Here is a 112,352-nt window from a genome sequence, read left to right on the forward strand (position 1 = left end):
GCTGGCGGTGGCTGCGTGGGCGCCGAAAGCGGCGGCAACGGCGGACAGGGCGATGAGGGTCTTGATAGCTTTCATGGGGTTCTCCGATTCGTAACAGGTAAGGGTTTGGGGTTTGACGCCACACCGTGTGGCAGACGGCTTTCTTTCTGCGAAGGCCGTGCCAACCCGATACGGATAGAGAAAAGACAATGAAATCAAATACTTACCGAAACCCTGCGTAATCACCCACGGGCCCAGCAGTGCAAATTGCAAGACATGGACCGTGGCCGGTGTGGCGAAATGCGTCGATGGGGCCGTCTGCACCGGTGAGACGGGCACGGCGGGGGTGGCGGTGCGAAGACGGTGGCGCTGCGAAAGCGACCGGGGCGGTCAGAAACGCTTGTTGGGTCCGAAAGCCGCGGTCGATCCGCACTCCGGGCGCCCAACGACACGGGTTGTCAGAGGCTTATAACACTGTTATGATTCACTACATAACGCCGTTATGACAACTCTGCTTCCCCCGCCCGAGTTTCCCATTCAAGATCGCGCCGAGCGCAAGGAAGCCGACCGCGAGCGGGTGCGCCAGTCCATCCTGGACGCCGCCGGCCAGATGCTGCTCGAAGAAGGCCCGCACGCCCTGTCCATGCGTCGGCTGGCCGAGCGCATCCAGGCCTCCACCATCGTGCTCTACACCCATTTCCGCGACAAGCCGGCGATTGTGGACGCGCTGTTCCGCGACGGCTTCGAACGCCTGCGCGCCGATCTGGAGGCGGTGCCACTGGCGGCCGAGCCCATGGAGCGGGTGCTGGCCTTGGGCCGGGCCTACCGCCAGAGTGCGCTGGCCAACGCGGCGCGCTACCAGGTGATGTTCACACGCTGCGTACCGGGTTTCGAACCCAGCGCAGAGAGCCTGGCCGTGAGCCAGCGCTGTTTCGAGATCCTGCGCGACGCGGTGCAGGCCGTGTTCGATGCCGGGCATCCGCTCGCAGACAGCGTGGCGCACACCACGCAGGTGCTGTGGGGCACCTTGCACGGGCTCATCAGCCTGGAGTTGTTCGGTTACCTGGGCAGCACCGGCTCGGGCGAGCAAAGGCTCGAACAGGCCATGCAACTGCTTCGCGCCGGCATCCCTTCCGTTTCCCCATCCAGAAAGAAGCCATGAACGTCGGCACCCCTTACGCCTCGCACCGCGTCGACACGCGCTACGACGCCATCGTCATCGGCTCTGGCCTGGGCGGTCTCTCTTGCGCCGCCTTGCTGGCCAAGGCCGGGCACAAGGTGCTGGTGCTGGAGCAGCACAGCACCGCCGGGGGCTTCACCCATTCCTTCCGCCGCCGCGGCTATGAATGGGACGTGGGCGTGCACTACATCGGCGAAGTGCACAAGCCCGGCTCCTTGATGCGGCGGCTCTTCGACACCGTGACCGAGAGCCGCCTGCAGTGGGCGGCGATGGACCCGGTGTACGACAAGATCATCTTCAACGACGATTGTTATGACTACGTGGCCGGCGCCCGCGCGTTCAAGGAAGGGCTGCTGCAACATTTCCCGCACGCCGAAGACCAGCTCGACGCCTATCTGCACCACATCCGCGCCGCCACGCGCAGCCTGGGCGGGCTCATCGGCAGCCGCTACCTGCCAACCCATGCCGCCCGCTTGCTGTTGAAGAACGATCGCTCGGGCGGCTATTTCACGCGCTCCACCAAGGATGTGCTGGCCGGCTTCATCACCGAGCCCAAGCTGGCCGCCGTGCTGACCGGCCAGTGGGGCGATTACGGCCTGCCGCCTGCCCAATCGGCCTTTGGCATGCATGCCGTGGTGGCGCAGCACTACCTCGGCGGTGCGGCCTTCCCGGTGGGCGGCGCCTCGCAGATCGCGGCGGGCATCCTGCCCGTCATCGAGGCCGCGGGTGGCGCGGTGCTGGTACAGGCTTCGGTGGAAGAGATCCTGCTGCGCGGTGGCGAGGCGGTGGGTGTGCGCATGGCAAACGGCGACGAGATCGGCGCCGCCCGCGTGGTGAGCAGCGCAGGCATCCACAACACCTTCGGCAAGCTGCTGCCCGAGAGTGCCGGTCGGCGCGAGGCGTACCGGCAGTCCTTGCAAGCGCTGCCGCCCTCGGTCGCGCACCTGGGGCTCTACATCGGCCTCAAGGGCAGCACCGACGAGCTGCAACTGCAGCAGGCCAACCGCTGGTGCTACCGCGACTACGACCACGATGCTTCGTATGCCCGCTTTCTGCGCAGCAAGCCCGGCACCGTGTCCACGCTCAACTACATCAGCTTCCCCTCCAGCAAGGACCCGGCCTGGGCCACCAACTACCCGGGCCGCTCCACCATCGACGTGATCTCGCTGGCGCCCTGGGCCTGGTTCGAGCGCTGGCAGAACACCCCATGGCAGCGCCGGGGCGCGGACTACGAGGACTTCAAGGCGCGCCTGTCCGAGCAGTTGCTGCAGGACGTGTACCGCCAGGCGCCGCAGGTTCGCGGCAAGGTGGATCACGTCGAGCTCTCGACCCCCCTCAGCACCGCGCACTTCAGCGGCTACGCATCCGGCGAGGTGTATGGCCTGGCGCACACGCCCGAACGCTTCAAGCAAGGCTGGGTGAAGCCGCACACCGAGATCAGGAACCTCTTCCTCACTGGCCAGGACATCCTGTTCTGCGGGGTGGGCTCGGCCCTCATGAGCGGGGCGATGACGGCCTGCCGGATCCTCGGCCCGGCCGCGGTGAAGGTCATGCCCGAGGTGCTGGCGCCCGGGCAAGGCTGGATCTCGCGCACCGTCGCCGTGTTGCCGCTGGCAAAGAGCACCAGCCGCGATGCGGCGTCCAACGCCAGGTTGGCCATGCCACCCGCTGAGCCGCGCGGCTTCACGGCGCGCTGCGTGGAAATCATCGACACCACCGCCGACAGCCGCGCGCTGCGGTTCGTGGTGGACGGCGGCGGCGCGCCGCTGCGCTACCTGCCGGGCCAGTTCCTGACGCTGGCGCTGCCGCTTCAGGGCGGCACCGCGTACCGCTCGTACACCATGAGCTCCAGCCCCACGGCCGGCGAGGCGTTCGAGCTGACCGTGAAGCGGGTGGAAGGCGGCGTGGCCTCCCACTGGCTGTGTGACGAAGTCCGGGTCGGAACGCGGCTTGAGATGAACGGCCCGCACGGCCGCTTTACCTGCGCGCCCAAGCCGCCGGCCAAGCTGCTGCTGCTGTCAGCCGGCAGCGGTGTGACGCCGATGCTGGCGATGGTGCGCTGGGTACGCGACCACGGGCTGGACACTGACATCGCCTTCTTCCATACCGCGCGCACCGCAGGCGACCTGATCTTCGGCGACGAGTTGGCGCAGTTCGCCCGAGACAACCCGCGCTTCGTGCAGCACCTGGCGCTGACGCGCCAGCGCAAGAAAGGCTTCCTGAGTGGCCGCTTCAGCCTGCGGCAGTTGCAGGCGTCGGTACCGGACTTCCTGTCGCGCAACGTGTTCGTGTGCGGCCCGCAGGGCTTTATGGACGCCGCGCGTGAAGGCCTGCAAGCGAGCGGCTTCAACATGCGCCGCTACCACGCGGAAAGCTTCGGAGCGGCGGTGCAGGCGGGCGGCGGCACGATCCACTTCCTGAAGAGCAAAAAGCGGATGGATTGTGGTGGTCAGACCAGCCTGCTCGACCTGGCGGGCCAGCTTGGCGTCAAGGTGGCCAGCAGTTGCCGTACGGGCGACTGCGGCGACTGCAAGCTCAAGGTGACGCGCGGCAAGGTGCCATGCGCCAGCACCGCCGGGCTGGCACCGCATGAGATCGACGAAGGCTACGTGCTGAGCTGCGTGGGTTATATCGACGGCGACGTGGCCGTCGAGGCCTGAAGACATCCCGCGGCCGGCGCGGCTGACCCGGGCGCCCGGAAACGCTTGTTTGCGCGGGTTTTGGGACGTTTTTGGCCGATACCCCGCGTAAAAAGGTCGGTTGATGCTATGAAAATGGGACTCATATCCCGTCCCTGAACGCGGTTGCGGGCAATCGGCTATGGTTGCGCCATGACGCAAAACGGATGGACACGGGTGGTGCTGCAGGCTTGGCGCGCGTTGGGGCGCGACCTGCGCTCGGGGGAGTTGCGGCTGTTGATGGTGGCGGTGGCGCTGGCCGTCGCGGCACTGACGGCGGTGGGGTTTTTTGCCGACCGCTTGTATAGCGGCCTGCAGCGTGATGCGCGGCAGTTGCTTGGGGGGGATGTGGTGGTCGCGGCCGACCAGGCGCCACCGCCGTTTGTCGCGGAGAAAGCGGCGGCGATGGGTCTGCGGACCAACGCCAGCCTGAGCTTCCCGACCATGGCCCGCGCCAGTGACGCGCAAGGCGGCGCAAGCCGGCTGGTGGCATTGAAGTCGGTGGCGCCCGGCTACCCGCTGCGCGGCCAGTTGACCGTGGCATCACAGCCGGGTGCCCCGGCCGCGCCGACCCGGGACATACCGGCGCCGGGCGAAGCCTGGGTGGATGCCGCGCTGCTGGACCAGCTGGGCCTGGCCGTGGGCGATCCGCTGCTGCTGGGCGATGCCACGCTGCGGCTGGCCCGGGTGATTGTGCTGGAGCCCGACCGCGGCGCCGGCTTCATGAACTTCGCTCCGCGGGTGATGCTGCACGAAGACAGCCTGCGGGCCACCGGCCTGGTCCAGCCGGCCAGCCGCCTGACCTGGCGTCTGGCGGCGGTGGCCGACGGGGCGGGTGCCGAGGCACGGGTCAAGGCGTTCCGCGAATGGGCCGACCAGGCGCTGCCGCAGGCGGGTGTGCGCGGGGTGCGGGTCGAGACCCTGGAATCGGGCCGCCCCGAGATGCGCCAGACGCTGGATCGCGCGGGCAAGTTCCTCAGCCTGGTGTCCCTGCTGGCCGCGCTGCTGTCGGCGGTGGCGGTGGCGCTGGCGGCGCGGGGTTTTGCCGCCCGCCATCTGGACGATTGCGCCATGCTGCGGGTGCTGGGCCAGAGCCAGCGGACCATTGCCGCCAGTTACACGGTGGAGTTCGTGCTGGCCGGTCTGGTGGCCAGCCTGGTCGGGGTGGCCTTGGGGTATGCGGTGCATTTTGCGTTCGTCGAGCTGCTCGCCTCGCTGATTACGTCGGCGCTGCCGCCGCCGGGCCTCACCCCGGTGGTCTTCGGGCTCGCCATGGGCCTGACGCTGCTGGTGGCCTTTGGTCTGCCGCCGGTGCTGCAACTGGCGCAGGTGCCGCCCCTGCGTGTCATGCGGCGGGATGTCGGACAGCTCAAACCGGTGTCGCTGGCCGTGCTCGGGCTTGGGGTGGGCGGTTTTGCCGCGCTGCTGCTGGCCGTCAGCAGCGACCGCGTGCTGGGCCTGCTGGCGGTGGGGGGCTTTGGCCTGGCCACGCTGCTGTTTGCCGCCCTGAGCTGGCTGGCGGTGGCGGTGCTGAGGCGCCTGGTCAACGAAACCCGCGCGCCGCGCTGGCTGCTGCTGGCCACACGGCAGATGGCCGCCCGGCCTGCCTATGCGGTGGTACAGGTCAGCAGCCTGGCCGTGGGCCTGCTGGCGCTGGTGCTGCTGGTGTTGCTGCGCACCGACCTGATCGCCAGCTGGCGCCAGGCTTCGCCGGCCAATGCGCCCAACCGTTTTGTCATCAACATCATGCCCGAGCAGGGCCCGGCGTTCGAGCGCACGTTGCAGCAGGCCGGCGTGCGCGATTACGACTGGTACCCCATGATCCGGGGCCGGCTGGTGGCCATCAACGGCCGCGCCGTGACGCCCGAGCAGTTCACCAACGACCGCGCCCAGCGCCTGGTGGACCGGGAATTCAACCTTTCGCACAGCGCCCCGGCACCGCGCCACAACACGGTGGTGGCCGGCCGCTGGACCGAGGAAGAAGCCGACGCGATCAGCGTCGAAGACGGCATTGCCGAGACGCTGGGCCTGCGCCTGGGCGACCGCCTGACCTTCGACATTGCCGGGGTGCCCCGCGAAGCCCGCATCACCAGCCTGCGCAAGGTCGACTGGGCGTCGATGCGGGCGAACTTCTTTGTCATCTATCCGGTCAGCCGCCTCGACGGTGTGCCCTCGACCTACATGGCGGCCTACCGCGCACCCTCCACCCCGGGATTCGACAACGGGCTGGTGCGCAGCTTTCCGAACATCACCAATGTGGACATGAGCCTGACCATCAATCAGGTGCAGCGGGTGCTGGACCAGGTGGTGCGGGCCGTGGAGTTTCTGTTCGGCTTCACGCTGGCGGCCGGCCTGATCGTGCTGTTTGCGGCGGTGTCGGCCACGCGCGAGGAGCGGGCCCGCGAGTTCGCCGTGATGCGTGCCGTGGGCGCCCAGGCGCGGCTGCTGCGCCAGGTGCAGCGGGCGGAGCTGGCCGGTGTGGGCCTGCTGGCCGGTGTGCTGGCCAGCGCGGTGGCCATGGTGGTGGGCTGGGCCATGGCGCGTTTTGCTTTCGAATTCCACTGGACCGCGTCCCCCTGGGTGCCGGTGATCGGCGCGCTGGTCGGCGCCGGCCTGGCGCTGCTGGCCGGCTGGTGGGGCCTGCGCGAGGTCTTGCGCCGCCCGGTGGTGGATACACTGCGGCGTGCCGCCGAATAGGGCACTACCAAAACGATAGCTGAAAGCGACCTTTTTACGCTGGGTATCGGCCATTTTTACCTGAAAACCATGTCGAACACCCCTACCGAGCCGGGCCAGAGCCCGTTTGAGCGCCTGGGCGGCGAATCGGCCGTGCGAACCCTGGTGGACCGCTTCTACGACCTCATGGACCTCGAGAGCGCCTACCGCGAGCTGCGCGCCGCCCACGGCACCACCCTGGATGACGCGCGCGACAAGCTGTTCTGGTTTCTGTGTGGCTGGCTGGGCGGGCCGTCGCACTACACCGACCGGTTCGGCCATCCGCGTCTGCGGGCGCGGCACATGCCCTTTGCCATCGGCATCCGCGAGCGCGACCAGTGGCTGGCCTGCATGGATCAGGCCATGGCCGAGACCGGTGTCGAACCGGCCTTGCATGCCCGCCTGAACGAAAGCTTCTTCCAGACCGCCGACTGGATGCGCAACCGCAACGGTTGAGGCAGGCGGTCCGGGCGCCGGCTCAGGCTCCGCCGCGCCGGGCCTGCAGCAACACCACCACGGCGCCGGCGCCGCCCTCGTCGGCGCGGGCCTGCACAAACGCGATGACCGGGTTTTTCTGCACCAGCCAGCTGTGGACCTTGCCCTTGAGCACCGGCGTGCGCCCGGGCGAGCCCAGGCCTTTGCCGTGCACCACACGCACGCAGCGCAGGCCCTCGCGGTGGGCGCTGCGGATGAAGTCGGCCAGCGCGTGGCGGGCCTCGTCGCGGCGCAGGCCGTGCAGATCCAGTTCGCGCTGTATGGACCAGTCGCCGCGCCGCAAGCGGCGGGTGACGTCGGTGCCGATGCCGGGCCGGCGGAAACTCAGCGCATCGTCGGTTTCCAGCAGGCTGGCGACATCGAAGTCATCGCTCAGCGCCTCGCGCAGCACGGCCGCCTCGTCGCGCGCGCGCTGGCGTGCCTCCGGCAGCGCGGGGGCGCGGCCCAGGCGGGCGCGCGCCGGCTGAACCAGCGGTTGCACCGGGCCCACCCAGCGGGTGAACAGGTTCGCCTCGGCCTGGGCGCGGCGGGCGGCCTCGGCGGCGCGCTGGCGCTGCGCTTCGTCCCGGGCGCGCTGCTCGGCCAGCTGCTGGCGCACCGCCGCCATGTCCTGCAGCGAGCGGATCGGCGCATTGCGGGGGGCGCTGGTGTCGGCCATGGCAAGCGGGGGTGGGGGCGGCCGGTTCGGCGGCGGTCGGGGTCAGATCAGGCCGCGTTCGGCCATCGACAGGGCCTGCCCGGGCGCGACGATGACATGGTCCAGCACCCGCACGTCCACCAGGGCCAGCGCGGCCTTGAGCGTCTGGGTCAGTGCTTCATCGGCCCGGCTGGGCTGGACGGTGCCGCTGGGGTGGTTGTGGGCCAGCACCACCGCGGCGGCATGGTGGTGCAGCGCGCGCAGGACCACCTCGCGCGGATAGACGCTGGTCTGCGTGAGGGTGCCGCGAAACAGTTCTTCCATGGCCAGCAGCCGGTTCTGCGCATCCAGAAACAGCACGGCAAAAACCTCATGCCCTTTGGCGGCCAGGTGCAGCCCCAGATAATGCTTGACGGCGTCCGGGGTGCCGAATACCTCGCGCTCGCGCAGTTGCTCGGCCAGCGCGCGGCGCGCCAGCTCCAGCACCGCGACCAGCTCCGCGCGTTTGGCGGGCCCCAGGCCCTTGATGCGTTTGAGGTCATCGGCGCCGGCATGCAGCAGGCCACTGATGCCGCCGAAACCCGCCGGTGGCTGCGCCAGCAGCTCGGCGGCCAGCTGCAGCACCCCTTTGCCGGCCATGCCGGTGCGCAGCAGCAGGGCCAGCAGTTCGGCGTCCGAGAGCGCGCCGGCTCCGCGCGCGAGCAGCTTTTCGCGCGGCTGGGCTTCGGCGGGAAGGTCTTTGAGCGGCATGGGGGGACGAGCGGGTGCGGGTTTCTACAATGGCGGGCTCAGTTTATCGGGACTTCCATGACGACTGTTCAACAGGGCTCTTTCCTCACGCTGCACTACCGGCTGGCCGGTCCGGCCGGCGACGTCATCAACACTTTTGACGGGCCTCCGGCCACGCTGTCCATCGGCGCGGGCGAGCTGTCGCCCGCCGTGGAGCAGCGGCTGCTGGGCCTGGAAGAGGGCTGCCGGGTGCAGTTCGATCTGCCCGCCGGCGAGGCCTTCGGCCCGCGCAATCCCGACATGGTGCAGTGGCTGGCCCGCCGCGAGCTGGACACGATGGGGGACCCCGACGAGCAGTACACGGTCGGCGACGTGGTGCAGTTCCCCACCCCCGACGGCCGGGGCCGTTTCGCCGGCACGGTGCTGGCGGTGCGTGACGACGGCGCGCTGCGGCTGGATTTCAACCATCCGCTCGCAGGTCAGCCGGTGACCTTCGAAGTCCACCTGGTGGGGGTGTTGTGATAACCGGCAGCGACCCCGGGGCACCGGGCGTCATCCTTCTTGCGGAGCCGCGCGGCTTTTGCGCCGGGGTGGACCGGGCGATCGAAATCGTCGAACGGGCGCTGGCCAAATTCGGCCGGCCCATCTACGTGCGCCACGAAATCGTGCACAACACCTATGTGGTGGACGACCTCAAGGCCAAAGGGGCGATCTTCATCGAAGACCTGGCCGAGGTGCCCCCGGGCGCCACGCTGGTGTTTTCCGCGCACGGGGTGCCCAAGGCGGTCGAGCGCGAGGCGCAGGCGCGGGGGTTTCGGGTGTTCGATGCGACCTGCCCCCTGGTGACCAAGGTGCATGTCGAGGTGGCCAAACTGCACCGCGAAGGCTACGAATTCATCATGATCGGCCACAAGGGCCACCCCGAGGTGGAAGGCACCATGGGGCAGCTGGACAGCGGCATCCACCTGGTCGAGGACGAGGCCGACGTGGCCCGGGTGCGCCCGGCGCAGGAGCGGCTGCTGGCGGTGGTGACCCAGACCACCCTCAGTGTCGACGATGCCGCCGGCATTCTGGCGGCGGTCAAGGCCCGGTTTCCGGCGGTACGCGAGCCCAAGCAGCAGGATATCTGCTACGCCACACAGAACCGGCAGGACGCGGTCAAACTGCTCAGCCCGCAGGTTGAACTGGTCATTGTGGTGGGCAGCCCCACCAGTTCCAACAGCAACCGCCTGCGTGAGCTGGCGGCGCGCCTGGGCACCGAAAGCTACATGGTCGACAACGCGGACGAGCTGCAGCCCGCCTGGTTTGAGGGCAAGACCCGCATCGGCCTGACCGCCGGTGCCTCGGCGCCCGACGTGCTGGTGCGGCAGGTGATCGAGCGCATCCGCAGTCTGGGCGCTGTGGCGGTGCGCCACCTTCCCGGCATCGAAGAGACGATGAAGTTCCCGCTGCCCAAGGGCCTGCGGCTGGACGAGGGCGAACCGCTGGAGCATCTGCGGTGAATCGCTCTGATATCGAGAGCGCCCAGGCACGCATTTCCGCTGGGTATGCGGGTTTTTTGCGCGAAACGCCGCTGTGGAAGCTGCCGGGCAGCCAGTTCGGTTGCCCCGGCGCGGAAATCTGGCTGAAGCTGGAACAGCTGCAGGTGGGAGGCAGCTTCAAGGCCCGCGGTGCCCTCCACCGGCTGCTGGCGCATCCGGTGCCACCGGCCGGCGTGATCGTCGCCTCGGGCGGCAACGCCGGCATTGCGACCGCGGCCGCGGCGCAGGCGCTGGGGGTGCCTTGCGAGGTGTTTGTGCCCGAGGTGTCGTCACCCGCCAAACGCGCGCTGCTGGCCGAGCGCGGCGCGCGCGTGGTGGTGACCGGCGCCAGCTACGCCGAGGCGCTGGCGGCCTGCCAGGCGCGCCAGCGCGAAACGGGCGCGTTGACCACCCATGCCTACGACCTGCCCGAAGTGGTGGCTGGCGCCGGCACGCTCGCGCGCGAGCTGGAGCATCAGGGCGGCCTGCCCGATACCGTGCTGGTCAGTGTCGGCGGCGGCGGGCTCATCGCCGGTGTGGCCGCCTGGTTCGACGGCCGCGCGCGGGTGCTTGCGCTGGAGCCCGAAGGGGCGCCGACCCTGTTTGCCGCCCGGGCCGCCGGCGCGCCGGTGGATGTGGCGGTCTCCGGCATCGCCGCCGATTCGCTGGGCGCCCGGCGCATCGGTTCGATTGCCTGGGAGGTCAGTCAGCGCCTGGTCACCGACGCCCTGCTGCTGGACGATGGCGCCATCCGCACGGCCCAGCGCTGGCTGTGGCAGACGCTGCGTGTCATGGTGGAACCCGCTGCCGCACTGGGTGTGGCAGCCCTTTTGACCGGTGTGGTGCGACCGGTTGCGGGCGAACGCGTCGCCCTGATCCTGTGTGGCGCCAATCTGGACCCGGCCACGCTGGCCTGAAAACTACAATCCCGAGACCATGCTAGACATCGTTACCCTGAGAAAAGACCTCGACGCCGTCGTGGCGCGGCTCGAAACCCGCAAAAATCCCCAGCCGTATCTGGACGTTGCGACCTTCCGTGCCCTGGAGTCCGAACGCAAGACCATCCAGACCCGTACCGAGCAGCTGCAAAGCCAGCGCAACACCCTGAGCAAGCAGATCGGCATGCTCAAAGGCAAGGGTCAGCACGCCGAAGCCGACGCGGCCATGACCCAGGTGGCCGACATGAAGGCCGAACTGGAGGCATCCGCGGCGCGGCTGGAGGTGATCCAGGCCGAACTGCAAAGCCTGCTGCTGGCGGTGCCCAACCTGCCCCACGAGTCGGTGCCGGTGGGCAGCGACGAGCATGGCAATGTCGAGTTGCGCCGCTGGAGCCCCGACGGTCACGGGCCGCGCAACTTCGATTTCGCGATCCAGGACCATGTCGACATCGGCCAGAAACTGGGCCTGGACTTTGACACCGGCGTCAAGCTTGCCGGCGCGCGCTTCACCTTCATGCGCGGGCCGATCGCCCGGCTGCACCGGGCGCTGGCGCAGTTCATGCTGGACACGCAGACCCAGCAGCATGGCTACACCGAGTGTTACACCCCGTACATCGTCAACGCGCAGACGCTGCTGGGAACCGGGCAACTGCCCAAGTTCGAGGCCGACCTGTTTGCCGCCAACAAGGGCGGCCAGGACGGCGGCGAAGACAACCCCACGCTGTACCTGATACCCACATCGGAAGTGACACTGACCAATGTGGTGCGCGACGAGATCGTCGCCGAGTCCGATCTGCCGATTCGCCTGACGGCGCACACGCCCTGTTTCCGCTCCGAGGCCGGCAGTGCAGGCCGCGACACCCGCGGCATGATCCGTCAGCACCAGTTCGACAAGGTCGAGATGGTGCAGATCGTTCATCCGGAAAAGAGCTACCAGGCGCTGGACGAAATGACCGGCCATGCCGAAGCCGTCCTGCAAAAACTGGGGCTGCCCTACCGTGTGATGCTGCTGTGCACCGGCGACATGGGTTTTGGCGCGACCCGCACCCACGACCTGGAAGTATGGGTCCCGGCCCAGGGCACCTACCGTGAAATCAGTTCGGTGTCGAACTGCGAGGCTTTCCAGGCCCGCCGTCTGCAGGCCCGTTTCAAGAACGCCCAGGGCAAGAACGAGCTGGTGCACACCCTCAACGGCTCCGGCCTGGCCGTCGGGCGCACGCTGGTGGCGGTGCTGGAGAACTACCAGAACGCCGACGGTTCGGTGACCGTACCCGAGGTGCTGCGCCCCTACATGGGCGGTCTGGAGCGCCTGGCGCCCTGATGCACTGGCGGGCCTGCTAGAATCACGGGCTTATCACGCTGCGGAGAGGTGGCAGAGTGGTCGAATGCACCGGATTCGAAATCCGGCGTACAGTTTCTACTGTACCGAGGGTTCGAATCCCTCCTTCTCCGCCAAAACAAAGGCCTTCTTGCCTGCTCAGCAGGGCCTGAAAGCGCAAAAAGCCCCGCATTGCGGGGCTTTTTTTGTGGGCGCTGGCGGCCCGGATCGCAGGAGATGGGCCGCGTCAGCCCAGCAGACCGTTTTCCCGGGCGAAATGCAGGGCCTGGGTGCGGCTGTTGACACCCAGCCGGCGGAACAGCCGCCACAGGTGGACCTTGACCGTGTGTTCGCTGATGTCGAGCTGGCTGGCGATGTCGCGGTTGCTAAGGCCCTGGTCCAGCATGATGATCAGCTGTTTCTGCCGCTTGGACATTTTGATGCCCTGCCCGCCGCCGGTTCCGGTGGTGTCTTCGAAATCGGGCTCGCCGTCGGCAGCGAGCAGTGAGCGCAGCGCCGCCAGGATGTCGCTGGCCGGGCTGGATTTGGAAATGAACACGTCCGCGCCCGCATCCAGACAGGCGGTCTCGAAATCCTCGGCGGGCGAGGCCGAGACCACCGCCAGCGGGACATCGGGATAGCGGGCGTGTACCTCCAGCACGCCCGAGGTGCCGACGGCGTCGGGCAGCTTGAGGTCCAGACAGATCAGCGCGGGTGTGCCATGGCGCTCGACCGCTTCGCGCAACGCACCGATATGCGACAGCTCCACAATCTGCGCGCCGGCTTTCAGGCGCCGCAACATCATCACCAGGGCCTCCCGCATCAGCGGGTGATCGTCAATGACAAAAAAGCGGGTGCTGTCGATGTTGGTCATGATGCGCGTGCGGCCTCGGCGAGTTGGTCAAGGGCACTCGCTGCGGCCTGGCGTAGTGCGGGGGTGTCATCTTGCAGGTAGGCGGCCTGTTGCGCAAGGGCTGCGGCGCCACCTTGGGTCAGTGCGGCAATGACCGGGCCTGCGGCCCTGGGCTGTTCGAAGCCACGGCTTTGCAGCAGCACCTGCCCCTGGGCGTCGGTGAGTTTGAAGTAGAACAGCCCGTCGCGCTCGCGATACTGTTTGAAGGTCGGCAGGCCCGATGCCTTTTCGCGCGCGGGTCGGGCGGCGGTGGCGGGTTTGGCCACGGAGCGCAAACCCACGGCCTGGCGCAGTTCGGTCATGAAGGGTGCCGAGAGCTGGCGCGCGCGGGCGGCGCCGGCCAGCAAAATCGCTTCGATCTGCGCGGGGTTGGCGATCAGGGAGTCATAGCGCTCACGCATCGGCGCCATCTCACGGTCGATTCGCTCGAAAAGCGCCTGTTTGGCATCGCCCCAGGCAATGCCGTCGCGGAACGCCTGGCGAAAGGCCTCGGTCTCTTGCGCGCTGGCGAAGGCCTGGTAGATCTGGAACAGCGCGCTGCCTTCGGTCTCTTTGGCCTCGCCGGGTGCGCGGGAGTCGGTGACGATGCCCATGATCTGTTTGCGCAACTGCGCAGCCGGCGCGAACAGGGCAATGGTGTTGTCGTAGCTCTTGCTCATCTTGCGCCCGTCCAGACCGGGCAGTGTGGCCACGGATTCCTCGATGGCCGCCTCGGGCAGCACGAAATGCTCGCCGTAAAGATGGTTGAAGCTCGACGCCATGTCGCGCGCCATTTCGATGTGCTGGATCTGGTCACGCCCGACCGGAATCTTGTGCGACTTGAACATCAGGATGTCGGCCGCCATCAGCACCGGGTACATGAACAGACCGGCGGTGACCTCGCTGTCGGGGTCGGTGCCGGCGGCGGTGTTCTTGTCGACGGCCGCCTTGTAGGCATGGGCACGGTTGAGCAGGCCCTTGCCGGTCACGCAGGTCAGCAGCCAGGTCAGTTCGGGGATTTCGGGGATGTCGGACTGGCGGTAGAAAAAGACCTTGTCCGGGTTCAGTCCGGCAGCGAGCCAGCTGGCGGCGATCTCCAGGGTCGATCGCTGGATGCGTGTCGGATCCTCGCACTTGATCAGCGCATGGTAGTCGGCGAGGAAATAGAAGCTTTCGGTGCCGGCATTCAGGCTGGCGGCCACGGCAGGGCGAATGGCGCCGACGTAGTTGCCCAGGTGGGGGGTGCCGGTGGTGGTGATGCCAGTGAGAACGCGCAGGGACGACATGGAAAAATTCAGGGGAAAGTCAGCGAAGAATCAGGGTCAGCGGGGTAAGGACCAGTTCCAGCAGGCCGTAGGTGAGTGCCATCAGGGGTTGCATCCACAGGGTGCTGACCACACCGGCGAGTACCAGCGCCATGACAATGAAAAAGCCCCAGGGTTCGACACGGGAGAGCAGCTCGGCCTGGCGCCAGGGCAACAGGCCCACCAGGATGCGCCCGCCGTCCAGGGGTGGCAGCGGAAACAGGTTGAAGACGAACATGACGACGTTGACCAGGATGCCGGCCTGCGCCATCTTGACGAAAAACGGCTCGTCCACACCCGCCGCGCGCAGTCCGTGCAGCGCAATGGCCCACAACAGGGCTTGCGCGAGATTGGAACCCGGGCCGGCCAGTGCCACCCAGATCATGTCGCGTTTCGGATGGCGCAGATTGCCGAATCGCACCGGCACCGGTTTGGCGTAACCGAACAGGAAGGCGCCGCCGGTGGCCACATACAACAGCAGGGGCATCGCGATGGTGCCCAGCGGGTCGATATGGGGCAGCGGATTGAGGGTGACACGCCCCATCGCCCAGGCGGTGTTGTCACCGAAATGGCGGGCCGCATAGCCATGGGCTGCTTCGTGCACCGTGATGGCGAACAACACGGGCAGTGCAAAAATCGAAACGGTCTGAATAAGTGAGGCGAGGTCCACCGGGCGATTGTCTCAGAGCGGCGCCGCGGGCCCGGTCACAGTCCCAGCACGGCCGGGTCGCCCCGACCATGGCGCATCAGCACGGGCTCGTCGCCGCTGAGGTCGACGACGGTGGTTGGCGCCAGCGGACAGGCACCGGCATCGACCACGGCGGCCAGGCCGCGATCAAAGCGCTCCAGAATGTCGGTGGCATCGTTCAGCGGTTCCTGCGCGTCCGGGGGAATGAGTGTTGTGGCCAGCAGTGGCGCGCCATGCAGTTCGAGCAGGGCCTGCAACGTACGGTGGTCGGGCACACGCAGGCCGATGGTCTTGCGCTGCGGGTGGCTCAGCCGCCGCGGGACCTCTTTGGTGGCCTCCAGGATGAAGGTGAAAGGCCCCGGCGTGCCGAGCTTGACCTGCCGGAACTGGCGGTTGTCCACCCGTGCATAGGTCGACAGGTCGCGCAGGTCCCGACATAACAAGGTCAGATGGTGCTTTTCGTCAATGCCGCGGATGCGACGCAGCTGGTCTGCGGCGTTGCGATCGTCCAGGTGGCAGGCCAGGGCATAGCTGGAGTCGGTCGGCAGCGCGATGACACCGCCTTTTTCCAGCAACTGCACGGCCTGCTTGAGCAGCCGCACTTGCGGGTTGTCGGGGTGAATGATGAAATGCTGAGCCATGTCGCGAGTGTAGGCGCGCCGGCGGGGGCCTGACCAGCCGGGCCGTCGCGCTCAGTGAACGCGGTGGGCCAGCAAGGTCCACACCGGGGTCAGATCGGCGGGCAACGGGGGCAGACTGCCCAGATCGGTATGGCTTTCGTCGGGGCTGTGGAAATCACTGCCGCGCGAAGCCGCAAGGCTGAACTCCCGGGCCATCGCGGCGTACTTCAGGGCCTCCTGAGCCGAATGGCTGCCGGTGACCACTTCGACGCCCTGGCCGCCATGGGCCTTGAATTCGGTGAACAGCGCGTATTCTTCATTGGCGCTAAAGCCGTAACGGGCCGGGTGGGCAATCACGGCCATGCCGCCGGCACGAACGATCCAGCCCACCGCGTCACCCAGGCGGGCCCAGCGATGGGGCACGAAACCGGGCTTGCCCTCGGTGAGGAATCGGCGGAAGACTTCGTAGGTGTCGCGGCAGACACCGCTTTCAACCAGGTATCGTGCGAAATGGGTGCGCGATATCAGCTCGGGGTTTCCGGCGTACCGCAGGGCGCCTTCATACGCGCCGCAAATGCCCACCCGTTCCAGGCTGGCGGCCATGTCGCGGGCGCGTTCGCCACGACCCCCGCGGGTGCGTACCAGTCCGTCGCGCAGATCGGCATCGTCAGCGTCAAAGCCCAGGCCGACGATGTGCACGGTCTGGTCGGCAAATGTGACGGAGATTTCGGTGCCGGTCAGGTAACCGATGCCCTCGGCCCGCGCTGCGGCCATGGCGCGGTGCTGGCCACCGATTTCGTCATGGTCGGTCAGTGCCCACAGGTCGACGCCGCGCGCGGCGGCACGGGCCGCCAGGGCTTCCGGGGTCAAGGTGCCGTCCGACACCACGGAATGGCAATGCAGGTCGGCGTTGAGGGTCGAGTTCACGACTGCATTCTAGGCGGGGCGGACCTACCATGGTGTCTGCCGGGTCTTGCGGGAGGGTCGGACCGATCCGGGTGCGGAAATTCAGAAAAAAAGGCCAATACCCAGCGTAAAAAGGTCTTTGTTCGCTATATTTTATATAGCTTAATCGACGGGCTGCCCGTCAGGCGGACAGCGCGGGCACGGGCAGCGGGCCCCGAAGCGCTTCGATCAGGGCGCTCAGTCGCAGCACGCCGGCATCATCGAAGCGGGCGCCGGCGATCTGGACGCCGATGGGCAGCCCGTCTTCGGTGACACCGACCGGAATGGACGCCGCCGGCTGCTCGGACATGTTGAACGGCACCGTAAAGGCGATGTGTTCCAGCGGCCGCAACGGGTCGTTGGTGGGCGAGGCCCAATCGGCCGGCGGTGGCGAGACCGGGGCGGTCGGTGAAAGCACAAAGTCGAACGGTGCGCAGGCCCGGTGGGTGCTGACCCGCGTGAGGTGAAACTGGCTGACCGCGTCGTAGACCTGCACGCCTGTCATGTTGCTGGCGCTTTCCGCCCAGGCGCGGATGTACGGCAACACGCGTTGGCGCCGCCCCTCGGGAAGGGCCGAAAGCTCACGCAAGCAGCGCATCCGCCAGAAACGGTCCATGCCGTCGAGCATTTCCCGGGTGAAAAATGGCGCCATGGGAATGATCTGGGCGCCCGCGCGGGCGAGGGAATCGGCCGTCTTCTGCACGGCTGCCACGATTGCGGGCTCGACGGCCAGACCACAGCCGGCGTCGAGCAGCAGACCGATGCGCAGGCCGCGCAGCGCCGTGGAATCCAGGGCGGGAAGACTCCAGTCGATGTCCTGGGGTGGCAGGTTCATGCAATCGCGGCGATCGGGCCGGCTCAGGCTGGCCATGAGGAGCGCCGCATCCGCCACGGTTCGGGTCATGGGGCCGGCGACTCGGCCGGTGTAAGGCGGGTCGATGGGGATGCGACCCAGGCTGGGTTTGAGCCCGAAAACCCCACACCAGGCGGCGGGCAGCCGGATCGAGCCACCGATGTCGGTTCCCAGATGCAAGGGCCCGTAGGCGGCGGCGGCAGCAGCCCCGGCGCCGGCGCTGCTGCCGCCCGGGGTGCGCATGGTGTCCCACGGGTTGCGTGACAGCGCATGGAAACTTGACAGGCCTGACGTCAGCATGCCGTAGTCGGGCATGGTGGTCTTGGCCAGCACGATGGCGCCGGCCTCACGCAGTCGCGCCGCCGGCGGGCTGTCGGCCACGGCCGGCTCCAGGGTGGTGGCTGCCGTTCCCATGGGGACCGGGTCGCCGGCCGTTGCGATGTTCTCCTTCAGGGTGACCGGCACGCCGTCCAGCGGACCCTGGGGGGAGCCCATGCGCCAGCGCTGTTCGGACGCACGGGCTGCGGCGAGGGCCGCGTCCGGAAAGAGGAGCCAGCAGGCGCGCAGTTGCGGTTCGCAGCGGTCGATGTGGTTGAGGGTGTCGCGTACCACCTCGACGGGCGACACATCCCCCGCGCGGTAACGGGCCAGCAGCGTGCGCGCGTCCAGCCGGTGCAGTGCGCTCATGCGCTCAGGCCCAGGCCAGTGCGGACAGATCGTTGACGAAGATGGGCATGTCTTTCCACAGGCCCTTGATGCGCGCGTTCGCCACCGTGATCCACTGTGGCTGGTACAGGAATGCGTGGGCCGCGTCTTGCGCGATCAGGCGCTGGGCTTCGCCAAGATGGCGTGCCCGGTCGGCATCGCGCGGGGAGTTGTTGATTTTGTTGAAGATTTCGTTGAAGCGCGCCGACTCGTAACCCCAGTAATAGCCCGGTTTGGCAAAGTTGCCCAGATCAAACGGCTCGACATGGGCAATCAGGGTCATGTCATAGGCCTTGTTGCCGTAAACGGTACTCAGCCATTGCGCCCATTCGACGTTTTGCAGTTTCGCCACGATGCCCACTTTGGCCAGCTGCGCGGCGATGACTTCGCCACCCTGGCGGGCGTAGGGCGGTGGGGGCAGGATCAGGCTGAGCTCCAGCGGCGTCTTGATGCCCGCTTCGGACAGCAGGGCGCGGGCCTTGTCCGGCTGGAACGGGTTGATGCCGGTGGTATCGACATAGCCGAAGGCGCCAGGCACGTAATGGCTGCCGATCGGCACCCCGAAACCGTCGGCAGCGCCGGTGATGACGGCCTTGCGGTCGATCGCCGCCGAAATGGCGCGTCGGACCCGCACATCGTCAAGCGGCTTCTTTTTGTTGTTCAGCGCCAGGATGGTCTTGGCACGCGAGCCGCTGACGACGATCTGGAATCGTTTGTCGCGACGGAACTGCTCAAGACTGCGCGCGGCGGCGACGCGGGCGAATATGTCCACATCGCCCGCGAGCAGCGCGGCCACTTGCGCCGCGGGATCGGAGATGAAGCGGAATGTGGCCCGACGCATGGTGATCGAGCCGGCCTGGCGGAAGCCTTCCCAGGCCGCCAGTGAGATCGACGCGCCTTTGGTCCAGCTGTCAAGGCGATAGGGCCCCGTGCCGACGGGGCGGGTTGCATTGGTGTCCACGCTTTTGGGCTCCACCATGATCGCGGTGGCCTGCCCCAAAAGGAAAAGGAAGTCGGGGTTGACCTCTTTGTTGATCAGCACAACGGTGTGTTCGTCGATCACACCGATGCTGTCGATGGCAGCGAAGGTGCGTTTGTCCTTGTTGGTGCTTTTTTCGCCGGCTGCGCGTTCAAAGGCGAACTTGACGGTGGCGGCATTGAACGGCTCACCGTTGTGGAAACGTACCCCCTTGCGAAGGCGGAAGGTGTAGGTGCGCAGGTCGGGCGATACTTCCCAGCGTTCTGCCAGCAGGGGCGAGACGCTGCCGTCGGAGTTGATTTTCGTGAGGGTCTCGAAAACGTTGTACAGAACCACCTCGGCGATGGCCGATGCCGCACCTGCGGTCGGATCCAGCCCCGGGGGCTCCAGAGTCATGGCAAGGACGACAGCGTTTTTGCGCCCCTGAGCAGTGGCACCGAGCGGCAACGTGCCCAGCGTGGTAGCGGCCAGGGTTCCGATGGCGAATTCCCGACGAAGCATGGTGATCTCCTGTGAAGGGGCCCCATGGTAGCCAAAGTGGCGAGGTGTTGCGGGGGCGCTGACTAAAAACGGATGTCCGGAACGGCCTTGACCAGCGCTTCGGTATAGGGATGGGCCGGGCGGGCGAACAGGTCGTGCGGTGGGCCGTATTCGACGATCCGGCCATGCTGGAGGACCGCGACTTCGTCGCACACATGCTGAACCACTGCCAGATCGTGGCTGATGAAGAGATAGGAGATACCGAAGCGGTCTTGCAGGTCCATGAGCAGGTTCAGTACCTGGGCTTGCACCGAGACATCCAGTGCGCTGACCGGTTCGTCGGCAACGATCAGGCGGGGTCGGTTGATGATGGCGCGTGCGATGGCGATGCGCTGACGCTGGCCGCCGGAAAACTCGTGGGGGAAACGTTGCGCATCCGCCGCAGTCAGGCCGACGGCCAGCAAGGCTTCGCGGACGTGGTCGTCCATGTCCCGGCGGCTCGGACGGTCCGTGGCCGGCAAGGCAGCCAAGGGCTCGCCGATGGTGCGTCCAATACGCATTCGCGGGTCCAGCGAGCCATACGGATCCTGAAAGATCATCTGGAAGTGGCGCCTGGCCCTGCGCAGTTCCCCGGGTGGCAGCTGGTGCAGGTCGACCCCCATCATCCGAACCGCACCGGAACTGGGTGTCTCCAGGGCCATGACGCAGCGCGCCAGCGTCGATTTGCCCGAGCCGGACTCACCGACGATGCCCACGCTGTGGCCCTCACGCACCTGGAGCGAAACGCCGGCCAGGGCCTCCAGCGTCTCCGCTGGGCGCCATGGCAACGCCCGTGTCAGGGCATAGCGTTTGCCCAGGGAATCGACGTGCAGCAGGGCAGTCATGGAGTGGCGCTGCTGCGGTGGATGCAGGCGACGCGGTGGTGATCCTCCCGGCTCCAGACCGGTGGCGGTGCCGCGGCACATTGGTCCGTCGCACGGGGGCAACGTGGGGCGAACGCACAGCCTTCGGGCAGGTCGTGCAGGCGTGGAACGAAGCCGGCAATCGCAGGAAGGCGTTTACGTGTGCCGGGTGCGGTGGCGCCATTGCGGTTCAGTTGGGGTCGCGAGCCCATCAGGCCTTGCGTGTACGGATGAGATGGCGCCCGAAAAACAGCCGCTGTCGGTCCTGATTCGACAATGGTTCCGGCATACATCACCATCGTTCGCTCAACGTGGTTGGCGATGACACCGAGATCGTGCGAGATCATCAGCAGTGCCATATGCCGTTCGCGAACCAGTTCACCGATGAGTTCGAGAATCTGGCCGGCAACGGTGACGTCCAGCGCGGTGGTCGGTTCGTCCGCAATCAGCAGGCAAGGCTCGCAGGCCAGGGCCATGGCGATGGTGATGCGCTGGCGCTGCCCGCCGGAGAACTGATGGGGCCAGGCGTCGACGCGGCGGCTTGCGTGTGCTATGCCGACACGATCCAGCAATTCGATGGCCCGCTTGCGGGCGGCATGGCGGTCCAGCCCCATGTGCAGGCGCAATGGTTCGGCGATCTGGTGGCCGACGGTATGAACCGGATTGAGCGCACTCATGGGTTCCTGGAAAATCATGCCGATTTTTTTGCCCCGGATGGCGCACCACTGGCGCTCCGTCAGCGTGGTCATTTCGGTACCCAGAAAACGCACAGTACCGCGTATGCGGGCGCGCTCGGGCCCAAGGCCCATCAGGGACATCGCGGTCAGCGATTTGCCGCAGCCGGATTCACCAACCAGACCGGCGGTTTCGCCGGCCTGTAACGTGAAGCTGATGCCGCGAACTGCGTCGACCGGTCCGTGCGCCGTCGTGAGGCGCACGCGAAGGTCTTCGATTTCGAGCAGCGCGTCTCCGGCCATGGTTCAGCGGTGGCGGGCCAGGCGTGGATCCAACAGGTCACGCAGACCGTCGCCCAGCAGGTTGAGGCCGAGAACAGCGCAGGCAATCGCCAGCCCTGGCCATATGGCAAGCAAGGGCGCCTGGAACAGCAGGGTTTGGGCATCGCTGAGCATGCGGCCCCAGGAGGGCTGCGGGGGCTGCGTTCCCAGACCGAGATAGGACAGTGCGGCTTCAGCGAGGATCGCAATGGCGAACTGGATGGTGGCCTGAACGATGAGGATCGGGATGATGTTGGGCAGGATGTGTTCTACGGTGATGCTGGTTGGCCCTTTGCCGCAAGCGCGTGCAGCCAGTACGAACTCTCTCGCCCATAGCGCGTTGGCGGAGCCGCGGGTGATGCGGGCAAAGGTCGGTATGTTGAAAATTCCGATCGCGATGATCGAATTGACAATGCCGGGGCCGAACACCGCCGTCATCATGATGGCCGAGAGAATTGCCGGGAACGCAAATGTGAAGTCGGACAGACGCATGATCACTTCCTCGGTCCAGCCACGCCGGGCCGACGCGACAAGGCCCAGGGCCGTCCCGACGATCAGGCCGATGCCGACGGCAATGACGCCGACGAGGATCGAGTTGCGTGCGCCTACCAGCAGGAGCGACAACACGTCCCGGCCAAACGGGTCGGTGCCCAGCCAATAGGGTGCGCCGGGGGGGAGCAGTCGGTGCTCCAAGTTCATTTCGAAGGGTGAGTGGGGCGTCCATATCCAGGAAAGCAGGGCTGCGGCCACCAGCACGAGGCTGAACGCGGCGCCGATGATCAGGCTGGGGTGGCGGAACGGCGCAATCAAAGGTCACCGGCTTTCACGCGCGGATCAATCAGCGCATACAGGACGTCAACGAAGAAATTGACCACGATCACCATTGCAGCAAGCAGCATGACGCAGTTGCGCACCACAATAAGGTCGCGATTCGCAATGGACTGAAAAATAAGGCGTCCGAGTCCGGGCAGGTAGAACACGTTCTCGACCACGATGGTTCCGGCGAGCAAGTTGGCAAACTGCAGACCCATGACCGTCACCACCGGGATGAGCGCGTTGCGCAGGACATGGCCCCACAGGACACGCTGGCGCGAGCAGCCCTTGGCCCGTGCCGTACGTACGTAGTCCTCTCTCAAGACTTCGAGAACCGCGGAACGGGTGATCCGCGCCAGGATGGCGCCCTGCACCACGGCCAGAGACAATGCCGGCAAGAACAGTGCTTTCAGCGCGGCTGAAAAGCCGCCGCCTTCATCGGGATGCCAGCCCGGGAACCCGCCCGAAGAAAACCACTGCAAGTGCACCGCGAAAAGCAGGATCAGCAGGATGGCAAACCAGAAGTTCGGTATGGCGATGCCGACCTGCGTGAAGGTCATCAGGCCGTAGTCGCCGACGCGGTTGTGATGGGCGGCAGCTGTGATGCCGACGGTCAGCGCAATCAGCGAGGCCATGAGCATGGCCATCAGGGCCAACGGAATGGTCAGGCCAAGACGTTGGGCAATGAGTTCGGAGACGGGGCTGCTATAGGCATGGCTTTCCCCGAGGTCGGCGGTCAGCAGGCCCGTGATCCACTGGAAGTAGCGCTGCGGTGCCGGGCGGTCCAGACCCAGTTTGCGGGCGAGCGATTCGACGGCTTCCGGGCTTGCGTCGGGCCCCATGAGCAACTGGGCGGCATTGCCGGGCAAGATTTCAAGTACCGCGAAGACGACCAACGAAGCCGCCAGCAGCGTGGCGACCAGGGTCAGAAACCGCTTGATCAGGAATAGGCTCATGCGCGGGTCAATTTGCCGCGATTATGGACAAAGACCCACGCGCGGGAGGGTTCGCCACCGTGGATCTTCGGCGCAGGCCGTGAGCGCCGGATAATCGGACGGTCGTTCAGGTCGCCTCCCGGGCGATCGGACCATTGGAAAAGTGAGAGCAGCCATGGCGCTGATGATTACCGACGAATGCATCAACTGTGACGTCTGCGAGCCGGAATGTCCCAACGACGCGATATTCATGGGCGCGGAAATCTACGAGATCCATCCGGAAAAATGCACAGAATGTGTCGGACATTTCGATGAGCCGCAATGTGTGCAAGTTTGTCCGGTAGCGTGTATTCCGGTGAATCCTGAGCGCGTCGAAAGCCGTGAAACCCTGTGGAGGAAATTCCATCGGCTGCAGATGGCCGCAGGCCGTGGTAGCACGGGAGCATGAGTGTCGGGCCGTCGGGTTGCTGCCTCCGACACAGGACTACGCGGCTGGGGCCGGAGGGGCGTGGATGAGGCGGGTTGCTTTTTCGAACTCGCCGCCGAGCAGGCTGGGCAGGGCTGCCAGCGATCGGGCGATTGCGTCTTCGATGGCGGCGCGCTGTTCGGTGGGTGGTTTTCGAAGGACCCAGTTCGCAACCTCGGTCTTCACACCTGGGTGTCCGATTCCGATCCGAAGTCGCCAGTAGTCGGCCGATCCCAGCTGGGCGTGGATGTCGCGCAGTCCGTTGTGTCCGGCGTGGCCCCCGCCGCGTTTGAGCTTGACCTGCCCGGGTGAAAGATCCAACTCGTCGTGGATGACCAGTATTTCCTGAGGCTCCAGCTTGTAGTAACGTGCAAGCGCGGCAACGGCTCGACCTGAGGCGTTCATGTAGGTCTGGGGCATCAGCAACCATACTGGCGACGCAATATTGGTGCCTGCGCGGGCAACAAGGCCTGCGAAGTTGCGGTCAGGGTCGAGGTGTGTGCGCAGGTCGCGGGCCGCCGCTTCGACCCACCAGAATCCGGCGTTGTGGCGTGTGGCCTCATATTCCGGGCCGGGATTTCCCAGGCCGACGAGCAGTCTGATCATGGCGGCTAGCCTGTTCCAAGCACAACGGCCCGCGCAGGCGGGCCGTGTAGTTCGATGCAATCGAATAATCTGCCGACTAAAGCTTACTTCTTGCCTTTGGCTTTGCCCTTGGCCGGAGCGGCCGCAGCGGCGGTCGGTGCAACGATTTCCTCGACAACTGGAGCGGTGACCGACACCAGAACCGGATTGGGTTTGCCGTGGGTGACTGCCTTGACACCCTTGGGCAGGGCGATGTCGTTGAGGTGCAGCGAGGTGCCCTTTTGCAGATTGCTGAGATCGACGGCAATGAATTCGGGCAGATCACCGGGCAGACAGCTGACTTCGATCTCCGTGACAACGTGGTTCACGAGGCAGTGCTCCAGTTTGACAGCCGGCGACTCTTCTTCGCCGCTGTAATGCACTGGCACCTTCATGGACAGTCGTGTGTTGGCATCGACGCGTTGAAAGTCGATATGGAGGACATACGGGCGGAAGGGGTGCATCTGCAGGTCTCGCAAGAGCACTTTGCTGACGTTGCCGCCCAACTCCATTTCCAGAATGGACGAATGGAAGGCTTCTTTCTTGATCGCATGCCACAAGGCGTTATGGTCCAGTTCGATCAATTGCGGTTCCGCAGATCCACCGTAGACGATACCGGGCGTACGGCCCGAATTGCGCAGACGGCGGCTCGCACCCGTACCCTGCTTGGCTCGCTCGAAGGCGACAAATTTCATAGCTGACTCCTGATGAAGCCGACCGCGACCAGTGCGGCTCCGATTGAAAATGGCCGTGTCGCGCTATGCACGACCGGCCGACGAAAACGGATCAGAAAAGGTTTTCCTGATCCGAGAAAAGACTCATGACCGACTCACCGCGAGCAATACGCTGGATGGTTTCCGCAATCAGCGGGGCAACGGTAAGTTGGCGGATTTTCTGGCACTGACGCGCGCTGTCGGAAAGAGGGATCGTGTTTGTCACTACTACTTCATCCAGCGCAGTCCCCTTGCTGACCCGCTCAATCGCAGGGCCGGAGAAGATCGGGTGGGTACAGTAGGCGTAAACCTTGCGCGCCCCGCGCTCTTTTAGTACTTCAGCAGCTTTGACGAGGGTCCCGGCCGTGTCGATCATGTCGTCCATGATGACGCAATTGCGACCCTCGATTTCGCCGATGACGTGCATGACTTCGCTGACGTTGGCCTTGGGGCGGCGTTTGTCGATGATTGCCAGGTCGCAGCCCAGTTGCTTGGCCAGAGCGCGCGCACGGACCACGCCACCGACGTCCGGCGACACCACAATCAAATCTTCGTATCTTTTCAGGCGGAGATCGCCGAGCAAAACCGGCGATGCATAAATGTTGTCTACCGGAATGTCGAAGAACCCCTGGATCTGATCAGCATGCAGGTCCATGGTCAGAACCCTGGCAACACCGACGGCCTGCAGCATATTGGCGACAACTTTGGCCGTGATCGGAACCCGGGTTGACCGGGGCCGACGATCCTGCCGGGCATAGCCGAAATAGGGGATGACGGCACTGATCCGCTCCGCCGATGCCCGCTTGAGCGCATCGACCATGATCAGCAGTTCCATCAGGTTTTCATTGGTCGGGGCACAGGTCGACTGGACCACAAACACATCCCGTGCGCGCACGTTTTGCTTGATCTCTACCGTGACTTCACCATCGGAAAACCGACCGACATCGGCGGCCCCGAGCGTCGTTCCCAGGTGTTCCGCAACCTCCGCGGCTAGCCGGGGATTTGCGTTGCCGGTGAACAACATGAAGTCGGGGGTAGGGGGAGCGTTGTTAGGCTGCATCGGAGTGCCGGCGAACGTGAAGTGTGCCTGACCGTTCAAAGGTTTGGCAGGGGAGGAAGGACTCGAACCCTCGCATGCCGGAATCAAAATCCGGTGCCTTTACCAACTTGGCGACTCCCCTACACGGGTCGTGCGAAAAAATTATCGTACGACCGATCAATCGTCGCTGGAGGCCCACCCGGTAAGCGGATGAGAATCCAGACTGCTGCAGACTCGCATTGACCAGCCTTGCGGGGGGTCACCCACGCAATCAGCTAGCGCAACGGGAGCAAATACCGCGCTTCCCGATCCGGTCATTCTACCAGTTAGCCCATACTTTCTGAGCCACAAAGTGACTTCACGAACGGACGGACAAAGCCGCTCTGCGATCGGTTGCAAATCGTTGCAGCCAAAGCCAAACGGGTCTACAGCAAAGTCTTTGATTATAGCATGCCCGGTATCCCTTTTCAATTCGGGATGAAGGAATACATCTTTCGTCGGTATCCCCTGGGTGGGTTTGACCACGACGAAGCGCTGACGCGGGACGTGTATCGGTTGGATTTTCTCGCCGACCCCTTCCACCCAGGCGTTTGTCCCGCGCAAAAAGAACGGTATATCGGCCCCGAGCGGAAGCCCGAGCGCAATCAACTGCTTCAAGCTGAGGTTCAGGTCCCACAGACGATTAAGCGCCAAAAGGCAAGTGGCCGCATCGGAGGATCCGCCACCCATGCCAGCCTGTGCGGGAATTCGCTTGTTTACGGTAATCGTCGCACCTAAAGTGCAACCGGTGGCCGATTGCAGTACGCGTGCGGCTCTGACTGTCAAATCATCGACGGGTAACGCCCAGCCAAGGTCCTTGCGCTGGATTCGGCCGTCAGTCGTCCGTTCGATATGCAAGGTATCACACCAGTCGATGAGGACGAAAACTGACTGGAGAAGGTGGTATCCATCGGACCTGCGGCCCAGGATATGAAGAAAAAGATTGAGTTTGGCGGGTGCAGGGAGGTCGAAAAAGGCGTTCATCGTTTCTTCGGGCGTTGGGCCTGAGCTACGGTTGATCGACAAGGATTCTGATCTCGACGCCAGGGTGATGGGTGCTTCGAGCGATCAGCCGCCTGACAGGCGGTTCTTCGATTTCGATCAACCAACCCTCCAGGGCGGGAGTCTGCCCATTCAACCAAGCGAATACCTGATCAATCGGAAATGCCATCCCGAAGTGCGCGGCGAGCAGACCGTGCAACGACGGATATCCCGAGACAGAGCCTGGCGTTTCAACGCGGGCGGCGTCAGGGCTCCAGACCACGCGGGCAAGACTTGTACCGAGGCTGGTCGAAAGATGCAGGCTACCGGCCAGTTTTGATCCAGATAGCTCGAAGGAGGCGGAGAACCGGACCGGTTGGGCTTGCGGGTTGACGATGGAAATCCTGCCAAACCAGGATGCAGGTCCAGCGGAAATCGCATGATCTGTTTTTTCTGGTGCGACCGTGCACCCGAGAAGGATCCATGGCAGGGCAAGTACCCACGCCCACAGCAGGCGGTTTGCCGCGTGGCTGAAATGCATTTCAGTGCGGTTGTCGGGCTATCGGGTTGCCAAAACGCCGCAAGGTGCTCAGCAGTGTGTCATTGTCCGCATTCAATGCAAGACCCTTGCGCCAGGTTACCTTGGCCCGCTCACGGTCTCCCAGCGTCCAAAGGACTTCACCGAGGTGGGCCGCAATTTCCGCGTCTGGTTTGGCCTGGAATGCTCGCTCAAGGATTTGCCTTGCGACCTCGTGATTTCCCAGGCGAAATTCAACCCATCCAAGGCTGTCTTGAATGTAGGCGTCTTCTGGCGCGAGTTCTACCGCCTTGGCGATCAGCCCCCGGGCCTCTTCCAGGCGCACGTTTCGGTCGGCCAGCGAATAACCGAGCGCGTTGTACGCATGGGGACTGCTCGGTTGGATTTCCACAATACGACGCAGAAGTGATTCCATCCGGGTGAAGTCGCCCAGCTTTTCCGCGACCAGCGATTGCTCATAGAGGAGGTCAGTGTCCGCCGGAGCAGCGGCAGCAGCCAATTCGAGCACCGACATCGCCGCTGGGTACCGCTTCAACTCTCGCAGCAATTGCGCTTCCGCGATGAATCGGGACTTTTCATCGCCCGGATTCGAAGCCGGTACCGCGCGAATCACCGAGCGGGCCGCATCGATTTGTCCACTGCGGGCGAGCACGCCGGCTCGTCGAGCCTGGATTGTCAGCGAAACATTGTCAGGATCGATTCTCCGCAACCACTGTTCGGCTTCAATCAGGTTGCCCTGCCGTTCTGCAATCTGCGACAGGGCCGTCAGCGCGTGTTCCCGCTGCTGGCGGAGCCTGTTGTCCGTTACTGGTTCGGAAAGTGAGTTCAGGAAAGACTCCAAGGCTTGGCGGGCCTCGGCGAATCGGTGGAGCTGAATCAGAATTCCGCCCTGGGCCAGCAGAATGTCCTTTCGATCGGGACTGGATTCGAGCGCAGTCTGCAACTGTTCCAGGGCTTCGTCCGGACGATCCTGGGCGATCAGAGCTTGTGAGTAGGCCAGGCGAACATTGAAGTCGGAAGCGTGTTGCCGCTGGAGGTATCGCTTGACCAGCTTCTCCGCCAGAGGACGTTCAGGTCCTAGCATGTCCAAGGCCATGCGGACTGCCGGTTCGTACTGCGGATTGGCCGCTTGGGAGAGCTGAAGCGCTGCCAAGGCGCCGGCTTCGTCGGTGGCAAGCCAGCGTGCCCGGGAAATGACAGCCCATGCCCCAGCAACCAGCGTTGGGTCCGAGCGGCTGCGGCGTAAACCTGCTTCTACGGCGACCGCTACGGCCTTGCGGTCGGTGGCACGAGCATAGAGACCAGGGATGCGTTCAAGCGTTTGTAGCTTCTCTTTCGGAGCACTCAGGTCCAGGACTCGCTCCAGCACTTGAGCGGATTCGGGTACGCGATTCAATGCGATGAGGATCTCCAACTCATGCTGAGCGGCTTCGATTGACGTGGGATGCGCGCGCTGCCAGGCACGTGTGGCCTGAAGTGCGGCATCTCCGGCCCGGGCGCGAATCGCAATTTCGACCGCTCGCCTATAGAGCTCAGGCGCGTTGCTGCGTCGGGCTGCGTCCAGCAACAAGGAATATCCGGTTCCTGGGTCACTCTGGTGGACTGAGATCTCCGCCAGGACCAACTGATAGAAAGTACGGCCATCCAGAGCGGAATTGCCTGCGGTGGACGGAGGCGGTCCCCCAACATCCGTTGCGCTGCTATCCGCAGCGATCCCGACCTGGCCGGACAGGCATGCCAGAATCACCATCAGCCGGAGGGAAGACTTCATCGGCTGATAATAATTCAACTGGAAAGAAAAGACGCACCCATGCCGGAACTGCCCGAGGTCGAAGTGACCCGTATCGGAATCTCCGATCGGCTCTGCGGTCAATCGATCACGGACGTGGTTGTGCGAAAAAGCCTGCGCTGGCCACTCGGCGTCGAGGGGCGCGAACTACGCGGGCGCACCATCGCACGGGTCTTGCGCAGAGGGAAATACATCATTCTCGAACTGGACCAGGGCATCCTCCTGCTGCATCTTGGCATGTCGGGTCGACTCTTTCTTGCTGCATCGGATCAACCGTTTGGCCCGCACGATCACTTCGATCTGGTAACGTCGGCGGGTGTTTTGCGGCTTTGCGATCCTCGGCGCTTCGGCGCGGTGGTCTGGTCGGCGTCCCAGGGGGTTGACCCTGCGCGGAAATTGCTGAGCCACCTTGGTCCCGAGCCCCTGGACGAGAGTTTCGATCTGAAAGGCTTTCAGCGTGCGTTGAAGGCGCGTCGGTGCTCGGTGAAGACGGCCCTTCTGGGAGGCGAAATGGTGGTTGGTGTCGGCAATATTTACGCGTCAGAAGCGCTATTTCGGGCGCAAATCGGACCGACCACGCCATGCGCGGCCATTGGGCTTGTGCGATCACGGCGCCTGCACAGTGCCATTCGGGACGTGTTGCAGGCCGCCATTGATCGTGGGGGAAGCACCCTTCGCGACTACCAAGACGTCCACGGTCGTGCGGGCAACTACCAATCGGTGGCCATGGTGTACGGCCGTGCCGGGCAGACGTGCCATCGATGCGGCGGCACGGTGGCCAAGATTGTGCAAAACAACCGATCCACCTTTTTCTGCCCAGGATGTCAACATGTCTGAGCCTTCGAAAGGTGCCCAATCCGTTCCCGGGGAGTCTTTACGTGCCGAGCTCCCGTCCGGCCCGTCACTGAATACCGAAATCGAGGCTTTCGGGCATTGGCGGGCCGACCTTCTTGATCTGGTCTCCGCACTGCGTCGTTGGATAGAGGAGCAGGGTTTCTTGACTCCCTCTGTCTCCGATCGACTCGACCGGATCGACACGCAGGTTCGCGCCAACAAAGTCATGGTGGCATTCGTAGCGGAGTTTTCGCGAGGCAAATCGGAGCTTATCAACGCCATTTTCTTCGCCTCGTATGGTCGTCGCATCATGCCTGCAAGCGCAGGCCGAACGACGATGTGTCCGACAGAGCTGGGATACGACGACCAGCTTCCGCCATGCCTGCTATTGCTGCCAATCGAGACCAGGCTGGAGCCGCAGGCCTTGATGGAATGGCGGATGACGCCGGAAAAATGGATACGGATCGAGCTGGATGCCAATGACGGGGAGGGCTTGGCCACGGCAATGGCTAAGGTCTCCGAGGTCAGGAAAGTATCGCTTCAGGATGCCGCCGCGTTGGGCCTTTGGTCGACCGCCGAAGGCGGTGCCACCGCGCCCGTCGATGCGGACGGACTTGTTGAGGTGCCACGGTGGCGCCACGCGGTCATCAACATGGCGCACCCTCTTCTCAAGCAGGGCTTGGTGATCCTGGATACGCCGGGGTTGAACGCCATCGGCGCGGAACCGGAGCTGACCGTCAATCTGATCCCGCAGGCCCAGGCTGCCTTGTTCATCCTTTCGGCAGACGCCGGGGTGACCAAATCTGACCTGGATATCTGGCGCAATCACCTTGTGGTCCATGAGGGTGACCACAACAATCGTTTGGCGGTTCTGAACAAGATCGACGTACTGTGGGATGGCCTGAGCACGGTTCAGTCGGTGAGTGCACAGATTGAGCAACAGCGGGTGTCAACGGCCGCCACATTGGGCGTTTCGGTCGATCAGGTCATCCCGGTTTCCGCGCAGAAAGGGCTGTTGGCGAAGGTTCGTGGCGACAGCAAGCTGCTGGCAGCGAGTCGCCTCGGCGATCTGGAACAGGCTTTGGTGGAGCGTCTGGTACACCATCGCAAGGAGGTGATCACCAACGCGCTGGCGGCAAGTGCCCAAGATTTCGAAAAGGAAATTGCCCATCTGGTTATGACACGCAAGCGGGACCTCTCGGAACAAGCCCTCGAATTGAAAGGGCTCAAGGGCAAGAACAGCCTGGTTATCAAGCAATTGCGTGGGCGGATAGAACAGGAAGAGAAGGAGTTTGACGGTGCTCGGCAGCGGATGCTGGCGCTTCGATCAATTCACAACAAGAGCCAATCAAAGTTGGCCACCATTCTGGGAAGTGAAAGCCTCAAGAAGGACTTTGCGGCCATTCGGAGTGTTCTTACCGCCAGCCGCTTCAAGATTGGGCTCAGGACTGCATACGAGGATCTGTTTGACCGCCTTGAGGCGATCCAAGGTGAAGTTGCCGATCTTCAGGATGAAATGACGAAGATGCTGCACGGGACGTTCCGGCAGCTTAATTCCGAGTTTGGTTTCTCTCTGCAGATCGCTGAGGCGGTCGATCTCGGCAAATATCGCAATGAAGTACAGCTGGTCAGAACGGGATACCTCAAGTTCATAAGTCTCGGGAATTCTTTCGGCCTGATGCAGGAGAACGCTGCCGAAAAACTGCTTCGGGCCTTGTATTCGCGAATACGGTCCATTCATGACTCTGAACTGTCCGAACTGGAGGCCTGGAACCGCTTTGCGGCCAATGGGTTGGATACCCAATTGCGTGAAAAGCGGCGGAACTACGCGCGGCGCATTGAAGCGGTCGAGCGGATCGGTGATGCAGCGGACGGCCTGGGTTATCGTCTGGACGAAATTGGTGTTCAGGAAAGACTGCTGGACGAACTGGGTGCCAAGGCGGCGACACTTGCACGAACGGTTCATGCCACCGCTGCGGAAATGACAGCGCGCCACTAGCGCGATGACCTTTACCAGCTTCACTGAAAAGGTTGCCTCCTGGCAACGGAACCACGGTCGGCATGACCTTCCGTGGCAGGTGGACAGGACGCCTTACCGCGTCTGGGTCTCCGAGATCATGCTGCAGCAAACCCAGGTTGTGACGGTGCTGGCGTATTACGGACGCTTCCTTCAGCACTTTCCTGACGTTTTTACCCTTGCAAACGCGCCTGTTGAGGCGGTACTGAGCCTTTGGGCCGGCCTGGGCTATTACTCCCGGGCAAGAAACCTGCATCGATGCGCACGCGAATTGGTGTTGCGCCATGGAGGTCGGTTTCCGGCGACTGCGACCGAGCTCGCTGCCTTGCCGGGAATCGGAAAATCGACGGCGGCTGCCATTTCCGCGTTCTGCAATGGCGAGCGGGTTGCCATTTTGGATGCCAACGTGAAGAGGGTCCTGGTTCGTTACCACGCGGTGCACGGCGACATCCGGTCGGCGGCGACCGAGCGACAACTGTGGTCTCTAGCTGATCGATCCGTGTCATCGCTTGCTGATGTGCAGAGCCTGTCGCCGTACACCCAAGGTTTGATGGACCTGGGCGCGATGGTTTGTACGCCGCGCCGACCGCTGTGCCAGCAATGTCCACTTGCGGCCGAGTGCTGCGCCTTGGCGCAGGGGATTGTCGATCGCCTACCGGTGCGTGCGGCCGCGCGGGCCACTCGGACAGCCCGGGCGATGTGGTTGCTGCAGGGAGTCGACGCGGACGGGCGGGTGTTTCTGATCCGACGTGGAGACCAGCAGATCTGGGGTGGCCTCTATTGCCTTCCGGACTATTGCGACCGCGAGACGGCCGTGGCCGCCGGACAAGCGCTGGGCTGGGAGTTGCAAGCCGAGCTCGCCCCGGTTTCCCACACATTGACCCATCTGGACTTATCGATTCACCGCCTGGTCTATCGAAGCGATTCGAAGCGGGGTCGAAAAGGCGGCTTGCACGGCTACTGGGTCACACGCGAACAACTGCACACCTACGGCTTGCCCGCGCCGGTCAAGCGCATGTTGCAACTGCCGGTTGCAGCGAGTAGGGGTGGTGCCCAGATCGTGAAAAACGATAGCAATAAATGACCATATTGCGATGGGTACGGCCAAATTTCATGTCAAGAACAGCATCCTGGGCGGTGCGCCCCCTGGGGCAAGCCCTGCGATGGTTGCGCAGTGCTCAGTCCAGCTCCCGGTGGCGGCGAATGGCCGCCCAGCGATGCGATATCTGGCTGTGAACTTTTTCAACGACGTAGACGGAACGGTGTTGCCCGCCGGTGCATCCCACCGCGACGGTGACATAGCTGCGCTTGTTCTTCTGGAAGCGGGGAATCCACCGGTTCAACAGGGCGATGATCTCCTCGCTGAACAGGTCGGGTTCCACCATTTCGGCGAGAAACGACTGAACCGGGCCATCCCTTCCGGTGAGAGCCCGCAATGGCTCTTCATAAAACGGGTTGGGGAGTGCGCGTGCATCAAATACGAAGTCCGCATCCACCGGTATGCCCCGTTTGAAAGCGAACGATTCCAGAACGATGGTGATGGGCGATGACTGAGTTGTGGCCAGCCGGTTGACGAAATCGACGAGTTGAGTTGATCGGATGATGCTGGTGTCGATGACATGCGCCTCGTCGCGCAACGCCAGGAGCAGCTTGCGCTCCAGCTCGATTGCTTCGATCAATGCATGGCGCTCGGCGCCACCGTGAGTGGCCGAAAGCGGGTGCCTGCGCTTGCTTTCGGAGTAGCGGCGAACCAGCGTGTCGGTGGTTGCGTCCAGGAAAATCGAGCGGACGTTGATTCCTTTGGCGCGGAGAACTCGAATGCGATGGGAGACTTCTGGAAGGCTCTCTGCGCTGCGCGCGTCAATTGCAATGGCAAGCTGATGGCAGTTTCGGTAGTTCTTGACATCGACAAGGTCCGATAGCAACTCCGGCGGCAGATTGTCAACGCAGAAGAAGCCAATGTCTTCCAGTCCGCGCAGGGCGACCGATTTGCCGGAGCCGGACATTCCGGTGATGAGCACCAGTTCGTTGGCCGATCGATTGTCTGTTGAAATTTGGGACATGATTCTCAGGTCGACAACAGCTCCGAAGCGTGATTCAGCGATGCATTGGTTATCTGCTCGCCGGCGATCATGCGGGCAATTTCCCGCACCCTTTGCTCGCCGTCGACGTAGTCGATCTGGCTGACTACCGCGTTGTCGGTGGACACCTTACGGACGACGATGTGTCGGGCGCCTTTTGATGCGACTTGTGGCAGATGAGTGATGGCAAAAACCTGCCGGTCTGCGGCGAGTTGCTGTAGCAATCTGCCCACTCGCTCTGCAACTGCGCCACCGATCCCGGTATCAACTTCATCAAAAATCAATGTCCCGGCGACTCCCAGCTGACTGGTGCAGGCCGCGATTGCGAGAGCGATACGTGACAACTCACCGCCAGACGCAATTTTGCCCAGGGTCTGCATGTCCCCCTCTGGGTAAGGGGAAAGCAGGAACCGCACCTCCTCAAGACCGTTTTCACCCGGGGCATCCAGTGTCTTCAGTTCAATCTGAAAGCGCCCGCCCATCATGCCAAGACTGCGAATGCTGGTGGATACCGAACTCTCCAGACGCAGCGCAGCGGCCTTACGTACGGCAGAGACACGTTGCGCCTGCATATGCCAATCGGCAAAGGCGGCACGTTCGGCTCGGCCAAGGGCATCAAGATCCAATGCGGTGTCCAATGCCAGGCGTTGCTCTTTCAATTTCGCGTGAAATTCCGGCAACTGTTCCTGCGGCACCCGATGACGGCGGCTCAGGCTGATCCAGGCGGAAATGCGCTGGTCGAGCTGCTGGAGCGTCTCGGGCTCAAGGTCGCCCCGCTGTCCATAGGCTTGCAAGGTGCGGTTGACCTCGCCGATCACGGCAAGGCAGCCGTCCAACTCGCGGCTCAGCATCGCAAATTCCGGCTCGACGTCGGCTCGGGTTTGCAAGAGCTGTCGAGCGCGGGCGATCTGGGTCAGGGCACCGCTCGGCTCGCCGGTGAGCAGCGCGAGGGAGCGATGAGCTGTTTCCAGGAGGTCTTGGGCGCTGCTTTGTCGCTTGTGCTGTTGCTGCAGTTGATCCCACTCACCCACGGCGGGAGCCAAACGATCCAGTTCGGCAAGGTGCCATTCCAGTTGCGCGCTGTCGTCCCTCCTTTTGTCCTGTGAGGTTTGCGCCTCCACCAGGGCGCCGGCACGATCCCTCCAGCGTCGCCATGTGGCGGATAGCTCGCCAGTGTCCAGTTGGGCATACGAATCCAGGAGGCCACGGCAGGTTTCGGCGCGCTCCAGGCTTTGCCAGGAATGCTGCCCATAAATGTCGACCAGGACGTCCCCGATGCGCCGCAACTGGGATGCGGTTGCGGGAACGCCATTGATCCATGCCCTGCTGCGACCATTCCTGTCCATCGTTCGTCGCAACAACAGCTCCGTTTCATCCGCCGCAAACTCCAGCAGGCGTTCCTGGTGCAATGGCGAAAGTTCGAACAAAGCGCAGACGTCACAGCGTTCGGCCTCAGTGCGGATGGTGCTCGCATCGGCTCGCGTACCCATCACAAACTGCAGGGCGTCGATGAGCAGTGACTTCCCGGCCCCGGTCTCACCGGTCAGGACCGTGAAACCCGCAGAGAAGTCGATTTCGAGCTCCCTGACCAGCACGAAATCGCGAAGGGTGACAGACAGCAACGCCACGGTCAGGAGCCTCCTTCATTCCAATGCAGTTTGTTTCGCAAGGTGTCGAAGTAACTCCAGCCGCGCGGGTGCAGGAAGCGTGCCCGATGTACAGAGCGTCTTACGGTGACGCGGTCGCCATGTAGCAACGACGCGATGGTTTGGGTGTCGAAGCTCGCACTGGCATCACGGCCGGCCACAATTTCAATGGTGATCTCGGTGTCGTCAGACAGCACAATCGGTCGATTCGACAGCGTATGCGGCGCGATTGGCACCAGAACCCATCCCGGAATCGAGGGATGCAGTATCGGACCGCCAGCAGACAGAGAGTAGGCGGTTGATCCGGTGGGTGTCGATACGATCAGGCCGTCTGCCCGCTGATTCGCGACAAATCTTCCATCAACCTCAACGCGCAACTCCACCATGCCGGACGCTGCGCCGCGGTTGACGACAACCTCATTCATCGCCAGTGTGTCGAATACACAGCGCCCGTCGCGAATCACGCTGCCATGAATCAGCGATCGCGACTCCTCTTCGTAGAAGCCCCTGAGCATCGGTCGCAGAATTTCCTGGTAACGGTCGAACGGGATGTCGGTCATGAATCCGAGTCGACCCAGGTTGATGCCAATGAGTGGTACCCCGTGCGGCGCCAGTTGCCGGCCGATCCCGAGCATGGTCCCGTCGCCGCCGACAACCAGGCACAGATCACATTGCCGCCCTATCTGCTTCACGTCGATCGTGGTGAACTGGGCCAGACCCGTGCTGGAGGCGGTATCACGCTCAATGAAGACTTCACAACCTTCGCGCGAAAGAAACTGCGCAAGTTCTTCAACGACCTGCCGGACGATCAGCGCGTGGGCCGAAGAACCGGAGGATTGATACTTTCCGACCAGTCCGACAAGGTGAAACCTGCAATCCATTTGGAGATTAGATCATTAAAATCCGGCCATGCTGGACGAACGGGCCAAGTCCTTACTCAAGTCTCTCGTAGAGCGGTACATCGCTGACGGGCAGCCTGTCGGCTCCAGAACGCTGTCAAGAGCGTCCGGGCTGGAGCTTTCGCCAGCGACCATCCGCAATGTGATGGCCGATCTGGAGGATCTGGGTTTGATCGCCAGTCCTCACACCTCGGCCGGACGTATTCCGACAGCCAAAGGGTATCGGCTCTTTGTCGATACCATGCTGACTGTCCATAAGGAACTACTCGAAACGCCTGAGTTGGAACCAGATCAACCCCAACGGGTGATCGCCAACGCAGCGCATATGCTGTCAAATCTTTCCCACTTCGTCGGTGTGGTGCTTACGCCGCGGCGCTCATCGAAATTCCGGCATGTCGAATTTCTGAGGCTGTCAGAACGGAGAGTTTTGCTGATCATCGTTTCGCCGGAAGGTGATGTTCAGAACCGGGTGATCTTCACTGATGTCGACTATCTGCCGTCGCACCTGGTGGAAGCAAGCAACTATCTGAATCAGCACTTCGCCGGACTGGCGATCGAGCAGGTTCGCGAACGACTTGCCAAAGAGGCGGAAACTCTCCGTAGCGAGATCGGGCAATTGATGCGTGCCGCAGTACGGGTTGGCTCCGAAGTCATGCAACAAGGCCAGGATGAGATCATCATCTCGGGCGAACGAAACCTGTTGGCCGTCAGTGATTTCACGAGTGACATGAGCCATCTGAAGCGGGCTTTCGATCTGTTCGAACAAAAAGCCCAGTTGATACGCCTTCTGGATGGTTCGACCGAGGCACCGGGGGTTCGAATCTACATAGGGGGCGAAAGTCAGGTGGTGCCTGTCGAGGAGTTGTCCGTTGTGAGCGCCCCTTATGAGATAGATGGGCAGATCGTCGGCACCTTAGGAGTCATCGGGCCAACGCGGATGCCCTATGACCGGATGATCCAGATCGTAGACATTACCTCGAAGATGGTCAGCAACGCGCTCAGCCGTTCCAAATAGGGGTGCGTACAATCGCGGCCGAAAGGTCGAGGTTTTTTCAGGGGGCGTTAGCTCAGTTGGTCAGAGCAGAGGACTCATAATCCTTTGGTCGTTGGTTCAAGTCCAACACGCCCTACCAGTATTGGTCGACTTCAAGATGCTATAATTCCTTTCTGTTGCGGCTGTAGCTCAGTTGGATAGAGTACTTGGCTACGAACCAAGGGGTCGTGGGTTCGAATCCTGCCAGCCGCGCCAAATTTCGCTTTTGCCTCATGGCCCACTGCTTATTGCGGTGGGCCATTTTGCTTTTCAGGGGCGTGTAGTGTGAACAAGGCTTTCGTTCGAAACGATACCGAAGAGGATGACGATGCATTTGCCGCCGTTGGGCCCTTGAGCGTAGGGCGAAATTACATCTCTGTTCGAGGTTATCGCCGCCTTCATGCCGAGCTCAAGCTTCTTCTGGACGATGAGCGGCCGAAATTGGTCGAAACCATTCATTGGGCGGCCGGGAACGGAGACCGATCCGAAAACGGCGACTACCTGTACGGAAAAAAGCGGCTTCGAGAGATTGACCGTCGAATACGCTTTTTGACCAAGCGATTGCAAGCCGCCGAAGTCGTGGATCCGAGTGTCCATTTCGGTCGGGATCAGGTTTTTTTCGGCGCCCGGGTTTTGTATGAGGATGAAAGTGGTCACCGACGCAGCGTCACCCTTTTGGGGGTTGACGAATTTGATAGTCTCAGCGGCGAAATCAGCTGGATATCGCCCGTTGCGTCGGCATTGCTCAAGGCGCAAGTCGGCGATACCGTGCGAGTGTCGACTCCCGGCGGCCAGCAGACGCTAGAGATCATTGAAGTGCTTTATCCGACCCCGGAGCCCTAAGCTGCCGGCGGCATGATTCGAATGGCGCGTACGACCGATGGTGTCCTGCGGACACTACGCAGGACCGCCTCCAGTTGTGCCAGATCGTGGACGGCGACAATGAAGCGGAGATCGGTTGTCGCCTGCGCCGATTCGTCCCCCATGTCGAGGTGGGTGATGTCGGCTTCCGCCGAGGCTATTGCGGCTGCGACCCTTGCGAGCACCCCTTTCCCGTTGCTCAGTGTGATGCGGATACCGGCCTCAAAGGTCCGTTTGGGTTCGTCTGCCCATTCCACGGACAGAAACCGCTCGCTGTCTCTTTGCTTTTGGCGGAGGGCCACCGGGCATTCTGCCCTGTGAACGGAAAGTCCCTCGCCTCGACCCATGTAGCCGACAATCGCATCTCCAGGAACAGGGCGGCAACACACCTCGTATTTGACCGACGCGTTTTCGGTTCCGTCCAGGATCACTGCGCCTTGGGATACCTTTTCATGTGCGGTGAAGCGTTCGGTCGAAAGCAGCACCGTATTGGGTCGAATACCGCTCTCCGACATCAGAGAAAGAAACTTTCTCGCCACCATGATCGCGACACGTTTGCCCAGGCCAATATCTGTCAGCAATTCGGCTTGGTCGCGATTCCCGGTGAATCGTAGCAGTCGTTCCCACAGATCGTGGGTGTCCGATGATGGTGCTGGCAAACCATCGATGCCTTCCGCCCGGAGCGCCTGGGTCAGCAAAATTTCGCCGAGTTGCTCAGATTCAACTTGGGCAAGACTCTTGAGGTGGTGGCGGATCTTCGAGCGAGCCCGCCCCGTTTTGACAAAGCTCAGCCATGCGGGGTTTGGAGTCGACACCGCGGTCGTAATGATTTCGACGACGTCACCGTTCTTGAGTTCTGTTCGCAGGGGAACGGGCTCGCCATTGATCTTGGCTGACGAAGTCCGGTCGCCCACGTTACTGTGAATGGCGTAGGCAAAGTCAACCACGGTCGCGCCGCGTGGCAACGCCATGATCTGACTCTTGGGCGTGAAAACGTAAACCGCATCGGGAAACAGGTCAACTTTGACGTGGTCCCAGAACTCCGCAGCATCCCGTGTCTCATTTTGTATGTCCAGCAGGGATTGAAGCCATTGTGAGCCCAGGCGATCATTGTTTGGACCGGAATGGCCAGGATGGGACTTGTAGAGCCAATGGGCGGCTACCCCCGACTCGGCGACCAGGTGCATGGGCTCGGTTCGAATCTGGAATTCAATATTGATCCCGGACGGCCCAGCCACCGTTGTGTGAAGCGACTGATAGCCATTGACTTTCGGAATGGCGATGTAGTCTTTGAATTTCCCCGGAACGGGTTTGTACATCTGGTGCAGTATTCCCAGCGCCGTGTAGCAATCGATAACTTCCGGAACAACAAGTCGGATGCCGTAAATGTCGGTTACCTGGGCAAAAGTCAGGTGCTTGTCTGCCATCTTCCGGTAGATGGAATACAGGGTTTTTTCCCGTCCGGATACACGCACGCCCATTTTGGAACGTCCAAATGAGGCATCCACATCACTCTTTACCCTTTGAATCAGGTCGCGTCTGCGATTGCGGGAGCGCACGACAGCCTTGAACAAAACGCGGTAGCGCCAAGGCCAAAGGTGCTTGAAGGCAAGGTCCTGGAGTTCGCGATAGGTCTGGTTCAGGCCAAGGCGGTGCGCAATCGGGGCGAAGATCTCGATCGTTTCTTTGGATATGCGGGCCCACTTCGGGCGCGGCATGCTGTCCATGGTCCGCATGTTGTGAGTGCGATCGGCCAGTTTGATAAGAATCACCCGAACGTCTCGCGCCATGGCCAGGAGCATCTTTCGAAAGGACTCGGCCTGGTTCTCCTCACGGGTGTCAAACTGCAACTTGTCAAGTTTGGTGAGGCCATCCACCAGATCGGCAATTGCGGCGCCGAATCGGTCGATCAGGTCGGTCTTGGTGACGCCGCAGTCCTCCATCGCATCGTGCAGCAATGCGGCAGCCAAGGCCTGGGCATCCAGTCGCCAGTCGGTACATTGGACCGCTACCGCGATAGGGTGGGTGATGTAGGGCTCGCCGCTGCTTCGCATCTGGCCCAGATGGGCCTCATCTGCGAACCGGTAGGCTCTCCGGACGAGCTCTACATCATCGGGGCCCAGGTAGTCGAGTCGAGCGACAAGGCCTGCAAAACTGGCCGCTGCAGCCATGGCCGCGTCGGCCTTTGTTTCGGGCAGAGCGACCTGTAATGTCCCCATGGCACCGGTGGCCGGAGATGAGCGGTTCGGGAGTTCGCCAACAGTCATGGCCCAACTGTAGCGCCTGTCGGGCAAAAAAGTCATAGGCCCAAAAGAAAGAAGCACCGTTTCGGTGCTTCTTCGACCGCGTATGTCAACGCGAGGGCTTCAAGGCACTTTCTTGAGCATTTCCAGACCAACTTTGCCGGCAGCGATTTCGCGGAGCGCCGTGACGCCCGGCTTGTTGCGGCTCTCAATCCGGGGGGCATGTCCCTGGCTCAGCATGCGGGCCCGGTAGGTGGCGGCGAGGACCAGCTGGAAGCGATTGGGAATTTGTTGCAGGCAGTCTTCAACGGTAATGCGGGCCATAGTTATCGCTTCAGGTTGTCACGGAGGGCAGAAGACTTCAGAGGATTCCAAGAGCCTTGAAAGTTTCAGGGCGCGCGTTCACCTGTGTTTGATAGCGCAAACGCTGCGCATGGACGATAGCCTTGAGGTCGAAGAGCGCCCGTTCAAAAAGTTCGTTGATTATAACGAAGTCGAAGTGGTGAGCCTGCGCCAGCTCCTCCGCCGCATTGCGCAGGCGCATTTCGATGATCTCTGGAGCGTCCTCTCCCCGTCGCTCAAGCCGTGATCTCAACTCGTCCCAGCTCGGGGGAAGAATGAAGATGAGTACCGCATTGCTGAAGAGTCGCTTGATTTGTAAGCCGCCCTGGTAGTCGATCTCCAAGATCACATCGGCGCCGGAAGCGATGCGGTCTTCCACCGCTTTCCGTGACGTTCCATATTGCTTGCCATGCACATGAGCCCATTCGAGGAACCCGTCCGCCCCAATCATGGCGTCGAATTCGCCTTTGGACACAAAAAAGTACTCTCGTCCATGCTTCTCCTGGCCCCGGGGAGCCCTGGTCGTGTGGGAGACCGAGGGCATGACACGCGAATCGAGCTCAAGCAATGCCTTGACGAGGCTGGACTTTCCGGCGCCGCTGGGGGCGGCTACGACAAACAGGTTGCCAGGATAGGCGGTTTGCGGGTGAAGAGGCGGTCGGTCGGTGGAGTTCATTCGATGTTCTGTACTTGTTCACGCATCTGTTCGATCAGAACCTTCATTTCGACCGAAATTCGCGTCAGTTCCAGCGATCCGGACTTGGAGCCCAGTGTGTTGGCTTCCCGATGGAGCTCTTGAATCACAAAATCCAGCCGCTTGCCGATCGCACCCCCCTCTTTCACCAGCTTTTCGATGTCTTGAAGATGGGCTGTGAGGCGGTCGATTTCTTCCGCAATATCGATACGAATCGCATAGGCCGTGGCTTCGAGCAGGGCACGTTCCATGGAGGCATTGGAGCTACCAGATGCCGCGTTGTCGCCGGTTGCCGCCGACATGGCATCGTTCCAGCGCTGAAGAAAGCGCGTGCGCTGCAAGTCGACCAACTGGGGCACCAGCGGCTTGGCCTTTTCGACGAGTTGGTGCAGGTCGGCGACGCGTTCGATGACCATGCGGGCCAGCTTTTCGCCCTCGGCAGCGCGGGTTCCCTGGAAACGGTCGATCAGTTGCCGCGCCACAGGAAGCAGCCAGGAGGCAGCGTCGCTCGCGGGCTGCTTCGTGGCCGCAGAAAATCTCAGGATGTCGGCCATGCCGACTGGCTGGGCATCGGGAATCCAGGCCCGAACCGTGTCCTGCAGGGCGGCCAAGCGCTGGAGCACCCGGGGACTGGGTTCGGCGGGCAACTCCGCCCCGAGTGCTTCCGCCGCAATACGCAATTCCACTTTGCCCCGACGGAGTTTTTCGGCCAATAAACCGCGCAACTCCGGCTCCAGTTGGCGCAACTCGTCGGGGAGCCGGAAGTTCAAGTCCAGGAAGCGGCTGTTGACCGAGCGGATTTCGAGCCCGAACCGCGTCGCTGGACGACCAGCGCGAGAGTCCTCGCCCGGCCCCGTCTCCGCGTCTTGGCCTTGCACAGAGGCATAACCGGTCATGCTGTAAACTGGCATGGAGTCCTTTGGAGGTGGGGGAGGGGAGAGCTATCCACCGTTCCCGATGGCGCCCACTGTCTGCGGGATGCATTCAATCCAGCCCAAATTATGTCAAAGGTCAAACCAGCTCCCCTGCCGCCGGATACGGTCATCGGTGGATACCGCATCGTCAGGAAGCTGGCGGCGGGCGGCTTTGGGGTTGTTTACCTGGCCGTAGATAACGACGGACAGCAGGTCGCGATCAAGGAATACCTGCCCTCTTCCCTGGCGACGCGGGGGGCGGGTGAACTGATGCCGGTCATTCAACCGGAAAAGCTCTCGCTGTACCGGCTTGGCCTCAAGAGCTTCTTTGAAGAGGGTCGATCGCTTGCGCAGATATCCCACCCTTCGGTGGTCAGTGTTCTCAATTTCTTTCGGGAGAACGAGACGGTCTACATGGTGATGAACTACCTGGAAGGCGCCTCCCTTCAGGACTACATCATCACGGCACGAGATCTCAAGAAGGAGAAGGTATTCCGTGAGTCCACGATCCGGTCTCTTTATGACGAAATCCTGCGCGGACTGCGGATCGTGCATCAGCACAAGATGCTGCACCTGGACATCAAGCCAGCGAACATTTTCATCACGGACGACAACCGGGCGGTCATGATCGACTTTGGCGCAGCGCGAGAGGTGCTGAGCAAGGAAGGCAATTTCATCCGTCCGATGTACACCCCGGGATTTGCTGCGCCGGAGATGTACCGGCGCGATGCGTCCATGGGCCCCTGGACCGATATCTACGCGATCGGCGCTTGCATGTACGCGTGCATGCAGGGCTTTCCGCCCAACGACGCACCGCAGCGCCTGGAAAAGGACCGGTTGTCCCTCTCTTTGGCACGCCTGCGGGCCGTCTATTCGGACAACCTGATCGAGGTGGTGGAGTGGTGCATGTCGCTGGATCCGTTGTCACGTCCCCAGTCGGTATTTGCCCTGCAGAAAGAACTCAGCCGAGAAAGCGAGCGGCGGTACACGAAGCTTTCGGTCGGTGAGAAGGTCCGGCTGCAGTTTGACAATATTCTCTCGGATACCCGCGGCACAGCCCGCAAGGCCCCGGGTCCGGGAGTGAAAGCCAAATGAAATTCTCCGTTTTCCAGGTCAGCCGAAAGGGTGGACGAGAGAAGAACGAAGACCGCATGGGCTATTGCTACACGCGGGAGGCGGGCCTTTTCGTCCTTGCCGATGGCATGGGCGGTCACCCGGATGGTGAGGTGGCGGCACAGCTGGCGCTGCAGATTCTCTCGGCGCGATTTCAGCGCGAAGCCCAGCCCGTTGTCGGCGATGCCGAGAACTTTCTGCGCAACAGTCTGATGGCCGCGCATCACCAGATCATTCGGTATGCCGGTGAGCGCGCCATGCTGGATACGCCACGGACCACCCTCGTTGCGGTCTTGCTGCAAAACGGCGTGGCGCATTGGATTCATTGCGGAGACTCCCGGCTGTACCTTGTGCGCGACGGTTTGCTCTACAAGCGCACTCGCGATCACTCTTACGCCGAACACCAGCAGCCGGGGCTGAACGCCGTCAATCGCAATGTCCTTTTCACCTGCCTGGGATCGCCAACCCGACCCGTGGTGGATTTCAGCGGCCCCGTGACCTTGCAAAACGGCGACAAACTGCTGTTGTGTTCCGACGGTCTGTGGGGCGTGGTCGACGATTCGGAGATCGTCAAGCAGCTGAGTGCCTATCCGGTCTCATCGGCCGTGCCCGAGCTGGTCGAAAGTGCACTTCGTACTGCCGGTCCGCGCAGCGACAACGTGACCGTTCTGGCGATGGAATGGGAAACCCCGGATGTTTTCGAATCCACCCGCGGCATCTCGACCGACAGCATCAGTGACGGTGTTTTTGCCTCGACCATTCAGTCGGGTGTGCCGGACCCGTTGCATGACGACCTGGACGAAGAGTCCATTGAGCGCTCCATTGCCGAAATCAACGAGGCCATCCGTCGCTCCGCCGCCCGGCGGGGATGATCGTCTGCCGACTCTTAACTGGGATATCCGATGACCGACTTTGTCCGCTCCGGCGGTCGTGCGCCCGATCAACTGCGACCTGTGCGATTGACTCGGGGCTTTACCATTCATGCCGAGGGCTCGGTTCTGGTCGAGTTCGGCGATACCCGGGTGCTCTGCACCGCATCGGTCGAAGACAAGGTGCCACCGCACAAACGCGGCAGTGGCGAGGGCTGGGTCACGGCGGAATACGGCATGCTCCCCCGCGCCACCCACACCCGGGGGGACCGCGAGGCTGCCCGTGGCAAACAAAGCGGTCGGACCCAGGAGATCCAGCGGCTGATCGGTCGATCGATGCGTGCGGTGTTTGACCTCAAAGCGCTGGGCGAACGGACCATTCATCTGGACTGCGACGTCCTTCAGGCCGACGGGGGCACTCGTACCGCCAGCATCACCGGTGCGTTTGTCGCCGCACAGGACGCCGTCAATTGGCTGCTGGTACAGGGCAAACTGACCCGGTCACCGATCACCGATCATGTGGCTGCCATTTCGGTCGGCATTCTTGAAGGGGTCCCGCTGCTGGACTTGCAATACACCGAAGATGTTGCCTGTGACACCGATATGAACGTCGTCATGACGGGCGCGGGCAGCTATGTCGAAGTGCAAGGGACGGCCGAAGGGGTGCCTTTCTCGCGCCTGGAAATGGACCGATTGTTGGCACTGGCTGAAAAAGGTATTGCGGAACTCGTTATTTTGCAAAAGGAATCACTACTGAAATAGTAGCAATAGAATACCTTTTTACGCTGGGTATCGGCATATTTTCATGAAAATTGTTCTTGCATCGAACAATCGGGGCAAATTGGCGGAACTGCAGGCCATGCTGGCGCCGCTCGGTGTCGATCTGCTGCCGCAGGCGGATCTGGGCATCCCGGAAGCGGATGAGCCGTTTCACACCTTCATAGAAAACGCTCTGGCCAAAGCGCGCCACGCGGCGCGGCTGTCCGGACTGCCTGCACTCGCCGACGACGCCGGCCTGTGTGTCGATGCCTTCGGCGGGTTGCCGGGTGTGAACACGGCGTACTACGCCACACAATTCGGATATGAGAAAGGTGATGTCAACAATGTCCGCGCCCTGCTGGAACAGATGAGCGGCAACTCAGACCGCCGGGCTGCAATGGTCAGTACGCTGGTCGCGGTGCGTCACCCGGACGATCCCGAGCCGCTGGTCGCTGTCGGCCGGGTGCGGGGCCTGATTGCCCGGGAGCCTGCAGGCAGCAACGGCTTTGGCTTTGATCCGGTCATGTTCATCCCCGAATTCGGCCAGACGTTCGCCCAATTGCCCACCGAGGTGAAAAACGCGCACAGCCATCGCGGCCGTGCCGCCCGGGCGATGGTCGGGCTGATGCGTGAGCATTGGCTCTGAACCGGCCTTGCGGACCTGATGTGCCGGACATCACCGATTACATGCGCCCGGGCCTGCTGCAGCTGCCTTCGCTGCCGCCCTTGTCGCTCTACGTGCACCTGCCCTGGTGTCTGAAGAAGTGTCCGTATTGTGATTTCAACTCCCATGAATTTCGGGGCCTGGACACGAACGACGCGCTGCCGCAGCAGCGGTATGTCGACGCCCTCATCGCAGACCTTGAAACCAGCCTGCCGTGGGTCTGGGGGCGTCCGGTCTACAGCGTGTTCCTGGGCGGGGGCACGCCCAGCCTGTTTTCGCCCGCCGCCATTGACCGGCTGATTGGCGCGATTCGGGCCCGTCTGCCGCTGGAGCCGGACTGTGAAATTACGCTGGAGGCGAATCCCGGTACCTTTGAGAAGGACCGTTTCCGGGCATTTCGCCAGGCTGGCGTTACCCGCCTTTCAGTCGGAGTGCAAAGCTTCAGCGACCGACACCTGCAGGCCCTGGGGCGGGTTCATGACCGCAAGCAGGCGATGGAGGCGCTGGCCGAAGCCGCAGCCCACTTTCCGACTTTCAACCTTGACCTGATGTACGCGCTGCCCGGCCAAACCCCGGCCGACCTGGACGCCGATCTCGACATGGCGCTGTCTTTTGCGCCCCCCCATCTGTCGATCTACCACCTGACGATCGAACCCAATACGGTGTTCGCGTCGCAGCCGCCCGAGTTGCCGGAGGACGACGCCGCGTGGTCGATGCTGGACCACATCACCGCGCGGACGGCCGATGCCGGTCTCGCACGCTACGAGGTTTCGGCGTATGCGCGGGCGGGTCAGCAGTGCCGCCACAACCTCAACTACTGGCAGTTCGGAGACTACCTCGGCATTGGTGCGGGCGCCCATGGAAAACTGAGCTTTCCGCATCGGGTCATGCGTCAGGTTCGCTGGCGTGAGCCGCGCCGCTACATGGATCAGGCCTTGGCTGGCGAGCCGCTGGCGCAGGAAAACGAGGTGTCCCGCCGCGACTTGTCCTTCGAATATGCGTTGAACGCGCTGCGGCTGAAGGACGGCTTTTCCCTGCGGGACTTCGCCGAGCGCACCGGGCAGCCTCTCTCGGTTATCCGGTCCCCGCTTCAAAAGGCCGAGCAGCAAGGGCTGATCGAGCGTGATCTTGATCGGGTATGGGCAACTCCGCGGGGATTCGACTTCCTCAGCGACCTGCAGAGCCTGTTTCTGCCTGATTGAAGCGGCCTCGTCCGGGCGTGCCCAGGCGCAGCGGCCCTGACGGATGGTCTGCTGCGAAAGATTGAGACGGTATCAATGCAGGGTACCTCCAGGGCGTCGGATGTCGTCACCCTGGGTCAGGCACGCGGTAATGGCCAACTTCAGCCCGGCAACCGTGCGCTCCAGTGCAAGGGCAGGCTGCCCCTGTTCCGGCAGCGATGGTACGTGAAGGAAGCCGCCGCGTGCGCCGCGCTGCGGTGGGTTGGTGGCCAGCCGGTGCATCAAGGCAAAAAAGACATGGTTGCAGACAAAGGTGCCGGCCGACATGGAAACATCGACTGGTATGGCATCCGCACACAGCGCCGCCACGATGGCCTTCACAGGGACGGTACAGAAATAGGCAGTGGGTGCTCCGGCGATCACGGCGCAGTCGGCGGGCTGGTCGCCAGCATTGTCGGCAATGCGTGCATCAACCCAGTTCACCGCAACCCGCTCGACGCCGATGGCGGCGCGCCCGGCCGCTTGGCCGACACAGAGTACCAGTGCGGGTCGGAAGCGATCCAGCGCCTCCATCAGGGCGGGTGCTGCCCCAGAAAAGGTGGTCGGCAACTGCCGTGCGATGACGCGATGGCCGTTGATTACCCGACCGTGCAAGATGCTGGCGGCCGCCCAGCTGGCGTTGCGGCGATCGCCGGCAAACGGGTCGAACCCGGTAAGGAGCACCACCGGCTGGCTGAGGGGCTCAGAAAGCAATACCATCGTAGTCAATTCAACAGGTGCGCGAGCACGGGAGTGTGCCCATGAAATGGGAAGGAAACCGCCAGTCCGACAACGTCGAGGATCGCCGTGGGTCCGTCGGGAGGACGGTTGGCGGTCGCGGGATTGGCGTGGGTACCATTGTGATCGCGCTCATCGGTGGCTGGGTGTTTGGCATCAATCCGATGACCATTCTCGGCGTTCTGGGCGGCGATCCTGCGGCACAGGTACAGAAGGCGCCCGCGCAGCGTCCGCCGGCGGATGACCGGATGGCGGCTTTTGTTTCGACGGTGCTGGGCGACACGGAAGACGTCTGGAACGGACTGTTTACCCAGGCGGGGACCCGCTACAAGGAGCCCAAACTGGTGCTGTTCCGTGGGGCGACGCCGACTGCGTGCGGAACCGGACAGTCCGCCATGGGGCCTTTTTATTGTCCGGGGGACCAGAGGGTCTACATCGATCTGAGTTTTTATGAGACGCTGCGCAACCGTCTGGGGGCCCCGGGCGATTTCGCCCAAGCTTACGTTATCGCCCACGAGGTCGGTCACCATGTCCAGAACCTGATGGGCATCACCGGCAAGCTCGATCAGCTGCGCGGCCGCGTCAGCCAGGCGGAATACAACAAACTGTCGGTTCGGCTGGAACTGCAGGCGGACTGCTTTGCGGGCATCTGGGCCCACCACGCACATCAGGCCCGGCAAGTCTTGGAAACGGGCGACGTCGAAGAAGCGATGAATGCGGCAGCGCGCATCGGCGATGACGCCTTGCAGCGGGCGCAAGGCGGGGCCGTGGTGCCTGAGAGTTTCACGCACGGCACCAGCGCCCAACGGCAGCGCTGGTTCAATAACGGGCTCACACAGGGCAACGTCAAGGCTTGCGACACTTTCAGCGCGAGGACTTTGTAGTGTTTTTTGGCAATACCCAGCGCGAAAAGGTCGTTATCAGCTATCAAAATGGGACCGGTCACCGGGCGTCGGGCGTCCTTTTGGCAGACAACGTGCCACCGGGTGAGACAATACAGACTTGATGAACGCCTCTTTCTCCCAACTTTCGCTGGCTGAGCCGCTGGCACGAGCCGTAGCCGAAATGGGCTACGAATCCATGACGCCGATCCAGGCACAGGCCATTCCGGTGGTGCTGACGGGCAAGGATGTGATGGGCGCAGCCCAGACCGGTACCGGAAAAACGGCCGCGTTTTCGTTGCCCCTCCTGCAGCGCTTGCTCAAACATGAGAGCAGTTCGACGTCGCCGGCGCGGCACCCGGTTCGCGCACTGGTTTTGCTGCCGACGCGGGAACTGGCCGACCAGGTTGCCCAACAGGTCAAGCTTTACGCGCGATACACGCAGTTGCGCAGCGCGGTGGTTTTCGGCGGTATCGACATGAAGCCGCAAACCGCTGAACTGAAAAGAGGCGTCGAAGTGCTTGTGGCGACCCCGGGCCGGTTGCTGGACCACATTGAGGCCAAGAACGCGGTCCTCAACCAGGTGGAATATGTGGTGCTCGACGAGGCCGATCGGATGCTTGACATCGGTTTCCTGCCCGATTTGCAGCGCATCCTGTCCTTTTTGCCCAAGCAGCGGACCACTTTGTTGTTTTCGGCAACTTTTTCACCGGAAATAAAACGCCTGGCCGCAAGCTACCTGCAGGACCCGATCACGATCGAAGTGGCGCGTCCCAACGAAACGGCGGCAACCGTCGAACAGCGTTTCTACAGTGTTGGCGATGACGACAAACGGCGTCTGGTCCGCCAGATCCTGCGTGCCCGTGAACTCAAACAGGCTTTCGTTTTCGTCAACAGCAAGCTCGGTTGCGCGCGACTGGCCCGTAGCCTTGAGCGTGAGGGCTTGAACACTACGGCGCTCCATGGCGACAAGAGCCAGGACGAACGTCTCAAGGCGCTCGATGCGTTCAAACGGGGTGAGGTCGACCTTCTGGTCTGCACGGATGTGGCTGCCCGAGGCCTGGATATCAAGGACGTTCCGGCGGTATTCAACTTTGATGTTCCCTTCAACGCGGAAGACTATGTCCACCGCATTGGCCGTACCGGACGGGCTGGCGCGTCCGGCCTGGCGGTCACACTGGTCTCCCCGAGCGACAGCCGGCTGATTGCCGACATTGAAAAGCTCATTCGCAAGAAGGTGGAGCTGGAGGCCTTCGAGTTCGAGGAAGACCGTCCGCGTGGACGTATCAATACCGGCCGTCGTGCCTGGGGTGGTGACGACCCACGCGATGCCATCGAGGAAACGCCGCTCCCGCGCACCGTGCGGCCTACGCGCCGGAGTTCTGCTCCGGTCGACCCTTTTTTCTCCCAACCTTACGAGGCCAGCGAAGTCGAGGCGACCCCAACATGGGAGTCGGCGTCCAGGACGAATGCGCCTCGACCCGGCGTCTCCAGCAACATCAAGACCAAACGCAAGGTTGCCGCGCTGTTCAAGCCGGGCGACTGATCACTCGGCGCCTGGTCGCTGGGCCTGGGGGCATCGGACCCGTATCAGTTCGTGGTCACCGCGGGGGTCGAGCCTGAGCGCACTCAACCAACCACCCCAGACGCATCCAGAGTCCAGCGAGTAAACGTCGCTGCGCGCCAGCCATCCCAGGGTGGACCAATGGCCGAAGGCGACGGTCACGTCCTGAGTCCGCCGTCCGGGAACGTCAAACCAGGGCATGTAACCCGCGGGATGGTGGCCGGCGCCCTCCTTGCTGGCAAATTCCATGGTTCCGTCGGGTGTGCAAAACCGCAGCCGCGTCAACGCATTGACGATAACCCGCAAGCGGTCGATCCCGTCCAGATCGACGTCCCAGCGGCTCGGTTCGTTACCGTACATTTGCGCCAGAAACCGGCTGATGTCGGAGCTCAGCAGCGTGTTTTCCACCTCGGTGGCCAGTGCCAGCGTGTCGGTCACAGTCCAACCCGGCAAAACACCCGCATGTACCATCAGCACCCCTGCGTCGTACAAGGCCAGGTTCTGGTGGCGCAGCCAATCGATCAATGCCAGCCGGTCCGGCGCCGCGAGCAGATCGGCCAGCGTGTCGCGCGGGTGTGCTCTGCGGGTGCCATAGGCGATCGCCAGCAGGTGGAGGTCGTGATTGCCCAAGAGGCACCTGGCGGCGCTGCCCAGATTGCGCAACCGGCGCAGAACTTGAGCCGACGCGGGACCGCGGTTGACCAGGTCGCCCAGCACGTACAGCGTATCGGAGCTTGGCGAAAAGCCGATTTCTTGCAGCAATTTCTCCAGCGACGCGTCGCAGCCTTGAATATCGCCGATGCAGTACAGTGCCATGGTGTCGATTGTTACGCGGTTCAGCCGCGGTGACGGATGGAAGTCTTACTGATTGTTTTCTTGACCCTGCTCAACGGCGTGTTTGCGATGTCGGAGCTGGCGCTCGCATCGAGCCGCAAGGCACGGCTTACGGCGATGGCCGAAGCAGGCGACAAGGGCGCGGCCGCATCACTCAAGTTGCTGGAAGATCCCACTCAGTTTCTATCCACGGTACAGGTGGGCATTACGTCCATCGGCGTACTGAACGGCATCGTCGGGGAGGCCGCCTTCAGCGACGGCCTCGGCGCGTGGCTGCAGGGGTTAGGAATGACCGAAGCGGTCTCGGCCGTCGCCGCGACGGCCATGGTGGTCACTGTCATCACTTTCGTCACGATCATTTTCGGTGAACTGGTGCCCAAGCGAATTGGTCAGTTGCACCCGGAACTGGTCGCGCGGTGGGTCGCTCGGCCCATGGTCTGGCTCGCCTCTGTCGCCCGACCGTTTGTACGCCTGCTGGCGCTCAGCACCCACGGCGTACTTCGCCTGATGGCGATCGACACCCGCGGTAGTCGGCAGGTCACGCACGAAGAAATTGCTGCCAGTCTGGAAGAAGGTGTTGATGCCGGTCTGATCGAGGAACACGAGCACCGGATGGTACGCAACGTTTTCCACCTTGACGATAGGCCACTGACGTCACTGATGATTCCCCGCAGTGAAATTGACTGGCTGGACGCTGGCAAATCCGTTGCCCAATGCCTGCAGCAAATTGTCCAGAAGGATGCCCAGGCCGCCCACTCCTGGTATCCGGTCTGTCGAGGGGGGCTGGACGATGTGGTGGGGATCATCGCCATGTCCAGGCTTCTGGGTTTGGGGCCCGGCCATGTTGGCGCGATCGAGTCGGAGGCCACGCCCGCGACGTTTGTTCCGGAAACCCTCAGCGGAATGGAATTGCTCGAACAACTGCGGGAACGAACCGGGCGCATGGTTTTTGTCGTCGATGAGTACGGTGTCGTGCAAGGGTTGCTCACCCCCTGGGATCTGCTGGAAGCCATTACCGGGGAACTGCAGCCGGATGCTCCCGTCGACGCGTGGGCCACCCCGCAAAACGACGGAACCTGGATCGTTGACGGTCTGATGCCGGTGTCGGAGCTGAAAGCGCGCCTTCAGGTTGAGGCCGAGTTACCCGATGAAGACAAGGGACGCTACAACACGGTTGCGGGATTGCTGATGGCTGTCACGGGGCGCCTTCCCGAAGCGGATGAAAAGGTGATTTGCGCCGGATTGGAATTTTCGATATTGGCTCTGGAAGGCCGGCGAATTGATCGAATCCATGTTCGTCGTTTGAATCCGGAATAATTTCCGTTCTTTGTACCGCGCTGGCGACAGCCGGCGAGTTATTTCCTGATGCTCAAGCAAGGAAATCGGGTATATTCAATCCCTATGTTGATTATCAGAGGTTTTTAACCATGACCAGTTACAAGGATTTGCTGAAGCAACGTGAAGCCCTTGAGGCACAGATTGCCCAGGCCCGTGAACGCGAGATCAGCCAGGCCGTTTCACAAGTACGTGCATTGGTCGCGGAATTCGGTTTGAGCGCTCAGGATGTTTTCCCCACCGCCGTCCGTGTAAAGAGCAGTGGTGGCGCCAAAGGCCAGAAAGTGGCGCCAAAGTATCGTAATCCAGCCACGGGTGAAACCTGGACGGGTCGCGGCAAGCCGCCGAAATGGATTGCCGGCAAAGACCGGACGGAGTTCACCATCGCGTGATGAATTTCTCGCCTGATCGTAGCGCCGCCCTTCATTGACCGGCAAAGCACCAAAAAAAGAACCCCCACAGAGCGCAAGCACTGTGGGGGTTTTTTCTGGTGCCGGAGGCCGGAATCGAACCGGCACGCCTTGCGGCGGGGGATTTTGAGTCCCCTGCGTCTACCAATTTCACCACTCCGGCGGTGTCGGTGACAGCATGAATTATGGCACAGTGTGGTCCATGAACTATCCGACGATCGAAGAAGCCATTGGCAACACCCCGGTGGTGGCATTGCAGCGAATGGGCCGCAATGACTGCAAGGAACGAGGCAATGTTCTGCTGGGGAAGCTGGAGGGAAACAACCCGGCCGGATCGGTCAAGGACCGTCCCGCGTTGTCCATGATTCGCAGGGCGCAGGAGCGTGGTGAGATCCGCCCGGGCGACACCTTGATCGAGGCCACTTCGGGCAATACCGGAATTGCGTTGGCAATGGCCGCCGCAATCAAAGGGTATCGGATGATTCTGATCATGCCAGAGGATCTTTCGATCGAACGGGCGCAGACGATGAAAGCGTTCGGCGCCGAACTGATCCTCACTCCGAAAAGTGGGGGCATGGAATATGCGCGCGACCTCGCGGAAAAAATGGCTCGCGACGGGAAAGGACATGTACTGGATCAGTTCGCCAACGCCGACAATCCCCGCATTCATTATGAAACCACCGGTCCGGAGATCTGGGCTCAAACCAAGGGTCAGGTAACCCATTTTGTCAGTGCCATGGGCACCACCGGTACCATTACTGGCGTTGCGAAATATCTCAAGGAACGCAATCCGGACATTCGCATAATCGGAGCTCAGCCTCAGGACGGTTCGCGGATTCCGGGTATCCGAAAGTGGCCACCGGAGTATCTTCCTGGCATTTACGATCCGTCCGCCGTCGACGAACTGGTCTACGTATCGCAATCGGATGCTGAGGAAACCTGCCGACAACTGGCGCGTGAGGAGGGGCTTTTTGCCGGAATATCGGCGGCGGGCGCCTGCTGGGTGGCCCTTCATCTGGCCCGTCGGGTCGAAAATGCGACGATTGTTTTTGTGGTCTGCGATCGAGGGGATCGCTATCTTTCGACTGGAGTTTTCCCGGCGTGAGAGCGCCGAAGCAACCCTTTTCCGCACACAGGATTCGGTTCGCCGCAGATAGCTCGGCAGAGCGCCTGCGCTGGTGCCACCAGGCGCTTTCTCCGAGGGGGTTCGGCGTGGCGCAGGACGATGCCGTGATATGTCAGCGCGATGATGGGTCCATGATTAGAATCGGGCGCAAACGAATGGAAACGCCGGATGAACATCGACAAAGAGATTGACTGCCGTGGCTTGAACTGCCCGCTCCCTATTCTCAAAGCCAAGAAAGCGCTGGCTGAGATGAACAGCGGTCAGTTGCTCAGGGTCGTTGCCACCGATGGTGGCTCGGTTCGTGACTTTCAGGCTTTCGCCAAACAAACTGGAAATGACCTTGTCGATCAGCAGACCGGCGACAGTGAGTTCATTCACGTGCTACGCCGCCGCTGACGGGGGGCGATCTCGGACACTGGCGCATTCCCGAGCAGCCAATCAGAGCCGCAACGTCGAAAGATAGGTTTTGAAGTGGGTGCCCACCTGGGGGTGCCTCAGGGCCATTTCGACGGTGGCTTCGAGAAACCCCTCTTTGCTTCCACAGTCGTAGCGTTTTCCGCTGTATTGGAACGCGTAGACCGGCTCGTGGTGAATCAGCCGGGCAATGGCGTCAGTGAGCTGGATCTCTCCACCGACACCACGGGGCTGGATGCGGATTTCGTCAAATATTCGCGGGGTCAGGATGTATCGTCCGGCGACCGCGAGGCGGGACGGCGCCTCGTTGGGGGTGGGTTTTTCGACGACACGTTCCAGCCGGAGCATCTGTTCGGTGTGGGGCGCGCCCTGAACAATGCCGTAGCGCCGAACCTGATCAGCCGGGACCTCTTGAACCGCCAGCAAGGAACGGCCTGTCCGACCGTAGGCCTTGACCATCTGCGACAGTACCCCGGGCTCTCCCCTTGGACCGGTCATCAAATCGTCCGCCAGAACAACCGCGAATGGCACGCGCCCGACCAAGGGTTCGGCACACAGGACGGCGTGACCCAGCCCAAGGGAGCGGTGCTGGCGCACGTAACTGACGGCCATGTCATCCGGTTGAACCGAGCGGACGACGGCCAGCAAATCAGTTTTCCCCGCATTTTCCAGTTCGTGCTCCAGCTCGTAGGCGGTGTCAAAGTGGTCCTCGATGGCGCGTTTGCTGCGGCCCGTGATGAACACCATATGCCGAATACCGGCCTCGTAGGCTTCTTCTACCGCGTACTGAATCAATGGCTTGTCGACAACCGGCAGCATTTCCTTGGGCGACGCTTTGGTTGCCGGCAGAAATCGGGTTCCCAGTCCAGCAACAGGGAATACCGCAGTGTGGATCGTGTCGGTCGAAGTCATAGGTTGAGCATAGCGCAGGGGGCCGCGTTTCGGCCGGCTTTTCGTGCTCAGCCGGTATTGCGCAGTCCGGCCGCGATTCCGTTGATCGAGATATGGATTCCCCTTTGGATCCGTTCGTCGGCCTGACCGGCGCGATGGCGGCGGACCAGTTCAACCTGCAGATGATGCAGCGGGTCGATGTACGGGAACCGATGCCGGATCGATCGGGCCAGTGAGGTGTTCGCCGACAGGCGTTGGCGGTTTCCCGTAATCTGATTGAGCGCGTCGACGGTCCGATGCCATTCCGACTCGATCGCTGCGAAAACCCGTTTGCGCAGTCGCGCGTCCGGGACGAGTTCGCTGTAGCGCGAAGCGAGCGCCAGATCGCTCTTGGCAAGGACCATGTCCATGTTGGAAAGCAGCGTGCGGAAAAATGGCCACTGCCGGTTCATGCTTTGCAGCAAAGTCAGAGCGTCGCGCCGAGTGGCCGCACTCGGCTGATCAAGAAACGCCGCAACAGCGGAGCCGAATCCGTACCATCCGGGTAGCGTCAGACGGCATTGGCCCCAGCTGAAGCCCCACGGGATCGCCCGCAGATCTTCGATTCTTTGGCTGGCCTTGCGGGACGCCGGGCGCGAGCCGATGTTCAGGCCAGCGATTTCGCGTATGGGCGTGGCGCTGAAAAAGTAGTCGGTAAAGCCGGGTGTTTCATAGACCAGAGCGCGGTAGGCTTTCAGACTGGCGGCCGACAAGGCTTCGGCAGCGTCGAGATAGGTGCGGGGAGCCGGGCGGGTCGGCTGCAGCAAGGTGGCTTCAAGTGTGGCGGCCACCAGGGTTTCGAGGTTGCGGCGACCGATTTCCGGGTTGGAATACTTCGACCCTATGACCTCCCCTTGTTCGGTCAGGCGAATCTGGCCCCGCACTGTGCCGGGTGGCTGCGCAAGAATGGCTTCGTAACTTGGGCCGCCACCCCGACCGACCGTGCCGCCCCTGCCATGAAACATGCGCAGTGAAATCGGCTGGTGGCGAGAAATTTCGTCAAACAACTCGACCAGGGCGATTTCGGCACGGTACAGCTCCCAGTTGCTGGTAAAGATGCCGCCGTCCTTGTTGCTGTCGGAGTAGCCCAGCATGATGTCCTGCTCGGCGCCGGAACGGTGAATCATGGCGCGGATTCCGGGAAGCCCGTAAAACTCACCCATGATGGTGGCGGCCTGGCGCAGGTCGGCGATGGTTTCAAAAAGGGGCACCACAATGAGGTCGCAGCGCGCATCAAGGTCAAGCGTTCCTCGCAAAAGCCCCGCTTCTTTTTGCAGCAGCAGGACCTCCAGCAGATCGCTGACCGATTCGGTGTGGCTGATGATGTAGTGCCGGATGGCCTGCTCGCCGAAGCTAGATCGCAGGTCTCTGGCCGTGTCGAACACCTTGAGTTCCGCAACCGTGTGATCGCCGTAGGTGCCGCCAACCACGCGTAGCGAGCGGGCGTCGCAGAGCAGACCCAGAAGGAGGCTGCGGCGGGCAGTCTCGTCGAGCGCCATGTAATCGGGTTCGATGCGCGCTCTTGCAAGGAGTTCTGCAATCACGGCTTCATGCTGGTCAGAACTCTGGCGCAGGTCGACTGTAGCCAGATGGAATCCGAAAACCTCTACCGCCCGGATCAAGGGTTTGAGGCGGTGGCGTGACAGGGCTTGTCCGCTGTGGTGGGTCAGGGACTCGTCAATGATCCGCAGATCAGCCAGGAACTCGGCTGCTGATTCATAGGGGTTCTGAGGCGCCACGGCATGCCGGGCCGCCTCGGTGCCGGTCAGCTCGCGCAAGGTGGCGGCCAGCCGCGCATAGACCCCGGTCAGCGCACGCCGGTAGGGCTCGTCTTCGCGGTGCAGGTTCCGGTCAGGCGAGCGTGCCGCCAATGCCCGCATTTCAGAGGTTACATCAATCAGCATCGCTGACAGAGAGAGCTCGCCACCGAGTCGGTGCACCTCGGTCAGGTAGTGCCGCAGCGCCACTTCTCCCTGGCGCCGCATGGCCAGCGCCAAGGTATGGGCGCCGACGTTGGGGTTCCCGTCGCGGTCGCCGCCGATCCAGTTGCCCATTCTCAGAAAGCTCGCAACGGGCCGACCGTCCAGGGCTTGTTCGAGTTCGGCGTACAGGCGCGGAATCTCGCGCAGAAACGTCGCTTCGTAGTAACTGAGGGCGTTTTCGATTTCGTCGGCAACCGTCAGCTTCGTGAATCGCAGCAACCGTGTTTGCCACAACTGCAGAATCCTGGTACGCAAATGCGCATCGTTCGTCGCCAACTCGCGCGGTGCCAGGGCATCTCGGGTGACGGAGGCAGCGGCTGAACGGGCCAGGATTTCGTCGCGCTGCGTCAGAAGTGCTGCGATGTCGCGCTCGGCATCCAGAATGCTTTTCCGCTGAACCTCGGTCGGGTGCGCGGTGAGAACCGGCGACACGTAACTGACGGCCAAGGTACGTGCGATGGCGTCCGGCGTCAATCCGGCCCAGCGAAGTCGTTGCAGGGCGACATCGATGCTGCCTTCCTGGGTATCGCCGGCACGTTCATGGAAAGCGCGCCGCCGGATATGGTGGCGGTCTTCCGCCAAATTGGCGAGGTGACTGAAATAGGTGAATGCGCGGATGACGCTCACAGCCTGATCGCCCGACAGCCCCTTGAGCAATTTCTTGAGCGCGCGGTCTGCCTCTTCGTCGCTGTGCCGCCGGAACGCGACGGAGAGCTTTCGAATCTGTTCGACCAATTCGAACGCGCCCGGACCCTCCTGCTCGCGGATCACCTCACCGAGCAGGCGTCCCAGCAACCGGATGTCGTCGATCAGCGGCCTTTCACTGTCCCGGCTTCGCTTTTTGGGTGGTGACGGAGAATGAGTGTCTGTGGACATCGTCTTGGTGAGATGCAGGCAGTTTGGGACCGCACGGAGCAGGTTCGGGCGCAGGCCCATGCTAGCATCCTGCGTTGTGAAAAACCATCAAAAGCAGACCAATTTGATCACGATCGCCACCCGGGAGAGTCGGCTTGCCCTGTGGCAGGCCGAGCACGTGAAAGCCGTCCTCGAGGGCCGTGGTCACACGGTCGCTCTTTTGGGCATGACAACCCGCGGTGACCAGATTCTTGACCGCAGCCTGAGCAAAGTCGGTGGCAAGGGCCTTTTTGTCAAGGAACTGGAAGCTGCTCTGGACGATGGACGCGCCGACATCGCGGTCCACTCCCTCAAGGACGTACCGATGGAGTTGCCGTCGGGTTTTCTGCTCGCCTGTGTCATGGAGCGCGAGGACCCGCGTGACGCGTGGGTTTCGCCTCGGTACGCGCGCTTGCAGGACTTGCCCCCCGGAGCAGTGGTGGGGACATCGAGCCTGCGCCGAACCGTGCTGCTGCGGTCTTTGCGACCTGACCTTCGAATCGAACCACTGCGCGGCAACCTCGACACCCGCTTGCGCAAACTCGATGATGGCCAGTACGCCGGCATCGTTCTGGCGGCAGCGGGGCTGAAGCGGTTGGGGTTGGTCGACCGCATTGGCGAAATCTTCGATACCCGCGCGATGCTGCCGGCAGCCGGCCAGGGAGCCTTGGGTATCGAAATCCGGCAGGATCGGGCTGATCTGGTGGAAGCACTGCGACCGTTGTCGGACGCCACAACCTGGCTCGCCGTGGCCGCCGAACGGGCCGTCAGCCGAGCAATGGGCGGCAGTTGTTCGATGCCTCTGGCGGCCCATGCCACTGTTTCTGGGGGCTCGCTGCAAATTGATGCTGCATGGGGCGACCCCGATGGCGCGCCAGTCTTGCTGCGGGCCAGTTTGCACGGCCCCGCTCGCTCACTTGGCGAAGCGGAGCAACTCGGTGAACGGGTTGCCGGGCAACTGCGGGCTGCCGGCGCCCGCTAGCGCCGCCCCGAAACCAAAGTGGCCGGTGTGTCGGAATTCTCCGGTCGCAGCGTCATTGTGACTCGCCCGATGCCGGGCGCACGCCGTTGGGCGGACGCCCTGACGGAGGCCGGTTACCCGGTTTGGGTCTTGCCCTTGATCCGAATCGAGTCGCAGCCCGATCAGACAGCCACAGCGCAAGCCCGCGCCGAGTTGGGTGACTTTGGCGCCGTCATGTTCGTCAGTTCGGCGGCTGTCGAGCACTTTTTTGCACGAAATGAGTCAATACCCACCGGAAAATCGTGCTTTGAAGCTATAAAAACAAGAGCTTGGGCGCCAGGTCCTGGAACCGCGCGTTCGCTTCTGGGCTGCGGCTGGCCGGCGGATCGTATTGACACACCGGCGGCGGATGCAGCGCATTTCGATTCGGAATCATTGTGGGCGTGTGTCGAAGCCCAGGTTCAGCCGGGATTTCGCCTGCTGCTTGTGCGGGGGGCGGATGAGCAAGGCCGGTCGGCTGGCCGCGACTGGTTGTCGGATCAAGTGCAGAGCCGGGGAGGCGTCGTCCGGACCGTGGCCGTCTATCGGCGCTGCGCACCGGTATTCACCCCGGCGGAAAGTGCCCGGGCGCTTGCTGGCGCGATTGACGGCTCAATATGGCTGTTCAGCAGCAGTGAAGGTGTCAGCAACCTGATGCAGGCCCTGCCACAGGCTGGATGGATCCACGCTCGTGCGCTGGCAACCCATCCCCGGATCGCGCAGGCCGCGCGGCAGGCCGGTTTTGGCGAGGTTCGGCAGGCGAATCCGACCGTGGACGGCGTCCTTCGATCGCTAGAATCGGACGAATGAGTGAACAGCCAGGCAAGATGGCGCAACCAGGAACCGAGCCGCCACACAACGCGGGGGAAGAAGCCGTGGCGGCGGGCGCGCAAAACACGTTGCATGGATCGGTCGCTTCGGCCGAGCGTTTGATCTGGCAGGGACCGTGGCTTGTGGTGGCCTTGTTGGGGCTTTCTGGCTTGGGTGTTGCCAGCAGCGCGCTGCTGTGGCAAAAACTATCGCATATTCAGACGCAGCTGGCCCGCCAGAGCGCCGACAGCGGCCTACAGGCGACTGAGGCGCGGGCTTTGGCGCGGCAGGCGATGGACATGGCCCGCGAATCAGCGGCCCGGCAATCGCTGCTTGAAGCCCGAGTGAGCGAAGTCTCACTGCAGCGCACCCAGCTGGACGAGTTGATACAGAGCCTTTCGCGCTCGCGAGACGAAAATCTGGTCGTCGATCTGGATTCTTCGCTGCGCCTTGCGGCGCAACAAGCGCAGCTGACGGGGAGCCTGGAACCGCTGATCGCTGCGCTTCGGACCGCAGATCAGCGGCTGGCACGTTCAGCGCAGCCGCGCCTGGCACCACTGCGGCGCGCCGTCGAGCGAGATCTGGAGCGGGTGCGCACGGCCGTTGTCCCCGATATGCCCAATCTGCTATCGCGCCTTGACGAGTTGGTCCGTTCGTTGGACGAACTGCCACTTGCCAATGGCGCCCCGATGGTGGCCCCTCGGTCTGCGCGGCCGGCATCTTCGGCGCCCGCCGGCTGGTGGGAGCGTTCGGTCAGTCTGCTCGGCGAAGAGGCTCGGCGCCTGGTCCGTGTGGGGCGGATTGAACAACCCGAGGCCGCGCTGATTTCGCCAGAGCAGAGCTTCTTCCTCCGCGAGAATCTCAAACTGAAGGTTCTTAACGCCCGCCTGGGTTTGATGGCGCGCCAGTATGACTCCGTGCGTTCAGACCTGACCACGGTCCAGGCACTTGTCGTGCGGTATGCCGACCCTGCTGCGCGAAAGGTGCAGCAGACCGTCACGACCGTGCAGCAATTGCAGGCGCAGTTGCGATCGGCGGAATTGCCTCGTCTTGACGAAACGTTTGCGGCGCTGGCCACAGCCGCCGCCGGCCGGTAGGACACCCCGATGGGAATGCGCGCAGCATTGTGGTTGCTGGCCCTGTTTGCCGTGGCGGCCGGTCTCGCGTTGCTGGCGGGGGGCAACCCCGGGACCGTGGCGCTGTTCTGGGCCCCGTGGCGCGTCGATCTTTCGCTCAATCTGGCCCTGCTGGCGCTCGCGGGCCTGTTTGTGGTCCTGCACCTGGCTTTGCGGGCATTGGCACTGTTTGTGCGGATACCTCAGCAAGCCCGCCGGTGGCGTGCTCGCCAGCGTGAACGTGTGGTGCAGGGGGCCCTGGTAGATGCGCAGGTTCAGCTGATGGCCGGTCGTTATGTCCGAGCGCGCAAAGCCGCCGAAAAGGCGATCGAACATGAACAGGCCGAACGCGAGGACGAGGACGACTTTGCACCATCGCCCTCGGTGCTGGCGCTTGCCCACCTCCTGGCCGCTGACAGCGCTCATGCGCTGCAGGACCGGACCCTGCGGGACACCCATCTGGCTCAGGCACTGGCGTTCTTGCCAACTCGGTTAGCGGGTGCCCTGGAGGGGGAGTTGAAAACCGGAGCCCGATTGCGGGCGGCGCGCTGGGCGATCGATGACAGGGATCCGCGCGGGGCGCTGGCCCGTCTGGACGAGTTGCCGCAGGGTGGCGGGCGGCGGACGGTGGCGCTGCGTCTGCGGCTGAAAGCCGCGCGACAGGCGGGTCAATGGTCCGACGCTTTGGAAACGGCGCGGCTGCTCGCCAAACACCGCGCCTTTTCCGGGGTCGCGGCGGACGGTATTGTTCGCGGCCTGACCCTCGCCTGGTTGACGACGGCGCATGATGGCGACCAGGTGCGAAGGGTCTGGGCCGCACTCGAGCGCCGGGAACGGGAAATGCCGGAAATCGTGCTGGCGGCTGTACAGCGATGGCTGGACCTGGGGGGTGACGGTGCCGTTGCCCGTGATTGGCTGCAGCCGGTTTGGGAGCGCGTCGCAGGCCAACTCCCGCTTCGCGGAGACGACCCGACCCGAATTGACCTGGCCCGAAGTCTGGAAAGGGCGCTCGCAGTGGGTCTTTCCCCCGAGGACGCGACCCAATGGCTCATGCGGATCGAATCCGCCTTGCGACAGTCCCCCCGCGATCCAGTTCTGCTGTACCTCGCGGGTGCTGTGTGCGCGCAGCAGCAGTTGTGGGGCAAGGCTCAGCAGTCGCTGAGTCAACTCGTCCAATTGCCCCACAGCCCTTTGCACGCGACAGCGTGGCGATTTCTGGCGCAGTTTGCCGAGCACCGCGGTGATACTGCGGCGGCTTCCACGGCCTGGAAATCGTCTGCCCTGGCCAGCCAGTCCTCGGCCGGGTCCCGGCTGGTGCGCTAGAACCCGGCCACCGGGCGGTCAGAACGGCAGATTCAGGTTGCGCAGGTCCTTGCGGGTTTCGACAAGGATCAACGGACCTTCATCAAGGACCACCGCCGGCGGGCGTTCGCGTGGCACATGCACAGGTTTGGGTTCCGCCGCGATGGCTGCCTGAACGGCGGCGATTTTCTCGGCATCCGAGTTCACCCACACCAACCCGCGGTCCAGCGCGATCCTTTCGAGTGCGTCTACCGGCAGGGTGTAGGCCTGCACGAGGGGCAGGGCCGCCTTGGCTGGCGTCGCGGGTGTCGGAGCGGCCGGTACCACTGACTTCGGCAAAGCGGGCGCGCCTTCCGCTGCGGTCGGGGCCAATTCGCTTGTGTCCGTCGTACTGGGGGCTCCCCGGTTGAAATACGAGCGCAGCTGTGGCGCCTGCGTATCGCCGGCCGTTACGGGAGAATCCGCGGCTTCCCCATTTGCCTCGGCCACGGCACGGTCATCGCTGCGGTTGGCGGCATTGCGTTCCCGCCGGTCGCGACCGTAGCGATCACGCGAGCGTCGCTCGCGGCGCGGTTCCTCGCCCGGCAGGTCCTCGCGCCGGTTTTCCGGAGGCGCGACGCTTTCACCATCAAGCACCTGCGTATCTGGTGCAGCCGCCATCAGACCAGCGGCTGCCGCGACGGGTTCGATCGGAGCACTGGCAGAACCGTCTCCCTCGCGGGAGGAGACGCCTGGCCGGCGGTCGCCCCGCTCCCGGCGTCCATCGCCTCGCTCGCGTCGACCCTCCGGGCGATCGCTGCGGCTGGCGCGGGCCGACTCGGTCTCGCGGGCACTGTCGGCCGCGGAAACGTCGGCCGGATCGACTGCCTGGGTGGATACGGCAGGCTTTTCTCGGCCTGCGCCCCTTTCGCCACGTCGATCACTGCGGCCATTGCGCCCTTCACCTTCGGCGCGTGGGTCAGACCGGCGGCCCTCGCGGCTGCGGTTTCCTTCGCCATTGCCTTCCGTTCTCTCACCGCGGCGGTTGCCGGAGCGATCCCCGCGTCGTCCGTTGCGCTCGCCTTCGGTACGCGTCTTCGGCTCCTGTGTCGCGGCCGGGATGCTGGTCGATGCCGGCACCGGCGCAGGCGCCGCCTCCGGCTCGCCGCCAAACAGGCGCTTCAGCCAACCCATGAAGCCGCCCGTGGCGCTCCCTTCGGGCAGTGTCGCGCGGACCGGTGGGGCTGCAACCGGCAACTGCGGGGCCACGGCTGGAGCGGGCGCCTGCGGCTCGGCTTTCGGCGCGACTACCGGTGCCGGTGCATCCGGCAATACACCCTTGATCACCGGTGTTTGCCGGTTGGTGGGCTCCTGGGAGCGCCGGGTGACGGTTGTCGGATCTTCGATTTCTTCAGCCAGACGATAGCTGGCGTCAATGTGGTCAAGGCGCGGATCGTCGTGCTTGAGCCGTTCCAGACGGTAATGCGGTGTCTCCAGCGTCTTGTTAGGGATCAACATCACGCTGATGCGCTGCTTGACTTCTATCTTGGCAATCTCGGGGCGTTTTTCATTCAGCAGGAACGATGCAACTTCCACCGGAACCTGAACATGGACCGCCGCCGTGTTCTCCTTCATGGAGTCTTCCTGAATGATGCGCAGGATCTGCAGGGCCGAACTCTCGGTATCGCGGATGTGGCCAGCGCCGCCGCACCTCGGACAGGGAATGGACGCGCTTTCCGAAAGAGCCGGACGCAGGCGCTGACGGCTCATTTCCATCAGGCCGAATTTGCTGATCGAGCCGAACTGCACGCGGGCGCGGTCCTGGCGCAAAGCGTCTCGCAACCGGTTCTCCACATCGCGGCGGTTACGACTTTCCTCCATGTCGATGAAGTCGATCACGATCAGGCCACCGAGGTCACGCAGACGCATCTGGCGGGCCACTTCGTCAGCGGCTTCGAGGTTGGTGCGTGTCGCCGTCTCTTCGATGTCGCCGCCTTTGATGGCACGCGCCGAGTTGACGTCGACTGAAACGAGAGCTTCGGTATGGTCGATCACAATCGCGCCGCCCGAAGGCAAGGTCACGGTCCGGGCGTAGGCCGATTCGATCTGATGCTCGATCTGGAAGCGTGAGAACAGCGGTGCTGCGTCACGATACCGTTTGACCCGGGCCGAATGCTCGGGCATGACATGGCTCATGAACTGCTGGGCTTGTTCATAGATGTCGTCGGTATCGATCAGGATGTCACCGATGTCGCTGTTGAAGTAATCGCGGATGGCGCGAATGACGAGGCTGGATTCCTGGTAGATCAGGTAGGCACCCTTGCCAGCTTTGCCCGCTCCTTCGATGGCAGTCCACAGTTTGAGCAGGTAGTTCAGGTCCCATTGGAGTTCGGGTGCGGTCCGCCCGATACCAGCGGTGCGAGCGATGATGGACATCCCCTTCGGGTACTCGAGCTGGTCCATCGCTTCTTTGAGTTCGGCCCGGTCGTCGCCCTCGATACGGCGAGAGACCCCGCCGCCGCGCGGATTGTTGGGCATAAGCACAACATAACGTCCGGCCAGGCTGATGAATGTGGTCAGGGCCGCGCCCTTGTTGCCCCGCTCTTCCTTCTCGACCTGAACCAGCAGTTCCTGGCCTTCGCGAATCACGTCGCTGATTCGGGCCTGGTTGACAGGCACACCTTCAGCGAAGTACTGACGGGAGATTTCCTTGAATGGCAGAAAGCCGTGCCGCTCTTCGCCGTAGTCCACGAAGCAAGCCTCCAGGCTGGGCTCGACGCGGGTTACGACTGCCTTGTAGATGTTGCCTTTGCGCTGTTCGCGCCCTTCGATTTCAGTCTCGTAGTCGAGCAGTTTCTGCCCGTCGACAATGGCCAGCCGGCGTTCCTCTGCCTGCGTAGCGTTGATCAGCATCCGCTTCATGATGCGCTCCTATCGTTTTCTGTTCATCACACGCCCGTGATGGGCGAACAATGCCAGTACTGACGCAACGAAACGACGGGAATTGCCGGCTATGCCGCATCGGTCCGGGTGCGAACCCGGTACCTTAGCGGTGGCGCATGGATGATGGCGAGGCCTGGTGTCGGCACTATTGCTGCAAAAATAAAAGCAATAAACGACGGGAATGCGCTGGGTATGGCCAGAAATCGACCGCATGGAATGGCAAAAAGCCACCGCCAGCAGAAGTTCAGGAAATTCCAGATCAGCACAGTGGCAACTTTCTCGCTTTGTATCCGTCCGCCAGCGCGCAGGCTGACGGATGTGGGTATTCCGTTCGGGGTTTCGATGTGTCGGTTTCTCCCCGAACACCTGTTCGCCACTGTGGGCTTTGGCCTGCAGTTTGCGGACAACGTGCCGGGAATGGCATTGACCTTCCGGTCGGCATCCAGTGGTCTGGTGGACTAAACTCCCCGGTCGGGAGAACGCCTCCATTGAAATCAACCACTTACCGCTCAGATCCGGATCGGACCATTATAGAGGGCAAGCCCAAGGCCGTGCCGCCCGAAGTGCGCTTCCTGCAGGTCGATGGCGAATCCGGTGGGCAGCGGCTGGACAATTTTCTCGCCCGACATCTCAAAGGCGTGCCCAAAACCCATGTGTACCGGATCATTCGCTCCGGGGAAGTGCGGGTCAACAAAGCCCGCGCGAGTGCGGATCAGCGTGTGGTGCCCGGGGACCTGATTCGCCTCCCGCCCGTGCGGGTCGCCGCGCCGCGAACCGAAGAACAGGTGGCCGCCGTACCGGGGCGGGAATTTCCGGTGCTGTTTGAAGACGAACAGATGCTGGCCATCGACAAGCCGGCCGGCACTGCGGTACACGGTGGTTCGGGCGTCAGCTTTGGCGTGATCGAGCAGATGCGCCGTGCCCGTCCGGCCCAGGCTTTTCTGGAACTGGTTCACCGGCTTGACCGTGAGACCAGTGGAATCCTGTTGCTCGCGAAACGCCGCAGTGCCTTGCGTCATCTGCAGGATCAGTTCCGGGAACGCGAAACCGGAAAGACCTACCTGGCGCTGGTACTGGGTGCCTGGCCAGAACGGGTGAAGGTCGTTGATGCGCCTCTGCTCAAATACCTGTTGCCCGATGGCGAGCGGCGCGTTCGGGTGGTCGGACGTGACGATCCCGACGGAATGCGTTCGATCACCCTGGTGCGAGTTCGCCAGCGTCTGGAGGGGTTTACGCTGCTCGAAGTGACGATCCGCACCGGGCGGACGCACCAGATTCGCGTTCACCTGGCCTCTCAGGGACACCCGATCGCCGGTGATGACAAATACGGCCGCTTTGACCGCAATCGCGAATTGGCTCAGGCTGGGCTCAGACGCATGTTTTTGCACGCGTGGATGCTGGCATTTGACCATCCGGTTGGTGCGCGACGCATCGAACTGACAGCGGCGCTACCCGACGAACTTTCTCGTTTCTTAAACCATGTCCAGTCGTCCTCGCCAGTTTGACCTGATTGCCTTCGACTGGGACGGCACCCTGTTCGATTCGACCGCCATCATCGTTCGCTGCATTCAGCAGGCGGTGGTCGATGTCGGCGGTGCGCGCCCCACCGATGATGCTGCCGCGTACGTCATAGGCATGGCCTTGATGCCGGCCTTGGCGCACGCGGCGCCTGACGTGCCTCCCGAACGGTATCCCCAGCTCGGTGAGAGGTATCGGCATTACTATTGGCAACACCAGAACGACATCAACCTCTTTCCCGGCGTTCTGGACTTGCTTGACGGCCTGAAGGCCCGTCATCATTGGCTGGCCGTTGCCACCGGGAAAAGCCGCCGCGGTCTGGACGAGGCCCTGGCGACCGCGCAGTTGCGCGGCGTTTTTGACGGATCCCGTACTGCCGATGAGACGGCAGGAAAACCCCATCCCCGAATGCTGCAGGAGTTGATGGCTGAATTTGGCGTCGAGCCGGAGCGGACGCTGATGATCGGTGATACCACGCACGATCTTCAGATGGCGGCGAACGCCGGTTGCGCCAGCGTCGCGGTCAGTTACGGAGCGCACCCGACGGCGCATTTCGACGGCTTCAGCCCCCGATTGGTCGCCCACTCGGTCGCTGAGCTACACCGATGGCTGACCGAGCATGCATGAGGGGTCCCCGGTGTTGACGGATCATTTACCTGGCGATGAAACGGCTGTTGATCTTTGTCCTTCTGGGGCCTTGCTCGACGGTGCGCGGGCAGTAGGGTTCGATGTGAGCTTTGGCGGACAAACCTGCCGGGCTTTCGTTGTGCGTTGGCAGGGGCGGCCGTATGCGTTTCTGAATCGGTGCACGCATGTCGCCATGGAAATGGACTACCAGCCCGACCGCTTCTTCGACGATACCGGCCAATGGCTGCTCTGCGCAACCCACGGAGCGGCCTATCGACCTGATACCGGGGCATGCGCTGGCGGCCCCTGCAGGGGCGGACTGACCGCCATTGCGGTCAGCGAAAAGGCGGGCCGGGTGCGCTGGCATACTTCCTGGAACCTCAAACCGGTGAACTACCCGATATGACTGACCCCCAAGCGGGCGAAAAGCCCGAATCAGAGCAAAAAGTGGCAATACCCAGCGAAAAAACGTCTTCTGATGCTATGAAATCAGAAGTCTTTGGTGACCCGAAAGCAGCGCCCGGGTGGGAGCGCGCCACCCTGGAAAAGCTGGCATTTGCCCATCTGGAGGAACAACGCAACGCGCGCCGTTGGCGCATTGGCCTGCGTTTGGCGTGGCTGGGGGTTTTTTCGCTGATTGCCTGGGTTTTGCTGAGTCGCGCCACGCCCCATGCCGATCCGAGCGCCCCGCATACGGCCTTGGTGGAAATCCGGGGCGAGATTTCCGCCGATGCCGAGGCCCGGGCGGAATTCATCAATGCGGCGATGCGTGTCGCGCTTGAAGATAAAGGTTCGCGCGGCCTCATCTTGCTGATTGACTCGCCCGGGGGCAGCCCGGTGCAGGCCGGCATCATCAATGATGAGATTGCGCGCCTCAAGGGTCTGCACCAGAAACCGATCCATGTTGTCGTCGAGGACACCTGTGCGTCGGCGGCGTACTATGTGGCCGTCGCCGCGGATCGCATCCATGTCGACAAGGCCAGCGTCGTCGGCTCCATCGGTGTGCTGATGGACGGGTTCGGCTTTACGGGCGTGATGGAAAAACTTGGCATCGAGCGACGGCTCATGACCGCTGGAGAGAACAAGGGATTCCTTGATCCGTTCAGCCCGCAAACGCCGGCTCAAAAGGCCTACACCCAGACTTTGCTGAACCAGATACACCAGCAGTTCATTGCGGTGGTCAAGAAAGGGCGCGGTCAACGCCTGAAAGAAACGCCCGAGATGTTCAGTGGCCTGTTCTGGAGTGGCCAGCAAGCCATCGAAATGGGCCTGGCAGATGCTTACGGAACGGTCGATTCAGTGGCTCGCGATGTCATCGGAGCTGCTGAAGTTGTGGATTACACCCGACACGAGAACGTCGCAGAACGCCTGTTCAAGCGCTTCGGGGCAGCTATCGGTGAAGGGGCGGTTCGGGCGATCCGCCAGCCCGCTGGCATCCGATAAGATGGCGAAAATCCTGACCGAGGAGAGGCGTGATGACACAAGTGGTTCGTCGGTTGACCCTGTTGGGTCCCCTGCTGGCTGTCCTGGCTGGGTTGCCGGCGCATGGGGGCGTCTGTTATACCGTGCATTCGCCCGATAACCGGGTTTTGTACCGCTCCGAAGTCTCGCCGGTCGACCTGTCACGACGTCTGTCGGAAACCTTGCCCCGGGCGTTCCCGGCCGGCTCGTCCATGGTTTTCGTCACGAGCGATTCGGCGTGCCCGCCGGTCACCGAGGTCGTGCCGGTGCCGCGTCGGTCAGGTGACGCTGCGGCAATGCCATCGTCGCAGACTGCAGCGCCTGGCAGTGACTGGTATGCGCCGCCATCCGGTATTCCTACGGCACAGGAACGTGCGGAGCCACCGGCGCAAGGGCCGGGTGTTTACCGGTCGTTGCAGGCGGGCGGCTCGGGTGTAGAAGGCCAGATGACACCGCAGGAGCGCGCGCGCTATTCGCACGAGCGTTGGCTTCAGCTGCAGGAGGCGCGCGATGCACGCATCAAGGCGGCGATCGCCTCACGGGAACGAACCGTCCTGACGCCAGCGGTGGCTACCCCGGTTGAACCGGAGCCCGCACCGGCGGTCAGTCAGACGACGAGTTATCGTTCTACCTATTCCTACAACCGGCGTGGCCGGCGGCGCTGACGCTTGATCCGATCAGGGGCCGAAAGCGAAAACGGCCGGTGTCCCATTGACGGGCCCACCGCCATTTTTCCGCCAGTTTGCAACGGTTGAACATCGGCAATCTGCGTCATCGAGGGTGAGCGACCGGGCGTATGCGAGACGGGTAGATGGTTGCAGAGTGCGAACCATGGCACCCCACAGCAGCTGGTTGCGGAACGGCGTTTCGATGAACAACTGGGTTTGACCCGAGCGGTGGCTGTGCTGTTCCAGGGTTCGAATCCGACCTTCCAGTGCATTGGCTTCCTGCGGCAGGTAGCCCTGAAAAGCAAAATTCTGACCGTTCAGGCCACTGGCCGCGAGTGCGAGCAGGGGCGAAACGGGTCCAACGAGTGGAATCACGCGAAGGCCAAGAGCGTGGGCCGCTGCCACAACAGACGAGCCCGGATCGGCGACCGCGGGCATCCCGGCTTCGCTGATCAGGCCGACATCCTGCCCGTTCAGCGCAGGCCCCAGGAGCGGACGGGCGTCAAATTGACCCGGCAGATGGTCCCCCTTCTTATGGACCGCACGGGGCAGCTCCGCCATGGATTGCTCTCGCAAGGGCTTTGCCAGCGGATGTTCGTTGCTGACCCGGTTGAGAAACGCGCGGGCGCTCTTGGCGTTCTCGCAGATCCAGAAGCTCAAGCGAGCCGCTATCGCCATCGTTCGCTCCGGCAGAACGGCAGACAGCGCCACCGGCGACGGGCAGGCAAAGTCCAGTGGTGTGGGAACGAGGTAGAGCACACCTTGCCGTGCGTCGGCAATGTTGGGTATCGCAGATCCGGTCATAGGATTGAGCAGCCCGCCGCCCGAATCATTCGGGCGGTGCGAATCAACGGCAGACCGACCAGTGCCGTCGGGTCATCGCTGTCGATACGTTCCAGTAAAGCGATGCCGAGTCCTTCGCTGCGGGCGCTCCCGGCGCAGTCGTAGGGAGTCTCGGCCTGCAGATACCGTTCGATTTCTTCGGGACTGAGTGCCCGAAAGCGGACGAAGACCGGGGCCACTTCCAGGGATTCGAAGCCATTTTCGAGGCACACCACGGCGACAGCGGTGTGGAACGTTACAAGCTGTCCGCTCATCCGATTGAGCTGGATGGCGGCGTTGGCATGGTTGCCCGGTTTTCCCAGTGGCTCCCCGGCGAGATCAGCGACCTGATCGGAACCGATAACCACCGCCTGTCGATGGCGCTGCGCGACTTCGCGCGCCTTTCCCAAGGCCAGTCGCTTTGCAAGATCGAGTGGACTCTCGCGATCCCTGGGTGTCTCGTCAACTGCGGGCCGGTCGACGGTGAACGGAACCCGCAAGCGCTGCAACAACTCTCGGCGGTAGGGCGAGGTTGACCCCAGTACAAGCGAGCGGGTGGGGACATTGGTCAAATCGTTCATTCGGTGATTCTCTTACACTGGCCCCATGACAAAAGACTTCCAGGTTGAACGTTTGGACGTTCCCGCTTTTGCGGCAGCAGGCGCCACCCTGACGGGGCAGGTGCCAATGGCACGATTGGACCGTTTGGCAGCCGAGTGCGAAACGGGGGCATCGAGTGCCGTGGATTGGGAAGCCGCCGGGGAATTGCGCGACATGAACTCGCCGAGCCCCCAACAATGGGTGCGTTTGCGTGCCCGTGCCGAGCTTGCGAGAACTTGCCAGCGTTGTCTGCGACCCATGATGGTCGAGTTGATGGTCGATCGGTGGTTCCGTTTCGTCGCCGATGAGGCCACCGCCAGCGCCCTTGACGATGAAATGGAGGAGGACGTACTGGTAAGCAGCCGAAGCCTTGACCTGATCGAATTGCTGGAAGATGAATTGCTGCTTGCGATGCCACTGGTGCCTCGCCATGATGTGTGCCCTGAGCCGGCGGCGGGCCTCTCAGCGGGATCTGCCCAGGGTGCAGCAGATGAGCGACCCCACCCGTTCGCCGCGTTGGCGAAAATGCGGCTGAATCAGTAGTGAGGTCCTCGTAGCTTAATCGACTATAATGTCAGGCTTCGCCCGCAGTACCTTTGGCTGTGGGGTCAAATTCCCATCCGATCAGGCGGTCGCTCCGGTGAAAACCGAGCGGTTGCAGTTACAGAGTGAAGGAGCCGCCATGGCCGTCCAGCAAAACAAAAAATCTCCGTCGAAGCGCGGTATGCACCGTTCGCACAACGCGCTCAACGTTCCTGGAATCGCCGTCGAGCCGACGACGGGTGAGACCCATCTGCGCCACCACATCAGCCCGAATGGTTTCTACCGCGGGCGTCAGGTTCTGAAGAACAAATCCGAAGCCTGAACTTTCTGGTTCCATGAGCCCGGTGCGACGGTTGAATCCGTTCGCAGCGGGCTTTTCGTTTTCTGGCCGAGCTGATTGGCCGGCAATCCTCGGATCGAACTGATGTGGTCCAAATGACATGACTACTGTTGCCGTCGACTGTATGGGGGGCGACTACGGGCCCTCAATTACCCTGCCAGCCTGCCGCGAGTTTCTGCATCGTCACCCGGATGTCCGATTGATTTTGGTTGGATTGCCGGACGCGTTCAAAGAGTTCTCCCACGATCGCGCCGTCTTTGTGACAGCGACCGAGGTGGTGGGTATGGACGATCCGGTTGAAGTCGCGTTGCGTCGAAAAAAAGATTCGTCGATGCGGGTCGCGATCAATCTGGTCAAGGAGGGGCGTGCTGACGCAGCGGTTTCTGCGGGTAATACCGGTGCCCTGATGGCAATCGCGCGGTATGTGCTCAAGACCGTCGAGGGCATTGATCGCCCGGCAATAGCATCCTTTCTCCCCAACGCGCGCGGGGGCGCAACCACGGTTCTTGATCTGGGAGCTAACGTCGACTGCAGTGCCGCGCACCTGCTGCAGTTTGCGGTCATGGGCTCGGCTTTGGTTTCGGTGACTCAGTCGGAGCAGGCCCCTTCGGTCGGGCTGCTCAACATCGGTGAGGAGACCATCAAAGGGAGTGAGGTCATAAAGCAGGCAGGTGAATTGCTTCGAATGGCAGGAAATGCAGGTGATCTCAACTTCTTCGGGAATGTCGAAGGCAACGACATATTCAAAGGGACAACCGACATTGTTGTTTGCGACGGTTTTGTCGGGAATGTGGCCCTGAAAGCCAGCGAGGGTTTGGCGACCATGGTCGGCGCCATGCTCAAAGAGGAGTTTTCTCGCAGTATCTGGACAAAAATTGCCGCTATCGTCTCTTATCCGGTTCTAAAGGGGTTCAAGAATAGGGTGGACCATCGTCGCTACAACGGGGCGGCCTTGCTCGGGCTGAAGGGCTTGGTATTCAAGAGCCATGGATCGGCCGATGTCCTGGCATTCGGTTTCGCGCTTGACCGCGCGTATGATGCCTCGCGAAATCAACTACTCGACAAGGTCCGCAAGCGTATCGCCCACGCTGCGCCGCTCATGGCCCAAAGTGAAGCCGAACCTGTCTCGACCATGGGTGCATAAGTCTGATGAACCGTTTTTCATGTGTCCGGGGAACCGGCAGTTACCTTCCGCCGAATCGGGTGTCCAACGCCGAACTGGTGGCTGAACTTGCGCGCCGTGGGGTTGAAAGCTCGGACGAGTGGATCGTCGAGCGAACCGGTATCCGCGCACGGCACTTTGTTGCGGATGGCGTGTTTTCGAGCGACCTCGCGCTGGAGGCATCGAAGAGAGCGCTGGGTGCTGCCGGGATGGACGCCGCATCGTTGGATTTGATTGTCGTGGCGACGTCTACGCCGGATATGGTTTTTCCGTCAACGGCGGCAATTCTCCAACACAAGTTGGGCGTTGCCGGATGTCCGGCGTTTGACGTACAGGCAGTGTGTAGCGGTTTCGTCTATGCAATGACAGTCGCTGATTCCATGATACGCAGTGGCAGCGCGAACCGCGTGTTGGTTGTCGGCGCGGAGGTTTTTTCGCGTTTGTTGGATTTCAACGACCGCACCACTTGCGTTTTGTTCGGTGATGGGGCCGGGGCAGTTGTGATGGAGGCTTCGGAGCAGCCCGGGGTTCTTGCAACGGATCTGCATGCGGATGGACGACATGTAGGGATTCTGTGTGTTCCCGGACATGTGTCCGGAGGTGCAATTCTGGGTGATCCGATGCTGAAGATGGATGGGCAGGCTGTGTTCAAGCTTGCAGTCGGGGTACTGGAAGACTCCGCCCGGACGGTTCTTGCGCGGGCTGGCTTGGACAGTGGCGACGTGGACTGGCTGATCCCGCACCAGGCGAATATTCGGATCATGCAGAGTACCGCGCGCAAGTTGCGAATTTCCATGGATAAGGTGGTTGTCACGGTGGATCAGCATGGCAATACTTCCGCAGCATCAATCCCATTGGCGCTGGACTGCGCGGTGCGCGACGGTCGAGTCCATGGCGGTGATCGGGTGCTGCTTGAGGGTGTTGGCGGCGGGTTTACCTGGGGTTCGGTGCTTTTGCAGATGTAACTGCCGGTTTGTCTTCCGTAACGCGGAGCGATTCCCTTCAAATTGGTTGACGAGTACGAGATGAACAAACGTTTTGCCATAGTTTTCCCTGGCCAGGGGTCGCAGGCCGTCGGTATGCTGGACGGGTGGGGTAGTCATCCGGTGGTCGCGCAGGCGGTCGAAGAGGCATCCGACGCGCTCGGGGAGGACCTGGGTCGGTTGATCCATGAGGGCCCGAAGGAGATTCTCGCGCTGACCACCAATACCCAGCCGGTGATGTTGCTTGCGGGCGTTGCTGCCTGGAGGGTCTGGTGTGCCGAGGGGGGAGCGACTCCGGAGGTCATGGCAGGTCATTCACTCGGCGAGTATTCAGCGTTGGTGGCCGCTGGAGCGCTCAGTCTCGCGCAGGCGATCCCCTTGGTCCGTCTTCGTGCAACGGCAATGCAGGAGGCGGTTCCTGCTGGCCGTGGTGCGATGGCCGCGATTTTGGGCATGGATGCCCAACGGGTCATTGCCGGCTGTCGCGAGGCGACGGAAGCGTTTGGCACGGCAAGCCACGAGGTCGTAGAGGCGGTTAATTTCAATGACCCTGTCCAGACGGTCATTGCCGGTACCCGCATGGCCGTGGAAAAGGCCTGTGAAATCCTGAAATCCGGTGGCGCGAAGAGGGCTTTGCCTCTGCCGGTTTCAGCGCCTTTTCACTCGAGTTTGATGAAACCTGCAGCGGAAAAGCTCAAGGAACGGCTTTCGCGGACTGAACTCGCAACCCCCATGATTCCCGTGCTGAACAACATTGACGTCATGGTTGAACATGATCCCGGGCGCATCCGCGACGCACTTTACCGGCAAGCCTTCGGGCCGGTGCGCTGGGTCCAGACCATAGAGGCGATTCGTGCACGGGGTGTTGAGACCGTTGTCGAAAGTGGGCCGGGCAAAGTTCTCACCGGTATGGTCCGTCGAATTGACGCTGGAATGAGTGGACTCGCAGTTCATGACAGTGTGAGCCTCACCGAGGTTTTGGCGCATTTGCGCAGCTGACGGGATGCATCCCTGCTGCATAAGGAATCATCAGAATGAATACAAGCAACGAGGCAGGCAAAATCGCCCTGGTTACAGGCGCTTCACGTGGGATTGGGGCGGCAATCGCATTGGAGTTGGCGCGTTCCGGATTTAAAGTTGTCGGCACAGCCACCACGGATGAAGGCGCTCAACGAATCAGCAGCACCCTTTCGGTTCATGAAGGATGTCGGGGCGCACGACTCGACGTCAACGATCCAAACGCGGCAGAGGCATTGATTGACGAGATGGTTCGTGAATTCGGATCACTGAACGTGCTGGTGAACAATGCGGGCATAACCCGCGACATGCTCGCCATGCGCTTGCGCGACGCTGACTGGACCGCTGTTGTTGACACCAACCTCAATGCGGTTTTCCGGCTCAGCCGTGCCGTTATTCGCCCCATGATGAAACAGCGACATGGCCGCATCATCAACATCACCAGTGTCGTAGGTGCGTCAGGCAACCCGGGGCAGGCAAACTATGCTGCGGCGAAAGCGGGCGTTGCCGGTATGACCCGCGCTTTGGCGCGTGAGCTTGGCAGTCGTCGCATCACTGTGAACTGTGTGGCGCCGGGATTCATTGAAACCGATATGACAGCGGCGTTGCCGCCTGAGCAGCAAAAGGCGCTCTTGGACCAGATACCGCTTGGGCATCTGGGCAAGCCCGCTGATGTGGCCCATTTGGTGGCTTTTCTGGCGGGCCCCGGCGCGGCGTACATCACAGGGCAAGAGATCCATGTCAATGGCGGCATGTTCATGGCCTGATCTGGCGAGCCTGTCCGCTAGGGCGATCTCCCTAGCATGAGTAAAATCCACTTTTTTCACAACCCTCAGAGGGAACCATGAGTGATATTGAAGCACGAGTCAAACGAATCATCGCCGAACAACTCGGTGTTGAAGAATCCCAGGTGACAAATGAAAAGGCGTTTGTTGCCGATCTGGGCGCTGACTCGCTGGATACCGTTGAACTGGTCATGGCGCTCGAAGATGAGTTTGGGATCGAGATCCCTGACGAAGACGCGGAAAAGATCACGACGGTCCAGGCCGCTATCGATTACGCCCTGTCCAAGCAGGCTTGATTGTTGATGACCCGTCGTCGCGTTGTCGTCACGGGTTTGGGCTGCATCAGCCCCGTGGGCAACACGGTGGGGGAGGCGTGGTCCAACCTGTTGGCGGGTCGATCCGGAATCGACCATATTTCAAAGTTCGATGCTTCTGCCTTCTCCAGTCGCATTGCCGGTGAGGTTCGCGGATTCGACGTGGAGAGTTACATGTCTGCGAAAGAAGCGCGGACTATGGATACGTTTATCCACTACGGCATTGCCGCTGCGGATCAGGCGGTTCGGGATGCCGGAATCCGCTTCGGTGACCAACTGGATGAGGATTCCGCGAGTCGTGTAGGTTGTGTGATCGGTTCGGGAATTGGCGGATTGCCCCTTATCGAGAACACGCAGGCCGAACTGGTGGCTCGTGGTCCACGACGGATCACTCCGTTTTTTGTTCCGGCTTCGATCATCAACATGATTTCAGGTCATGTGTCGATGCGTTTCGGTTTCAAAGGTCCGAACCTTGCCATTGTCACGGCTTGTACAACCGGCCTGCACTGCATTGGGGAAGCGGGCCGCCTGATCGAGTATGGTGATGCCGACGTCGTAGTCGCTGGTGGCGCGGAGGCAACAGTCTCTCCCTTGGGGATAGGGGGATTTGCGGCCATGCGGGCGCTTTCGACACGAAACGACGACCCCAAAGCCGCATCCCGCCCATGGGACAAAGACAGGGATGGGTTTGTTCTGGGCGAAGGTGCCGGGGTATTGGTGCTTGAAGAGATGGAGCACGCCAAAGCCCGCGGCGCCCGCATTTACGCAGAACTGGCGGGCTTCGGCATGAGTGCAGATGCTGGGCATATGACGGCTCCGAACATGGACGGCCCCCGGAGGGCCATGGTTGCTGCGATGCGTAATGCCGGCATCAACCCAGACCAGATCGACTACGTTAACGCACACGGCACGTCGACCCCCTTGGGTGATGTCAACGAGTCCAACGCGATCAAGGCGGCGTTGGGTGATCATGCAGCACAAACCGTGATCAGTTCCACGAAATCAATGACCGGTCACTTGCTGGGTGGGGCGGGTGGCCTGGAAAGCCTTTTTACCGTGCTGGCGATCCACCATCAAATCTGTCCTCCCACGATCAATATAGCCAACCAGGATCCGGAGTGCGATCTGGATTACTGCGCCAACCAAGCACGTCACCGGCCTTTGAATTTTGCCCTGAAGAACAATTTCGGATTTGGCGGAACCAACGGCAGCTTGGTGTTTCGGCGCGTCTGACCAGGTGAGCCGGTACGCCCCGTCGGTGCAATACCCGGTGGGGCGTTCGCGCCTTTTAGGTCACTTCATTGCGGGCCTTTGCCTTGCGACTGCAGTCCTCCTGGCGTGGATGGTGTTTTTGGTCCGTCCGGGGCTACCGGCGACAGTGGCATCTGGCGTGGCGATGGGTATTCAATGGCTTCTTGCATGGCAGGCATGGGTGCAACTGGGGCGACCGGGAGAGCTCGTGTGGTCCGCATCGGGATGGCTATGGATACACGCGGAAGCTTCGCAGCCGCTTTTTCAGCCCCAGGTTCGGATCGACCTGGGGACCCATTTGCTGATCTGCTTTACCGGAGATGACGAACCCGGCGCGCAGGCCAGGTGGCCCACAAATACACGCTGGTTCTGGCTGGATTCCGGCTCGGACTCGGGGAAATGGCATTTGCTGCGTTGTGCGGTATATTCGGCGCCGCCCAGTTCTCTGGCGGATCACGGGGGCCAGATCAAGGCGTAGCGGCGGGCCCGCCGATCTGGAAAGCCTTTGAGAACTCAGTCCATCCGTTGACAATCGAAACACCTAGCCCCAATCTGACCGATACCGACACGCGTCTGGTTGAGTTGGCCATGGCCGGGGATACCCGGGCGTTCGATCTGCTGGTCGTCAAGTACGAGAGGCGCATCCACCGGCTGATAGGGCGGTTTGTGCGTGACGCCGAACTTGTGGAAGACATCGCCCAGGAAACCTTCGTTCGGGCCTGGCGGGCATTGCATCAGTTTCGCGGCGATGCACAGTTCTATACGTGGCTCTACCGAATTGCCGTCAACACAGCGAAAAAGTCACTGATGGATTTGCGGCGGGATCCGGTCGTATTCGAGAGCACGCTCCACAAAGCGGACGAAGAAAGTGAAACTTCTTCGCCCCAGGAAGAACAAAGCACCCAGGAGACGCCAGAAACCGAGTATGCCGCACGAGAAATTGCGCGACACGTACAAAAAGCACTTGATGCTCTACCCGAGGATATTCGTCAAGCCATTGTGCTCCGTGAAATGGAAGGCTTAACTTACGAGGAGATAGCTGTCGCGATGAATTGTCCGATCGGAACCGTTCGATCGCGGATTTTCCGTGCCCGCGAAGCGATTTCGCAGCAGATTCGTCCGCTATTGGAAAGCCAAGGGGGAAAAAGATGGTAGTTGGTATTGAGGAATTATCTGGAGCGTCCCCGAATGCAGACCCGGGGCAGATGGTGTCCGACCTGATGGACGGTCGCGTCTTGCCTGCCGAGTTGGACGATGCGCTCCTTGGTCTTTGTGCTGACGAAAGGGCGCTCGTGTCATGGAAGGCGTACCACGTGATCGGCGACACCTTGAAATCGGGAAACCAGCCCTTGCCACTTGTCACCCCGCAGTTCGTTTCAAAGGTTCGGGCTCGTATCGATGTCGAGATCATGTCGGGTGGCCAAAGTGCGCGACAGGAATTGGAGCAAAGGTCTGCCGGGCGTCCGGATAAGGCCGGCAGGAATCGGCAAGCGGACGCAGCGAATGAATCGTTGTTTCTTTGGCGGGCTGTGGCGGGAGTGGCTGTGTTTGTGGCAGTTGGTGCGTTGGCGTGGTCCGCGATAGAAAATCCGGGTTTACGCGAAGGCGCGCAAATAGCTGCACGCAGCCAAGGCAACCCGTCGTCGTCACTTGGATCGGGTGGCACGGTGATATTGCGCGATCCGGTCCTTGATGAAATGCTGGCCGCTCATCGTCAGGTCAGCGGGGCTTCGGCACTTCAGATGCCGGCGGGCTTTGTTCGTAATGCCGCCTTTGACTCGACGCATCGGTGAAACGGGTAGCAGCAGTTTCTGCAGGTGAAATGACGCCGATTTATTACTACCAGTGGACCAGCAGTCGTTTCCTTCGGCTTTCGATGGTGCTGTTGTGGATGCTGGCGGGTGCTCTGACGCTGCCTGCCCTTGCCGTACAGGCTGCTGAACCGGCGCCTCAAGGTGATCGCTCAATTGGAGAGTGGTTGCTTCGTTTGCATGAAGCAGCACGGCAGCGCAGCTTCGTCGGAACGGTTGTGGTGACGCAGTCTGGGGGCGGTTCTTCGGCAGCAAAGGTTTGGCATGTCTGCGACGGGCGCCAACAGATCGAGAAGATCGAATCGTTGACGGGAGCGCCGCGGACGACGATAAGGAGAAATGAACAGGTTGTCACGTTTCTGCAGGACTCGCGGGTTGTACGTAACGAGCAGCGGCAGGGGCTCGCCACTTTCCCGGGCTTGCTGCGAAGCGGAAATCACACAATTGCGGACCATTACCTGCTTCGGTCGGATGGGTCCGAGCGGGTTGCCGGGCACGATGCGGAGCGATTTCGTATCGTCCCGAAAGACACGCTACGGTATGGCTACCGAATCTGGAGCGAACGAACCACCGGTTTGATGCTCCGGATAGAAACACTCGATGGCGACGGTAAGGCATTGGAACAGGTCGCGTTTACGGAGTTGCAAATCAACGCTCCGGTCCGTATGGAACACCTGTCACGCGAAATGACCCAGACAGATGGATATCGTCAGGAGAGATTGGCGCAAACTCCAACCACCGCGGCCGAAGAAGGTTGGCATCTGCGCACACCCGTCGCGGGATTTCGTCCGGTCAGCTGCTATCGACGCGGCTCTGTCCCGAGTGGCGCCGCAATTGTTCAGTGGACCTTCTCGGATGGGCTGGCGACGGTCTCGCTCTTCATGGAGCCCCATGATCGCCAGCGCCACCAGACCGAAGGAGCGCGGGTCATGGGCGCAACCGGTAGTTGGGGACAGCGCACCGATGACTGGTGGATCACGGCCGTAGGTGAAGTGCCGCTGTCGACTCTGCAACTATTTGCAAAGGCTCTTGTGCGCAGGCCCTGAGTCCCCATCTTCTTGCTCTGCATCCTCGTTTCCCAATGAGACTGAAAGGTTGACGATGAAACTGTCGAAAAGAAATCTGGTATCCGTTTTTCTTCTTGCTTTGTCAGTCGGTACTGCCAATCTGGCATTGGGCTTGGCGTCGGCGCATGCCCAATCGGGTGTGGCCAGTGCGCGGGCACTGCCTGACTTTGCTGATTTGGTGGAACAGGTCGGTCCTTCCGTGGTGAATATCCGAACCCTGGAGAAGTCCCGCTCGGCGTCGGGTGGCGGCGCGGCGGAAGATGAAATGCAGGAGTTCTTCCGCCGCTTTTTTGGTGTGCCGTTGCCCAATGCGCCCCGCCAGCCCGGCCCGCGATCGGGTCGCCCACAGGAGGAGGACGCGAGACCACGCGGCGTTGGCTCAGGATTCATACTCTCAGCCGATGGCTACATCATGACGAACGCGCACGTTGTCGAAGATGCGGATGAAGTGCTGGTGACCTTGACGGACAAACGGGAGTTCAAAGCGCGAATCGTCGGAGCGGACAAGCGGACCGATGTGGCGCTTGTAAAAATCGAATCGAGCGGGTTGCCCGCCGTCAAGATCGGCGACGTTGGTCGATTGAGGGCTGGTGAATGGGTGGTGGCCATTGGCTCTCCTTTTGGTTTGGACAACACCGTTACTGCAGGTATCGTCAGCGCGAAACAACGAGATACCGGCGAATACCTCCCCTTCATTCAGACCGATGTAGCGATCAATCCGGGAAACTCCGGAGGGCCTTTGATCAATCTCCGCGGAGAAGTGGTTGGTATCAACAGCCAGATTTACTCCCGATCGGGCGGTTACATGGGCATTGCCTTCGCGATCCCGATTGACGAAGCGATGCGTGTGGGCGAACAGCTCAAGTCCAGTGGGAGGGTGACCCGCGGACGCATCGGTGTTCAGATTGACCAGGTGTCCAAAGACATCGCCGAATCCATAGGGCTCGGGCGTCCGCATGGTGCGCTGGTCCGGGGTGTCGAAAGCGGCTCGCCGGCTGAAAAGGGCGGCCTCGAGGCCGGTGACATCATCACCAAACTGGATGGTCGAAACATTGAAAAAGCTTCCGATCTTCCGCGCCTCGTCGGCAACACCAAACCCGGAACCCGCAGTACTCTTACCGTGTTCCGCCGCGGCAAGACGCAGGAACTGGTGGTGACCATCGGCGAAGTGGAGGGTGAGAAGCAGGCGCGAAAGGTCCCGGAACGGGATGACAAGAACCGCCCGAATCCAACCGGCCAGGCGTGGGGGCTGACCTTGAGTGACCTGAGCGACACGCAGAAAAAGGAACTGCGAATCAAAGGCGGCGTTCGCATTGAGGCGGTGTCCGATATCGCAGCGCGTTCCGGTCTGCGTGAGGGTGATGTGATTGTCCAAGTGGCCAATAACGAAATAGGCAGCTTGAAGGACTTCGAAGCGATTGCATCCCGGCTCGATCGAGGCAAGCCCGTCCACCTGCTGATCCGCCGAGGCGAATGGGCTCAGTTCATCCTTCTGAAGCCTGGGCGTTGAATTCGGGGACTCATACACTTCAAATTGGTGCGACTTCCTTGCGGGGGGGGCGTGACCCCCTCCGCAACAGAACGCCGCCGGCGCACGGGTTCGAAACTGCTATCACGAGCGGGACACCTTTTTTTGCCTACAATGCGGTCCCAACCTTCGCAGTTGCCAAAGATTGTTGGTTCAGGGCGCGTCTCAAGCTGGCGCGCCCTTTTTTCGTTTCCCGTTACCGTACACACGTCGCCCCGCGCGCAGGTTTGATGAAGCACATCCGGAACTTTTCGATCATTGCCCATATTGATCACGGCAAATCCACCTTGGCCGATCGCCTGATCCAGCGGTGCGGCGGGCTGGAGGAGCGTGAAATGCAGGCCCAGGTCCTCGATTCCATGGATATCGAGAAAGAGCGCGGGATCACCATTAAGGCCCAGACCGCATCCCTCCAATACCGTGCTCGTGATGGGGGGGTCTACAACCTCAATTTGATCGACACCCCCGGCCATGTCGATTTCTCCTATGAGGTGAGCCGTTCGCTATCGGCCTGTGAGGGAGCTTTGCTTGTCGTCGACGCTTCGCAAGGTGTCGAGGCCCAGACCGTAGCCAATTGCTACACGGCGCTGGATCTCGGCGTAGAGGTGTTGCCGGTACTGAACAAAATGGATTTGCCGCAGGCCGATCCGGAAAACGCCAAGTCCGAAGTGGAAGACGTGATCGGAATTGACGCCTCGGAGGCGATCCCGTGTTCGGCCAAAACTGGAATGGGTATCGACGATATTCTGGAATCCATTGTCGCCAAGGTGCCCGCGCCGAGGGGAAATCCCGATGGCCCTCTGCGCGCCATGATTATCGACAGCTGGTTCGACACCTACGTGGGTGTGGTGATGCTGGTGCGGGTGGTCGATGGACGACTGCTCAAAGGTGAGCGCATCAAGCTGATGGCGACCGGTGCCGCCTACGAGGCGGGGAGTCTCGGCGTGTTTACCCCGGCGAATCAACCCCGGGACAACCTCTCGGCCGGAGAGGTGGGGTACATCGTCGCCGGTATCAAGGAGCTCCAGGCGGCCAAAGTTGGCGACACGGTGACACTGGAGAAAAAGCTGCCGAATAACGCGGGGCCTGCAACCGAGCCGCTTGCCGGATTCAAGGAGATACAGCCACAGGTTTTCGCCGGCTTGTACCCCACCGAAGCCAACCAGTACGACGCGTTGCGTGACAGCCTTGAGAAACTCAAGCTGAACGACGCATCGCTGCATTTCGAGCCCGAGGTTTCACAGGCTTTGGGGTTCGGATTCCGTTGTGGCTTTCTTGGCTTGCTCCACATGGAAATCGTGCAGGAGCGTCTCGAACGGGAGTTCGACCAGGACCTCATTACCACGGCACCGAGTGTGGTCTACCAGGTTGTCAAAGGCGACGGCGAAGTCATCATGGTCGAGAACCCCTCCAAAATGCCGGAACAGGGACGCATCCAGGAAATCCGCGAGCCTATTGTGACGGTGCACCTGTACATGCCGCAGGAATACGTGGGCCCGGTGATGACGCTGGCAAATCAGAAACGCGGCGTGCAGCTCAATATGGCCTACCACGGGCGGCAGGTGATGCTCACCTACGAACTGCCGCTAGGCGAAATCGTGCTCGATTTTTTTGACAAGCTCAAGTCGGTCAGCCGCGGCTATGCCTCTATGGATTATGAGTTCAAGGAGTACCGCGCCTCCGACGTCGTCAAGGTGGATATCCTGCTCAACGGCGAAAAGGTCGACGCGCTTTCGATCATCGTGCATCGCAGCCAGTCGCAGTACCGGGGGCGGGCCGTTGCCGCCAAGATGCGCGAGATCATCAGCCGCCAGATGTTCGACGTGGCAATCCAGGCGGCGATCGGTGCCAACATCATTGCCCGGGAAACGATCAAGGCGCTGCGCAAGAACGTGCTGGCGAAATGCTACGGCGGCGACATCACCCGCAAGCGAAAGTTGCTTGAAAAGCAGAAGGCGGGCAAAAAGCGCATGAAACAGATCGGCTCGGTAGAGGTCCCGCAAGAGGCATTCCTCGCCATACTGCAAGTGGAGGACTGATGCAAGTTTTGACCGCGATGATCCTGGCGGGATTTGTCGGCTACGCCGGCTCATGGTACCTGGGATTTCTGGAGGGCAATTTCGCCCTGCTGTTGTTTCTGGCGACGGTTGTCACCGGTCTTTATTGGCTCGCCGAGCGTCTTTACTTTCTGCCCCAACGCCGGCGTGCTGCTGACACGCTGCTGGCAGAAGATACGCGGCGTCGCGAAGAGCTCTCCCGCATGGGAATAACCCAGGTTGATGGGGATGTCACGCAGGCAAGCAACGCCATTTTGGCGCAGCCCTGGTGGCTGGACTGGACCGCGGGGCTGTTTCCGGTGATCGTGGCAGTATTCCTGCTGCGATCGTTTCTGTTCGAGCCGTTCAAAATTCCGTCCGGCTCGATGATTCCCACGCTGGAAATCGGCGACCTGATTCTGGTGAACAAGTTCACTTACGGCATTCGCCTGCCGGTCATCAATACCAAAATCACCGGTGGCACCCCTCCGCAGCGGGGTGACGTGATGGTCTTTCGATACCCGCCGCGCCCCAGCATGGATTACATCAAGCGGGTCGTAGGGGTCCCCGGCGATGAGGTTGCCTACCTGAACAAGCGCCTGTCGATCAATGGCAAGGAGGTTCCGGTTCATGTCCTACCGGAGTACTTCGACGAATCCGTTATGCGCTACTTCCAGCATGGGCAGGAGGCCCTCGGTCCGACGGCGCACAGGTTCATCCTGGACAAGGAACGTCCGGCCTTTATCCAGGGTACCGATGACTTTCCGTACCGGCAGAACTGCCGCTACAGTATCGAAGGCGTGGTGTGCAAGGTGCCCGAGGGCCACTATTTCATGATGGGCGACAACCGCGATAATTCGCTTGATTCGCGTTACTGGGGTTTTGTGCCGGACCGCAACATCGTCGGCAAGGCGTTTTTCGTCTGGATGAACTTCAGCAACCTGGGCCGGATCGGCTCCTTCAACTGACCACATTCATCGGGATGGATTGCAATATGACCTCAGCCTCGCGCGCGGCCCAAAGGGGCATCACTTTTATCGGCCTGCTGTTTGTGGCGGCCGTGCTGGGCGTTCTGGCCGTAGTCGGTGCCCAAATTGTGCCGACGGCCATCGAATATCAGGCGGTACTCAAGGCGGTGCGAAAAGCGTCGGAAGGGTCTACCGTCGGTGAAGTGCGTAACTTGTTTCAGCGGACAGCGGACGTTGACAACATCACATCGATCAAGGCACAGGATCTGGAGATCACCAAGGAAGGTGACAAGGTGGTGGTGGCGTTCGAGTACACCCGTGAAATCCATCTGGTCGGACCGGCTTACCTGCTGATGAAGTACGCCGGTCGGTCCAAGTGACCGCGGACGCTTCTCTGGCGGGTTTGCAAGCCCGTATCGGACACCGTTTCGGCTACCCGGGCTTGCTGATACAGGCATTGACCCACAGGAGCTTCAGCGCAGATCACAATGAACGCCTGGAGTTCCTGGGCGATGCGGTCCTCAATCTCGGTGTTGCCAGCCTTTTGTTTCAGCGGCTTCAGAGTCTGCCTGAAGGGGACCTCTCGCGCGTGCGCGCGAAACTGGTGCGCCAGGATACCTTGCACCAGCTGGCGCTTGACTTTGGCTTGCCGACCCATTTGCGCCTGGGTGAGGGTGAGCTGCGGTCGGGCGGGCAGGCGCGCGCCTCCATCTTGGCGGATGCCCTGGAGGCCGTCATCGGCGCGGTGTATCTGGATGCCGGCTTTGACGCCGCGAGTGCCCTGGTCCATCGGCTGTACGAGCGGGTTGACATCACCCCGCGCATGAGCGCTGCAGCCAAGGATGCGAAGACCGGACTGCAGGAGTGGTTGCAGGCGCGCAGAATGCAATTGCCGGTCTATCGTGTTGCGGCGACCCGGGGCGCCGCGCACCAGCAGGTGTTTGATGTGCACTGCGAGGTGAAGGAATGGGCTTTGTCCGCGCCGGGTAGCGGGCCCACCCGGCGAGCGGCCGAACAGGCGGCCGCTGAAGCGATGCTTGTGCAACTGCACCAGCGGGGTGAGCGATGAACGATCCTGAAAATATAGCAACAGGAGACGATTTGACGAAGGGTATCGATCGAAAAGGTTCTCATTCCATCATTGGGGAGCCCGAGGGTGGCGCCGACGCCAACGCGAACCAACGGTGTGGGCTGGTGGCCATTGTCGGCAGACCCAATGTGGGCAAGTCGACCCTGATGAATGCGCTGGTGGGGCAGAAGGTCAGCATTACGTCGCGCAAAGCGCAGACCACACGGCATCGCATTACCGGAATTCGCACGCTGGCCGACGCCGAAGGGGGTGGACCCCAATTCGTTTTTGTTGATACGCCGGGCTTTCAGACCCGGCATGCCACCGCCCTCAACCGATCGCTGAACCGCACGGTACTGGGTGCGGTGGGAGATGTCGATTTGGTGCTATTTGTGGTCGAGGCGGGACACTTCGGCCCGGCCGATGCGCAAGTGCTGTCACTGCTCAAGCCCGGGACTCCCGTGGTGCTGCTTGCCAACAAGCTCGATACCGTGCATCGCCGTGCCGATGTGGCACCCTGGTTGCGCCAGATGCAGGATCGCCATCCGTTCACCGAATTTGTTCCGATGTCGGCGAAGAACAAGGGTGATATCGAACGGTTACTGGCTATCTGCGCCAAATACCTGCCCCAGCAACCGTGGTGGTACGCCGAAGACGAACTGACCGACCGCAGCGAGAAATTCCTGGCCAGCGAACTGGTTCGCGAGAAGCTGTTTCGCTTGACCGGTGACGAACTGCCCTACACCTCCACGGTGATCATTGACCGTTTCGATGAGGAAAAAAGCAAGGCACACGGGCGGCTGTTGCGTATCGCAGCCACCATTGTGGTCGAACGGGATGGTCACAAAGCGATGGTGATCGGCGAGAAGGGTGAACGGCTCAAGCGTATCGGGACCGAGGCGCGCCAGGATCTGGAGAAACTGCTTGAGTGCAAAGTGTTCCTTGAGTTGTGGGTCAAGGTTCGCTCGGGATGGGCCGATGATGATGCCCGGGTTCGCAGCTTTGGCTACGAGTGAATGCCGGGGTCCGCGACGACCCTGACCAGGCACCCATGAAGCGGATTTCCGACGAGCCGTCCTATGTGTTGCACCGCTACGACTGGAGCGAGTCCAGCCTTATTCTGGAAGTGTTCACACGCGAACACGGACGCATTGCCCTCGTGGCCAAAGGTGCCAAGCGTCCCAGCTCCAGCTATCGCCCGGTGCTGCTGCCCTTGCAGCCGCTTCGGATCAGCTTCGGCGGCGATGCGGAGATTCGCACCCTGAAATCGGTCGAATGGGGGGGCGGCCAGGTGATGCCAACCGGTGCCAACCTGCTTTCAGGCTACTACCTCAACGAATTGCTGATGCGACTGTTGGCCCGGGATGACCCACATCCAGCACTGTTCGACGTGTACGGCGCGGCCGTTCAGCTGCTTGCCCGTGGGGGCGATGATCTGATGCATACCGCGCTGCGTGCGTTCGAGTTGCTTTTGCTGCGCGAAATTGGCCTCCTGCCCCAGCTCGATTCCCAGACCTTGACCTTGGCGCCATTGAACGATGGGGCGCGCTATTGCCTGGTCCCCGAGGGGGGGCTGCGCGAGGCTCACGCGGATGATTCCGCCACGCTGAGCGGCACCGATTGGCGCGCCTTGCAGACTGCGCTGGACGACAGCGCGCCCTACACGGCAACTTTGCGTGCGTGTTCTGCGTGCGGCGCCGGCCTTCGCCCCCAGCTGCGCACGCTGCTGAACTACCATTGCGGCACCGGCACGCTGCGCACCCGCCAGATGATGATCGACCTGCAGAACCTGTGATGGCCACCACAACCGCTCTTTCCGTCAACGTCAACAAGGTTGCGCTGGTGCGCAACACCCGGCATCTGGGCATCCCGTCCGTCACCCGCGCGGCGACGCAGTGCCTGCAGGCCGGTGCGCACGGCATCACCGTGCATCCCCGGCCGGACGAGCGGCACATCCGGGCGCAGGACGTGTTCGATCTCGCCACGCTGATGCAGGACTGGCCGGACCGGGAATACAACATCGAGGGCAATCCCTTCCACAACCTGATGGACTTTGTGCGCCGGGTGCGCCCGCACCAGGTGACCTTTGTGCCGGACAGCCAGGGCCAGTTCACCAGCGACCACGGCTGGAGTTTTCCGGACGATGCCGCGCATCTGCGTCCGGTGATACATGAGTGCCGCGCGCTGGGGGTGCGCGTGAGCCTGTTCATGGATCCGGTGCCCGAACAGATGGCGGCGGTCCGCGCGGTCGGTGCCGACCGGGTGGAGCTGTACACCGAGCCCTATGCCGCCGCGTGGGGGCATGCGGGACAGGCCACGCAGCTGGCGCGCTATGCGGCCGCCGCCGCTGCCGCGCGCGAGGCCGGCCTGGGGGTGAACGCCGGACACGATCTGAGCCAGGACAACCTGACCGATTTCCTGCGCGCCGTGCCCGGTGTGGCGGAAGTGTCGATCGGCCACGCCCTGATCGCCGACGCGCTGGAACAGGGCTATGCGGCCACCGTCCGCGGTTATCTGGCCTGCATCGACGCGGCGGGCCGATGATCTACGGCATCGGCACCGACATCTGCGATGTACGCCGCATCCGCGCCAGCCTGGAGCGGCACGGCGACCGTTTCCCCCGCAAAGTGCTCAGCGACGGCGAACTGGCGGTGTGGCAGGCGCGCAGCGTGCGCTGGCCGGAGCGGGGTGTGCGCTACCTGGCCACGCGGTTTTCGGCCAAGGAGGCGTTTTCCAAGGCGATTGGCCTGGGCATGCGTTTGCCCATGAGCTGGCGCCTGTGCGAAATCACCAAAGAGGTCAGTGGCAAGCCGGCCATCGTGCTGCATGGCGGTTTGAAGACCTGGTTCGAGGCCCGCAACCTGGTGGCGCACGTCAGCGTGACCGACGAGACCGACTACGCAGCCAGTTTCTGCGTGGTGGAACAAAAATAGTGATAAAAATGGCCATTACCCAGCGTCAAATGGTCATTGTTTGCTATCAAAAATGACATCATTATCGTTCTCGATTCCCATGAACCCGCATGCTCCCCTGATTCTGGACATCGCCGGCACGGCGTTGAACGCCGACGATCGGCGCCGTCTGGCCCACCCGTTGACCGGTGGACTGATCCTGTTTGCCCGCAACTGGCACCACCGTGCCCAGCTGGCCGAGCTGTGCGCCCAGATCAAGGCGGTGCGGGAGGATCTGCTGATCTGCGTCGACCATGAAGGCGGTCGGGTGCAGCGCTTTCGCACCGACGGCTTCACCCACCTGCCGCCGATGCGGGCTTTCGGACAGATGTGGATGGACGATGGCAAAGGGGCGGCCGGCTCGGGCGCCCTGCGGGCGCAGAACGCGGCCAGCGCCGCCGGCTACGTGCTCGCGGCCGAACTGCGCGCCTGTGGCGTGGATTTCAGCTTCACCCCGGTGCTGGACCTGGACTGGGCCGATACCGACCAGTCCCGCAGCAGCGTGATCGGTGACCGGGCCTTTCATGCCGACCCGCGGGTGGTCACCGTGCTGGCCAAAAGCCTGATGCACGGGCTGCTGCGCGCCGGCATGGCGGCTTGCGGCAAACATTTCCCGGGGCATGGCTTTGTGCGCGCCGACTCCCACACCGAGATTCCGGTCGACCGGCGCAGCCTCAAGGCCATCCTCGCCGATGATGCGGCACCGTATGGCTGGCTCAGTTCGGTGCTGACCAGTGTCATGCCCGCGCATGTGGTGTATCCACGGGTGGACAGCCGCCCGGCGGGTTTCTCGCGCCGTTGGCTGGAGGACATCCTGCGCCGGCAGCTGGGTTTTGACGGGGCCATCTTCAGTGACGACCTGTCGATGGCCGGCGCCCGGCGGATCGACGGCCGGGAGGTGGGCTACTCCGAAGCGGCGGTGGCGGCACTGGACGCAGGCTGCGACCTGGTGCTGCTGTGCAACCAGAGCCTGGACGGCGGCCAGGCGGTGGACGAACTGCTGGACGGACTGGCGGAAGCCCAGCTCAAAGGCCGCTGGCAAGCGCGCGAAGCCAGCGAGCTGCGGCGCCTGTCGTTGCTGCCGGCCGGCATCCCGGCGCCGTGGGATGCGCTGATGTGCAGCACCACCTACCAGCAGGCGCTGGCGTTGTTGCCCTGAGGAGCAGATTTTTTGGGGGCAGGGGTGACGCCGGGGCTGGTCATTCGCGGCGCAGTCCCCATCTGCAGACCTTGTTCACCGAGGCGCGCGCTTTCGCGCCGGAAGGGATGATCCTGATGTCCACACTCCTGCAGCGCACCCTGTCGCTGTTGCTGCGATTCCTGCTGGCTGCCCTGGCGGCTGTTTTTGCGCTCAGCCTGCTGGCGGCGGGGGTGGTGGTGGCATTGTTCGTCGTGTTGCGGGCGCTGCTCACCGGCCGGCGCCCCGCGCTGTGGGAAACCTGGCGTGTGGTGCGAAGCCGGCAAGGCCGGTGGCGCCCGACGGCTGCTGCCGACGGGGCCGCGGTCCGAACCGGTGTCCGCCGGCCCGCAGCGGACGATGTGACCGACGTCGAAGCCCGCGACATTCCCCGGTCCTGACACTCCCCCCGGGGCGGGGAAGGGGCGTTCAGGCCTCGCGTCGGGGCGCCGGCGTGTCGTGCTCGCGGCGCAGCGCCGGGAACAGGATGACGTCCCGGATGCTGGGGCTGTCGGTCAGCAGCATCATCAGGCGGTCGATGCCGATGCCGCAGCCGCCGGTGGGCGGCATGCCGTATTCCAGCGCGCGGACAAAGTCGTGGTCGTAGAACATGGCTTCGTCGTCACCACCGTCCTTGGCCGCCACCTGGGCGTGGAAACGGGCGGCCTGGTCTTCGGCGTCATTGAGCTCGGAAAAACCATTGCCGAATTCGCGGCCGGTGATGTAGAGCTCAAAGCGTTCGGTCACCTCGGGGCGGGCGTCGTTGGCGCGCGCCAGCGGGGAAATCTCGGTGGGGTGCTCCATGATGAAGGTCGGCTGCCAGAGCTTGTCTTCCACGGTTTCTTCAAAGTAAAGCACCTGCAGGCTGGCCAGGCTGCGGGTGGACAGCTTGTCCTTCTCGTCGGTCTTGCCCAGCTTCTTGAGGGCGCTGATCAGCCAGGCGGTGTCGTCCACATGGGCGCCGGCTTCGGTGTACTGGAAGATGGCCTCGCGGATGGTCAGGCGCGCAAAGGGTTGGGACAGATCGACCCCGCGACCCTGGTAACTCAGCTGCAGCGTACCCACGGCCTTGAGTGCTGCATCGCGGATGAGTTGCTCGGTAAACCCCATGAGATCACGATAGTTCCAGTACGCCGCATAGAACTCCATCATGGTGAATTCGGGGTTGTGCCGGACCGAGATGCCCTCGTTGCGGAAGTTGCGGTTGATCTCGAACACGCGCTCGAAGCCGCCCACGATCAGGCGCTTGAGGTAGAGCTCGGGTGCAATGCGCAGGAACATCTCCTGCTCCAGCGCATTGTGGTGGGTCACGAAGGGCCTGGCATTGGCCCCGCCCGGGATCGGGTGCAGCATGGGTGTTTCAACTTCCAGAAACTCATGCGCGACCATGAATTCGCGGATGCCACTGACGGCTTTGCTGCGGGCGACAAAGCGCTTGCGGGCCGCCTCGTCGGTCATCAGATCCACGTAGCGCTGGCGGTACTTGACCTCCTGGTCGTGGATGCCGTGAAACTTGTCCGGCATGGGACGCAGGCTTTTTGTCAGGAGCCTGATGTGGGTCGTCTGTACCGACAACTCGCCCGTACGGGTCTTGAACAGGGTGCCTTCTGCCGCCACGATGTCACCCAGGTCCCAGTGCTTGAAGGCCGTGTAGGCTTCTTCGCCGACGCCATCACGGGTGACGTAAATCTGAAAGCGTCCGGTGGCGTCTTGGAGCGTCGCGAAACTGGCCTTGCCCATCACCCGTTTGAGCATCATCCGGCCGGCGATCTTGGCGGTAACTGTGATCGCATTGTCGCCGGTGAATGCCTCTGCCGGTTTGTCCCCATGCGCCACCAGCAATGCGGCGGCATGGTCTTCGGGCTTGAAATCGTTCGGGAATGCGACGCCTTTGCCTTGGGCCTGAGCCTCGCGCAGTGCCTTGAGCTTTTCGCGGCGCTCGGCGATCAGCTGGTTTTCATCCTGGGGGGCTGGGGTAGGGGTGGTCTCGGACATGGGCAGGCTGGGTAAGGGGCGCGGCAGGCGCCAGCAGAAGGCGGTGCCACAGGCACTATTCGCCGAAACAGGGGATTTTAGTTTTTTCGGCTCCCCGGTTCTGAAGAGTGATCCTTTGGCTGAATCCATAATCGGCGCCATGTTGCTGCGCGCCGGTTTGCTGTCCCTGTCCCTGTTGCTGGCGAGTCGCATTCTCGGTCTCGCGCGCGAATCGGCCCAGGCTGCTGCATTTGGCGCAACGGGCCTGGGCGACGTGGTGGTGCTGATGTTGACCCTGCCCGACTGGGTGGCCGGATTATTGGCCAGCGGCGCGCTGGCCTATGTGTTGTTGCCACATTGGGCGCGCCAGACACCGGACGCACAGGCGGCAACCCAGCGCAGGCTGGCGCGCTCGCTGCTGCTGTTGGGCGCCGGGCTGGGGCTTTTGCTGGGATTTGGCCGTGACCCAGCGCTGTCGATTCTGGCGGTGGGTGTCCCGCAACCTCTGCGTGAAACGGCCTCTGAGGCCATGATCTGGAGCGCCTTGGCGCTTCCGCTGGCGTTATTGGCTGCCCTGTGGTCCACCCGGCTGCAGCATCTTCGCGACTTTGCCGGCATGTACGGCGCCAACCTGGTGGTCAACGGGGTGTTGATCGGTGCAATGCTTTGGATAGCGATAGAGCACAAAAATACGTGGGCTTTTCGGGTTTTTTGTCTCTTTTTCCTGCTGGCCATGGGCCTGCGCCTGCTCTGGCAGGCGTGGCGCTTGCGGCGCGGTGTCGTTCCGGGCGATGGGACCGATGCGATCCGGGTCCCGGTGTCAGGGGACGGGCCCGCCTCGCCCGCCGCATCGGTGTGGCTTTGGGCGGGGCTGTCGGCGGGCCTGCCGCTGGCGCTGCCTTTCGTCGCGCGATCATTGGCTTCCCAGTCGGGCGAAGGGGCATTGGCGACCTTCAACTACGCGTGGAAACTGATCGAGTTGCCGCTGGTCCTGGCCATTCAGCTGGTCGCCACACTCGCGTTTCCCGCCATCGCACGGGCATTGGCGGACCGCACTGACACGGGACACCGGTCTGCGGCGGCCGATACCGCCATCCGGGCTGCCATGGCGCTGGCCTGGACTTTGGCCTGCGCCGCGGCCGCAGGACTTTTTTTGGGCGCACCGTCGCTGGCTGCGCTTTTGTTCGGCTGGGGCCGCATGGATCCGCCAGCGCTGAGCCGGGTTGCCCTTTGGGGCGCAAGTGGTGCGTGGAGTTTGTTGCCCCAGGCAGTCACCGCGGTGGGGCTGACCGTATTGGCGGTGCAGGGCAAGATGCGGCTTGCCGCTCTGGCCTATGGAGCCGTATTGTCCGGGCTGTTGGGCGCCGGCAACTGGGCCGGCGGTGACGGTGAACGTCTGATGGTGATGCTGAACCTGGCCTACGTGACGGTTGCTGCGGTGGTACTGGTCGCCCTGGGTTCCGCAGCGAAACGCTGGCTGCCGCTTCGTTTGATGGCAGCGACCTTGTCGGGCGTCATGCTTGCCGCCTGGATAAGGCACGCCTTGCCGGCCGTCGACACGCCAACGGGACTCACCTTGGCGGTCACTTCCGCATTCGCCGTGGTGTTCATCGGCCTGCTTTCCGGTCCCGACTTGCGCCATGCGCTGCGGCGATAATCCGGGACAGCCATGCTTGAACTCATACAGATCACCAACGACCCCGCGTTTGCGCGCCGCTGCGACGCGCTGGATGGCATGCGGCTGTGGGTGGACCTGGAGCGGCTGGGCAAGGCCGAACGGCAGGCCGGGCGCAACACCTTCATCAGCGAGCACCAGCTGGACGACGTGGCGCGGATCAAAGACGTGCTCCGTCGTGCGCCGCTGATGGTTCGCGTGAATCCGTTGAACCCGCAGAGCGCGGACGAGGTCGATGCGGTGCTGGCGCGGGGCGCGGACCTGCTGATGTTGCCGATGTTCACGACGGCCGATGAGTTGCGTTCCTTCTCGGCCTTGGTGGCCGGACGGGCGCCCGTCGTGCCTTTGCTGGAAACTGCCGGCGCGCTGGCCACGCTGGACGACTGGGTCGCTACTCCCGGCCTGCACGAGATCTACGTGGGCCTGAATGACTTGCATCTGTCTTTGGGATTGCGCTTCATGTTCGAGCCGCTCGCCAGCGGCATCGTGGCTGGCGTGGCCGCGGCCGCGCGCAGCCAGGGCCTGCGCTTTGGTTTTGGCGGCGTCGCCCGGCTGGACGAAGGCCTGCTGCCGGGGCGCGACGTGCTGGCCGAGCATGTGCGTCTGGGGTCGCGGGCAGTGATCTTGTCGCGGACGTTTCATCGGCCCGCGGCATCGGGCCTGCCGGCGCATCCGTTCGAAACCGAAGTGGACCGCTTGCGCCAGGTTGAGTTCGAACTGTCCCAACGATCGGCCGCGCAACGGGAAGCGGACCGGGTGCGCATTGCGGGCGTCATCGCCGGTATCGCAACGCGTCTGGCGCCCGCCGCGGAGGCTGCAGCTTGAAGCGGTGTCTGGACATGGTGCTGGCGCTGATTGCGCTGCTGTCGCTGAGCCCCCTGCTGGTGCTGACGGCGTTGTTCATTGCGTCCGAATCCGGCCTGCCCGTGCTGTTCCGTCAGACCCGCGTGGGTCGGGGCGGGCGGGAATTTGGCATGTACAAGTTCCGCAGCATGGTGAAGAACGCGGCCGCGATCGGACCCTACTTCACGGCCGACAATGACCCGCGCATCACCCGCGTCGGCCGCTTCATCCGGCGCACCAGCATCGACGAGCTGCCGCAATTGATCAACGTGCTGCTGGGCGACATGAGCCTGGTCGGGCCGCGCCCCGATGTGCCGGCGCAGCGCAGCCTGTATTCCGAAGCGGACTGGGCCTTGCGTTGCAGCGTGCGCCCGGGCATCACTGGACTGGCCCAGGCGCTGTACCGCTCAGACGCGCAAGGCACACAGCGGCTGGATGCCGACCTGCGCTACGCCCGCGAGCATTCTCTCTGGCTGGACGCCCGGATCATCTGGTGGACGCTGGGCCGCCTGAGCGGGCAGGGGGCCAACTGAGATGTGTGGCATCTTCGGCTACTGGGATCGCCGCGGCAACGAGCTGCCGGCCGACGACCTGCGCGCCATGGCCCGCAGCCTGGTGCACCGCGGGCCGGACGACGAAGGCGTCCACCACGCCCCGGCACGCGGCGTGGCCGTGGGCAACCGGCGCCTGTCCATCATCGACATCGGGGGCGGCCACCAGCCCTTCGTGAGCGACGACGGACAGATCGCCGTGGTGCAGAACGGCGAAATCTTCAACCACGTCGAACTGGCGGCCGAACTGCGGCAGCAAGGCGTGCGGCTGGACACGCATTCGGACACCGAGGTCATCCTGCGCCTGTACGAGCGCGAAGGCATTGCCTGCCTGAAACGACTGAACGGCATGTTCGCGATCGCCATCGACGACGCCCGCGAAGACGCGCTGTACCTGGCGCGCGACCGCATCGGCGTGAAGCCGCTGTACGTGGCCGATGACGGCCAGCGCATGCTATTCGCGTCGGAAATCAAGGCTTTTTGGGCCATACCCAGCGTCAAACGGTCACAGTCTGCTATTGATCTGGAAGCGATTCACCACTACCTGAGCTTCAATTACGTCCCCGTTCCGTGGACCGCGTACCAAGGCGTTCGTCATGTGTTGCCCGGCACCTGGATGCGGTTCGGGCGAGGCAACTCGGTGCAGACCCGGCGTTGGTGGCGCCTGGCCGACCAACGCGAGCGGGACTTCGCGTTCGACGAATGGGCGGAGGAGTTCCTGGCGCTGCTGGACGACGCCACCCGCATTCGCCTGCGCGCCGATGTTCCTTTTGGTGCCTTTCTGTCGGGCGGCGTCGATTCCAGCACCGTCGTCGGCCTGATGGCGCGCCATGTGGACCGGCCGGTCAAGACCTTCTGCATCGGCTTTGAAGGCCCGCGCTATGACGAGTCGGCCTTTGCCATGGAGGCGGCGCGGCGCTTCGGCTGCGACCACACGAGCGAAGTCGCCGAACTCAACATGCTGGACCGCTGGCCGTTGGTGTTGCACCACCTGGACCAGCCGCACGGCGATGCCTCGTTCATGCCCACGTTGCGGGTCAGTGAGCTGGCTGCGAAGCACGTCAAGGTGGTGCTGACCGGTGATGGCGGCGACGAGCTGTTTGCCGGGTACGACAAATACGCCGCTTTTTTCGGGCGGTCGGACGCGTTCACACTGTCGGATGCTGACTTCCAGCGGCATTACTTTGATGCCATTTCGCTGTTCGCACCGGCAGCGAAGACCGCGCTGTACCGGCCGGAGCTTCGGGCGCGGCTGGATGGCATCGACAGTTTCTCGGTCGCGGCCAAGCCCTGGTTCGAGGAAGCCGCTCACTTCGACCGGGTGAATCAGGCGCTGTACCTCGACATGCAACTGCTGCTGAGCGGCAACAACCTGGTCAAGCCCGACCGCATGGGCATGGCCGTCAGCATCGAGGCGCGCACGCCGTTCCTGGACTGGCGGATGATGGAATTCGCCTTCCGTTCCCGCGGAGCGACCAAACTGTCGCCGCAGGGTGACAAGAAACACTGGTTCAAACGCGCCGCCGTGCCGCTGATCGGCGAAGATCTGGCCTACCGGAAGAAGCAGATGTTCACCGTGCCCATCGGCGACTGGTTCAAGGGCGAATTGCACGACTGGTTGCGCCGGACGCTTGCACAGAGCCCGCTGATCGATGAGATGTTCGAGCCGGCCGTGGTCGCCACCATGCTGGACCGTCACCGCGATGGGCGAGGCAATTTCACGCGGGAACTGCGGGCGCTGGCGGCGCTGGCGGTGTGGCATCAGGACGCTTTCGCATGAGCCAGCCGCCCAAGGTCCTGTTCGTCAGCTACGGCGGTGGCCACATCGGCATGGTGCTGCCGGTGATGTGCGAGCTGGAAGCGCTGCTGCCCGGTGTGCAATGTCAGCTGCTGGCCCTGACCACCGGACACCTCAAGGCCAAGGCGGTACGCCCCGACACCCTCGGCTATAAGGACTTGCTGCATCTGGTGGATGCTGATGCGGCCCGCGCTTGGGGTGAACGGCTGGCCGAAGGCAACACCAGCCCGGACGTGCCGCGCGAAGAAACCATCGCCTACCTCGGCATCAACTACCTGGACCTGATTGCGCAGCACGGCGAGGCGGGGGCAGCCGACCTCTACCGCGAGCAGGGCCGATATGGCTTCCGGCCCCTGCACTTCATGCGTGCGGTGATGGACGCCCTGCAGCCCGACGCGGTCGTGGCCACCAATTCGCCTCGCAGTGAACGTGCCGCCCTCGATACGGCGCGTGCGCTGGGCATTCCCGCAATAGGCATGATTGACCTGTTTGGCCTGGACAGCGACACCTATGTGATGCACGAGACGAAGCCTGATTGGACCTGTGTCATCTCCGAAGGCGTACGCAACCGCCTGATCGCACGTGGCTTTCCTCCCAAAGGTGTTGTCGTTACCGGAAATCCGGCGTTCGACGGATTGTTCAACCCGGCGAACAAGCGGGCGGCCCAAAGTTTCTTGGAGGCACGGGGATGGCAGGGGCTGCGAACCATCCTGTTTGCAGGTCATTGGGAGCCAGTCGCTCATCCCGCCACTCCAATTCCGGTCGGGCGGGTGCTACCTCTCGAGATCGAGGCCGTCCTTCGCGAGCACGTGCGGCAACGAGAAGATCTTGCCTTGATTGTGCGCTACCACCCGAGTGATTGGACCCAGTATCCACGGGTTCCCGATGAACCGCGCATTCACTTCAGTGAACCGCCCAAAGAGCCCATTCACCCTTTGATCCTGGCTGCTGATGCGGTGGTCGTCCAGACTTCTACGGTTGGCCTGGAGTCTGCGGTCGGCGGACGGCCTGTGATATCGGTGGAAAATTCACCTGCAGCTTTCGTATGGTTCAGTCTTGCGAAAGAGCGCGTTTCGACCCCTGCTCCTACGCCAGCCGACTTGCCGATGGTGCTGGATCGGGTGCTTGCTGGCACCGTCTCCCCCACCGATCCCAGCTATCGTGGTGACGGTGGCGCAGCCTCGCGAGTGGCCGGTGTCATCTGCCACGCGGTTGCCTCAGGCGGCTCTTTGTCGGCTGACCCGCGTCCGGTGGTACACAATTGAAATCTTTTTTCTGACCAAGGTAAGCTTGCCGTGTTGGACAATTCAACCATTCTGATCACTGGAGGTACGGGCTCGTTCGGCAATACTTTCGTGCCCATGACCCTCAAGCGCTACAACCCCCGCAAGCTGATCATCTATTCGCGAGACGAGATCAAGCAGTGGGAGATGGCCAAGCTATATCACGGCGATGAGCGAGTGCGTTTTTTCATTGGCGATGTGCGCGATCGCGAGCGGATGTACCGGGCGCTGGACGGTGTCGATTTTGTAGTCCATGCGGCGGCGACCAAGATCGTGCCCACCGCCGAGTACAACCCCTTTGAATGCGTCAAGACCAACGTCAACGGGGCGATGAATGTCATTGACGCTTGCATTGATCGCGGCGTCAAAGGTGTGGTGGCGTTGTCCACGGACAAGGCCAGCAGCCCGGTCAACCTGTACGGCGCGACCAAGCTGGCCTCGGACAAGCTCTTTGTGGCTGGCAACTCCTACGCGGGCGCGACCGGCTGCAAGTTCTCTGTCGTGCGTTACGGCAACGTCATGGGCTCGCGCGGTTCGGTGATCCCCTTCTTCCTCACGCAGAAGGGCAAAGGCTCGCTGCCCATCACCGACGCGCGCATGACCCGCTTCATGATCACGCTGGAACAGGGCGTGGAACTGGTCTGGCACGCTTTCGAGGACATGGAAGGCGGCGAGATCTACGTGAAGAAGATACCGTCGATGAAGGTGACCGACATTGCGCGGGCGGTCGATCCGGATGGCCGGCATGAGATAGTCGGCATCCGTCCTGGCGAAAAGCTGCACGAGCAGATGATTGGCGCCGAAGATGCCCACTACACCTTCGAGTACCCGGAGCACTTCAAGATACTGCCGGCGATCCACAGTTGGCATGAAGATTTCAAGCGGATCAAGGATGGCAACAAAGTGCCAGAGGGCTTCACCTATGCCAGCGACACCAATGCGGAGTGGATGTCAGTCGAGGAACTGCAAGCCTGGATCGTTCGGAACAGGGACAAGATCGGACACCTATGACCTTAGCGATGGCCACGCAGATGATTCCTTACGCGACCCAATCCATCAACGATGACGATCTGAGGGCTGTCCAGGACGTGCTGACTTCCGGATGGCTGACCCAAGGGCCCGCCGGACCGCGATTCGAGCAGGCCTTTGCGGATCGCCATGGCGTGGCCTATGCGGTCGGTGTGGCCAATGCCACGGCGGGCCTACACATCGCCTGTCTGGCGCTGGGGGCCGGGCCGGGCAAGACCGTCTGGACCAGCCCGAACAGCTTTGTCGCCTCGGCCAACTGCGCGCTTTACTGTGGCGCGGACGTGGATTTCGTGGACATCGACCCGGACACGCGCAACATGAGCGTGCCCGCCCTGATCGCCAAACTGGAATCGGCCGATCGCGAGGGCCGCCTGCCGGCCATCGTGATCCCGGTGCACTTTTCCGGTCTGGCATGCGATCTGGCCCCCATGCGCGCGCTGGCTGATCGCTACGGTTTCAAGCTGCTGGAAGATGCCTCCCACGCCGTGGGTGCGAGCTACGAAGGCCAGCCCATCGGCAGTCGATATGCCGATGCCAGCGTGTTCAGCTTCCACCCGGTCAAGATCATCACCACCGGCGAGGGCGGCATCGTCGCCACGCAGGACGCCACGCTGGCTCGCCGCCTGCAGCTGCTGCGCTCGCACGGCATCACTCGCACACCGGACGAAATGGTGCTTGAAGGCCCGATGCCCGGCCCTTGGTATTACGAACAGGCCACGCTTGGCTTCAACTACCGCCTGACCGACATCCAGTCGGCGCTGGGCTGGTCGCAGCTGCAGAGGCTCGATAGGTTCCGTGCTGCGCGCGAGCGGCTGGCCGACCGCTACGACCGGTTGCTGGCGGGCCTGCCGCTCAAGCTCCCGGCGCGTGCGCCCTCGGCCACGGCCACGGCGCGTTCGTCCTGGCACCTGTATGTGATCGAGGTCCTGCCGCGTGATGGCGCGGCATCACGCGCAACCGTATTCAAGCGCCTGTGGGATGCGAACATCGCGGTCAACGTGCACTACATCCCCATCCATACCCAGCCGTTCTACCGCGCGCGCGGCTTCCGGCCGGGAGAGTTCCCAGCGGCCGAGGCCTACTATGGGGGGGCGATCTCGATCCCGCTGTACCCCACGCTCACCGACGCACAGCAGGACTACGTTGTGGCCGAGTTGAAAAAAGCGTTGAGGGCATGAAGACGCTCATCATAGTGCAGGCGCGCATGACCTCCACCCGCTTGCCGGGCAAGGTGCTGCTGCCGCTGGCCGGTGAGCCCATGCTGACGAGACTGGTGGAGCGGCTGCGCCGGGTACAGCGTGCCGATGCCATCGTCATCGCGACCACCACCAACGCCACCGACGAACCGATTGCCACGCTGTGCGCACAACTGAACGTGCCCTGCCACCGCGGCAGCGAACTCGACGTGCTCTCGCGCTACGCCGATGCGGCCCGCTTGCACGGGGCCGACGTAGTGGTGCGCATCACCTCCGACTGCCCGGTGATCGACCCGACGCTGATCGACCAGGTGATCGCGGTTTTCCAAGAAAGCGACAGCGACTGCGTCTCCAACATGTTGCCGCCCACCTGGCCCTATGGCATGGCGGTGGAGGTGTTCAGCGCCGCTGCACTCGCTCAGGCCCACGCCGAGGCCACGCTGCCCGCCGAACGCGAGCACGTCACACCCTTCCTCTACGCGCACCCCGAGCGTTACCGCCTGCGCAACGTCACCAGTCCGGTGGACCTGAGCCACCACCGCTGGACGGTGGACACGCCAGAAGACTACGAACTGGTCCGCCGCCTGTTCGAGGCGCTGCATCCGGCACGACCCCACTTCACGCAAAACGACATCCTCGCCGTGCTTGACGCCCATCCGGACTGGATCGCGATCAACCAGCACATCCGGCAGAAGCCGGCCACCGAATCACAGACCGCACAGGAGACCAAACCATGACCTTCAAGACCGAGCAGGAAGCCTTCTGGGCCGGCGATTTCGGCACCGAGTACATCCAGCGCAACCAGGGCGATGCGCTGCTGGCCTCCAACCTCGACTTCTTCGGCAAGTCCCTGCGCCAGGCGCGTGGCATCAAAAGCTGCATCGAATTTGGCGCCAACATCGGCATGAACCTCAAGGCGCTCAAGCTGCTGCACCCCGGCATCGACGCGCACGCCATCGAGATCAATGCCGAAGCGGCGAAACAGCTCGGCGAGGTCATCCCACCCGCGAACGTGCACCACAGCTCCATCCTGGACTTTGCGCCCGCGCGCCAGTGGGACCTGACGCTCATCAAGGGCGTGCTCATCCACATCAACCCCGAGGTGCTGCCGCAGGTCTACGACAAACTGGTCGCCGCCTGTGGCCGCTACCTGATGGTGGCCGAGTACTACAACCCGGCGCCGGTGGCCATTCCCTACCGCGGCCACAGCGACCGCCTGTTCAAGCGCGACTTCGCGGGCGAACTCATGGACCGCCACCCGCAGCTGCAGCTGGTGGACTATGGCTTTGCCTACCGCCGCGACCCCAACTTCCCGCAGGACGACATCACCTGGTTCCTGATGGAAAAGCGCTGAACCTTTTTCAAGAGACGAGCATGCTGACCTACTGCAAACGCTGCGTGATGCCGGACACCAAGCCGGACCTGCATCTGGACGAACACGGCATCTGCAATGCCTGCCGCAGCTACGAACGGCGCAAGGAAGTGGACTGGGATGCGCGCTACCAGGAACTGCTGAAGGTGCTGGAGAAGTACCGACGGCCCGACGGCAGCCACTGGGACTGCATCGTGCCAGTCAGCGGCGGCAAAGACAGCACTTACCAGGTGGTGCGCATGCTGCAACTGGGCCTGAACCCGCTGTGTGTCACCTCGTCCACCTGCGACCTCTCGCCGCTGGGCCGCGCCAACATCGAGAACCTCAAGCGCCTCGGTGTGGACCATATCGAGTTCTCACCCAACCCGTTGGTGCGCGCCAAGCTCAACCGCATCGGGCTCACGCAGGTGGGCGACATATCCTGGCCCGAACACGTGGGCATCTTCACCATCCCGGTGCGCGCCGCGGTGCAGTTCAACGTGCCGCTGATCGTGTGGGGCGAGAACTCGCAGAACGAGTACGGTGGCCCGGCGGCGGCGGCCGACAACAACGTGCTCAACCGCCGCTGGCTCGAAGAGTTCGGCGGCCTACTGGGCATGCGCGTGTCCGACCTGATCGGCCAGGACGGTATAGAGGCCAAGCACCTGATCCCTTACACCTACCCCAGCGACGAAGAATTGCAGCGCGTGGGCGTGACCGGTCTGTTCCTGGGCCATTACATCCCATGGGACGGCCTGTCCAACACGCTCATCGCGTCGGCCAACGGCTTCCAGAGCTACCACAAGGTGGTCGAGGGCTCGATGGTCAACTACGAGAACCTGGACAACCACCAGACCGGCATCCACGACTACTTCAAGTTCCTGAAGTTCGGCTTCGGCCGCGCCACCGACCTCGCCTGTCTGCACATCCGCCGCGGGCGCCTCACGCGCCAGGACGGCCTGGAAGCGGTCAAGCGCCTGGACGGTCTTTTCCCCTGGGAATACCTGGGCAAGCCGCTCAAGGACATCCTGCGGCCGCTGGAGATGACCGAAGACGAGTTCATCCGTGTCTGCGACAAGTTCACCAACAAAAAGATCTTCAAGCGCGACGTCAGCGGTGCACTCTTGAAAGACAGGGATGGCAACCTGATCAAGATCAACTACGACAACGTGTGATCGCATGAAAGTCGGTGTCATCGACTACGGCGTGGGCAACCTCGGCTCGGTGCTGCGCGCGCTGGAAGAGTTGCGCGTGGCGCCGGTGCTGGTTAACCGCGCGGCCGACATGCACGCCACCGACTGCCTGATCCTGCCCGGTGTGGGCAACTTCGCAGACTGCGTACGCCTGCTGAACGACGGTGGCTGGACCACCGCCTTGCGCGACGAAGTACTGGGTTACAAACGACCGCTGCTGGGTGTGTGCGTGGGTATGCAGTTGCTGGCCGACAGCAGTACCGAAGGCGCGAGCGAAGGCCAGGACACGCCGGGCCTGGGCTTCATTCCCGGTCAGGTGCGGCACCTGCGCAGCTTCGGTTGCACGCTGCGCGTGCCGCATGTGGGCTGGAACAGCATCACCCGCACCCGCAGCGACGATCACCTGCTGGCCGGCATGCCCGACGGCACCGACTTCTACTTCGTGCACAGCTACGCCCTTGCGCCGGCAGACCCGGCCGACGTGCTGGCCACCACCGACTACGGCGTCGCGGTCACGGCCGCGGTGCGGCGCGGCCATGTCTGGGGTACCCAGTTCCACCCGGAAAAGAGCTCGCGCGCGGGCTTCCAGCTGCTCAAGAACTTCATCGAAGGCCCGGCATGCTGAAAGTCCGTGTCATCCCCACCCTGTTGTGGAAGCAGTTCGGCTTGGTCAAGGGCGTGGGCTTCGACAGCTGGCGCCGCGTAGGCCCAGTGCTGCCAGCGGTCAAGGTCTACAACCAGCGCGAGGTCGATGAACTGGTGCTGGTGGACATCGTCGCCCACCAGTCGGACGACGATCCGGACTTCGAATCCATCGACGAATTCGGGCAAGACTGTTTCGTTCCGCTCACGGTGGGTGGCGGCATCACCCGCATCGAACAGGTGCAGCGCCTGCTGCGCGCCGGTGCGGACAAGGTGTCGGTCAACACGGCCGCCTACACACGGCCTGAACTGGTGTCCGAGATTGCCCGTCGCCAAGGCGCGCAGTGTGTCGTTGCCAGCATCGACGTGCGCGCGCAGGACGGTGGCTGGACCTGCTTCAGTCACGCCGGGAAACAGGCCACCGGCCGCGAGGTGGTGGCCTGGGCGCGCGAGCTGGAAGACCGTGGCGCGGGAGAGATCCTCATCACGTCCATCGAGCGCGACGGCACTATGCAGGGCTACGACCTGCCGCTGATCGAGGCCCTGGTGCGCGCGGTGAAGATCCCGGTGATCGCATCCGGCGGGGCGGGCAGCTACCAGCATATGGTTGAAGCCGTGACGCAAGCCGGCGCCTCGGCAGTGGCTGCGGCCAGCATGTTCCACTTTACCGAACAGACTCCCGCCGGCGCCAAGGCCGCGCTGGCCGCTGCCGGCGTGCCGGTGCGCCAGTCATTTGTGCCCGACGGAGACCGTTGAGCATGGGTATTGCGCCCCGTTTGGCGATCCGGGTCGATGCCTCCGCTGCCATCGGAACGGGGCATCTCAAGCGCTGCCTGTCGCTGGCGCAGGCCTTGACCGAAGCTGGCGCTGAAGTCCGCTTTGTCTGCCGCCGTATGGACGCCGTGGCCATGCAGGTGCTGAGCAAGGAGACAACATTCGTCCACTGGCTGCATGCACCCCCACAGGCCTTTGCACCTGAGCCCGATGCCCCACCACACGCGGCCTGGGCGGGTGTGTCACAAATCAAGGACGCGGCCGATACCGCGCAGGCCCTGGCGGACTGGCATCCCGACGCTGTGGTGGTCGATCACTACGCCTTCGACGCGCGCTGGCATGACGGGGTGCGCGATGCGCTGGGCTGCCGCCTGCTGGTCATCGACGACACCGCCGACCGCGCGCTTGACGCTGACGCCTTGCTCGACCCCAACTGGGCTGCCGATCACCGCGCCAAGTACGCCGGTCGGCTGCAACGTGAGCCACTGTGGCTGTGTGGGCCGCGTTTCGCGCTGCTGTCTTCCGGCTACCGGAACGCGGCACCTTACGTTTTTTGTGAAACGGTGCGCAGCATCGGCATTTTCATGGGCGGCACCGACCCGGGTGGCATATCGGCACTGGCGCTGACGGCCTGCCGCAACGCCGGCTTCACCGGTGCGGTGGAGGTGGTGTCCACCTCGGCCAACCCGAAGCTGGCCGAATTGCGCAACGCCTGCAAACCTGATGGCCAGGCCATGCTGACACTCGACCAGCCCGATCTGGCTGGCTTCTTTTCCCGTCACGACCTGCAGATCGGCGCAGGCGGTGGCGCGACCTGGGAGCGCTGCTGTATCGGTGCCCCGACCGTGGCTTTGGCCCTGGCGGCCAACCAGTCGGCCGTGCTGCCCGGGCTGGCGGCGCTGGGCGCGGTGCGTGCGGCCGATGAAGAAAACCTGCCCGGCGTGCTGCGGGATCTCATTGCCGATCCGGCCGCGCGGCGATCGCTGGCGGAACGGGCCGGGGCACTGGTCGACGGCCGGGGCGCGCAGCGCGTAGCTCTGGCCCTGCTGCAACGGTGCCAACGCGCCCATCTGCAGCTGCGTCCCGCCACGGTCGAGGACGCCCGATTGCTGCACGGCTGGCGCGACCACCCCGCCGTGCGCGCCGTGTCTACCACCCAGGAATCGATCAACTTCAGCGCGCACCAACGCTGGTTGCAAGCCGTGCTGGCGAACCCGGCGCGCTGGTTGTTCGTGGCCTGGGTCGGCCGTGTGCCCGTTGGCAGCATCCGTTTTGATCGGCTGGACAATGGGCACGTCGAAGTGTCGCTCTACACCGACCCTGATCTGCAGGCTCTGGGTCTGGGCCAGCGCCTGCTGGCCGCCGGCGAACAGGCGCTGCTGGCGCTACACCCCGGTGGCTTTTCCGTGGATGCCCAGGTGCTGCCTGGCAACACCGCGTCACAACGCCTGTTCCATGCCGGCGGCTACCATGGGGGGCCGCTGCAGTACCGCAAAGCGGTCGGCCCCTTGCTGAATACGCTACAGACCGAATCATGAAGATCCTCGACCGCGCCATCGGCCCCGGCCACCGCCCCTACCTGATCGCCGAGATGTCGGGCAACCACAACCAGTCGCTGGAGCGCGCGCTGACCATCGTGGATGCCGCGGCGGCGCACGGGGCCGACGCCATCAAGCTGCAGACCTACACGGCCGACACCATGACGCTGAACCTGCGCATGCCCGGCTTCGTGATCGACGATCCCAAGAGCCTGTGGGCCGGGCGCCAACTCTACGAGCTCTACCAGGAAGCCCACACGCCCTGGGAATGGCACGCGCCCATCATGGAACGCGCCGCCAGCCACGGCATGCACTGTTTCAGCACGCCCTTCGATTTCAGCTCGGTGGATTTTCTCGAGTCGCTGAACGTGCCAGCCTACAAGATTGCCTCGTTCGAAAACACCGACCTGCCCCTCATCCGCCGCGTGGCGGCCACCGGCAAGCCCATGATCATGTCCACCGGCATGGCCACGGCCGGCGAGATCGACGAAGCGGTTCGTGCCGCGCGCGACGCCGGCTGCCGAGACCTGGTGCTGCTCAAGTGCACCAGCACCTACCCGGCCACGGCAGAAAACACCAACATTTCCACCCTCCCGCACCTGCGCACCCTGTTTGGCTGCGAGGTCGGCCTGTCGGACCACACCATGGGCTGCGGTGTGTCGGTGGCGGCCACGGCGCTCGGCGCGACGGTGATCGAAAAGCACTTCACCCTCCGCCGCGCCGATGGCGGCGTCGATTCGAGCTTTTCTATGGAGCCACAGGAGTTGCGCCAGTTGCGCCAGGAAACCGAACGCGCCTGGCAGGCTGTCGGCCAGATCAACTATGGACCGACTGCTGCGGAGATGAAGTCCCTGGCCTTCCGCCGCTCCCTCTACATCGCTCAGGATCTGAAGGCCGGCGATATGCTGACACGTGAGAACCTGAGATGTGTGCGGCCCGGATTCGGACTTCCCCCCAAGTACCTGGACGATCTGCTGGGGCAGCGCATCGGGTGTGATGTGGTTGCCGGGACTCCCATGGGCTGGCACCTTCTTTCGGCCTCAGTCCGGTGAAGAAAATCTTGTCTGGCCGAAACGTGCAGCTTCCGGTTGATCTAGGGCTGGTCGCTTTCACCTGGTGGCTTGCCTACTGGTTGCGCTTCAACCTGGAAACTCCAGACGAGTTCGAGCAGATCATGCTGCAGACTTTGCCTTGGGCGTTGGTTGCCTACGGCTCCAGCCTGTTGGCTTGGCGGCTCTACCGCCATATCTGGCGATACACCAGCTTGGCCGAAGTCACCCGGCTGTTTTACGGTGTCGCGACCGGCGGACTCCTGACGACTGCTGCGGTGTTGATGCTGCGTGTGCCGTACTTTCCTCGTTCTGTCCTGCTGCTCCACCCCATGCTCGTCTTGCTCGCCCTGGTGGGTGTGCGGGCGTTGGCCCGCCTGATGCAAAAGGACGTCGAGTCGGGCGCGGGCGAAGGCAGGCCGTTGCTCCTGGTTGGGACAATTCAGGAGGCTGCTGCCGCGCTGCCGACCTTGCGGGGTGCCCGCCAATGGTCACCAGTCGGGCTGCTCAGTCCCATCCCCGGCGAGCGCGGTCGTTCCATCCAGGGACTTGACGTGCTCGGTCATATCGACGATTTGCCGCGCATCGCCGGCAATTCCAACGCCGCAGCGGCCTTGCTCCTTAGTCCCCCTGGCTCTGACGCCCGCCATCGCGCCTTGATCGGTGCCAGCGACGCGGGATTGCCCTTGCTGACCATGCCTCGGCCGGACGAATGGCTGCGGTCCGAACCCGGTGTGCTGCGCAAAGTGGAGCTTAACGATTTGCTTGGTCGCCCCGCGGTCGCATTGGACGAGCATGGTCTCTCGGACCTGATTGCGGGCCAGACTGTGCTGGTTACCGGTGCGGGTGGATCGATCGGCTCCGAGCTTTGTCGCCAGATCGCCCGATTTGGCGTCTCCCGGTTGGTGTGTGTCGACGTGTCGGAATTCGCGATTTACCAACTGGAACAGGAACTCAGAACGTCACACCCGCAAATGCAGGGCCTGTATTACACCGCCAATGTGCGCGAGGCCGAGCGACTGCTGGCGATTTCGTCGCAACACAAGCCGGCGGTAGTCTTCCATGCGGCTGCCTACAAACATGTGCCGCTGATGGAGGAGCGCAATGAAATTGAAGCGATTCGCACCAATGTTCTGGGCACGTTGAATGCGGCGCGTGTGGCGGGACAGGTTGGCGCGAAGCGATTTGTGCTCATCTCGACCGACAAGGCGGTCAATCCCACCAACGTCATGGGCGCCAGCAAACGCATGGCGGAGCTGGTCGTGCAATCGGTCACACGGGAATTTGCCAATACGCAGTTCGTTGCGGTCCGATTCGGGAACGTGCTGGGTTCAAGTGGCTCGGTGGTGCCGCTTTTTACGGCACAGATCGAACGCGGCGGGCCGGTCACCGTCACGCACCCGGATATCGTTCGCTATTTCATGACCATTCCCGAGGCGGCTCAACTGGTGCTCCAGGCGGGTTTGATGGGTCAGTCAGGGCAAATCTTCGTGCTGGACATGGGTGAACCGGTCCGAATTGTGGAGTTGGCGCGGATGCTGATCCGCCTGTCAGGCAAGACCGAGCAGGAAATTCCTATTGTGTTCACCGGCCTGCGGCCGGGTGAAAAGCTGTATGAGGAGTTGTTGGCTGACGACGAGTCTACTGACCGAACGCCCCACCCCAAACTGCGCATAGCCCGCACCGCGGGCCAGCAGGCTGCAGACCTGGCCGCAGTGATTCGTTGGGTTTCTGCGGCCGGCCCAGCCCCGGAAGCAGCCGAAATCCGGCTGTGGATCAAGGGATACGTCCCGGAATACACGACGAGCGGCTGAACATCGGTGTAATGTGCCCATACCCAACGTAAAAAGGTCACCTTATGCTATTGTTTTCGATAGTTCTTGCCGTAAGGAGCGGATTTCGATCGCCGCGTTCCAGCGCGTCAGCAGTGCTTTCAGCTTCTTCCCGCACTCCCATCTGTCCTCGCACTGATCTGGCAGCGGGCTGATGATGTTGTTGCAAATTCTCGCCTTGATCCTCGACACAGCCACCAGCCTGGTCGGCGGTGCTTGCCTGCTTCGGCTGTTCATGCAGCACCAGCGTGTACCGTTCTCCAATCCTGTGGGGCGATTTGTCTTCGCGGTCAGTGATTGGCTGGTGCTACCGATGCGCAAAATCGTCCCGGCAATCGGTCGCTGGGATACGGCCAGCCTTCTGGCGACGTGGGTGCTCAAACTTGCGCAGATCGTTGTGTTGAGTGTGCTTTCCACGGGAGTCCGCAACGCCCCTGCCTGGCCCATTCTGGCAACTTTGGCGGTTGCCCAGTTGATGATTCTCGCCGCCACGGTATTGCTGATTGCGCACGTGGTGCTTTCCTGGGTACAGCCGCGCACGCCGGTGGCTGATTTGTTGACGCGGCTGGTTGCACCGGTCCTGCATCCGCTGCGGCGGCTTCTTCCGCCGTTGGGAGGCGTGGACCTCTCCCCCCTGTTGGCTGTTCTGCTGTTGCAGATCGGGTCCCTGGTTCTGGACGGCGTCGCCAGATCGCTTGCTGCTTGAGACGGGCCCGGGGTTACGTCGCGTCATCGCCAATGGGTGTCAGCGTCCCTGGGTATTGATCAACGCCCCCCTTATCGGAGCGCAACTGGCGCAATCGCTGAGAGCGCGAAGCGCCGGACAACTCAGTTGGTCAGGACAATACCGCGTCCGCAGGCTGACGCTGTAGCATCGCCAGTATGCGAGCAATCATCGGCCGCAACTCCCGACGGTCGCAGATGAAATCGACCGCGCCTTTTTGTTGAAGAAATTCGGCCCGCTGGAAGCCGTCCGGCAAGGTAACTCGAACCGTCGATTCAATGACGCGCGGCCCGGCGAAACCAATCAGCGCCCTAGGCTCGGCAATGACGACGTCACCGACAAAAGCAAAGCCGGCACTGACACCGCCCATGGTGGGATCCGTCAGTACGCTGACATAGGGAAGCCCTTTTTGAGCAAGGCGGGTCAGAGCTGCGTTGGTCTTGGCCATTTGCATGAGGGAGAGCAGTCCCTCCTGCATACGCGCTCCGCCGGTGGCCGTGAAGCACAGGAACGGGACTTTCTGATCCACCGCCGCTTCCACGCCCCGGACGAATCGTTCGCCGACGACGGATCCCATGCTCCCACCCATAAACTCGAACTCGAAACAGGCGGCCACCAGACTCACCCCCTGCACGGCCCCACCCATGACGATCAGTGCGTCAGTCTCACCGGTGGATTCCAGGGCTTCTTTCAGCCTCTCGGGGTACTTTCGGCTGTCCTTGAACTTGAGAGCATCAACGGGAATGACCTCCTGCCCCAATTCGTAACGCCCCTCGGCATCTAGAAAGGCGTTCAGCCGCGCGCGGGCACCGATGCGGTGGTGGTGCCCACATTGCGGACACACATTCTGGTTGTTCTCCAGATCGTTTCGATAAAGCACCGCTTCGCAGCTGGGGCACTTGATCCATAGCCCCTCGGGAACCGTACGCCGCTCGGCAGGGTCGGTTTTTTGGATTTTCGGGGGCAACAGTTTCTCGAGCCAGCTCATGAAACCTCTCCAGTCAGAAAGAAATACGGATGACCATGGTCAGCGGGGCCTGATTATGCGCCGTCCAACGCCGCCCGGATTGGTCGCAAGAAGCATGTGGCGGCCTCGGCCAGAGATTCAGCCGGTTCGGTTGACAGGATCTGCAGCAGTCGGCTGCCGATGACCACCGCGTCAGACACTTGGCCGATGGCATGGGCGGTTTGGGCATCACGGATGCCAAATCCAACACCGACCGGTATCGATACGAATTGGCGAATTCGGGGCAGGGCCGCTGCGACGCTGCCCACATCCAGCGCGCCAGAGCCGGTCACCCCTTTGAGGGAGACGTAGTAGACGTAGCCGCTGGCAACGGCGGCAACCTGTCCCATTCGTTCGTCCGTGCTGGTCGGCGCCAGCAGAAAAATCAGATCCATGTTGTGGGCGCGCAGCTTGCGAGAAAAAGCGCCGCATTCCTCTGGTGGATAGTCCACGACCAAAACGCCATCAACACCGGCCGCCGCCGCATCCCGGACAAACGAATCGGAGCCATGGACCTGGTCATAGCGTTCCAGCGGGTTGGCATAACCCATCAGCACGACAGGTGTTATGCCGTTGGTCTGGCGGAACTGGGCGACCATGTGCAATACATCCAGCGTGCCGACTCCAAGCGCCAAGGCTTTCTCCCCCGCTGCCTGGATGACGGGGCCGTCGGCAGAAGGATCGCTAAAGGGTATCCCCAGTTCGATAATGTCGGCGCCAGCGTCGACGAGGGCATGCATCAAGTCTGGGGTGCAGTCCCGGTAGGGATAGCCTGCCATGACATAGGGAATCAGTGCCGTTCGTTTTGCCGCCTGCAAAGTGGAAAAGGTTTGGGCGATTCGGCTCATGCCTGGCCTCCGGCAACAGGGATACTCCCCTTCACGGCCTGCCCGCGGCAGCTTGGCCGGCAGTAGAAGTCGGCATGACTCAGATCGGCCACAGTGCCGATGTCCTTGTCGCCCCGCCCCGACAGATTGACCAGGATCGATTGATCGGGACGCATCGTCGAGGCCAGTTTCATGGCGTAGGCAATCGCGTGACTTGACTCCAGTGCCGGAATGATGCCTTCCGTGCGGCACAGGTAGTGAAAAGCGCTCAAGGCTTCGGCGTCGGTGATGCCGACATATTCCGCCCTTCCGATATCCTTCAGCCAGGCATGCTCGGGTCCCACACCGGGATAGTCAAGTCCCGCGCTGACACTGTGGGTCTCGGTGATTTGTCCATTGTCATCTTGAAGGACGTAGGTCCGGTTGCCATGGAG

The 112,352-nt window shown here is 62.6% G+C and carries 110 protein-coding genes and 5 tRNA genes (1 of these 115 running past the window's edge); 75 read left to right on the forward strand and 40 right to left on the reverse strand.

Features of this window, described 5'->3' with window-relative positions; all coding sequences use genetic code 11:
• A partial coding sequence (locus AC2EBU_RS11580; RefSeq protein ID WP_484610591.1) for a hypothetical protein occupies positions 1-252 on the reverse strand: 252 nt, incomplete at its 3' end.
• A 229-nt stretch (positions 253-481) separates the two neighbouring features.
• Here AC2EBU_RS11580 and AC2EBU_RS11585 point away from each other — a divergent pair.
• The 4 genes from AC2EBU_RS11585 (at position 482) to AC2EBU_RS11600 (ending at position 7,008) form a co-directional block, all read left to right on the forward strand.
• Positions 482-1,141, forward strand: coding sequence for a TetR/AcrR family transcriptional regulator (locus tag AC2EBU_RS11585; protein ID WP_484610592.1), 660 nt, complete (start codon positions 482-484; stop codon positions 1,139-1,141).
• Positions 1,138-3,819 (forward strand): FAD-dependent oxidoreductase, encoded by a 2,682-nt coding sequence (locus tag AC2EBU_RS11590; RefSeq protein ID WP_484610593.1) that lies wholly within the window; start codon positions 1,138-1,140, stop codon positions 3,817-3,819. The genes AC2EBU_RS11585 and AC2EBU_RS11590 overlap by 4 nt, the downstream gene beginning before the upstream one ends.
• 171 nt (positions 3,820-3,990) lie before the next feature.
• Positions 3,991-6,534 carry an ABC transporter permease gene (locus AC2EBU_RS11595; RefSeq protein WP_484610594.1) on the forward strand — a complete coding sequence of 848 codons (2,544 nt, stop codon included), beginning with the start codon at positions 3,991-3,993 and terminating at the stop codon, positions 6,532-6,534.
• 69 nt (positions 6,535-6,603) lie between these two features.
• Positions 6,604-7,008 carry a group II truncated hemoglobin gene (locus tag AC2EBU_RS11600; RefSeq protein WP_484610595.1) on the forward strand — a complete coding sequence of 135 codons (405 nt, stop codon included), beginning with the start codon at positions 6,604-6,606 and terminating at the stop codon, positions 7,006-7,008.
• 22 nt (positions 7,009-7,030) lie between these two features.
• On the opposite strand, the gene AC2EBU_RS11605 is transcribed toward AC2EBU_RS11600, so the two are convergent.
• Both AC2EBU_RS11605 and radC read right to left on the reverse strand, forming a co-directional pair.
• Positions 7,031-7,705: a Smr/MutS family protein gene (locus tag AC2EBU_RS11605; protein ID WP_484610596.1), complete on the reverse strand. Its 675-nt coding sequence runs from the start codon at positions 7,703-7,705 to the stop codon at positions 7,031-7,033.
• A 42-nt stretch (positions 7,706-7,747) separates the two neighbouring features.
• Positions 7,748-8,434 (reverse strand): RadC family protein, encoded by a 687-nt coding sequence (radC, locus tag AC2EBU_RS11610; protein ID WP_484610597.1) that lies wholly within the window; start codon positions 8,432-8,434, stop codon positions 7,748-7,750.
• Between the two features lie 57 nt (positions 8,435-8,491).
• On the opposite strand from radC, the gene AC2EBU_RS11615 reads away from it, so the two are divergent.
• From AC2EBU_RS11615 to AC2EBU_RS11635, 5 genes are all read left to right on the forward strand, one after another.
• On the forward strand, positions 8,492-8,935 hold the full coding sequence (locus AC2EBU_RS11615; RefSeq protein WP_484610598.1) for an FKBP-type peptidyl-prolyl cis-trans isomerase: 444 nt from the start codon (positions 8,492-8,494) through the stop codon (positions 8,933-8,935).
• Entirely contained in the window at positions 8,935-9,915 is a 981-nt protein-coding gene (gene ispH, locus AC2EBU_RS11620) for a 4-hydroxy-3-methylbut-2-enyl diphosphate reductase (RefSeq protein ID WP_484610909.1), read from the forward strand. Before AC2EBU_RS11615 ends, ispH begins: the two co-directional genes overlap by 1 nt.
• The gene (locus AC2EBU_RS11625) at positions 9,912-10,850 is read left to right on the forward strand and encodes a threonine/serine dehydratase (RefSeq protein WP_484610599.1); all 939 of its coding nucleotides are present in this window, start codon (positions 9,912-9,914) and stop codon (positions 10,848-10,850) included. The genes ispH and AC2EBU_RS11625 overlap by 4 nt, the downstream gene beginning before the upstream one ends.
• Before the next feature lie 19 nt (positions 10,851-10,869).
• The gene (gene serS, locus AC2EBU_RS11630) at positions 10,870-12,192 is read left to right on the forward strand and encodes a serine--tRNA ligase (RefSeq protein ID WP_484610600.1); all 1,323 of its coding nucleotides are present in this window, start codon (positions 10,870-10,872) and stop codon (positions 12,190-12,192) included.
• A gap of 42 nt (positions 12,193-12,234) precedes the next feature.
• Positions 12,235-12,326, forward strand: a tRNA-Ser gene (locus AC2EBU_RS11635).
• 110 nt (positions 12,327-12,436) lie between these two features.
• Here the strand turns inward: AC2EBU_RS11635 and AC2EBU_RS11640 are convergent.
• The 11 genes from AC2EBU_RS11640 to AC2EBU_RS11690 all read right to left on the reverse strand — a co-directional run bounded on the left by AC2EBU_RS11640 (position 12,437) and on the right by AC2EBU_RS11690 (position 23,321).
• Entirely contained in the window at positions 12,437-13,063 is a 627-nt protein-coding gene (locus tag AC2EBU_RS11640) for a response regulator transcription factor (protein WP_484610601.1), read from the reverse strand.
• Positions 13,060-14,367, reverse strand: coding sequence for a tryptophan--tRNA ligase (locus AC2EBU_RS11645; protein ID WP_484610602.1), 1,308 nt, complete (start codon positions 14,365-14,367; stop codon positions 13,060-13,062). Before AC2EBU_RS11645 ends, AC2EBU_RS11640 begins: the two co-directional genes overlap by 4 nt.
• 19 nt (positions 14,368-14,386) lie before the next feature.
• The gene (locus AC2EBU_RS11650; protein WP_484610603.1) at positions 14,387-15,055 is read right to left on the reverse strand and encodes a site-2 protease family protein; all 669 of its coding nucleotides are present in this window, start codon (positions 15,053-15,055) and stop codon (positions 14,387-14,389) included.
• A gap of 35 nt (positions 15,056-15,090) precedes the next feature.
• The gene (locus tag AC2EBU_RS11655; RefSeq protein WP_484610604.1) at positions 15,091-15,714 is read right to left on the reverse strand and encodes an L-threonylcarbamoyladenylate synthase; all 624 of its coding nucleotides are present in this window, start codon (positions 15,712-15,714) and stop codon (positions 15,091-15,093) included.
• Between the two features lie 51 nt (positions 15,715-15,765).
• On the reverse strand, positions 15,766-16,620 hold the full coding sequence (locus AC2EBU_RS11660) for a 3',5'-nucleoside bisphosphate phosphatase (RefSeq protein WP_484610605.1): 855 nt from the start codon (positions 16,618-16,620) through the stop codon (positions 15,766-15,768).
• A gap of 160 nt (positions 16,621-16,780) precedes the next feature.
• Positions 16,781-18,178, reverse strand: coding sequence for an amidase (locus AC2EBU_RS11665; protein WP_484610606.1), 1,398 nt, complete (start codon positions 18,176-18,178; stop codon positions 16,781-16,783).
• Between the two features lie 4 nt (positions 18,179-18,182).
• Complete coding sequence (locus AC2EBU_RS11670; protein WP_484610607.1) at positions 18,183-19,676, reverse strand: ABC transporter substrate-binding protein; 1,494 nt, start codon at positions 19,674-19,676, stop codon at positions 18,183-18,185.
• A gap of 62 nt (positions 19,677-19,738) precedes the next feature.
• Positions 19,739-20,539 (reverse strand): ATP-binding cassette domain-containing protein, encoded by an 801-nt coding sequence (locus tag AC2EBU_RS11675; RefSeq protein WP_484610608.1) that lies wholly within the window; start codon positions 20,537-20,539, stop codon positions 19,739-19,741.
• Positions 20,536-21,534 carry an ABC transporter ATP-binding protein gene (locus tag AC2EBU_RS11680; RefSeq protein ID WP_484610609.1) on the reverse strand — a complete coding sequence of 333 codons (999 nt, stop codon included), beginning with the start codon at positions 21,532-21,534 and terminating at the stop codon, positions 20,536-20,538. The genes AC2EBU_RS11675 and AC2EBU_RS11680 overlap by 4 nt, the downstream gene beginning before the upstream one ends.
• Positions 21,535-21,537: 3 nt before the next feature.
• Positions 21,538-22,362, reverse strand: coding sequence for an ABC transporter permease (locus AC2EBU_RS11685; protein WP_484610610.1), 825 nt, complete (start codon positions 22,360-22,362; stop codon positions 21,538-21,540).
• Positions 22,359-23,321 (reverse strand): ABC transporter permease, encoded by a 963-nt coding sequence (locus tag AC2EBU_RS11690; protein WP_484610611.1) that lies wholly within the window; start codon positions 23,319-23,321, stop codon positions 22,359-22,361. Before AC2EBU_RS11690 ends, AC2EBU_RS11685 begins: the two co-directional genes overlap by 4 nt.
• A gap of 154 nt (positions 23,322-23,475) precedes the next feature.
• Between AC2EBU_RS11690 and AC2EBU_RS11695 the strand changes: the two genes are divergently transcribed.
• Complete coding sequence (locus AC2EBU_RS11695) at positions 23,476-23,748, forward strand: YfhL family 4Fe-4S dicluster ferredoxin (RefSeq protein ID WP_484610612.1); 273 nt, start codon at positions 23,476-23,478, stop codon at positions 23,746-23,748.
• Positions 23,749-23,784: 36 nt separating this feature from the next.
• On the opposite strand, the gene pth is transcribed toward AC2EBU_RS11695, so the two are convergent.
• The 7 genes from pth to AC2EBU_RS11730 form a co-directional block, all read right to left on the reverse strand.
• The gene (gene pth / locus AC2EBU_RS11700) at positions 23,785-24,372 is read right to left on the reverse strand and encodes an aminoacyl-tRNA hydrolase (protein ID WP_484610613.1); all 588 of its coding nucleotides are present in this window, start codon (positions 24,370-24,372) and stop codon (positions 23,785-23,787) included.
• An 83-nt stretch (positions 24,373-24,455) separates the two neighbouring features.
• Complete coding sequence (locus AC2EBU_RS11705) at positions 24,456-25,085, reverse strand: 50S ribosomal protein L25/general stress protein Ctc (RefSeq protein ID WP_484610614.1); 630 nt, start codon at positions 25,083-25,085, stop codon at positions 24,456-24,458.
• Between the two features lie 91 nt (positions 25,086-25,176).
• Entirely contained in the window at positions 25,177-26,163 is a 987-nt protein-coding gene (locus AC2EBU_RS11710; protein ID WP_484610910.1) for a ribose-phosphate pyrophosphokinase, read from the reverse strand.
• A gap of 44 nt (positions 26,164-26,207) precedes the next feature.
• A tRNA-Gln gene (locus tag AC2EBU_RS11715) sits at positions 26,208-26,284 on the reverse strand.
• Positions 26,285-26,319: 35 nt separating this feature from the next.
• On the reverse strand, positions 26,320-27,165 hold the full coding sequence (gene ispE, locus AC2EBU_RS11720; RefSeq protein WP_484610615.1) for a 4-(cytidine 5'-diphospho)-2-C-methyl-D-erythritol kinase: 846 nt from the start codon (positions 27,163-27,165) through the stop codon (positions 26,320-26,322).
• 25 nt (positions 27,166-27,190) lie between these two features.
• Positions 27,191-27,703 (reverse strand): lipoprotein insertase outer membrane protein LolB, encoded by a 513-nt coding sequence (locus tag AC2EBU_RS11725; protein ID WP_484610616.1) that lies wholly within the window; start codon positions 27,701-27,703, stop codon positions 27,191-27,193.
• 1 nt (position 27,704) lies between these two features.
• Positions 27,705-29,471: a tetratricopeptide repeat protein gene (locus AC2EBU_RS11730; RefSeq protein WP_484610617.1), complete on the reverse strand. Its 1,767-nt coding sequence runs from the start codon at positions 29,469-29,471 to the stop codon at positions 27,705-27,707.
• A 39-nt stretch (positions 29,472-29,510) separates the two neighbouring features.
• Between AC2EBU_RS11730 and mutM the strand changes: the two genes are divergently transcribed.
• The 3 genes from mutM to mutY are packed head-to-tail and all read left to right on the forward strand — an operon-like array spanning position 29,511 to position 33,424.
• The gene (gene mutM, locus AC2EBU_RS11735; RefSeq protein ID WP_484610618.1) at positions 29,511-30,326 is read left to right on the forward strand and encodes a bifunctional DNA-formamidopyrimidine glycosylase/DNA-(apurinic or apyrimidinic site) lyase; all 816 of its coding nucleotides are present in this window, start codon (positions 29,511-29,513) and stop codon (positions 30,324-30,326) included.
• Positions 30,319-32,322: a dynamin family protein gene (locus AC2EBU_RS11740; RefSeq protein WP_484610619.1), complete on the forward strand. Its 2,004-nt coding sequence runs from the start codon at positions 30,319-30,321 to the stop codon at positions 32,320-32,322. The genes mutM and AC2EBU_RS11740 overlap by 8 nt, the downstream gene beginning before the upstream one ends.
• 4 nt (positions 32,323-32,326) lie before the next feature.
• Entirely contained in the window at positions 32,327-33,424 is a 1,098-nt protein-coding gene (mutY, locus tag AC2EBU_RS11745; protein WP_484610620.1) for an A/G-specific adenine glycosylase, read from the forward strand.
• Positions 33,425-33,518: 94 nt separating this feature from the next.
• On the opposite strand, the gene rapZ is transcribed toward mutY, so the two are convergent.
• Genes rapZ through AC2EBU_RS11760 form a run of 3 tightly spaced genes read right to left on the reverse strand, consistent with a single transcriptional unit; the run spans position 33,519 to position 36,948 of the window.
• Positions 33,519-34,403: an RNase adapter RapZ gene (gene rapZ / locus AC2EBU_RS11750; protein ID WP_484610621.1), complete on the reverse strand. Its 885-nt coding sequence runs from the start codon at positions 34,401-34,403 to the stop codon at positions 33,519-33,521.
• A 5-nt stretch (positions 34,404-34,408) separates the two neighbouring features.
• Positions 34,409-36,049, reverse strand: coding sequence for a DNA repair protein RecN (recN, locus tag AC2EBU_RS11755; RefSeq protein ID WP_484610622.1), 1,641 nt, complete (start codon positions 36,047-36,049; stop codon positions 34,409-34,411).
• 2 nt (positions 36,050-36,051) lie between these two features.
• Complete coding sequence (locus AC2EBU_RS11760; RefSeq protein ID WP_484610623.1) at positions 36,052-36,948, reverse strand: NAD kinase; 897 nt, start codon at positions 36,946-36,948, stop codon at positions 36,052-36,054.
• 28 nt (positions 36,949-36,976) lie between these two features.
• On the opposite strand from AC2EBU_RS11760, the gene hrcA reads away from it, so the two are divergent.
• From hrcA to greB, 4 genes are all read left to right on the forward strand, one after another.
• Positions 36,977-37,981, forward strand: coding sequence for a heat-inducible transcriptional repressor HrcA (gene hrcA / locus AC2EBU_RS11765; protein WP_484610624.1), 1,005 nt, complete (start codon positions 36,977-36,979; stop codon positions 37,979-37,981).
• A gap of 41 nt (positions 37,982-38,022) precedes the next feature.
• A tRNA-Ile gene (locus AC2EBU_RS11770) sits at positions 38,023-38,099 on the forward strand.
• 39 nt (positions 38,100-38,138) lie between these two features.
• Positions 38,139-38,215: transfer RNA gene (locus AC2EBU_RS11775), tRNA-Arg, on the forward strand.
• A gap of 69 nt (positions 38,216-38,284) precedes the next feature.
• Positions 38,285-38,842, forward strand: coding sequence for a transcription elongation factor GreB (gene greB, locus AC2EBU_RS11780; RefSeq protein ID WP_484610625.1), 558 nt, complete (start codon positions 38,285-38,287; stop codon positions 38,840-38,842).
• Here the strand turns inward: greB and AC2EBU_RS11785 are convergent.
• The 4 genes from AC2EBU_RS11785 to AC2EBU_RS11800 form a co-directional block, all read right to left on the reverse strand.
• The gene (locus AC2EBU_RS11785) at positions 38,839-41,079 is read right to left on the reverse strand and encodes a RelA/SpoT family protein (RefSeq protein WP_484610911.1); all 2,241 of its coding nucleotides are present in this window, start codon (positions 41,077-41,079) and stop codon (positions 38,839-38,841) included. The genes greB and AC2EBU_RS11785 overlap by 4 nt on opposite strands.
• A 147-nt stretch (positions 41,080-41,226) precedes the next feature.
• Positions 41,227-41,427, reverse strand: a complete 201-nt coding sequence (rpoZ, locus tag AC2EBU_RS11790; protein ID WP_484610626.1) for a DNA-directed RNA polymerase subunit omega — start codon at positions 41,425-41,427, stop codon at positions 41,227-41,229.
• Between the two features lie 37 nt (positions 41,428-41,464).
• On the reverse strand, positions 41,465-42,121 hold the full coding sequence (gene gmk / locus AC2EBU_RS11795) for a guanylate kinase (RefSeq protein WP_484610627.1): 657 nt from the start codon (positions 42,119-42,121) through the stop codon (positions 41,465-41,467).
• Entirely contained in the window at positions 42,118-43,050 is a 933-nt protein-coding gene (locus AC2EBU_RS11800) for a YicC/YloC family endoribonuclease (protein WP_484610628.1), read from the reverse strand. Before AC2EBU_RS11800 ends, gmk begins: the two co-directional genes overlap by 4 nt.
• A gap of 90 nt (positions 43,051-43,140) precedes the next feature.
• Between AC2EBU_RS11800 and AC2EBU_RS11805 the strand changes: the two genes are divergently transcribed.
• The 5 genes from AC2EBU_RS11805 to hemW are packed head-to-tail and all read left to right on the forward strand — an operon-like array spanning position 43,141 to position 47,660.
• The gene (locus AC2EBU_RS11805) at positions 43,141-44,148 is read left to right on the forward strand and encodes a serine/threonine protein kinase (RefSeq protein WP_484610629.1); all 1,008 of its coding nucleotides are present in this window, start codon (positions 43,141-43,143) and stop codon (positions 44,146-44,148) included.
• A complete protein-coding gene (locus AC2EBU_RS11810; protein WP_484610630.1) occupies positions 44,145-45,038 on the forward strand; it encodes a PP2C family protein-serine/threonine phosphatase in 894 nt (297 codons plus the stop codon). Before AC2EBU_RS11805 ends, AC2EBU_RS11810 begins: the two co-directional genes overlap by 4 nt.
• 30 nt (positions 45,039-45,068) lie before the next feature.
• A complete protein-coding gene (rph, locus tag AC2EBU_RS11815; protein WP_484610631.1) occupies positions 45,069-45,797 on the forward strand; it encodes a ribonuclease PH in 729 nt (242 codons plus the stop codon).
• A 43-nt stretch (positions 45,798-45,840) separates the two neighbouring features.
• On the forward strand, positions 45,841-46,440 hold the full coding sequence (gene rdgB / locus AC2EBU_RS11820; RefSeq protein ID WP_484610632.1) for an RdgB/HAM1 family non-canonical purine NTP pyrophosphatase: 600 nt from the start codon (positions 45,841-45,843) through the stop codon (positions 46,438-46,440).
• Between the two features lie 41 nt (positions 46,441-46,481).
• On the forward strand, positions 46,482-47,660 hold the full coding sequence (hemW, locus tag AC2EBU_RS11825) for a radical SAM family heme chaperone HemW (RefSeq protein WP_484610912.1): 1,179 nt from the start codon (positions 46,482-46,484) through the stop codon (positions 47,658-47,660).
• A gap of 72 nt (positions 47,661-47,732) precedes the next feature.
• Here the strand turns inward: hemW and pcp are convergent, their stop codons facing one another.
• The gene (gene pcp, locus AC2EBU_RS11830) at positions 47,733-48,398 is read right to left on the reverse strand and encodes a pyroglutamyl-peptidase I (protein ID WP_484610633.1); all 666 of its coding nucleotides are present in this window, start codon (positions 48,396-48,398) and stop codon (positions 47,733-47,735) included.
• Between the two features lie 41 nt (positions 48,399-48,439).
• Between pcp and ypfJ the strand changes: the two genes are divergently transcribed.
• Together ypfJ and AC2EBU_RS11840 are read left to right on the forward strand one after the other, a co-directional pair.
• Positions 48,440-49,300, forward strand: coding sequence for a KPN_02809 family neutral zinc metallopeptidase (ypfJ, locus tag AC2EBU_RS11835; protein ID WP_484610634.1), 861 nt, complete (start codon positions 48,440-48,442; stop codon positions 49,298-49,300).
• A 121-nt stretch (positions 49,301-49,421) separates the two neighbouring features.
• Complete coding sequence (locus tag AC2EBU_RS11840; protein ID WP_484610635.1) at positions 49,422-50,843, forward strand: DEAD/DEAH box helicase; 1,422 nt, start codon at positions 49,422-49,424, stop codon at positions 50,841-50,843.
• Here the strand turns inward: AC2EBU_RS11840 and AC2EBU_RS11845 are convergent, their stop codons facing one another.
• Positions 50,844-51,677 carry a symmetrical bis(5'-nucleosyl)-tetraphosphatase gene (locus AC2EBU_RS11845; RefSeq protein WP_484610636.1) on the reverse strand — a complete coding sequence of 278 codons (834 nt, stop codon included), beginning with the start codon at positions 51,675-51,677 and terminating at the stop codon, positions 50,844-50,846. It abuts the gene before it with no gap.
• 36 nt (positions 51,678-51,713) lie between these two features.
• Here AC2EBU_RS11845 and AC2EBU_RS11850 point away from each other — a divergent pair, with 36 nt between their 5' ends.
• Together AC2EBU_RS11850 and AC2EBU_RS11855 are read left to right on the forward strand one after the other, a co-directional pair.
• On the forward strand, positions 51,714-53,012 hold the full coding sequence (locus tag AC2EBU_RS11850) for a hemolysin family protein (RefSeq protein WP_484610637.1): 1,299 nt from the start codon (positions 51,714-51,716) through the stop codon (positions 53,010-53,012).
• Positions 53,013-53,122: 110 nt separating this feature from the next.
• Positions 53,123-53,422, forward strand: a complete 300-nt coding sequence (locus tag AC2EBU_RS11855) for an H-NS histone family protein (protein WP_484610638.1) — start codon at positions 53,123-53,125, stop codon at positions 53,420-53,422.
• A gap of 96 nt (positions 53,423-53,518) precedes the next feature.
• Here AC2EBU_RS11855 and AC2EBU_RS11860 read toward each other — a convergent pair.
• A tRNA-Leu gene (locus tag AC2EBU_RS11860) sits at positions 53,519-53,603 on the reverse strand.
• Positions 53,604-53,642: 39 nt separating this feature from the next.
• On the opposite strand from AC2EBU_RS11860, the gene cysM reads away from it, so the two are divergent.
• On the forward strand, positions 53,643-54,545 hold the full coding sequence (gene cysM / locus AC2EBU_RS11865) for a cysteine synthase CysM (RefSeq protein WP_484610639.1): 903 nt from the start codon (positions 53,643-53,645) through the stop codon (positions 54,543-54,545).
• A 189-nt stretch (positions 54,546-54,734) separates the two neighbouring features.
• Positions 54,735-54,962 (forward strand): sulfurtransferase TusA family protein, encoded by a 228-nt coding sequence (locus AC2EBU_RS11870; RefSeq protein WP_484610640.1) that lies wholly within the window; start codon positions 54,735-54,737, stop codon positions 54,960-54,962.
• Positions 54,963-55,004: 42 nt separating this feature from the next.
• On the opposite strand, the gene galU is transcribed toward AC2EBU_RS11870, so the two are convergent.
• Complete coding sequence (gene galU, locus AC2EBU_RS11875) at positions 55,005-55,892, reverse strand: UTP--glucose-1-phosphate uridylyltransferase GalU (RefSeq protein ID WP_484610641.1); 888 nt, start codon at positions 55,890-55,892, stop codon at positions 55,005-55,007.
• Positions 55,893-55,939: 47 nt separating this feature from the next.
• A complete protein-coding gene (gene ppc / locus AC2EBU_RS11880; protein ID WP_484610642.1) occupies positions 55,940-58,768 on the reverse strand; it encodes a phosphoenolpyruvate carboxylase in 2,829 nt (942 codons plus the stop codon).
• A gap of 58 nt (positions 58,769-58,826) precedes the next feature.
• Here ppc and hemC point away from each other — a divergent pair, with 58 nt between their 5' ends.
• From hemC to AC2EBU_RS11900, 4 genes are all read left to right on the forward strand, one after another.
• Positions 58,827-59,768 carry a hydroxymethylbilane synthase gene (gene hemC / locus AC2EBU_RS11885; protein ID WP_484610643.1) on the forward strand — a complete coding sequence of 314 codons (942 nt, stop codon included), beginning with the start codon at positions 58,827-58,829 and terminating at the stop codon, positions 59,766-59,768.
• A gap of 69 nt (positions 59,769-59,837) precedes the next feature.
• Positions 59,838-60,596, forward strand: a complete 759-nt coding sequence (locus tag AC2EBU_RS11890; RefSeq protein ID WP_484610913.1) for a uroporphyrinogen-III synthase — start codon at positions 59,838-59,840, stop codon at positions 60,594-60,596.
• Positions 60,593-61,693: a uroporphyrinogen-III C-methyltransferase gene (locus AC2EBU_RS11895; protein WP_484610644.1), complete on the forward strand. Its 1,101-nt coding sequence runs from the start codon at positions 60,593-60,595 to the stop codon at positions 61,691-61,693. The genes AC2EBU_RS11890 and AC2EBU_RS11895 overlap by 4 nt, the downstream gene beginning before the upstream one ends.
• Positions 61,694-61,708: 15 nt before the next feature.
• Entirely contained in the window at positions 61,709-63,034 is a 1,326-nt protein-coding gene (locus AC2EBU_RS11900; protein ID WP_484610914.1) for a heme biosynthesis HemY N-terminal domain-containing protein, read from the forward strand.
• A gap of 18 nt (positions 63,035-63,052) precedes the next feature.
• Here the strand turns inward: AC2EBU_RS11900 and AC2EBU_RS11905 are convergent, their stop codons facing one another.
• The gene (locus AC2EBU_RS11905; RefSeq protein ID WP_484610645.1) at positions 63,053-65,914 is read right to left on the reverse strand and encodes an Rne/Rng family ribonuclease; all 2,862 of its coding nucleotides are present in this window, start codon (positions 65,912-65,914) and stop codon (positions 63,053-63,055) included.
• Positions 65,915-66,423: 509 nt separating this feature from the next.
• On the opposite strand from AC2EBU_RS11905, the gene AC2EBU_RS11910 reads away from it, so the two are divergent.
• The 5 genes from AC2EBU_RS11910 (at position 66,424) to AC2EBU_RS11930 (ending at position 70,206) form a co-directional block, all read left to right on the forward strand.
• Complete coding sequence (locus tag AC2EBU_RS11910) at positions 66,424-67,440, forward strand: RluA family pseudouridine synthase (protein ID WP_484610915.1); 1,017 nt, start codon at positions 66,424-66,426, stop codon at positions 67,438-67,440.
• Positions 67,415-68,080, forward strand: a complete 666-nt coding sequence (locus AC2EBU_RS11915; RefSeq protein WP_484610646.1) for an HAD family hydrolase — start codon at positions 67,415-67,417, stop codon at positions 68,078-68,080. Before AC2EBU_RS11910 ends, AC2EBU_RS11915 begins: the two co-directional genes overlap by 26 nt.
• Positions 68,081-68,150: 70 nt before the next feature.
• Positions 68,151-68,486 (forward strand): Rieske (2Fe-2S) protein, encoded by a 336-nt coding sequence (locus AC2EBU_RS11920; protein WP_484610916.1) that lies wholly within the window; start codon positions 68,151-68,153, stop codon positions 68,484-68,486.
• Entirely contained in the window at positions 68,483-69,523 is a 1,041-nt protein-coding gene (locus AC2EBU_RS11925; RefSeq protein ID WP_484610647.1) for a S49 family peptidase, read from the forward strand. Before AC2EBU_RS11920 ends, AC2EBU_RS11925 begins: the two co-directional genes overlap by 4 nt.
• A gap of 32 nt (positions 69,524-69,555) precedes the next feature.
• Entirely contained in the window at positions 69,556-70,206 is a 651-nt protein-coding gene (locus tag AC2EBU_RS11930) for a hypothetical protein (protein WP_484610648.1), read from the forward strand.
• A gap of 12 nt (positions 70,207-70,218) precedes the next feature.
• On the opposite strand, the gene AC2EBU_RS11935 is transcribed toward AC2EBU_RS11930, so the two are convergent.
• Positions 70,219-71,013 (reverse strand): SAM-dependent methyltransferase, encoded by a 795-nt coding sequence (locus AC2EBU_RS11935; protein ID WP_484610649.1) that lies wholly within the window; start codon positions 71,011-71,013, stop codon positions 70,219-70,221.
• Positions 71,010-71,612 (reverse strand): Maf family protein, encoded by a 603-nt coding sequence (locus tag AC2EBU_RS11940; protein WP_484610650.1) that lies wholly within the window; start codon positions 71,610-71,612, stop codon positions 71,010-71,012. The genes AC2EBU_RS11935 and AC2EBU_RS11940 overlap by 4 nt, the downstream gene beginning before the upstream one ends.
• 25 nt (positions 71,613-71,637) lie before the next feature.
• Between AC2EBU_RS11940 and AC2EBU_RS11945 the strand changes: the two genes are divergently transcribed.
• The 22 genes from AC2EBU_RS11945 (at position 71,638) to AC2EBU_RS12050 (ending at position 91,034) form a co-directional block, all read left to right on the forward strand.
• Positions 71,638-72,174, forward strand: coding sequence for a YceD family protein (locus tag AC2EBU_RS11945; protein ID WP_484610651.1), 537 nt, complete (start codon positions 71,638-71,640; stop codon positions 72,172-72,174).
• Positions 72,175-72,313: 139 nt separating this feature from the next.
• Complete coding sequence (rpmF, locus tag AC2EBU_RS11950) at positions 72,314-72,496, forward strand: 50S ribosomal protein L32 (protein ID WP_005794249.1); 183 nt, start codon at positions 72,314-72,316, stop codon at positions 72,494-72,496.
• Between the two features lie 118 nt (positions 72,497-72,614).
• The gene (plsX, locus tag AC2EBU_RS11955; protein ID WP_484610652.1) at positions 72,615-73,658 is read left to right on the forward strand and encodes a phosphate acyltransferase PlsX; all 1,044 of its coding nucleotides are present in this window, start codon (positions 72,615-72,617) and stop codon (positions 73,656-73,658) included.
• Positions 73,659-73,663: 5 nt separating this feature from the next.
• A complete protein-coding gene (locus AC2EBU_RS11960; RefSeq protein ID WP_484610653.1) occupies positions 73,664-74,641 on the forward strand; it encodes a beta-ketoacyl-ACP synthase III in 978 nt (325 codons plus the stop codon).
• Between the two features lie 60 nt (positions 74,642-74,701).
• Positions 74,702-75,658, forward strand: a complete 957-nt coding sequence (gene fabD, locus AC2EBU_RS11965; RefSeq protein WP_484610917.1) for an ACP S-malonyltransferase — start codon at positions 74,702-74,704, stop codon at positions 75,656-75,658.
• A 35-nt stretch (positions 75,659-75,693) separates the two neighbouring features.
• Positions 75,694-76,443, forward strand: a complete 750-nt coding sequence (gene fabG, locus AC2EBU_RS11970; protein WP_484610654.1) for a 3-oxoacyl-ACP reductase FabG — start codon at positions 75,694-75,696, stop codon at positions 76,441-76,443.
• A 77-nt stretch (positions 76,444-76,520) separates the two neighbouring features.
• A complete protein-coding gene (gene acpP, locus AC2EBU_RS11975; protein ID WP_484610655.1) occupies positions 76,521-76,757 on the forward strand; it encodes an acyl carrier protein in 237 nt (78 codons plus the stop codon).
• A 6-nt stretch (positions 76,758-76,763) separates the two neighbouring features.
• Positions 76,764-78,008, forward strand: a complete 1,245-nt coding sequence (gene fabF / locus AC2EBU_RS11980) for a beta-ketoacyl-ACP synthase II (RefSeq protein ID WP_484610656.1) — start codon at positions 76,764-76,766, stop codon at positions 78,006-78,008.
• A 543-nt stretch (positions 78,009-78,551) separates the two neighbouring features.
• Positions 78,552-79,181, forward strand: coding sequence for an RNA polymerase sigma factor RpoE (rpoE, locus tag AC2EBU_RS11985; RefSeq protein ID WP_484610918.1), 630 nt, complete (start codon positions 78,552-78,554; stop codon positions 79,179-79,181).
• Between the two features lie 50 nt (positions 79,182-79,231).
• Positions 79,232-79,819, forward strand: coding sequence for an RseA family anti-sigma factor (locus tag AC2EBU_RS11990; protein ID WP_484610657.1), 588 nt, complete (start codon positions 79,232-79,234; stop codon positions 79,817-79,819).
• A gap of 29 nt (positions 79,820-79,848) precedes the next feature.
• Positions 79,849-80,883: a MucB/RseB C-terminal domain-containing protein gene (locus tag AC2EBU_RS11995; protein ID WP_484610658.1), complete on the forward strand. Its 1,035-nt coding sequence runs from the start codon at positions 79,849-79,851 to the stop codon at positions 80,881-80,883.
• 55 nt (positions 80,884-80,938) lie between these two features.
• Positions 80,939-82,414, forward strand: coding sequence for a DegQ family serine endoprotease (locus tag AC2EBU_RS12000; RefSeq protein ID WP_484610659.1), 1,476 nt, complete (start codon positions 80,939-80,941; stop codon positions 82,412-82,414).
• Positions 82,415-82,662: 248 nt separating this feature from the next.
• Positions 82,663-84,471, forward strand: coding sequence for a translation elongation factor 4 (gene lepA, locus AC2EBU_RS12005; protein WP_484610660.1), 1,809 nt, complete (start codon positions 82,663-82,665; stop codon positions 84,469-84,471).
• Positions 84,471-85,436, forward strand: coding sequence for a signal peptidase I (gene lepB / locus AC2EBU_RS12010; RefSeq protein WP_484610661.1), 966 nt, complete (start codon positions 84,471-84,473; stop codon positions 85,434-85,436). The genes lepA and lepB overlap by 1 nt, the downstream gene beginning before the upstream one ends.
• Positions 85,437-85,462: 26 nt before the next feature.
• Positions 85,463-85,816: a DUF4845 domain-containing protein gene (locus tag AC2EBU_RS12015; protein ID WP_484610662.1), complete on the forward strand. Its 354-nt coding sequence runs from the start codon at positions 85,463-85,465 to the stop codon at positions 85,814-85,816.
• A complete protein-coding gene (rnc, locus tag AC2EBU_RS12020; RefSeq protein WP_484610663.1) occupies positions 85,813-86,505 on the forward strand; it encodes a ribonuclease III in 693 nt (230 codons plus the stop codon). Before AC2EBU_RS12015 ends, rnc begins: the two co-directional genes overlap by 4 nt.
• The gene (gene era, locus AC2EBU_RS12025; RefSeq protein WP_484610664.1) at positions 86,502-87,521 is read left to right on the forward strand and encodes a GTPase Era; all 1,020 of its coding nucleotides are present in this window, start codon (positions 86,502-86,504) and stop codon (positions 87,519-87,521) included. Before rnc ends, era begins: the two co-directional genes overlap by 4 nt.
• Before the next feature lie 35 nt (positions 87,522-87,556).
• A complete protein-coding gene (recO, locus tag AC2EBU_RS12030) occupies positions 87,557-88,300 on the forward strand; it encodes a DNA repair protein RecO (RefSeq protein ID WP_484610665.1) in 744 nt (247 codons plus the stop codon).
• Positions 88,300-89,049: a pyridoxine 5'-phosphate synthase gene (locus tag AC2EBU_RS12035; RefSeq protein WP_484610666.1), complete on the forward strand. Its 750-nt coding sequence runs from the start codon at positions 88,300-88,302 to the stop codon at positions 89,047-89,049. Before recO ends, AC2EBU_RS12035 begins: the two co-directional genes overlap by 1 nt.
• Positions 89,046-89,438, forward strand: a complete 393-nt coding sequence (gene acpS, locus AC2EBU_RS12040) for a holo-ACP synthase (protein ID WP_484610667.1) — start codon at positions 89,046-89,048, stop codon at positions 89,436-89,438. The genes AC2EBU_RS12035 and acpS overlap by 4 nt, the downstream gene beginning before the upstream one ends.
• 79 nt (positions 89,439-89,517) lie before the next feature.
• Positions 89,518-90,615 carry a beta-N-acetylhexosaminidase gene (gene nagZ / locus AC2EBU_RS12045; RefSeq protein WP_484610668.1) on the forward strand — a complete coding sequence of 366 codons (1,098 nt, stop codon included), beginning with the start codon at positions 89,518-89,520 and terminating at the stop codon, positions 90,613-90,615.
• 116 nt (positions 90,616-90,731) lie between these two features.
• Positions 90,732-91,034: a hypothetical protein gene (locus AC2EBU_RS12050; protein ID WP_484610669.1), complete on the forward strand. Its 303-nt coding sequence runs from the start codon at positions 90,732-90,734 to the stop codon at positions 91,032-91,034.
• A 28-nt stretch (positions 91,035-91,062) separates the two neighbouring features.
• Here AC2EBU_RS12050 and lysS read toward each other — a convergent pair whose 3' ends face one another.
• A complete protein-coding gene (gene lysS, locus AC2EBU_RS12055) occupies positions 91,063-92,628 on the reverse strand; it encodes a lysine--tRNA ligase (RefSeq protein ID WP_484610670.1) in 1,566 nt (521 codons plus the stop codon).
• A gap of 139 nt (positions 92,629-92,767) precedes the next feature.
• Here lysS and AC2EBU_RS12060 point away from each other — a divergent pair, with 139 nt between their 5' ends.
• From AC2EBU_RS12060 to AC2EBU_RS12135, 16 genes are all read left to right on the forward strand, one after another.
• Positions 92,768-94,264, forward strand: coding sequence for a lipid II flippase MurJ (locus AC2EBU_RS12060; RefSeq protein WP_484610671.1), 1,497 nt, complete (start codon positions 92,768-92,770; stop codon positions 94,262-94,264).
• A gap of 12 nt (positions 94,265-94,276) precedes the next feature.
• The gene (locus AC2EBU_RS12065; RefSeq protein ID WP_484610672.1) at positions 94,277-95,107 is read left to right on the forward strand and encodes an aldolase/citrate lyase family protein; all 831 of its coding nucleotides are present in this window, start codon (positions 94,277-94,279) and stop codon (positions 95,105-95,107) included.
• Positions 95,104-95,658 (forward strand): sugar transferase, encoded by a 555-nt coding sequence (locus tag AC2EBU_RS12070; protein WP_484610673.1) that lies wholly within the window; start codon positions 95,104-95,106, stop codon positions 95,656-95,658. The genes AC2EBU_RS12065 and AC2EBU_RS12070 overlap by 4 nt, the downstream gene beginning before the upstream one ends.
• A 1-nt stretch (position 95,659) precedes the next feature.
• Positions 95,660-97,456, forward strand: a complete 1,797-nt coding sequence (gene asnB, locus AC2EBU_RS12075) for an asparagine synthase (glutamine-hydrolyzing) (RefSeq protein ID WP_484610674.1) — start codon at positions 95,660-95,662, stop codon at positions 97,454-97,456.
• The gene (locus tag AC2EBU_RS12080) at positions 97,453-98,739 is read left to right on the forward strand and encodes a UDP-N-acetylglucosamine 2-epimerase (RefSeq protein WP_484610675.1); all 1,287 of its coding nucleotides are present in this window, start codon (positions 97,453-97,455) and stop codon (positions 98,737-98,739) included. Before asnB ends, AC2EBU_RS12080 begins: the two co-directional genes overlap by 4 nt.
• Before the next feature lie 30 nt (positions 98,740-98,769).
• Positions 98,770-99,768, forward strand: coding sequence for a UDP-N-acetylglucosamine 4,6-dehydratase (inverting) (pseB, locus tag AC2EBU_RS12085; protein WP_484610676.1), 999 nt, complete (start codon positions 98,770-98,772; stop codon positions 99,766-99,768).
• A complete protein-coding gene (pseC, locus tag AC2EBU_RS12090) occupies positions 99,765-100,964 on the forward strand; it encodes a UDP-4-amino-4,6-dideoxy-N-acetyl-beta-L-altrosamine transaminase (protein ID WP_484610677.1) in 1,200 nt (399 codons plus the stop codon). Before pseB ends, pseC begins: the two co-directional genes overlap by 4 nt.
• A complete protein-coding gene (locus AC2EBU_RS12095) occupies positions 100,961-101,719 on the forward strand; it encodes a cytidylyltransferase domain-containing protein (RefSeq protein WP_484610678.1) in 759 nt (252 codons plus the stop codon). The genes pseC and AC2EBU_RS12095 overlap by 4 nt, the downstream gene beginning before the upstream one ends.
• Positions 101,716-102,336 (forward strand): pseudaminic acid biosynthesis-associated methylase, encoded by a 621-nt coding sequence (locus AC2EBU_RS12100; protein ID WP_484610679.1) that lies wholly within the window; start codon positions 101,716-101,718, stop codon positions 102,334-102,336. Before AC2EBU_RS12095 ends, AC2EBU_RS12100 begins: the two co-directional genes overlap by 4 nt.
• 20 nt (positions 102,337-102,356) lie before the next feature.
• Positions 102,357-103,508: an N-acetyl sugar amidotransferase gene (locus AC2EBU_RS12105; protein WP_484610680.1), complete on the forward strand. Its 1,152-nt coding sequence runs from the start codon at positions 102,357-102,359 to the stop codon at positions 103,506-103,508.
• Between the two features lie 4 nt (positions 103,509-103,512).
• Positions 103,513-104,151, forward strand: coding sequence for an imidazole glycerol phosphate synthase subunit HisH (gene hisH, locus AC2EBU_RS12110; protein ID WP_484610681.1), 639 nt, complete (start codon positions 103,513-103,515; stop codon positions 104,149-104,151).
• The gene (gene hisF, locus AC2EBU_RS12115; RefSeq protein ID WP_484610682.1) at positions 104,145-104,924 is read left to right on the forward strand and encodes an imidazole glycerol phosphate synthase subunit HisF; all 780 of its coding nucleotides are present in this window, start codon (positions 104,145-104,147) and stop codon (positions 104,922-104,924) included. The genes hisH and hisF overlap by 7 nt, the downstream gene beginning before the upstream one ends.
• Positions 104,925-104,926: 2 nt before the next feature.
• Entirely contained in the window at positions 104,927-106,480 is a 1,554-nt protein-coding gene (gene pseG, locus AC2EBU_RS12120) for a UDP-2,4-diacetamido-2,4,6-trideoxy-beta-L-altropyranose hydrolase (RefSeq protein ID WP_484610683.1), read from the forward strand.
• Positions 106,477-107,532, forward strand: coding sequence for a pseudaminic acid synthase (gene pseI, locus AC2EBU_RS12125; RefSeq protein ID WP_484610684.1), 1,056 nt, complete (start codon positions 106,477-106,479; stop codon positions 107,530-107,532). The genes pseG and pseI overlap by 4 nt, the downstream gene beginning before the upstream one ends.
• A gap of 8 nt (positions 107,533-107,540) precedes the next feature.
• A complete protein-coding gene (locus tag AC2EBU_RS12130) occupies positions 107,541-109,343 on the forward strand; it encodes a polysaccharide biosynthesis protein (RefSeq protein ID WP_484610685.1) in 1,803 nt (600 codons plus the stop codon).
• A gap of 172 nt (positions 109,344-109,515) precedes the next feature.
• Positions 109,516-110,067 (forward strand): YggT family protein, encoded by a 552-nt coding sequence (locus AC2EBU_RS12135; protein WP_484610686.1) that lies wholly within the window; start codon positions 109,516-109,518, stop codon positions 110,065-110,067.
• 130 nt (positions 110,068-110,197) lie between these two features.
• Here the strand turns inward: AC2EBU_RS12135 and accD are convergent, their stop codons facing one another.
• The 3 genes in view from accD to trpB are tightly spaced (at most 53 nt apart) and all read right to left on the reverse strand, a layout consistent with a single transcriptional unit that may run on beyond the window.
• The gene (accD, locus tag AC2EBU_RS12140; RefSeq protein ID WP_484610687.1) at positions 110,198-111,073 is read right to left on the reverse strand and encodes an acetyl-CoA carboxylase, carboxyltransferase subunit beta; all 876 of its coding nucleotides are present in this window, start codon (positions 111,071-111,073) and stop codon (positions 110,198-110,200) included.
• Positions 111,074-111,126: 53 nt separating this feature from the next.
• The gene (trpA, locus tag AC2EBU_RS12145) at positions 111,127-111,939 is read right to left on the reverse strand and encodes a tryptophan synthase subunit alpha (protein WP_484610688.1); all 813 of its coding nucleotides are present in this window, start codon (positions 111,937-111,939) and stop codon (positions 111,127-111,129) included.
• Positions 111,936-112,352: the 3' portion of a tryptophan synthase subunit beta gene (gene trpB, locus AC2EBU_RS12150; RefSeq protein WP_484610689.1), read on the reverse strand. It continues 867 nt past the right edge of the window; 417 of the gene's 1,284 nt are visible here — the last part of the coding sequence; the start codon falls outside the window, past its right edge; the stop codon is at positions 111,936-111,938. The genes trpA and trpB overlap by 4 nt, the downstream gene beginning before the upstream one ends.

It is taken from the genome of Curvibacter sp. T50, assembly GCF_057219955.1.

Bases quoted from the DNA above. Each gene is read 5' to 3' on its own strand.
- AC2EBU_RS11585 (WP_484610592.1), top strand. From the start codon at position 482: ATGACAACTCTGCTTCCCCCGCCCGAGTTTCCCATTCAAGATCGCGCC.
- AC2EBU_RS11590 (WP_484610593.1), top strand. From the start codon at position 1,138: ATGAACGTCGGCACCCCTTACGCCTCGCACCGCGTCGACACGCGCTAC.
- AC2EBU_RS11595 (WP_484610594.1), top strand. From the start codon at position 3,991: ATGACGCAAAACGGATGGACACGGGTGGTGCTGCAGGCTTGGCGCGCG.
- AC2EBU_RS11600 (WP_484610595.1), top strand. From the start codon at position 6,604: ATGTCGAACACCCCTACCGAGCCGGGCCAGAGCCCGTTTGAGCGCCTG.
- AC2EBU_RS11605 (WP_484610596.1), bottom strand. From the start codon at position 7,705: ATGGCCGACACCAGCGCCCCCCGCAATGCGCCGATCCGCTCGCTGCAG.
- radC (WP_484610597.1), bottom strand. From the start codon at position 8,434: ATGCCGCTCAAAGACCTTCCCGCCGAAGCCCAGCCGCGCGAAAAGCTG.
- AC2EBU_RS11615 (WP_484610598.1), top strand. From the start codon at position 8,492: ATGACGACTGTTCAACAGGGCTCTTTCCTCACGCTGCACTACCGGCTG.
- serS (WP_484610600.1), top strand. From the start codon at position 10,870: ATGCTAGACATCGTTACCCTGAGAAAAGACCTCGACGCCGTCGTGGCG.
- AC2EBU_RS11640 (WP_484610601.1), bottom strand. From the start codon at position 13,063: ATGACCAACATCGACAGCACCCGCTTTTTTGTCATTGACGATCACCCG.
- AC2EBU_RS11645 (WP_484610602.1), bottom strand. From the start codon at position 14,367: ATGTCGTCCCTGCGCGTTCTCACTGGCATCACCACCACCGGCACCCCC.
- AC2EBU_RS11655 (WP_484610604.1), bottom strand. From the start codon at position 15,714: ATGGCTCAGCATTTCATCATTCACCCCGACAACCCGCAAGTGCGGCTG.
- AC2EBU_RS11665 (WP_484610606.1), bottom strand. From the start codon at position 18,178: ATGAGCGCACTGCACCGGCTGGACGCGCGCACGCTGCTGGCCCGTTAC.
- AC2EBU_RS11670 (WP_484610607.1), bottom strand. From the start codon at position 19,676: ATGCTTCGTCGGGAATTCGCCATCGGAACCCTGGCCGCTACCACGCTG.
- AC2EBU_RS11675 (WP_484610608.1), bottom strand. From the start codon at position 20,539: ATGACTGCCCTGCTGCACGTCGATTCCCTGGGCAAACGCTATGCCCTG.
- AC2EBU_RS11680 (WP_484610609.1), bottom strand. From the start codon at position 21,534: ATGGCCGGAGACGCGCTGCTCGAAATCGAAGACCTTCGCGTGCGCCTC.
- AC2EBU_RS11690 (WP_484610611.1), bottom strand. From the start codon at position 23,321: ATGAGCCTATTCCTGATCAAGCGGTTTCTGACCCTGGTCGCCACGCTG.
- AC2EBU_RS11695 (WP_484610612.1), top strand. From the start codon at position 23,476: ATGGCGCTGATGATTACCGACGAATGCATCAACTGTGACGTCTGCGAG.
- pth (WP_484610613.1), bottom strand. From the start codon at position 24,372: ATGATCAGACTGCTCGTCGGCCTGGGAAATCCCGGCCCGGAATATGAG.
- AC2EBU_RS11705 (WP_484610614.1), bottom strand. From the start codon at position 25,085: ATGAAATTTGTCGCCTTCGAGCGAGCCAAGCAGGGTACGGGTGCGAGC.
- AC2EBU_RS11710 (WP_484610910.1), bottom strand. From the start codon at position 26,163: ATGCAGCCTAACAACGCTCCCCCTACCCCCGACTTCATGTTGTTCACC.
- ispE (WP_484610615.1), bottom strand. From the start codon at position 27,165: ATGAACGCCTTTTTCGACCTCCCTGCACCCGCCAAACTCAATCTTTTT.
- AC2EBU_RS11725 (WP_484610616.1), bottom strand. From the start codon at position 27,703: ATGCATTTCAGCCACGCGGCAAACCGCCTGCTGTGGGCGTGGGTACTT.
- AC2EBU_RS11730 (WP_484610617.1), bottom strand. From the start codon at position 29,471: ATGAAGTCTTCCCTCCGGCTGATGGTGATTCTGGCATGCCTGTCCGGC.
- mutM (WP_484610618.1), top strand. From the start codon at position 29,511: ATGCCGGAACTGCCCGAGGTCGAAGTGACCCGTATCGGAATCTCCGAT.
- AC2EBU_RS11740 (WP_484610619.1), top strand. From the start codon at position 30,319: ATGTCTGAGCCTTCGAAAGGTGCCCAATCCGTTCCCGGGGAGTCTTTA.
- mutY (WP_484610620.1), top strand. From the start codon at position 32,327: ATGACCTTTACCAGCTTCACTGAAAAGGTTGCCTCCTGGCAACGGAAC.
- rapZ (WP_484610621.1), bottom strand. From the start codon at position 34,403: ATGTCCCAAATTTCAACAGACAATCGATCGGCCAACGAACTGGTGCTC.
- AC2EBU_RS11760 (WP_484610623.1), bottom strand. From the start codon at position 36,948: ATGGATTGCAGGTTTCACCTTGTCGGACTGGTCGGAAAGTATCAATCC.
- hrcA (WP_484610624.1), top strand. From the start codon at position 36,977: ATGCTGGACGAACGGGCCAAGTCCTTACTCAAGTCTCTCGTAGAGCGG.
- AC2EBU_RS11785 (WP_484610911.1), bottom strand. From the start codon at position 41,079: ATGGGGACATTACAGGTCGCTCTGCCCGAAACAAAGGCCGACGCGGCC.
- rpoZ (WP_484610626.1), bottom strand. From the start codon at position 41,427: ATGGCCCGCATTACCGTTGAAGACTGCCTGCAACAAATTCCCAATCGC.
- gmk (WP_484610627.1), bottom strand. From the start codon at position 42,121: ATGAACTCCACCGACCGACCGCCTCTTCACCCGCAAACCGCCTATCCT.
- AC2EBU_RS11800 (WP_484610628.1), bottom strand. From the start codon at position 43,050: ATGCCAGTTTACAGCATGACCGGTTATGCCTCTGTGCAAGGCCAAGAC.
- AC2EBU_RS11805 (WP_484610629.1), top strand. From the start codon at position 43,141: ATGTCAAAGGTCAAACCAGCTCCCCTGCCGCCGGATACGGTCATCGGT.
- AC2EBU_RS11810 (WP_484610630.1), top strand. From the start codon at position 44,145: ATGAAATTCTCCGTTTTCCAGGTCAGCCGAAAGGGTGGACGAGAGAAG.
- rph (WP_484610631.1), top strand. From the start codon at position 45,069: ATGACCGACTTTGTCCGCTCCGGCGGTCGTGCGCCCGATCAACTGCGA.
- rdgB (WP_484610632.1), top strand. From the start codon at position 45,841: ATGAAAATTGTTCTTGCATCGAACAATCGGGGCAAATTGGCGGAACTG.
- hemW (WP_484610912.1), top strand. From the start codon at position 46,482: ATGCGCCCGGGCCTGCTGCAGCTGCCTTCGCTGCCGCCCTTGTCGCTC.
- pcp (WP_484610633.1), bottom strand. From the start codon at position 48,398: ATGGTATTGCTTTCTGAGCCCCTCAGCCAGCCGGTGGTGCTCCTTACC.
- ypfJ (WP_484610634.1), top strand. From the start codon at position 48,440: ATGAAATGGGAAGGAAACCGCCAGTCCGACAACGTCGAGGATCGCCGT.
- AC2EBU_RS11840 (WP_484610635.1), top strand. From the start codon at position 49,422: ATGAACGCCTCTTTCTCCCAACTTTCGCTGGCTGAGCCGCTGGCACGA.
- AC2EBU_RS11845 (WP_484610636.1), bottom strand. From the start codon at position 51,677: ATGGCACTGTACTGCATCGGCGATATTCAAGGCTGCGACGCGTCGCTG.
- AC2EBU_RS11850 (WP_484610637.1), top strand. From the start codon at position 51,714: ATGGAAGTCTTACTGATTGTTTTCTTGACCCTGCTCAACGGCGTGTTT.
- AC2EBU_RS11855 (WP_484610638.1), top strand. From the start codon at position 53,123: ATGACCAGTTACAAGGATTTGCTGAAGCAACGTGAAGCCCTTGAGGCA.
- cysM (WP_484610639.1), top strand. From the start codon at position 53,643: ATGAACTATCCGACGATCGAAGAAGCCATTGGCAACACCCCGGTGGTG.
- AC2EBU_RS11870 (WP_484610640.1), top strand. From the start codon at position 54,735: ATGAACATCGACAAAGAGATTGACTGCCGTGGCTTGAACTGCCCGCTC.
- galU (WP_484610641.1), bottom strand. From the start codon at position 55,892: ATGACTTCGACCGACACGATCCACACTGCGGTATTCCCTGTTGCTGGA.
- ppc (WP_484610642.1), bottom strand. From the start codon at position 58,768: ATGTCCACAGACACTCATTCTCCGTCACCACCCAAAAAGCGAAGCCGG.
- hemC (WP_484610643.1), top strand. From the start codon at position 58,827: ATGCTAGCATCCTGCGTTGTGAAAAACCATCAAAAGCAGACCAATTTG.
- AC2EBU_RS11890 (WP_484610913.1), top strand. From the start codon at position 59,838: ATGCCGGGCGCACGCCGTTGGGCGGACGCCCTGACGGAGGCCGGTTAC.
- AC2EBU_RS11895 (WP_484610644.1), top strand. From the start codon at position 60,593: ATGAGTGAACAGCCAGGCAAGATGGCGCAACCAGGAACCGAGCCGCCA.
- AC2EBU_RS11900 (WP_484610914.1), top strand. From the start codon at position 61,709: ATGCGCGCAGCATTGTGGTTGCTGGCCCTGTTTGCCGTGGCGGCCGGT.
- AC2EBU_RS11905 (WP_484610645.1), bottom strand. From the start codon at position 65,914: ATGAAGCGGATGCTGATCAACGCTACGCAGGCAGAGGAACGCCGGCTG.
- AC2EBU_RS11915 (WP_484610646.1), top strand. From the start codon at position 67,415: ATGTCCAGTCGTCCTCGCCAGTTTGACCTGATTGCCTTCGACTGGGAC.
- AC2EBU_RS11925 (WP_484610647.1), top strand. From the start codon at position 68,483: ATGACTGACCCCCAAGCGGGCGAAAAGCCCGAATCAGAGCAAAAAGTG.
- AC2EBU_RS11930 (WP_484610648.1), top strand. From the start codon at position 69,556: ATGACACAAGTGGTTCGTCGGTTGACCCTGTTGGGTCCCCTGCTGGCT.
- AC2EBU_RS11935 (WP_484610649.1), bottom strand. From the start codon at position 71,013: ATGACCGGATCTGCGATACCCAACATTGCCGACGCACGGCAAGGTGTG.
- AC2EBU_RS11940 (WP_484610650.1), bottom strand. From the start codon at position 71,612: ATGAACGATTTGACCAATGTCCCCACCCGCTCGCTTGTACTGGGGTCA.
- AC2EBU_RS11945 (WP_484610651.1), top strand. From the start codon at position 71,638: ATGACAAAAGACTTCCAGGTTGAACGTTTGGACGTTCCCGCTTTTGCG.
- rpmF (WP_005794249.1), top strand. From the start codon at position 72,314: ATGGCCGTCCAGCAAAACAAAAAATCTCCGTCGAAGCGCGGTATGCAC.
- plsX (WP_484610652.1), top strand. From the start codon at position 72,615: ATGACTACTGTTGCCGTCGACTGTATGGGGGGCGACTACGGGCCCTCA.
- AC2EBU_RS11960 (WP_484610653.1), top strand. From the start codon at position 73,664: ATGAACCGTTTTTCATGTGTCCGGGGAACCGGCAGTTACCTTCCGCCG.
- fabD (WP_484610917.1), top strand. From the start codon at position 74,702: ATGAACAAACGTTTTGCCATAGTTTTCCCTGGCCAGGGGTCGCAGGCC.
- fabG (WP_484610654.1), top strand. From the start codon at position 75,694: ATGAATACAAGCAACGAGGCAGGCAAAATCGCCCTGGTTACAGGCGCT.
- acpP (WP_484610655.1), top strand. From the start codon at position 76,521: ATGAGTGATATTGAAGCACGAGTCAAACGAATCATCGCCGAACAACTC.
- fabF (WP_484610656.1), top strand. From the start codon at position 76,764: ATGACCCGTCGTCGCGTTGTCGTCACGGGTTTGGGCTGCATCAGCCCC.
- AC2EBU_RS11990 (WP_484610657.1), top strand. From the start codon at position 79,232: ATGGTGTCCGACCTGATGGACGGTCGCGTCTTGCCTGCCGAGTTGGAC.
- AC2EBU_RS11995 (WP_484610658.1), top strand. From the start codon at position 79,849: ATGACGCCGATTTATTACTACCAGTGGACCAGCAGTCGTTTCCTTCGG.
- AC2EBU_RS12000 (WP_484610659.1), top strand. From the start codon at position 80,939: ATGAAACTGTCGAAAAGAAATCTGGTATCCGTTTTTCTTCTTGCTTTG.
- lepA (WP_484610660.1), top strand. From the start codon at position 82,663: ATGAAGCACATCCGGAACTTTTCGATCATTGCCCATATTGATCACGGC.
- lepB (WP_484610661.1), top strand. From the start codon at position 84,471: ATGCAAGTTTTGACCGCGATGATCCTGGCGGGATTTGTCGGCTACGCC.
- AC2EBU_RS12015 (WP_484610662.1), top strand. From the start codon at position 85,463: ATGACCTCAGCCTCGCGCGCGGCCCAAAGGGGCATCACTTTTATCGGC.
- era (WP_484610664.1), top strand. From the start codon at position 86,502: ATGAACGATCCTGAAAATATAGCAACAGGAGACGATTTGACGAAGGGT.
- recO (WP_484610665.1), top strand. From the start codon at position 87,557: ATGAAGCGGATTTCCGACGAGCCGTCCTATGTGTTGCACCGCTACGAC.
- AC2EBU_RS12035 (WP_484610666.1), top strand. From the start codon at position 88,300: ATGGCCACCACAACCGCTCTTTCCGTCAACGTCAACAAGGTTGCGCTG.
- acpS (WP_484610667.1), top strand. From the start codon at position 89,046: ATGATCTACGGCATCGGCACCGACATCTGCGATGTACGCCGCATCCGC.
- nagZ (WP_484610668.1), top strand. From the start codon at position 89,518: ATGAACCCGCATGCTCCCCTGATTCTGGACATCGCCGGCACGGCGTTG.
- AC2EBU_RS12050 (WP_484610669.1), top strand. From the start codon at position 90,732: ATGTCCACACTCCTGCAGCGCACCCTGTCGCTGTTGCTGCGATTCCTG.
- lysS (WP_484610670.1), bottom strand. From the start codon at position 92,628: ATGTCCGAGACCACCCCTACCCCAGCCCCCCAGGATGAAAACCAGCTG.
- AC2EBU_RS12060 (WP_484610671.1), top strand. From the start codon at position 92,768: ATGTTGCTGCGCGCCGGTTTGCTGTCCCTGTCCCTGTTGCTGGCGAGT.
- AC2EBU_RS12065 (WP_484610672.1), top strand. From the start codon at position 94,277: ATGCTTGAACTCATACAGATCACCAACGACCCCGCGTTTGCGCGCCGC.
- asnB (WP_484610674.1), top strand. From the start codon at position 95,660: ATGTGTGGCATCTTCGGCTACTGGGATCGCCGCGGCAACGAGCTGCCG.
- AC2EBU_RS12080 (WP_484610675.1), top strand. From the start codon at position 97,453: ATGAGCCAGCCGCCCAAGGTCCTGTTCGTCAGCTACGGCGGTGGCCAC.
- pseC (WP_484610677.1), top strand. From the start codon at position 99,765: ATGACCTTAGCGATGGCCACGCAGATGATTCCTTACGCGACCCAATCC.
- AC2EBU_RS12095 (WP_484610678.1), top strand. From the start codon at position 100,961: ATGAAGACGCTCATCATAGTGCAGGCGCGCATGACCTCCACCCGCTTG.
- AC2EBU_RS12100 (WP_484610679.1), top strand. From the start codon at position 101,716: ATGACCTTCAAGACCGAGCAGGAAGCCTTCTGGGCCGGCGATTTCGGC.
- AC2EBU_RS12105 (WP_484610680.1), top strand. From the start codon at position 102,357: ATGCTGACCTACTGCAAACGCTGCGTGATGCCGGACACCAAGCCGGAC.
- hisH (WP_484610681.1), top strand. From the start codon at position 103,513: ATGAAAGTCGGTGTCATCGACTACGGCGTGGGCAACCTCGGCTCGGTG.
- hisF (WP_484610682.1), top strand. From the start codon at position 104,145: ATGCTGAAAGTCCGTGTCATCCCCACCCTGTTGTGGAAGCAGTTCGGC.
- pseG (WP_484610683.1), top strand. From the start codon at position 104,927: ATGGGTATTGCGCCCCGTTTGGCGATCCGGGTCGATGCCTCCGCTGCC.
- pseI (WP_484610684.1), top strand. From the start codon at position 106,477: ATGAAGATCCTCGACCGCGCCATCGGCCCCGGCCACCGCCCCTACCTG.
- AC2EBU_RS12135 (WP_484610686.1), top strand. From the start codon at position 109,516: ATGATGTTGTTGCAAATTCTCGCCTTGATCCTCGACACAGCCACCAGC.
- accD (WP_484610687.1), bottom strand. From the start codon at position 111,073: ATGAGCTGGCTCGAGAAACTGTTGCCCCCGAAAATCCAAAAAACCGAC.
- trpA (WP_484610688.1), bottom strand. From the start codon at position 111,939: ATGAGCCGAATCGCCCAAACCTTTTCCACTTTGCAGGCGGCAAAACGA.